At 38.3% G+C, this 115343-nt stretch carries 97 protein-coding genes (1 of these 97 only partly in view); 57 read left to right on the forward strand and 40 right to left on the reverse strand.

The features are described 5' to 3' along the window. Window positions 1-27: 27 nt before the first annotated feature. A complete protein-coding gene (locus ACYVFA_RS11505) occupies window positions 28-870 on the forward strand; it encodes an AraC family transcriptional regulator (protein WP_460471966.1) in 843 nt (280 codons plus the stop codon). On the opposite strand, the gene ACYVFA_RS11510 is transcribed toward ACYVFA_RS11505, so the two are convergent. The 3 genes from ACYVFA_RS11510 to ACYVFA_RS11520 all read right to left on the reverse strand — a co-directional run bounded on the left by ACYVFA_RS11510 (window position 867) and on the right by ACYVFA_RS11520 (window position 5192). Further along, window positions 867-1460 carry a phosphatase PAP2 family protein gene (locus tag ACYVFA_RS11510; RefSeq protein ID WP_460471967.1) on the reverse strand — a complete coding sequence of 198 codons (594 nt, stop codon included), beginning with the start codon at window positions 1458-1460 and terminating at the stop codon, window positions 867-869. The two genes, ACYVFA_RS11505 and ACYVFA_RS11510, sit on opposite strands and share 4 nt — an antisense overlap. 12 nt (window positions 1461-1472) lie before the next feature. Next, complete coding sequence (locus tag ACYVFA_RS11515) at window positions 1473-2018, reverse strand: acyl-CoA thioesterase (protein ID WP_460471968.1); 546 nt, start codon at window positions 2016-2018, stop codon at window positions 1473-1475. Between the two features lie 465 nt (window positions 2019-2483). Next, window positions 2484-5192, reverse strand: a complete 2709-nt coding sequence (locus ACYVFA_RS11520; RefSeq protein ID WP_460471969.1) for a hypothetical protein — start codon at window positions 5190-5192, stop codon at window positions 2484-2486. 499 nt (window positions 5193-5691) lie between these two features. Here ACYVFA_RS11520 and pfkA point away from each other — a divergent pair, with 499 nt between their 5' ends. Continuing rightward, window positions 5692-6666: an ATP-dependent 6-phosphofructokinase gene (pfkA, locus tag ACYVFA_RS11525; RefSeq protein WP_460471970.1), complete on the forward strand. Its 975-nt coding sequence runs from the start codon at window positions 5692-5694 to the stop codon at window positions 6664-6666. Window positions 6667-6695: 29 nt separating this feature from the next. Next, window positions 6696-7340: a uracil phosphoribosyltransferase gene (gene upp / locus ACYVFA_RS11530; protein WP_460471971.1), complete on the forward strand. Its 645-nt coding sequence runs from the start codon at window positions 6696-6698 to the stop codon at window positions 7338-7340. Here upp and ACYVFA_RS11535 read toward each other — a convergent pair whose 3' ends face one another. From ACYVFA_RS11535 to ACYVFA_RS11545, 3 genes are all read right to left on the reverse strand, one after another. Continuing rightward, on the reverse strand, window positions 7341-7943 hold the full coding sequence (locus ACYVFA_RS11535) for a DUF4230 domain-containing protein (protein WP_460471972.1): 603 nt from the start codon (window positions 7941-7943) through the stop codon (window positions 7341-7343). Between the two features lie 75 nt (window positions 7944-8018). Further along, window positions 8019-8960: an MlaD family protein gene (locus ACYVFA_RS11540; RefSeq protein WP_460471973.1), complete on the reverse strand. Its 942-nt coding sequence runs from the start codon at window positions 8958-8960 to the stop codon at window positions 8019-8021. Between the two features lie 112 nt (window positions 8961-9072). After that, entirely contained in the window at window positions 9073-9831 is a 759-nt protein-coding gene (locus tag ACYVFA_RS11545) for an N-acetylmuramoyl-L-alanine amidase family protein (protein WP_460471974.1), read from the reverse strand. Window positions 9832-10036: 205 nt separating this feature from the next. Here ACYVFA_RS11545 and ACYVFA_RS11550 point away from each other — a divergent pair, with 205 nt between their 5' ends. The 5 genes from ACYVFA_RS11550 (at window position 10037) to ACYVFA_RS11570 (ending at window position 16302) form a co-directional block, all read left to right on the forward strand. Next, complete coding sequence (locus tag ACYVFA_RS11550) at window positions 10037-13000, forward strand: putative LPS assembly protein LptD (RefSeq protein WP_460471975.1); 2964 nt, start codon at window positions 10037-10039, stop codon at window positions 12998-13000. Between the two features lie 111 nt (window positions 13001-13111). After that, window positions 13112-13960: an N-acetylglucosamine kinase gene (locus ACYVFA_RS11555; protein WP_460471976.1), complete on the forward strand. Its 849-nt coding sequence runs from the start codon at window positions 13112-13114 to the stop codon at window positions 13958-13960. Continuing rightward, complete coding sequence (locus ACYVFA_RS11560; RefSeq protein WP_460471977.1) at window positions 13950-14603, forward strand: carotenoid biosynthesis protein; 654 nt, start codon at window positions 13950-13952, stop codon at window positions 14601-14603. Before ACYVFA_RS11555 ends, ACYVFA_RS11560 begins: the two co-directional genes overlap by 11 nt. Window positions 14604-14624: 21 nt before the next feature. Then, entirely contained in the window at window positions 14625-15449 is an 825-nt protein-coding gene (locus ACYVFA_RS11565; RefSeq protein WP_460471978.1) for an amidohydrolase family protein, read from the forward strand. A 106-nt stretch (window positions 15450-15555) separates the two neighbouring features. After that, window positions 15556-16302, forward strand: coding sequence for a glycosyltransferase family 2 protein (locus tag ACYVFA_RS11570; RefSeq protein WP_460471979.1), 747 nt, complete (start codon window positions 15556-15558; stop codon window positions 16300-16302). A 78-nt stretch (window positions 16303-16380) separates the two neighbouring features. Here ACYVFA_RS11570 and ACYVFA_RS11575 read toward each other — a convergent pair whose 3' ends face one another. Together ACYVFA_RS11575 and moeB are read right to left on the reverse strand one after the other, a co-directional pair. Continuing rightward, on the reverse strand, window positions 16381-16824 hold the full coding sequence (locus ACYVFA_RS11575) for a transcription elongation factor (RefSeq protein WP_460471980.1): 444 nt from the start codon (window positions 16822-16824) through the stop codon (window positions 16381-16383). A gap of 4 nt (window positions 16825-16828) precedes the next feature. After that, on the reverse strand, window positions 16829-17938 hold the full coding sequence (gene moeB / locus ACYVFA_RS11580) for a molybdopterin-synthase adenylyltransferase MoeB (RefSeq protein WP_460471981.1): 1110 nt from the start codon (window positions 17936-17938) through the stop codon (window positions 16829-16831). A gap of 132 nt (window positions 17939-18070) precedes the next feature. On the opposite strand from moeB, the gene ACYVFA_RS11585 reads away from it, so the two are divergent. From ACYVFA_RS11585 to ACYVFA_RS11600, 4 genes are all read left to right on the forward strand, one after another. Next, on the forward strand, window positions 18071-18814 hold the full coding sequence (locus ACYVFA_RS11585) for a peptidylprolyl isomerase (RefSeq protein ID WP_460471982.1): 744 nt from the start codon (window positions 18071-18073) through the stop codon (window positions 18812-18814). Between the two features lie 186 nt (window positions 18815-19000). Next, a complete protein-coding gene (locus ACYVFA_RS11590; RefSeq protein WP_460471983.1) occupies window positions 19001-21076 on the forward strand; it encodes a carboxy terminal-processing peptidase in 2076 nt (691 codons plus the stop codon). A 298-nt stretch (window positions 21077-21374) separates the two neighbouring features. Then, window positions 21375-21725, forward strand: a complete 351-nt coding sequence (locus ACYVFA_RS11595) for a PadR family transcriptional regulator (RefSeq protein ID WP_460471984.1) — start codon at window positions 21375-21377, stop codon at window positions 21723-21725. 17 nt (window positions 21726-21742) lie between these two features. Further along, entirely contained in the window at window positions 21743-24436 is a 2694-nt protein-coding gene (locus ACYVFA_RS11600) for an ABC transporter permease (protein ID WP_460471985.1), read from the forward strand. Window positions 24437-24646: 210 nt separating this feature from the next. Here the strand turns inward: ACYVFA_RS11600 and ACYVFA_RS11605 are convergent, their stop codons facing one another. From ACYVFA_RS11605 to ACYVFA_RS11625, 5 genes are all read right to left on the reverse strand, one after another. After that, complete coding sequence (locus ACYVFA_RS11605; protein ID WP_460471986.1) at window positions 24647-25099, reverse strand: hypothetical protein; 453 nt, start codon at window positions 25097-25099, stop codon at window positions 24647-24649. A gap of 69 nt (window positions 25100-25168) precedes the next feature. Beyond that, on the reverse strand, window positions 25169-26830 hold the full coding sequence (locus ACYVFA_RS11610; protein WP_460471987.1) for a hypothetical protein: 1662 nt from the start codon (window positions 26828-26830) through the stop codon (window positions 25169-25171). Between the two features lie 75 nt (window positions 26831-26905). Continuing rightward, window positions 26906-27445, reverse strand: coding sequence for an RNA polymerase sigma factor (locus tag ACYVFA_RS11615; RefSeq protein ID WP_460471988.1), 540 nt, complete (start codon window positions 27443-27445; stop codon window positions 26906-26908). A 163-nt stretch (window positions 27446-27608) separates the two neighbouring features. Then, on the reverse strand, window positions 27609-29042 hold the full coding sequence (locus ACYVFA_RS11620; RefSeq protein ID WP_460471989.1) for a PepSY-like domain-containing protein: 1434 nt from the start codon (window positions 29040-29042) through the stop codon (window positions 27609-27611). A gap of 74 nt (window positions 29043-29116) precedes the next feature. Continuing rightward, entirely contained in the window at window positions 29117-29341 is a 225-nt protein-coding gene (locus tag ACYVFA_RS11625) for a DUF2905 domain-containing protein (RefSeq protein WP_460471990.1), read from the reverse strand. A gap of 33 nt (window positions 29342-29374) precedes the next feature. Between ACYVFA_RS11625 and ACYVFA_RS11630 the strand changes: the two genes are divergently transcribed. Next, window positions 29375-30052 carry an NUDIX hydrolase gene (locus ACYVFA_RS11630; protein ID WP_460471991.1) on the forward strand — a complete coding sequence of 226 codons (678 nt, stop codon included), beginning with the start codon at window positions 29375-29377 and terminating at the stop codon, window positions 30050-30052. A gap of 67 nt (window positions 30053-30119) precedes the next feature. Here the strand turns inward: ACYVFA_RS11630 and ACYVFA_RS11635 are convergent, their stop codons facing one another. Continuing rightward, window positions 30120-31583, reverse strand: a complete 1464-nt coding sequence (locus ACYVFA_RS11635) for a Gfo/Idh/MocA family protein (RefSeq protein ID WP_460471992.1) — start codon at window positions 31581-31583, stop codon at window positions 30120-30122. A gap of 305 nt (window positions 31584-31888) precedes the next feature. After that, on the reverse strand, window positions 31889-32422 hold the full coding sequence (locus tag ACYVFA_RS11640) for a M23 family metallopeptidase (RefSeq protein WP_460471993.1): 534 nt from the start codon (window positions 32420-32422) through the stop codon (window positions 31889-31891). Between the two features lie 200 nt (window positions 32423-32622). On the opposite strand from ACYVFA_RS11640, the gene hslU reads away from it, so the two are divergent. Continuing rightward, complete coding sequence (gene hslU, locus ACYVFA_RS11645) at window positions 32623-34017, forward strand: ATP-dependent protease ATPase subunit HslU (protein ID WP_460471994.1); 1395 nt, start codon at window positions 32623-32625, stop codon at window positions 34015-34017. A 75-nt stretch (window positions 34018-34092) separates the two neighbouring features. On the opposite strand, the gene ACYVFA_RS11650 is transcribed toward hslU, so the two are convergent. The 3 genes from ACYVFA_RS11650 to dnaG form a co-directional block, all read right to left on the reverse strand. Continuing rightward, complete coding sequence (locus tag ACYVFA_RS11650) at window positions 34093-34992, reverse strand: PE-PGRS family protein (protein WP_460471995.1); 900 nt, start codon at window positions 34990-34992, stop codon at window positions 34093-34095. Window positions 34993-35109: 117 nt separating this feature from the next. Then, on the reverse strand, window positions 35110-35517 hold the full coding sequence (arfB, locus tag ACYVFA_RS11655) for an aminoacyl-tRNA hydrolase (RefSeq protein WP_460471996.1): 408 nt from the start codon (window positions 35515-35517) through the stop codon (window positions 35110-35112). 20 nt (window positions 35518-35537) lie between these two features. Then, window positions 35538-37514, reverse strand: a complete 1977-nt coding sequence (gene dnaG, locus ACYVFA_RS11660; protein ID WP_460471997.1) for a DNA primase — start codon at window positions 37512-37514, stop codon at window positions 35538-35540. A gap of 72 nt (window positions 37515-37586) precedes the next feature. On the opposite strand from dnaG, the gene ACYVFA_RS11665 reads away from it, so the two are divergent. The 17 genes from ACYVFA_RS11665 to ACYVFA_RS11745 all read left to right on the forward strand — a co-directional run bounded on the left by ACYVFA_RS11665 (window position 37587) and on the right by ACYVFA_RS11745 (window position 56665). Further along, on the forward strand, window positions 37587-38198 hold the full coding sequence (locus tag ACYVFA_RS11665; protein WP_460471998.1) for a trimeric intracellular cation channel family protein: 612 nt from the start codon (window positions 37587-37589) through the stop codon (window positions 38196-38198). Window positions 38199-38332: 134 nt separating this feature from the next. Further along, window positions 38333-38800 (forward strand): hypothetical protein, encoded by a 468-nt coding sequence (locus ACYVFA_RS11670; protein ID WP_460471999.1) that lies wholly within the window; start codon window positions 38333-38335, stop codon window positions 38798-38800. A gap of 241 nt (window positions 38801-39041) precedes the next feature. After that, on the forward strand, window positions 39042-39959 hold the full coding sequence (locus ACYVFA_RS11675; protein WP_460472000.1) for a hypothetical protein: 918 nt from the start codon (window positions 39042-39044) through the stop codon (window positions 39957-39959). A gap of 77 nt (window positions 39960-40036) precedes the next feature. Next, complete coding sequence (locus ACYVFA_RS11680; protein WP_460472001.1) at window positions 40037-41575, forward strand: vanadium-dependent haloperoxidase; 1539 nt, start codon at window positions 40037-40039, stop codon at window positions 41573-41575. Between the two features lie 54 nt (window positions 41576-41629). Continuing rightward, complete coding sequence (locus tag ACYVFA_RS11685) at window positions 41630-42700, forward strand: hypothetical protein (protein ID WP_460472002.1); 1071 nt, start codon at window positions 41630-41632, stop codon at window positions 42698-42700. Window positions 42701-42702: 2 nt separating this feature from the next. Beyond that, window positions 42703-43245: a carboxymuconolactone decarboxylase family protein gene (locus tag ACYVFA_RS11690; protein WP_460472003.1), complete on the forward strand. Its 543-nt coding sequence runs from the start codon at window positions 42703-42705 to the stop codon at window positions 43243-43245. 96 nt (window positions 43246-43341) lie between these two features. Continuing rightward, a complete protein-coding gene (locus ACYVFA_RS11695; protein ID WP_460472004.1) occupies window positions 43342-43914 on the forward strand; it encodes a carboxymuconolactone decarboxylase family protein in 573 nt (190 codons plus the stop codon). Window positions 43915-43950: 36 nt separating this feature from the next. Next, window positions 43951-46719 carry a TonB-dependent receptor gene (locus tag ACYVFA_RS11700; RefSeq protein ID WP_460472005.1) on the forward strand — a complete coding sequence of 923 codons (2769 nt, stop codon included), beginning with the start codon at window positions 43951-43953 and terminating at the stop codon, window positions 46717-46719. 216 nt (window positions 46720-46935) lie between these two features. Further along, window positions 46936-47793, forward strand: coding sequence for a hypothetical protein (locus tag ACYVFA_RS11705; RefSeq protein WP_460472006.1), 858 nt, complete (start codon window positions 46936-46938; stop codon window positions 47791-47793). Window positions 47794-47813: 20 nt separating this feature from the next. Then, the gene (locus tag ACYVFA_RS11710) at window positions 47814-49067 is read left to right on the forward strand and encodes an MFS transporter (RefSeq protein ID WP_460472007.1); all 1254 of its coding nucleotides are present in this window, start codon (window positions 47814-47816) and stop codon (window positions 49065-49067) included. 12 nt (window positions 49068-49079) lie between these two features. Further along, the gene (locus tag ACYVFA_RS11715) at window positions 49080-49622 is read left to right on the forward strand and encodes a carboxymuconolactone decarboxylase family protein (RefSeq protein ID WP_460472008.1); all 543 of its coding nucleotides are present in this window, start codon (window positions 49080-49082) and stop codon (window positions 49620-49622) included. Between the two features lie 31 nt (window positions 49623-49653). Then, the gene (locus ACYVFA_RS11720; protein ID WP_460472009.1) at window positions 49654-50223 is read left to right on the forward strand and encodes a carboxymuconolactone decarboxylase family protein; all 570 of its coding nucleotides are present in this window, start codon (window positions 49654-49656) and stop codon (window positions 50221-50223) included. Between the two features lie 243 nt (window positions 50224-50466). Then, entirely contained in the window at window positions 50467-51006 is a 540-nt protein-coding gene (locus ACYVFA_RS11725) for a hypothetical protein (protein ID WP_460472010.1), read from the forward strand. A 145-nt stretch (window positions 51007-51151) separates the two neighbouring features. Beyond that, a complete protein-coding gene (locus ACYVFA_RS11730; RefSeq protein WP_460472011.1) occupies window positions 51152-53329 on the forward strand; it encodes a TonB-dependent receptor family protein in 2178 nt (725 codons plus the stop codon). A 57-nt stretch (window positions 53330-53386) separates the two neighbouring features. Then, a complete protein-coding gene (locus tag ACYVFA_RS11735; protein WP_460472012.1) occupies window positions 53387-54577 on the forward strand; it encodes a DUF3179 domain-containing (seleno)protein in 1191 nt (396 codons plus the stop codon). A 108-nt stretch (window positions 54578-54685) separates the two neighbouring features. Then, window positions 54686-55174, forward strand: coding sequence for a gamma carbonic anhydrase family protein (locus ACYVFA_RS11740; protein WP_460472013.1), 489 nt, complete (start codon window positions 54686-54688; stop codon window positions 55172-55174). A gap of 129 nt (window positions 55175-55303) precedes the next feature. After that, window positions 55304-56665: a vanadium-dependent haloperoxidase gene (locus tag ACYVFA_RS11745; protein ID WP_460472014.1), complete on the forward strand. Its 1362-nt coding sequence runs from the start codon at window positions 55304-55306 to the stop codon at window positions 56663-56665. 108 nt (window positions 56666-56773) lie between these two features. On the opposite strand, the gene ACYVFA_RS11750 is transcribed toward ACYVFA_RS11745, so the two are convergent. Beyond that, a complete protein-coding gene (locus ACYVFA_RS11750; protein WP_460472015.1) occupies window positions 56774-58201 on the reverse strand; it encodes a CotH kinase family protein in 1428 nt (475 codons plus the stop codon). Window positions 58202-58678: 477 nt separating this feature from the next. Between ACYVFA_RS11750 and ACYVFA_RS11755 the strand changes: the two genes are divergently transcribed. Continuing rightward, window positions 58679-59098 carry a 6-pyruvoyl trahydropterin synthase family protein gene (locus ACYVFA_RS11755; protein ID WP_460472016.1) on the forward strand — a complete coding sequence of 140 codons (420 nt, stop codon included), beginning with the start codon at window positions 58679-58681 and terminating at the stop codon, window positions 59096-59098. Continuing rightward, the gene (gene folE, locus ACYVFA_RS11760; RefSeq protein WP_460472017.1) at window positions 59058-59759 is read left to right on the forward strand and encodes a GTP cyclohydrolase I; all 702 of its coding nucleotides are present in this window, start codon (window positions 59058-59060) and stop codon (window positions 59757-59759) included. Before ACYVFA_RS11755 ends, folE begins: the two co-directional genes overlap by 41 nt. Before the next feature lie 181 nt (window positions 59760-59940). Here the strand turns inward: folE and ACYVFA_RS11765 are convergent, their stop codons facing one another. Further along, window positions 59941-61764 carry an ABC transporter ATP-binding protein gene (locus tag ACYVFA_RS11765; protein ID WP_460472018.1) on the reverse strand — a complete coding sequence of 608 codons (1824 nt, stop codon included), beginning with the start codon at window positions 61762-61764 and terminating at the stop codon, window positions 59941-59943. Between the two features lie 68 nt (window positions 61765-61832). Then, on the reverse strand, window positions 61833-66830 hold the full coding sequence (locus tag ACYVFA_RS11770; RefSeq protein WP_460472019.1) for an alpha-amylase family protein: 4998 nt from the start codon (window positions 66828-66830) through the stop codon (window positions 61833-61835). A gap of 353 nt (window positions 66831-67183) precedes the next feature. Here ACYVFA_RS11770 and ACYVFA_RS11775 point away from each other — a divergent pair, with 353 nt between their 5' ends. After that, complete coding sequence (locus ACYVFA_RS11775) at window positions 67184-68467, forward strand: Gfo/Idh/MocA family protein (protein WP_460472020.1); 1284 nt, start codon at window positions 67184-67186, stop codon at window positions 68465-68467. A 357-nt stretch (window positions 68468-68824) separates the two neighbouring features. Next, window positions 68825-70081: an alkaline phosphatase family protein gene (locus ACYVFA_RS11780; RefSeq protein WP_460472021.1), complete on the forward strand. Its 1257-nt coding sequence runs from the start codon at window positions 68825-68827 to the stop codon at window positions 70079-70081. Between the two features lie 121 nt (window positions 70082-70202). Here ACYVFA_RS11780 and ACYVFA_RS11785 read toward each other — a convergent pair whose 3' ends face one another. The 5 genes from ACYVFA_RS11785 to ACYVFA_RS11805 form a co-directional block, all read right to left on the reverse strand. Beyond that, window positions 70203-70637 carry a hypothetical protein gene (locus ACYVFA_RS11785; protein WP_460472022.1) on the reverse strand — a complete coding sequence of 145 codons (435 nt, stop codon included), beginning with the start codon at window positions 70635-70637 and terminating at the stop codon, window positions 70203-70205. Between the two features lie 56 nt (window positions 70638-70693). Further along, a complete protein-coding gene (locus ACYVFA_RS11790; RefSeq protein WP_460472023.1) occupies window positions 70694-72196 on the reverse strand; it encodes a malate:quinone oxidoreductase in 1503 nt (500 codons plus the stop codon). 60 nt (window positions 72197-72256) lie between these two features. Then, window positions 72257-74752, reverse strand: coding sequence for a DEAD/DEAH box helicase (locus ACYVFA_RS11795; RefSeq protein ID WP_460472024.1), 2496 nt, complete (start codon window positions 74750-74752; stop codon window positions 72257-72259). A 98-nt stretch (window positions 74753-74850) separates the two neighbouring features. Further along, a complete protein-coding gene (locus tag ACYVFA_RS11800) occupies window positions 74851-76308 on the reverse strand; it encodes a S41 family peptidase (RefSeq protein ID WP_460472025.1) in 1458 nt (485 codons plus the stop codon). Window positions 76309-76425: 117 nt separating this feature from the next. Then, window positions 76426-77919 carry a S41 family peptidase gene (locus ACYVFA_RS11805; protein ID WP_460472026.1) on the reverse strand — a complete coding sequence of 498 codons (1494 nt, stop codon included), beginning with the start codon at window positions 77917-77919 and terminating at the stop codon, window positions 76426-76428. A 325-nt stretch (window positions 77920-78244) separates the two neighbouring features. On the opposite strand from ACYVFA_RS11805, the gene nusB reads away from it, so the two are divergent. The 13 genes from nusB to ACYVFA_RS11870 all read left to right on the forward strand — a co-directional run bounded on the left by nusB (window position 78245) and on the right by ACYVFA_RS11870 (window position 89384). After that, window positions 78245-79381 carry a transcription antitermination protein NusB gene (nusB, locus tag ACYVFA_RS11810; protein ID WP_460472027.1) on the forward strand — a complete coding sequence of 379 codons (1137 nt, stop codon included), beginning with the start codon at window positions 78245-78247 and terminating at the stop codon, window positions 79379-79381. 91 nt (window positions 79382-79472) lie between these two features. Further along, complete coding sequence (locus ACYVFA_RS11815; RefSeq protein ID WP_460472028.1) at window positions 79473-79793, forward strand: YtxH domain-containing protein; 321 nt, start codon at window positions 79473-79475, stop codon at window positions 79791-79793. Between the two features lie 27 nt (window positions 79794-79820). Next, window positions 79821-80315, forward strand: coding sequence for a DUF1573 domain-containing protein (locus ACYVFA_RS11820; RefSeq protein WP_460472029.1), 495 nt, complete (start codon window positions 79821-79823; stop codon window positions 80313-80315). 26 nt (window positions 80316-80341) lie between these two features. Further along, on the forward strand, window positions 80342-80620 hold the full coding sequence (gene yajC, locus ACYVFA_RS11825; RefSeq protein ID WP_460472030.1) for a preprotein translocase subunit YajC: 279 nt from the start codon (window positions 80342-80344) through the stop codon (window positions 80618-80620). 63 nt (window positions 80621-80683) lie between these two features. Then, the gene (locus ACYVFA_RS11830) at window positions 80684-81337 is read left to right on the forward strand and encodes a YbbR-like domain-containing protein (protein WP_460472031.1); all 654 of its coding nucleotides are present in this window, start codon (window positions 80684-80686) and stop codon (window positions 81335-81337) included. A gap of 105 nt (window positions 81338-81442) precedes the next feature. After that, on the forward strand, window positions 81443-81748 hold the full coding sequence (locus tag ACYVFA_RS11835; RefSeq protein WP_116983891.1) for a DciA family protein: 306 nt from the start codon (window positions 81443-81445) through the stop codon (window positions 81746-81748). Between the two features lie 81 nt (window positions 81749-81829). Continuing rightward, window positions 81830-82789, forward strand: a complete 960-nt coding sequence (locus ACYVFA_RS11840) for an ion channel (protein ID WP_460472032.1) — start codon at window positions 81830-81832, stop codon at window positions 82787-82789. 12 nt (window positions 82790-82801) lie between these two features. Continuing rightward, on the forward strand, window positions 82802-83719 hold the full coding sequence (locus tag ACYVFA_RS11845) for a S66 peptidase family protein (protein WP_460472033.1): 918 nt from the start codon (window positions 82802-82804) through the stop codon (window positions 83717-83719). Window positions 83720-83757: 38 nt separating this feature from the next. Then, a complete protein-coding gene (locus ACYVFA_RS11850; RefSeq protein ID WP_460472034.1) occupies window positions 83758-84120 on the forward strand; it encodes a DUF1304 domain-containing protein in 363 nt (120 codons plus the stop codon). 178 nt (window positions 84121-84298) lie between these two features. Continuing rightward, on the forward strand, window positions 84299-84787 hold the full coding sequence (locus ACYVFA_RS11855) for a nucleotidyltransferase family protein (protein ID WP_460472035.1): 489 nt from the start codon (window positions 84299-84301) through the stop codon (window positions 84785-84787). After that, a complete protein-coding gene (locus tag ACYVFA_RS11860; protein ID WP_460472036.1) occupies window positions 84777-86921 on the forward strand; it encodes a fatty acid beta-oxidation multifunctional protein in 2145 nt (714 codons plus the stop codon). The genes ACYVFA_RS11855 and ACYVFA_RS11860 overlap by 11 nt, the downstream gene beginning before the upstream one ends. A 36-nt stretch (window positions 86922-86957) precedes the next feature. Further along, on the forward strand, window positions 86958-88679 hold the full coding sequence (gene recJ, locus ACYVFA_RS11865; RefSeq protein ID WP_460472037.1) for a single-stranded-DNA-specific exonuclease RecJ: 1722 nt from the start codon (window positions 86958-86960) through the stop codon (window positions 88677-88679). 90 nt (window positions 88680-88769) lie between these two features. After that, a complete protein-coding gene (locus ACYVFA_RS11870) occupies window positions 88770-89384 on the forward strand; it encodes a hypothetical protein (protein ID WP_460472038.1) in 615 nt (204 codons plus the stop codon). 75 nt (window positions 89385-89459) lie between these two features. On the opposite strand, the gene ACYVFA_RS11875 is transcribed toward ACYVFA_RS11870, so the two are convergent. Together ACYVFA_RS11875 and ACYVFA_RS11880 are read right to left on the reverse strand one after the other, a co-directional pair. Further along, window positions 89460-90032, reverse strand: coding sequence for a DinB family protein (locus tag ACYVFA_RS11875; protein WP_460472039.1), 573 nt, complete (start codon window positions 90030-90032; stop codon window positions 89460-89462). Window positions 90033-90124: 92 nt separating this feature from the next. After that, on the reverse strand, window positions 90125-90709 hold the full coding sequence (locus ACYVFA_RS11880; protein ID WP_460472040.1) for a Crp/Fnr family transcriptional regulator: 585 nt from the start codon (window positions 90707-90709) through the stop codon (window positions 90125-90127). A 199-nt stretch (window positions 90710-90908) separates the two neighbouring features. On the opposite strand from ACYVFA_RS11880, the gene ACYVFA_RS11885 reads away from it, so the two are divergent. From ACYVFA_RS11885 to lptB, 7 genes are all read left to right on the forward strand, one after another. Continuing rightward, window positions 90909-91415, forward strand: a complete 507-nt coding sequence (locus ACYVFA_RS11885) for an RNA polymerase sigma factor (protein WP_460472041.1) — start codon at window positions 90909-90911, stop codon at window positions 91413-91415. A 4-nt stretch (window positions 91416-91419) separates the two neighbouring features. Next, window positions 91420-91962 (forward strand): hypothetical protein, encoded by a 543-nt coding sequence (locus ACYVFA_RS11890; protein ID WP_460472042.1) that lies wholly within the window; start codon window positions 91420-91422, stop codon window positions 91960-91962. 15 nt (window positions 91963-91977) lie between these two features. Then, window positions 91978-92862: a hypothetical protein gene (locus ACYVFA_RS11895; RefSeq protein ID WP_460472043.1), complete on the forward strand. Its 885-nt coding sequence runs from the start codon at window positions 91978-91980 to the stop codon at window positions 92860-92862. A 14-nt stretch (window positions 92863-92876) separates the two neighbouring features. Further along, window positions 92877-94250 (forward strand): hypothetical protein, encoded by a 1374-nt coding sequence (locus ACYVFA_RS11900; protein ID WP_460472044.1) that lies wholly within the window; start codon window positions 92877-92879, stop codon window positions 94248-94250. A gap of 47 nt (window positions 94251-94297) precedes the next feature. Beyond that, a complete protein-coding gene (locus tag ACYVFA_RS11905) occupies window positions 94298-95713 on the forward strand; it encodes a hypothetical protein (protein ID WP_460472045.1) in 1416 nt (471 codons plus the stop codon). A 46-nt stretch (window positions 95714-95759) separates the two neighbouring features. Next, complete coding sequence (locus ACYVFA_RS11910; protein WP_460472046.1) at window positions 95760-97118, forward strand: hypothetical protein; 1359 nt, start codon at window positions 95760-95762, stop codon at window positions 97116-97118. 95 nt (window positions 97119-97213) lie between these two features. Next, on the forward strand, window positions 97214-97951 hold the full coding sequence (gene lptB, locus ACYVFA_RS11915) for an LPS export ABC transporter ATP-binding protein (protein ID WP_460472047.1): 738 nt from the start codon (window positions 97214-97216) through the stop codon (window positions 97949-97951). A gap of 89 nt (window positions 97952-98040) precedes the next feature. On the opposite strand, the gene ACYVFA_RS11920 is transcribed toward lptB, so the two are convergent. The 3 genes from ACYVFA_RS11920 to ACYVFA_RS11930 all read right to left on the reverse strand — a co-directional run bounded on the left by ACYVFA_RS11920 (window position 98041) and on the right by ACYVFA_RS11930 (window position 100013). Further along, entirely contained in the window at window positions 98041-98889 is an 849-nt protein-coding gene (locus ACYVFA_RS11920; protein WP_460472048.1) for a carboxypeptidase-like regulatory domain-containing protein, read from the reverse strand. Between the two features lie 147 nt (window positions 98890-99036). Next, on the reverse strand, window positions 99037-99294 hold the full coding sequence (locus tag ACYVFA_RS11925) for a hypothetical protein (protein ID WP_460472049.1): 258 nt from the start codon (window positions 99292-99294) through the stop codon (window positions 99037-99039). 179 nt (window positions 99295-99473) lie between these two features. After that, window positions 99474-100013, reverse strand: a complete 540-nt coding sequence (locus tag ACYVFA_RS11930; RefSeq protein ID WP_460472050.1) for a Crp/Fnr family transcriptional regulator — start codon at window positions 100011-100013, stop codon at window positions 99474-99476. A gap of 471 nt (window positions 100014-100484) precedes the next feature. Between ACYVFA_RS11930 and ACYVFA_RS11935 the strand changes: the two genes are divergently transcribed. Then, on the forward strand, window positions 100485-105944 hold the full coding sequence (locus ACYVFA_RS11935; protein ID WP_460472051.1) for an alpha-2-macroglobulin family protein: 5460 nt from the start codon (window positions 100485-100487) through the stop codon (window positions 105942-105944). 142 nt (window positions 105945-106086) lie between these two features. Continuing rightward, on the forward strand, window positions 106087-106806 hold the full coding sequence (locus ACYVFA_RS11940) for a Bax inhibitor-1/YccA family protein (RefSeq protein WP_460472052.1): 720 nt from the start codon (window positions 106087-106089) through the stop codon (window positions 106804-106806). 126 nt (window positions 106807-106932) lie between these two features. Here the strand turns inward: ACYVFA_RS11940 and xrtN are convergent, their stop codons facing one another. The 9 genes from xrtN to ACYVFA_RS11985 form a co-directional block, all read right to left on the reverse strand. Continuing rightward, the gene (gene xrtN / locus ACYVFA_RS11945; protein WP_460472053.1) at window positions 106933-108228 is read right to left on the reverse strand and encodes an exosortase N; all 1296 of its coding nucleotides are present in this window, start codon (window positions 108226-108228) and stop codon (window positions 106933-106935) included. 1 nt (window position 108229) lies between these two features. Then, the gene (locus ACYVFA_RS11950) at window positions 108230-110734 is read right to left on the reverse strand and encodes an XrtN system VIT domain-containing protein (RefSeq protein ID WP_460472054.1); all 2505 of its coding nucleotides are present in this window, start codon (window positions 110732-110734) and stop codon (window positions 108230-108232) included. A gap of 25 nt (window positions 110735-110759) precedes the next feature. Next, window positions 110760-112295, reverse strand: a complete 1536-nt coding sequence (locus ACYVFA_RS11955) for a DUF4153 domain-containing protein (protein WP_460472055.1) — start codon at window positions 112293-112295, stop codon at window positions 110760-110762. A 56-nt stretch (window positions 112296-112351) separates the two neighbouring features. After that, the gene (locus ACYVFA_RS11960) at window positions 112352-112645 is read right to left on the reverse strand and encodes a winged helix-turn-helix domain-containing protein (protein WP_460472056.1); all 294 of its coding nucleotides are present in this window, start codon (window positions 112643-112645) and stop codon (window positions 112352-112354) included. A 38-nt stretch (window positions 112646-112683) separates the two neighbouring features. Beyond that, window positions 112684-113295 (reverse strand): hypothetical protein, encoded by a 612-nt coding sequence (locus tag ACYVFA_RS11965; protein ID WP_460472057.1) that lies wholly within the window; start codon window positions 113293-113295, stop codon window positions 112684-112686. Next, entirely contained in the window at window positions 113292-113651 is a 360-nt protein-coding gene (locus ACYVFA_RS11970) for a diacylglycerol kinase family protein (RefSeq protein ID WP_460472058.1), read from the reverse strand. The genes ACYVFA_RS11965 and ACYVFA_RS11970 overlap by 4 nt, the downstream gene beginning before the upstream one ends. Continuing rightward, complete coding sequence (locus tag ACYVFA_RS11975) at window positions 113626-114321, reverse strand: DUF1361 domain-containing protein (RefSeq protein WP_460472059.1); 696 nt, start codon at window positions 114319-114321, stop codon at window positions 113626-113628. The genes ACYVFA_RS11970 and ACYVFA_RS11975 overlap by 26 nt, the downstream gene beginning before the upstream one ends. A 372-nt stretch (window positions 114322-114693) precedes the next feature. Further along, complete coding sequence (locus ACYVFA_RS11980; protein WP_460472060.1) at window positions 114694-115185, reverse strand: cupin domain-containing protein; 492 nt, start codon at window positions 115183-115185, stop codon at window positions 114694-114696. 86 nt (window positions 115186-115271) lie between these two features. After that, window positions 115272-115343: the 3' portion of an NAD(P)-dependent alcohol dehydrogenase gene (locus ACYVFA_RS11985; protein WP_460472061.1), read on the reverse strand. It continues 906 nt past the right edge of the window; the window shows 72 of its 978 coding nt (coding positions 907-978); its start codon lies off the right edge, out of view — the gene reads right to left on this strand; the stop codon is at window positions 115272-115274.

Below are 115343 nucleotides of genomic sequence, written 5' to 3' on the forward strand. Positions count from 1 at the left end.
ATGGGTTTGTCTTGTATATTTGCAGGTATGCAAATAAGGAATTTATACGAGCCTTTCGAGATAGAATACCTCGAATCATGCGAGTGCCCGATGGGAGCTCACAAACACAATTTTTTTGAATTGGTATACATCGTTGAGGGTACAGGTATTCAGTGTATCAACAAAAACAACTGGACTTATGGCCCTGAAAAATTGTTTTTACTGATGCCGCAGGATTGTCATTCTTTTAAAGTTGAAAAAAGTACCAAATTTTTCTTTATCCGTTTCAATGAGGTTTATATTAAAGACCAGAACAAGGAACTGATAAAAAAGTTGGAGTTTATTTTTCAGAACCATAATCGCTTGCCCGGTTGTATCTTAAAAAATAAAGCAGATAAACCGCTCGTTAAATCATTAATAGAAGCGTTGATACGTGAATATATTAATCAATATCCCTATCAAAGGGAGCTTACTCAGCAGATAGTAAATACTTTATTGACTATTGTAGCACGAAATATTTCTTTGAATACTCCCGAAGTTCTGAAAAATGTGGAGAGTAAAGATTTAAGTATGCTAAGCTATATCCATCAGCATATATACTCACCAGAATTGCTGAAAGCCGATGAAATGGCAGCTCAGTTTAATATTTCTCCGACTTACGTGAGTGAATATTTCAAGAAACTAACGGGCGAGAGTATGCAGCAATACATTACCAATTATAAACTGAAACTGGTAGAAACCCGCCTGCAATATAGCGATATGCGCATGAATGAAATCGCTTTTGAACTAAACTTCACCGATGAAAGCCATCTGAACCGCATTTTCAAAAAATACAAAGGTATCACCCCCTCAGAATTCAGAAAGCAGAAAATGGCTCTTGCCAGCAATTAATGCTTTCTCTTTTTTTGTAGCCATTTATTCACCTTATAACTTGCCCAGGCTGAGCCTGCACCAATCACTGCACCTGCCAGAACATCACTCGGATAATGTACACCCAAATGTAAACGAGAATAGGCTACTGTTCCTGCCCAGAGATAGGCTGGCACGGTTACATACCATTTTCTGGCCGCAAGGCTTAAAGATGTAGCAGCAGAAAACGCCGCTGTAGTATGTCCTGATGGAAAGGAAGGGTCTGTTTCAATTATATAAGGATGTATAAAAGAATATGTTTCACCAGGTCTTGGGCGGTCAACTACCTTTTTTAAGATATAAGATGTGCCTAAGGCCACCACTAATCCAGCTCCCGCAGCTAAGCCCTGTCTTTGTAAATCTTTATCTTTTTTAATTAATCCCAAGCCTAATATACCGATTGGAATGGCAGCACTGATAGGGTAGGTGGCTTTGCTGAAAGTCTCAAAATTACGGTCTGATTTCTGTGTCCGGTTACTTTGGATGTCTTTGAGAATATTAATATCTATGTTCTGTGCGGCAAGATTGAATGTTAGTAAGAAAGTGAAGATTACACTAAAAATTTTCTTCATGGATAAGCTGAATTATGGATTAATAATGATTCTTTCGTTTTCTAATAGATGAAGATTTTCATCAACATGCAGCTCTGATAATGTGTTATCGAAATCATCTTTATATACTTCTTTCAATTGTTTACGTTTAATAGCCTCCAGACAACGCCGAATATCATCTTTACTTTCTAGTATCAACTCTGGTACTTCGGTAGGTTTTCCGGTTATATCATCTTTGGCTACCATCGTAAAATAGGAGGTATTCGTGTGTTTTTTCTCTCCTGTTTTTACATTTTCAGATACGACCCTGATACCGATAACCATTGAGCTTCGCCCTACATAATTAACTGAAGCATGTAAAGACAATAATTCTCCCACCTCTATTGGTTGAAGAAAATTAACGCCATCTACCGATACAGTTACCACATAGGTTCCGGCATGTTTAGAGGCACAGGCATAAGCCACTTTGTCCATCAATGAAAGAAGAATACCTCCATGGATTTTGCCACCGAAATTGGCATAAGAAGGAATCATCAATTCGGTTATTGTTGTACGTGAATAAGAAACTGCTTTAGGCATATGGAGAAATGAGTGATTTAGTGAATGAGTGATTTAGTGATTAATAATTTGATGAAATCATTTTCAAATGCTTATCAATCAAAGTAATTGAGAACCATAGAAGGAGTTATATAATCACTCAATCTCTAATTCACTCAATCACTCAATAAGAAATGTAAATATAATGTAAAAACGCCACGATAATCTAGTATCATGGCGTTTAACAATAAACCCTAACCCATAAAAATCAATATTATGAAACTATTGATATTTGCATTATTTTAATAATTACTATTGCAATTAATGTGCCAGTTTTTTTAAGAAATAACATTTTTTTTACAAAAAAACTTAGCAAGAAATTAGCACTTTTTAGAATTTATCAGGCCTATAGTAAATACTTTCTACCTGATAAACGCAATTTTTCAAGAAAAAAAGAAATGTAAAATTAGGAAAACACTGTCGGACTCTTCACTCTGAATGGAATGGTTATTTTTGTGTTTTTTCAAGATTTTTCACTTTTTTATCCAATTCCTCAATCTTTTTATTTGCCTCTATTAAATAGAGTGTTAATTCTTCTATTTTCTCCATCAGTTTGGCGCTCGTTTCGGCTACATCAAGCCCACGGTTTGCCATTTCTTCAGCCGATGGTACATTTGGCAAGTGTTGGTTATGCTGAATAAACTTCTCAACATCTTTCAAAGGCATCAGTTTGTAATCTTTTTTGAACACATAGTCGGCCCAACGATCTGAGTTAGCCAAAGCTACTCTCACTCTTTCTGTCAGGATACCGCCTTTTACAAAGAGGTTGAAACCATCAGGATAAGAATTGATACCTGTGCCTATCACTACTTTACCATTGTTTGCATTGTGCAGGCGGCCATCAATCGTATTCCATGAGTTAGAAACATTGGCGCCACCATCAACTACCAGAATCACATTCCCGTTATCATCTACCGAGAGCACTTTGCCATAAGCATTGCCCGCAGGCGAACCTGCTTTCAGTCTGGTCAATTGCAAACCACTCTTATTATCTTCGTTGCTATTGATAAAAATACCACCTGTATTGTTATTTACAATTCCGATGCCATTGTCGTTGTTTTTCCACAAAGAATTTCCGATACCACCGCCACCACTTGTAGCAGTAGGAGTATTTACCAATATTACTTGCCCGTTATTATCAACCGAAAGTACTTTTTGAGTAGTAATTGAAGTTGGCGCATCGCTATTCAGTTTTGTGAGTACCAGACCATTAGAGATATAAACATTTCCGGAGTTTTTATTGGAAATATTATTATCGTTTACAGCCCAAGCTGATGGTTCTGTAGATGGGATGATAGGCACACCACCTGTATTACTAACAGCAGCGATTGAGTCTCTGACCAATACCAGGTTCCCCAGATTATCAACAGAAAGCACTTTCCCGTTTGGCTTTCCGGCTGTTGTATTAGAGGTTAACTGTGAGATAGTCAGTTTGCCCGTTTCTATTTTTATACCATTCTTGGTATTCAAGCCATTATTAATATTCACGATACCTGCATTGCTATTGGCAATTGCATTTCCGGTGGTTGTCCAGCTGGTTTCTCCACCACCGCCTCCGGTAGGAGTAGGTACATTGGCTAAAATCACATTTCCCTGATTATCTACTGATAATACCTTCTGAGCAATGGTGCTAACAGGGGTCTCACTGGTCAATTGCGGTAATCTTAAACCTGTACCGATCTGAACAATTCCTGAATTATTATTAGAAATATTATTTCCATTAATATTCCATGAAGAAGGACCACCACCGCCTACACCTACCGAGTCTCTAACCAGGAGGAGATTACCAAAATCATCTACTGTAAGCACTTTCCCATAAGGAGTATATGCTCTTTCATAAGCTGTTAAATTCTGTAATCTTACTCTCCCTTTTAGTATTACCTGGCCTCCATCATTGGTATTAGATAAAACATTATCATTCAGATCCCAGAAGCCGTCTACAACTGCGGTTTGATTTTTCGAAGTTCCTACAGAGTCTTTCACCAGAACAAGCAAGCCGTTTTCATCAACCGTAAGAACTCTGCCATTCGATTTGCCTGGGGTTGAGGTAGATTTTAAATTTTTAAAGCGGATATTACTTACCACCACGTCTCCGGCGTTGTTATTTTCAATGGCATTACCTTTGGCTGTCCAGTAACTTGTTGTAGGGCTGGTCGGTATTGATGAACCTAAGCCAATGGAATCTCTCACTAATATTACTCTACCTTTTTCGTCAACCGACAATACTTTCTGATTCGGTCTTCCGGCTGGCGAAGCACTCGTTAACTGTTTAAATTGCAAACCACTGGTATTGACCGATTTGCTATCAATACTTAATGCTGTTTCAGGTGTTTTTGTATTGATACCTAATAAACCTTTCGCGAAATCTCCGAAAATCAGAGGCCCGTTCGGGCTACCATTCTCTATATAGAGTTTGTTATTACCTATTTCATTTACTCCGGCATTGTTACCGATGAAGATGTTCCCGTCTCCCACCGATTTTTGCCCTGCCTGGGTACCTAAGGCTATATTTTGAGAGCCAACAACATTGAAAAACAAAGCACTGGTACCTACTGCTACGTTATCACTACCGGTCTGGTTATTGGGCAAAGCCTGATAACCTATAGCAATATTATTGAGACCCATGCTAACTTCGTGCAAAGCATAAGCCCCGATAGCTACAGAGTTAAATCCAATACTTCTATAACCTGCCCTATATCCAAAATAGGTATTTCCATACTTATAATCGATAAAACCTGAACGGAAACTATTCACTCTGAAAGCCAGAGAAGTAGAGTCGGTAGTACCAATAAAATGATAATCTGCATTTGTACCTGAATTACCGTTGATACTCCATGTAGCGTCGCTTGCAACCGAATTTTCCCGAAGAGATTTGCCAATATTAGTGGCCACCATACTCTTCCATTCCGAACCATCAAAGTAATAGAACCCCGGCACATAATCAGTCTGAAAAATCATTAAACCGCTAGCGGGATTCGTAATTTTGCCACGTTGGGCCAAAGTCATACGGGGGATTAGTAAACCTTTGCTGGTTGAAGAAAGATCCAGAATTGCTGACCTGTCAGGTTTCGTAGTACCGATACCAACATTTTCAGCGTTTTTGTCCGTGGCTTTGTTTTGTGCCATTAAAGGTAAAGCACCTAAGAGTAGAAACATAATAGTCCCTATAAAAGAACCATGTCTCTTTTGAATTAATTTTATTCCTGACATTTTGTAAAAGTTAATTATAGCTAACTTAATTTTAGTAAGTGGGATTGGGCCGTAATGACTTCTCTTATTCAGTTTCAAATAGTATGCCAAAAAATGATTTTTTGTGCTTTAACTTATAAGTAGTTGATAATGAGTGGATTATGGTTTGGGCGAAAGGTATAGCGAAAATAGAATAGATTAAATTATTCTCAGAAAAAATATTTTTTTCTTTAGACAAATACTTATTTAGGTTTTTAAAATGATATAGTTCAAATATTTCTTTAAATAGTTATAAAAAAGAATATTGTTTTGCTAATATTACTTTTAACAGAATAATTATTAAATACTAATAACAATTAAAGTTTGGGAGAAGTAAATAAAACTAATTACTTTTGCGGTAAACAATACGACCTTATTAAACTATCTTTATTTTAATTCTAAGCCAAATTAAAGTACCTATATTAAGATGAAACGAATTGCAGTTTTTACTTCTGGTGGTGATGCCCCGGGCATGAATGCTTGTATTAGAGCGGTTGTGCGGGGAGCTATTTATCATGGATTAGAAGTATATGGTATCAGGAGAGGATATAGTGGGATGATTGCAGGAGATATATTTCCGATGACATCACAGTCTGTCAGCAATATTGTACAAAGAGGTGGTACCATGTTGAAATCAGCACGTAGTAAAGAGTTTATGACTCCTGAAGGAAGAAAGAAAGCCTATGAGAATCTGATGAATGCAGGCATAGAAGGCTTGGTAGCGATTGGAGGAAACGGAACATTTACAGGTGCAGAAGTTTTTTATAATGAATATGAAGTTCCGACAGTAGGTTGTCCGGGTACTATTGATAACGACCTGTATGGTACAGATTACACCATCGGGTTTGATACTGCCGTAAATACAGCCTTAGAAGCCATTGATAAAATCCGTGATACAGCCGATTCACACGACCGCGTATTCTTTATTGAAGTAATGGGCCGTGATTCAGGATATATCGCTATTCAATCGGGTATTGGTGGTGGTGCCGAGATCGTAATGGTACCGGAAACACATACACCATTGAAAAAAGTAGTTAGCACATTGAAAGATGGCTGGACCCGCTCAAAATCATCATCAATCGTGGTAGTAGCAGAGGGAGACGAAGAAGGGCACGCGACTGATATTGCTGAGAAAATTAAAGAGCAGGTAGCTGATAAACTGGATATTCGTGTAACTACGCTAGGTCACATTCAAAGGGGGGGGACTCCCACGGCATATGACCGTATTCTGGCAAGCCGTCTGGGATTAGGAGCAGTAGAAGGGCTGATTAAAGGAAACAAAAATGTAATGGCGGGTATAGTAAATAATGAAATGGTCTATACTCCGTTTATTGATACCATCAAAAAACCGAAGCCAATCCACGACGATTTGCTGAGAATGGTACATATTTTAAGCCTATAATCAGCCCTTGGGCGACCAAACAACAATATATGTTTGTCCTGACCGAACACTACTCTATTGCCAATCATTTTTTGGCTGAATTACGTAACCAGGAAACACAGAAAGACGCCATGCGATTCAGAAAGAACATGGAACGTCTGGGTGAAGTATTTGCTTATGAAATCTCTAAAACTTTGACCTATCAGAATTGTGATGTAGTAACACAGTTGGGTGCAAAGATTACACAGCAGGTTTCACAGCAGGTGGTGCTGGTTACTATTCTTCGGGCAGGGCTACCACTTCATCAGGGGTTACTCAATTACTACGATAAAGCCGAAAATGCTTTTATAGGTGCCTACCGTGGCAAACATGACGAAAAAGAATCTTTTGAGATAGAGATGGACTACATTACAAGTCCAGATATTCAGGATAAGGTATTGATTATTAGTGATCCGATGTTAGCGACCGGGAAATCTATTGAAAAAGCTTACCATGCCATGCTTCGCTATGGGGTTCCAGCCAAAACACATATAGTTTCTGCTATTGCCAGCCGTAGAGGCGTGCGTTTCATCAAGGCACGTTTACCGCAATGCCGCTTGTGGATTGGGGATATTGACGAGGATATGAACAGTAAATCTTACATCGTACCAGGCCTGGGCGATGCCGGAGATTTAGCCTATGGCGGAAAAGTATAATTACTTGAGCTTATCTAAAGTAGCCCTTAGCTGAAATTTTAATACTACTTTTTTCCCGGAAATATTTTCGAGAATTGGCCTTAATACCAGGTCTGCATTTTTTCGGGTTTGTTCCAGTATACCCATTTCAAGGGCTGATTCTTTGATTTTTTCTTGCGCACGGGTATAGGCTTCATTCAATAAAGCCTGTTCATTCATAAAAGCATATTGCGTGTCATAAATCCTGCTGTGCTCGTGGTCTACGCTATAATGGCAAAGCTCGGGGTCAGGTAGGTGTACAATCAGTGTATCATTTTTGGTGGCAACGTCTTCCGGCTTTACTTTCGCCAAATCGATACAACCCACTGCATTTCCTTGCACAATTAATACGGCTTTAGGATTTGGCAGATAACTATACTTCAATTCCTGTTCTACTACATCACGGAAAGTAAAATTAGCTAGTTCGATTTTGCCTAAGACCGACATTTCTTTCAAGACCATATTGTGGGTAGTCTTGATTTCTTCCTGCTGAAAAGGATTAAAAGATTTAATTTTCTCCCAAACGAAAATTGATCCGCAAACAATGAAGAATATAATAAGGATGCTGCGTAAGCCTCGGAACATAGTAATGAATTTTATCTTCGAATAATTACGTCAGCATAACGCAGAAACAAAGGATTTTAGCCCACGTAAAGCCAATTATTTCTTTTTCTCTTTGTCTTTTTTTCCGCCGAATAAAGAGAAATGAACATAACGCTTCGGATTGGCTTTCAGATCCGCCATCAATGCCGCAAGATTTGCCGCAGTTCTATCCAGATTTACATACAGCGAATCATCAGAAGTTAATTTGCCCAATGTGCCTTTCCCCTGATTAATATCTTTCAGAATTCCTTGCAGACTTGCTACTGAATTATTCAATTGCGCCACGGTTTGCCCTAAGCGAATGGCATTCAGCGAATCTGCAAAAGTATTGGTTTTTTGAAGTATAGGCTTGATTTGAGAATCTAAATTAGTAGCTAAGCCATTCAGATTTGAAGTAAGTGTAGCAGCATTCGCTGTTATAGCCGATAGATTTTTGGCATTAGAAGCTACTACTGCGTTGACCCCTGTAGTTGCCTGATTAGCGTTAGCAACAAGGGCTTTTAAAGCTACGCCTGTCTGGTCGAATTGTTTAACAATGGTAGTAAGGGTAACAATCAAAGAGTCAGCATTTTTTAATACAGGAGAAGCTTTCTCGCTTAGGCCACTCATTAAACCACCTTCAATGGCACTTTTCAGATCTTCTTCATCTTTTAAGGGCTTACCAGATTGAATCAATAGTTTTATCATTTTGCCCCCTAATAATCCATTATCAGACAAAACCGCCACCGAATTATCGTTCAAAACAATATCCCGTTTGATGGCTAAAAGCACCTTTACTCTATTCTGGTTTTGTTCGGGTGTTACCTCTACAACTCTACCAATGGTTACACCATTATACATCACCGGATTTGAGGTTTGCAGACCCTCCACGTTTGAATAATAGGCATTATATTCATTTTCAGTACGGAAAACATCCAGACCTTTTAAAAAATTAAATCCAAGATAAAAAATCGTGAATGTAACAATACCTAGCAAACCTACTTTTACTTCTTTTTTCATAATTGCAAAACCCGTGTGATATGATGAATTAAGGACGAATACGAATAAATATGTGACTATTTTTGCAAAAATACATTTCTACATTCGTGTTTCAACGTTTCATATTCTTTATTTATTTCTCAACCTCTTCTTTATATATTTTCAGGGCTTTCACAATAGCTTCCGCTATTTGTTCATGACCCGCTTCGCTTTCTAAAATTTTTCTATCCGCCGAATTAGTCAGGTATCCGGTTTCAATATAGATACCCGGCATGGTGGTTTCCCATAAAACCTGAAAACCGGCCTGTTTCACTCCTCTGCTCTTACGACCTGATTTCTGAAATTGTTTCTCAACCTTCGAAGCCAGATTCAGGCTTTGTCTCATAAAAGCATTCTGATAATTGGCCATTTTAATATGCGCTAAAGGAGAATTAGGATCGAAATCATAATTCTTTTCATAATTATCCTCCAGTAAAATTACGCTGTTCTCTCGCTTGGCCAGTTCCAGATTCTCTTCTGTTTTATGCAACCCCATTGTGTAGGTTTCAGAACCATATATTTTTGACGAATAAGGATTCGCATTCACATGAATACAGATAAACAAATCAGCCTTATGCCGATTCGCAATCGTACCACGCTCGTGCAGCGGTATAAAAACATCTTTCTTGCGGGTATAAACTACCTTCACACCCAGCTCTTCTTCAATCAGTTTTCCTACTTTGAGCGTAATGCTAAGCGCGATATTTTTCTCTTTCAATTTTCCGTAACTCGTACCGGGGTCTTTCCCTCCGTGTCCGGCATCTATAACTATGGTTTTTATCTGACGTCTCTGTGCCTCGGCCGAACCAAGGGCAATAAGCGTGATAAATAAGACTTTAAGAAATTTTAACATGATTTTACAGGCAAACGTTCTGTCTATAGTATTAATAAGCTAATTTTGTGCCACGACTTATCGTTATAGACTTATTAGAACGAATTTGTATGCAAAAGTACTATTTTTGAGGCGACTTAAAATATAAACTTTTCGTAAACCCACGCATTTTACGTGCGGAAGTCCATTAATATCTGAGTTTAATTTTTAAAATCGTCATAATCGCTTGAAGTTTTTCCTACTTGTCTGTAGTTTAGTTATTAGTGTTTCAGCCTTTGCACAGTTCCCGTCGATAGATCCACTCAGACGCGCGGGAAATAGTACGGGAGGAAACAACGGCTTTGGACAACCACTTCCCGAAAATACCAAAAAGGCTCGCACCGTAAGAGGGAATAAGCTATTTGCCGAAAAACAGGATACCGTAAAAGTGGTTATTCCTGATTCGTTGAAAAGTAAAGATAGTAGCCTGCAGTCAACTGTAAAGTATACCGCACAGGACTCAACCGTAATGGAGGTCGATGGCAAAACCGTACACTTGTATGGGCAGGCCAAAGTAACCTATGGTGATATTGATTTGGAGGCTGATTACATCAGATTAGACTGGGGAAAAAATGAAATCTTTGCCCACGGCTCTCCCGATACTACCAAGCAAGGTGAAAAAGTAAAAGGGAAACCCATCTTTTCGCAGGCCGGGGATAAGTATAATACCGATACCATCCGCTATAATTTCAAATCCCGAAAGGCCATTATCAAGAATATTGTCACCCAACAGGGAGAGGGCTTTGTGCAGGGTGAAAAAGTGAAAAAAGACCCTGATGATAACCTGTATCTGGTTCATGCCAAATACACTACCTGTAATCTGAAAGAACCGCACTTCCATATAGCTGCCCGGAAAATCAAATTGGTCAATAAAAAACAGATTATTTCCGGCCCATTTAATTTTGTGTTAAGTGGCATACCTTTACCAATTGGTCTCCCCTTTGGGTTTTTCCCTGTCCCCAAAAAGAAAGAAATCGGTACCTCTGGAATCATTATGGGTTCTTATGGAGAAGAGCCCCGTAACCGTGGTTTCTATTTCCGCGATTTTGGTTATTATTTCGCTATCAACGAAAACATTGGGGCAAAGGTATTGGCACAGATTTATTCAAAAGGAAGTTTTGGGGTGGGTATTCAATCGAGTTATTCAAAGCGATATAAATACTCAGGTAATCTAAGTTTTCAATACAATTATAATAAGCCGGTTGCCGAAGTAATAGACCCCACTACAGGACAATCGGCCTCTAAAGATTTTAGTCTGAACTGGTCGCACTCACCTGCTAACAAACGCCCTGACCGCAGTTTCTCTGCCTCTGTCAATCTCAGAAGTAATGGTTTTAACAGAAACAACGTTAATACGGCCGATGTTAGCAATTACTTAAGCAGTAGTTCAAACTCTTCTATTCAGTTTGGGCGCACTTTTGCTCAGAAAGTAGTGACAAGCGGAGGCTTGAATATCTCACAAAACTTTACGACCGGACAAGTAGATGCCTCTTTGAATTATAGTGTCGGTGTAAACCAGTTTAACCCTTTTGTGCCTGAGAAAAAAATGTTAGGCCGCTGGTTCGAATCATTCAGGGTAGGGTTTAACGTAAGTGGGGGCTATCAGGCTACCAATACTAAAGTAAATAGTATTACGAGCTATTCTGAATATAAAATAGTTCGCCAGTTACCTGACGGAACTTATGAGTCAATCGAGGCAAAACCACTGACAAACGAAGAGATAAGATTACGTGATGCTAACCCGTTAACATTAACAGAAGAACAACGAGTACTACAAAAAGCCTTACAGGAACGCTTAAATAATGTAAGAAAAATCAATAGTCTGGATGCTTTGGGAAGTATATTGGGTGATGGACAGTTCCGTACTACTTACTCTTTACCTATTACTTTGCCAAACTTCAAGATTGCCCGTTATATCAACTTTACGCCAAGTGTATCTTTAAGAGGCGATATTTTTACGCAAGCATTAAGTTATGAATATATTCCAGGCCAGAATGCAGTGAAAATAGATACTGTGAAAGGACTTTTTCCTACTTATCAGACTTCTGTTTCAGGAAGCATGAATACCCGTGTTTATGGAACTTATCAGTTTAAAGGCAAAGGTCGTCTGCAAGCAATCAGACATACGCTGGCACCCTCAATCAGTGTAAGTTATGCGCCTGATTTTACTCAAAGTCTTTTTTATTATACAAAAGTTCGAGTTGATAGAGATACTGTAAACGGTGTTATTACAGAAACCCCTTTATATAAGCTTTTGCCGAAATTCCCTACTTTAGGGGCATCTGCCGGAGCATCAGGTAGTATCGGATTCGGGATAACCAACCAGTTGGAAGCCAAAATCAGGTCAAAATCAGATACTGCTGCCAAGGCTTTTGAGAAAATTTCACTCCTGGATAACTTTGGTATCAATGGAAGTTATAACCTGTTGGCATTAGGAGATTCGATGAATCTATCGAACATCAGTATGTCTGCTAATACCAACTTGTTTAAAAACTTAATTAATCTTAACTTTTCGGGTAGTTTTGATCCCTACTATTATAGACAGGAAAGCACTGCAGAATTGAGAGCGCAAAATCCTGCCGGACGTATTACACGATTCTATAAAATTGCCGAAGGTGGAAAATTCAGTTTAGGTAATCTGGCTACCTTGCGATCTGCCAACATCGCAATTGCTACCCGTTTATCTCCTGCAACCTTTGACAAAACAAAAGAAAAACCAAGAGAAACGAAATCGACTGACCCGGCGATGGATGCCATGAAGAAATTCGTAGCTGCGAATCCTGAATTATATGTCGATTTCTCGATTCCCTGGACATTGAGTTTGAGTTATAACTTTAATTATAATAAGCAGGGTTTAGCTGATGCGCAAATAACACAGGCTGTTACGGTACAAGGCGATTTTAGTCTGACACCGAAATGGAAAGTAGGTTTTAATACCGGTTGGGATTTTCAGTTTAAGGCAGCTACCTTAACTAATATCAGCTTGCACAGAGAATTGCATTGCTGGGACATGAGTTTCAACTGGACACCTATTGCCGGAAATAACCTTCGTTCAAGCAACTATTCATTTGATTTGCGCGTAAGAAGCACCTTATTGCAAGAACTAAAAGTAAGCCGCCGCCGCCAGACCTATGGACAAGGAGGGTTTTAAAAATTTAGTGATTTAGTGAATTAGTGATTGAGTGATTAAGGTGTTGGTTACTAGCAATTTAATCTCTTATTCATTCATTCACTAAATCACCCAGTCACTCAATTACAAAAGATGGTATTAATTGCAGATAGTGGTTCAACCAAAACAGATTGGCGAATTGTAGAAGGAAATGAGGTAGTGGGACAAACGCAGACCGTGGGCTTTAGTCCGTATTATCAGGACTCCGACTCAATAGCCACCGAACTGCAAGCTAATCTGGTGCCTCACTGCGTGGGAAAAATTACGCAGGTTTTTTACTATGGTACAGGTATTACCAATGATGAAAAAGCAGGAGTATTAAAGACTGCAATTCTGAGTGTTTTTAACGAGGTTGAGCATATAGATGTGCAAAGTGATGTTTTGGGAGCTGCAAGAGCTGCTTGCGGGCATCAGGAGGGGATAGGGGGTATTCTGGGTACAGGGTCAAATTCATGCTACTTTGACGGAGAGAAAATTGCTTTTCAGGTGCCGCCTTTAGGCTTTTGGCTGGGAGACGAGGGCAGCGGAGGGCACCTCGGAAAATCTTTGTTATTGGCCTATCTGCACAAAGAAATGCCAGCCAATATCAGACAGCTATTTGAAGAAAAATATGGTGCAATGGATAGACTGATGGTTTTAGACAATGCCTATCATAAACCATTCCCGAACCGATATTTTGCTACATATGCCAGATTTATCTATGACAATATTAAGGATACCTTTTGCCACGATTTAGCCACAGAATCTTTCAGGCTGTTTTTTGAAAAATATATCCTGAAATACCCGATGTGTTTTGATGTGAAGCTAAACTTCGTGGGCTCAATCGGGTTTTATTATGAAAAGATTCTGAGAGAAGTGGCTGAAAGCAAAAAACTACAAATCGGCAATGTATTAGTAACACCTATTGATGGACTGGTAAAATATCATACGGATGCGATTTAAAGGAAGCCGTGCAAATATGCCAAACCCGATCCCTTATTTAGCCCTACTCACGGCTATGTACATAGCCGGATTGATAGGTTTAAATATTCCACAAACGACCCATTTGTTTCAATGGCTGACACCCTTTAATCTCCTGACTTCGTTAGCTATTCTGCTTTATTTCCATCAGCAATGGAACCGTGGTTTTATTATTTTTTGTATCGTCACGTTCTTAACAGGCTTTTTTATAGAGGTAGCAGGAGTAAAAACCGGAGCTATCTTTGGAGAATATCAATACGAAACTACCTTGGGTTTTAAAGTTTTAGAAGTGCCCCCTATGATTGGCGTTAACTGGCTTTTAGTGGTCTATTGCGTAGGTAGTTCATTTTGCCGTACGTCCCAACCCATTTATATAAAAGTAATCTACGGTGCTTTGGTGATGACCATGTTCGATTTCCTGGTAGAGCCCGTAGCCATTCGCTTAAATATGTGGTCATGGAAAGAGGCAAATCCGCCTATTGATAATTATATCGCTTGGTTTATCGTATCGGCAGTTTTATTAACTTTGTTCCATGCCTTGAAATTCAGAAAAGACAACCCGATTGCACTATGGTTACTGGTTTTGCAGATTTGTTTTTTCGGCATACAAAATTTTTTCAATTAATCTATTCAACAACCGGTTTCAATGACTATTGACGCACACCAACATTTCTGGTATTATAATGCAGAAGACTACGCCTGGATTGACGATTCTATGAAGGTAATTCAGCGAGATTTTCTGCCTGCCGATTTAGAACCTATTCTACAAAAAAACGGCTTTGATGGCTGCGTTTTGGTGCAGGTAAATCAGACAGAGCAAGAGAATCATGATTTTCTGAAATTTGCCAGTTTATATGATTTCATCAAAGGTGTAGTAGGTTGGATAGATTTAAGTTCCGAAAATTTATGGGAGCGCTTGAGTTACTTCAAGCAATTTGCCAAGCTTAAAGGTTTCAGACATATCGTGCAAGGCGAGCCAGTTGGTTTTATGCAGCAGGAAAGCTTCATTAAAGGGGTGAAAAAACTAGTAGATTTTGATTATACTTACGATATACTCATTTATCCGAAACAACTGAAAGATGCCTTGCATCTGGTGCGCGAATGCCCCGATAATAAATTTGTAATAGACCATATTGCCAAGCCTGATATTAAAAATAAGGAAATCAGTAAATGGTCGAATTATATGAAAGAAATTGCGCAGCATGATCATGTATTCTGTAAAATTTCGGGCATGGTAACCGAAGCTAACTGGCATCAATGGAAAAAAGAAGACTTCTATATTTATCTGGATTGTGTACTGGAGTCTTTCGGTATTGACCGGATTATGTATGGCTCTGATTGGCCTGTATGTCTGGTAGCAGGTGCTTATGAAGAACAACTTTCTATTGTACAAGCCTATTTCGATAAACTGACTCAAACCGAGAAAGATAAGCTTTTTGGTGTTAATGCTACCCGTTTTTACACATTATGAAGAACAAATTAACAAATAAAAGACATTTCCTTCGTTTGTCTTTTGTATTTTTGTGCTTTAATTACCTCCTTTCAATCGCAAAGATTTTAAAATCTGACATCGCTTAATGAAAATTTCTATTGTTACAGCCGCTTATAATTCTGCCGCAACTATCCGTGATACTATTGAGAGTGTACTTTCGCAAGATTACCCAGATATTGAATACATTGTAGCCGATGGCGCCTCGAAAGATGGCACGGTAGATATTCTGAAATCGTATGGAGACAAAATCAAATGGGTGTCAGAAAAAGATAGCGGTATCTATGAAGCCATGAGTAAGGGTGTAGCAATGGCTACCGGAGAGGTAGTGGGCATTATGGGTTCAGATGATTTTTATCCTGATAATCAGGTGATTTCAAAAGTAGCCAAAGCCTTCAAAGACTCGAAAGCAGATTCTGTTTATGGCGATTTGTACTACGTAGATAGCGAAGATGTCAATAAAATAGTACGTAACTGGAAATCGGGGAAATATGACAAGAAAAACTTCCTGATGGGTTGGATGCCTCCGCATACGGCCTTTTTCTTAAAGAAATCTGCTTATGATGCTTATGGTTTATACGATACCTCTTTCAGAAGCGCAGGAGATTACGAATTGATGCTCAGAATGCTTTATAAACACAATGTTTCCTCTTTTTATATCCCCGAGGTATTGATGAAAATGCGAACCGGAGGAACCAGCAATGCCTCTCTAAAAAACCGTATCAGAGCCAACAAAGAAGACCGCCGAGCCTGGGATATCAATGGCCTGACTCCTCGTTGGTATACCCTCTACGCCAAACCTTTATCGAAGGTGTTGCAATGGATAGTGAAATAAAGAAATTTAGTGAATGAGTGAATTAGTAATTTAGTGAGTAAAGAATCATTTAATACAAACTTCAAAATAATCGCTCATTCACTCAATAGCCAACACCACATACCCTTTCCCCCTGAACTCAAAAGTATCCTGTGCGGCTCTGGCCATCAATATTTGTCCGATAGGAGATTGAGGAGAGATGACCATAATATTCTTGCCATTCAAAGCAACCACACCAGCGCCAATGGCTATAAAGAAATCTCCCATTGTCGTTTTTACTAAAGAGCCTAAGCCTACATTGGGCAAAGTAACCTGAGGATTTATTTTTTCTAATATCAATCTTTCCTGACGGGCTTGTTCGTACATTCGGCCATTCATTTCGCGGTCAATTTGTCCCATTGCGCGGGCAGTTTCGTATTTATCTCCTGCCGAGCTTTTTCCTTCTTCATTCGCTGAATTTTTGGCCGCTTCCATAGCTTGCCAGGAAGTATCCATGCGTTTTTCTATGATTTCCTTTACTTTCTCTAATATCTCTGCTTTCATGAATTTACAATGTCTCCGATATAGCGTTTAAGCCCCCTGCAAAATTAAGCAGATTTGTATATCCGTATTTAACTTTTAATAAATCAATTGCTCTTTGACTTCTTATGCCGCTCTGGCAATGAATAACCACTGTTTTATCCCTTCTTATTTTAGAAATATGTTTTTCTAATTCCGAGAGTGGCATTAATTCTCCACCGATATTATGTCTGTCAAATTCATATTCTTCTCTTACATCAATCAACTGAAAAGGAGCGTCTCCATTCACATCTGGTTGTGTTAGTAAAGCAAGATACTGATCGTAAGTGATTTCATCATCTTCGTACACATTCCTTTGGCTGATTCCACAAAATGTCTCATAATCTATCAGATTTTCAATAGGAGCGGCATCAGGTATTTTAGGGATTTTCAGTGTTCTACTTTGCATAGATAAGGTATCAAGCATATATAGCTTTCCAGCTAGACGCTCACCTATTCCGGTAATGGCCTTAATAGTCTCCAATGCCTGCATGGAGCCAATGATGCCCGGTAATACACCCAATACACCTGCTTCATTACAATTAGGTGCCTGTTCGGGTGGGGGAGGAGTCGGGAATAAATCACGATAAGTGCTTGAACCTTTATAGTTAAACAAAGCCACCTGCCCTTCAAAACGATGAATAGCGCCATACACAAAAGGCTTATTGAGCATCACACACGCATCATTCACCAGATAGCGGGTCGGGAAATTATCTGTGCCGTCCACCACAATGTCATAATCTCCGATAATTTCTAAGGCATTAGCAGATGTCAGCCGAGTCTCATAGGCATTGATTATAACTGAAGGGTTCAGAGCCTTTAATTTTTTTTCAGCTTCCTGTAATTTAGATACGCCTACTTTTTCAGAAGTATATAAAATTTGTCTCTGTAAATTACTAATTGCAATCTTGTCATCCTCTACAATCCCTAATGTTCCTATGCCTGCTGCGGCTAAGTAGAGGAGTACAGGACTCCCCAGCCCACCACAACCAATCACCAGTACCCGTGCTTCTTTTAATTGCTCCTGACCTGCCAGACCTAACTCTGGTAATAGTATTTGCCGGTCGTAGCGTCTGATTTCCTCTAAGCTTAAACCCATGTTAAAATATCTTAAATTGTAAGAAAAATTAATATTTTTTATAGTTTTTTTTCTACCAACTCTAATTTTTAAGGTAAAAGTACGTTTATTTGTTACTCTTTAACAATTTTTAAAAAAACAGTGTTTCTAAAGATGAAGAAAATAATAGTGGCTCTTTCAGTTAGTTTATTTACCGCACAATTTGCTGTTGCACAAACTCCTAAAACCCCAGTAAAAAAGGCTCCTGCATCTACCGCTAAGCCTGCTGCTCCCAAATCAGTTGCAGCCAATACAGGCGGCCCGATGAAAAATACGATGGATTCGCTAAGCTATGCTATCGGTATGAACATCGCAGCTAATCTCAAACAACAGAATATCAAATGTAATACAGATATGTTAGCCAGTGCTATCAATGATGTACTGAGCGGCAAACAAACAGCCTTAGAACCAGGCGCAGCTAATGCTTATATTCAAGGCTATTTTCAGAATGAATCAATGAAAAAAGCGGTGACTAACCAGAAAGCCGGCGAAGCATTTTTAGCAGCCAATAAAGGGAAAGCAGGTATCATAACCTTACCAAGCGGCATGCAATATCAGATAATGAAAGAAGGCACCGGCCCAAAACCTGTGGCAACAGATAAAGTAAAAGTACATTACCATGGCACACTAACTGATGGAACAGTTTTTGACAGTTCTGTACAAAGAGGTGAGCCAGCAGAGTTTGGCGTAACACAAGTAATACAAGGTTGGGTAGAAGCATTGCAATTGATGCCGGTAGGTTCAAAATGGAAATTATTCATTCCATCTAATCTGGCTTATGGCCCACAAGGCCCGCCAAGCATCGGCCCGAACCAGGTATTGGTTTTTGAAGTAGAATTATTAGAGATAGTGAAATAATCAGACGAAAGCTTTGTAGGAGAGAGATTCTAAAATAGGCAACCATATCTGTTTGATAATTGTTAACAATTTAGTAATTTACTTACAATAGGCTTTTAAAGCAGTTTTTTAAGCATATAATTTAACGATTGGTATATTTTAAATCAAAACTCTCCTTTAGGGGGCGGGGTTATTATGTTAGAAATTATGAAAAAAATATTAGTCCTACTCACCCTGACAGGGCTTTTCGGGTGCTTTGAGAATAAGGCTCAGAATACCAAGGTGTCTACTACGCCAACTTATGGCTACAAGGAGCTGGTTCCTACCCGCACACAAGAGCAGGTAGAGCAGTTTGCTACCCAGTTTTTGAGCTATCATCACTATCAGAAATTCAAACTCGATGATAATTTCTCCTCAAAAGTGTGGGATAATTTCCTCAAAGATGTAGACGGTGGGCACTCCTATTTTACTAAAGCCGATGTAGCGTCTTTTGAAAAATACCGCTATGGTATTGACGAAGACTTATTGGAGGGTGATTTGACGGCTCCTTTTGAAGTATTTAATCTTTTCAGAAAGAGATACAAAGATCGCTATGATAAAATCATGACTCAATTGGACAAACCATTTGATTTTACGAGTGATGAAACTTTTGATACCGATAGAGACAAAGCTCAGTGGGCAACATCAGAAGCTGAACTGGATGACGTATGGCGTAAAATCGTGAAGAGTCAGGTGCTGGATTTAAAATTGAGTGGAAGTAAAGACAGTGCAATTACCGCTACCTTGAAAGACCGTTATAAACGTTGGGAGTCAAGAATTGCTAAATGGCGTGCTGAAGATGTATTCCAGTCTTTCATGAATTCTTTCTCTGAAAGTATCGATCCTCACACCAATTATATGATTCCGAGCACAGCGGCACAATTCAATATTGAAATGAGCCAGTCGGTAGAAGGAATCGGCGCATCATTGAAAAATGAAGGTGACTACGTATCTATTGCAGAGGTGATTCCGGGCGGGCCATTGTTTAAAGATGGTAAAGCCGTGAAAAACGACCGCATTGTGGCAGTCGCACAAGGGGATAATGGCGCATGGCAGGATATTGTAGGCTGGTTGACAGACGATGCAGTGAAATTGATCAGAGGAACCAAAGGAACAGTCGTACGTATTCGCCTATTACCGGGTGATGCACCAGCAGGTTCAGCAACTAAAGAATTGAGATTGGTTCGTGAGAAAGTAAAACTGGAAGAAGCCGTAGCCAAAGGTGAAGTAGTGCCATTCAAACACAATGGTAAAGACTATAAACTGGGTGTGATTGATATTCCGATGTTCTATCGCGACTTTGAAGATGCCCGTAAAGGTGGAGATTTTCAGAGTACTACGAAAGACGTGAAAAGATTCCTTGACCAGTTCAAAGCTAAAGGTGTTGAAGGCGTAGTGATTGATTTGAGAAACAATGGCGGTGGTTCGTTGACAGAAGCAATTAATCTGACAGGTTTGTTTATTACTAAAGGGCCTGTAGTACAACGCCGTGATAATAACGGAGGAATTGATGTTGAAAGTGATACTGATCCTGAGCTGGTTTATAATGGACCATTAGTGATTCTCCAAAATCGTTTCAGTGCTTCGGCATCAGAAATCTTCGCAGGTGCTATTCAGGATTATAAACGTGGATTGATTGTTGGTGAAAAATCTTTCGGCAAAGGTACAGTGCAACAATTGGTTGATTTAGATCAATTCTTATTGTCGCCACGTACGGCCTCTACAGATAAAAAAGCTTCTGCCAACGTAGGCTTTGAGCAAAAAGAAAAATATGGTCAGTTGAAATTGACTACTGAGAAATTCTACCGTGTGACTGGTAACAGTACACAGCGCAAAGGAGTAGCGGCTGATATTAATCTTCCGACCCCTTTTGACCCGGAAGAAATGGGTGAGAGTTCTCAACCAACGGCTCTACCATTCGACCAGATTAATACATCGACTTACGAAAAAACCAACAATATCACAGACAAAGTGGTGAGCAAATTGCAGGAAAAATACAACGAGCGTTTGAACTCTGACCCTGCAATGAAACAATTGGTAGAAGACCTGGCTGAATATCGTAAAACAAAAGACATTACTGTGGTTTCTTTGAATGAAGCAAAACGCAAACAGGAAAGAGACGAAAATGAGAAACACAGAACTGCCGTTAACAAGTTGAGCACCGGAGAAAAAGACGGTAAAGACAGAGACCTGATACTAAGCGAATCTGAAAGAATCCTGTGTGATTTAATCAGTAATAAATAAGATAAAAGATTGGTGAGTGCAGAATCCCTTACAGGTTCGAGCCCCGCCTATACTACAACAAAAAACGAGTTACACTGATTATTGTGTAACTCGTTTTTTGTTTATATCCTTTGTGAAAAAGACCTTCTGCTGCTAGTGGTCTGATAAAACTTTTGTCCACTTATGGACGATAATTTGTCCGTTTCTGGACAGTATCATTTATCAAAATAGGCCTATGAGTGCCTAAAAACGTGTTTTTCTAATATGGCACGCGATTTGATTTACAATATTGTATCTAATCAATCTTTTATACATATTTATGAAAAAAACGATACTGGGAGAGTTAGAAGAACTGGTACTTCTGGTAGTGGCTGCTAGTACTGAAGAAGTATATGGTGTGCCTGTACTGGAGGAGCTCCAGCGACAAACAGGGCGTGATTTTACTATTAGTGCCGTACATACGACCCTCTACCGGTTGGAAGAAAAAGGCTTTCTTTCGTCATCAGTAGGAGGAGCAACTGCCGAGAGAGGGGGGAGGAGTAAACGCTTGTTTGCCTTAACCGCATCTGGTGGACAAGCACTATCAGAAATGCAACAAACCCGCAACCGACTCTGGCAATCAATTCCTCAAAGCAAACTTCCGCTTTTGGGTAAATTAGACCTGACCTAAGCAATCAAACAATCTCTATGAAAAAGCAACAAGAATCTTTAGCAGACCAAAACACTAATCCCGAGCCACCGCGATGGGTTGATAAAATATTGGAATGGTTTGTGGCTCCTCATCTGCTTGAATATATCCAGGGCGATTTGCATGAACACTTTCAAAAAAGGGTTACTCAAATTGGACTAACTCGTGCCCGACGAGAATATTTCTGGTCAGTATTACAATGCCTGACACCCTTTTTTTTCAAAAGAAGAAAAACCAATAGCTATTACAAAAATTATTCTAACCCCTCATTTAAAGATATGTTCTCAAACTACCTAACTATCGCTTTCCGGAATTTGTGGAGACACAAAGGCTTTACAGCCATCAATGTTCTTGGCCTGGCCGTTGGATTAGCTTCATGCCTCCTGATTGTTCTTTTTGTATCTCATGAGCTCAGCTACGACCACTATCATGCCAATGCCGATAGAATGTACCGCATGACGCTGTATGGGAAAATGGATGAAAAAGAAATCAAACTCGCGTATACCGCTGAGCCTGCCGGGCCGGCTCTATTAAGAGATTTCCCGGGTGTTGAGTCTATGACCCGGATCCGTAATGATGGCGGCTTGTTGGTGAAGAATGGTAAAGACGTTTTCAAGGAAGAAAAAATTGCCTTTGTTGAACCTAATTTCTTTTCGTTTTTCTCCATCCGTATGTTAAAAGGGAATATGGCAAAAGCACTTATCGACCCTAAAACAGTGGTACTCACAGAAACAACGGCCAGAAAATATTTTGGCATGGCTGACCCTATCGGTAAAACGCTGACAATAGGTAATCTGGGCATTTTTCAGGTAACGGGCATCTGCGAAGATATTCCATCTAATACCCACTTTCATTTTGATATGCTGGGTTCTTTTAAGTCTGTCAACCGGGGTGATAAATGGTTAGCTAGTGGGGCTCATACTTATGTATTACTTCGCGAAGGTTACACGCTCAAGCAACTGGAAACACAAAGCCAGGCATTAGTTAACAAATATGTTTCTTCAGAAATTAATCAGTTTTTTGGAATGAGTTTTATAGAATTCCAGCAAAAAGGTAATCACTTGTCTTTCCCATTTCAACGCGTTACAGATATTCATCTGCACTCTAATCTGGATGATGAGATTGAAGCGAATAGTGATATAAAATACGTATATATTTTTTCAATTATCGCGCTCTTTATTCTGCTATTAGCCTGTGTCAATTTCATGAATTTATCTACGGCAGGGTCAGCAGGGCGTTCTAAGGAAGTAGGCATCCGCAAAGTATTAGGCTCAGTGCAAACACAATTAGTTAGTCAGTTCCTGACAGAATCTGTTTTGTTAACCCTTCTGGCACTATTGCTGGCATTGGTATTTATTATATTATTATTACCTGGCTTTAATAACCTAACCGGGAAAGTCTTTACTCTAGGCTCTGTTTTCAATGGGCGAGTTATTTCGGCTACTATACTGAGTTGTTTATTGATTGGTTTATTGGCAGGTAGTTATCCGGCTTTTGTCTTATCTTCATTTAAACCAATTACCGTTTTGAAGGGCAAGGTGCAAGCAAGTTTCCGAAGTGGTTGGCTGCGCAATACCTTGGTGACAGGCCAGTTTGTGGTATCTATTGGTATTATTATAGCCACTATAGTTGCCAATCAGCAGTTGACATTCATGCAGAATAAGAAAATAGGTTTTGATAAAGAACAAGTACTGGTTTTGCATGAAACACAGGTGCTTGGCGAGAAATTAAACGCCTTTAAAAACGAATTGTCAAAATTATCTCCGGTTGTTCGGGTATCATTGGCAGGTTTTTTACCAGCTGGTATTTCTCGCAAAAGTATAGATGGAGTACAAGTGAAAAATGGGAATCGGGTAACGACTCATCGAACCAAGAGCTATTATGTAGACGAAGATTATCTGCCAACGCTAGGCATGAAAATAGCGCAGGGACGTAACTTTTCAAAGGCGTTTCTTACTGACAATTCAGCTATTCTGATTAATGAAGCGGCAGCGAAAGTGTTTGGCTTTAAGAATCCAATAAACCAGCAGGTTTCTCTGACAGGAGACGGTTCGGATGGAAGTAAAAAAACTTATACAATTGTTGGGGTAATTAAGGATTTTCATTTTGAATCAATGCACCAAAGCATCGCTCCCTTAATGATGTTTTATGGAGGAGATAACTCTCAATTAGCTTTGCGTATTAAAACTGATGATATACAAGGCCTTTTACAAAATATAGAAAAACAATGGAAGGCAGAAACCGACAATCCCTTTGTTTATTCTTTTCTGGACGAACGTTTCAATGCCATGTATCAGGCGGAACAACGGATTGGTGATTTATTCGGGATTTTTGCAGGCTTGGCTATTTTTATCTCATGCTTAGGCTTATTTGGTTTAGCCGCCTTTGCAACCCATCAACGCACGAAAGAAATTGGGGTTAGAAAAGTACTGGGCGCTTCAATTCCAAGTATTGTGGCACTATTACTATCAAATTTCATTAAGTTGATTTTTATCGCTATTCTGATTGCTTCACCTATAGCCGGATATGTGATGAGCCAATGGTTACATGATTTTGCTTATAGAATAGATTTGTCATGGTGGATATTTGTCTTGGCAGGGGTATTAGCAATCCTGGTTGCTGTACTGACTGTCAGCTATCAGACTATTAAAGCAGCTTTGGTGAATCCGGTGAAGAGTTTGAAGACAGAGTAAGACACCCATAGCTCCTAAAGGGGGTTTGCTTACGCACTAGTTCTTTAAATGAAAAAGCACTGCTTTTAAAGCGGTGCTTTTTCATTTAGCTGATTATCTTATTCTCCTAAAATAGTTTAGCCTGATATGCTTCTATTTTAGATTCGTAGAAAAAATCTTGCGTAAGCAACTTTCCTTTAGGGATCGGGCGGACGTCGCACGGGGAGGCTTTTACAATGTCGAATCAGATTTAGCAGAATCTGCCGGAGCTCTTGGTATTACTTCCTGTTGCGGTTGTGATATAGCAGGTGCATGGGGGTGCTCTAAGAATTGCACATCCGTTATGAAATATTTAGTGTCGCCATTCCATGGGAAGGTGAAAAATTTTTCTCTATATATCAAGGTTACGCGTTCACCGGTTTTTAAAGCTCTTTGTAACTTAGGTGTAACTGAATCCAGTTTACATGAAAAATCCCAATAGCGTGGCGTAAGTGTGCCTGTTTCGCCTGAATATCCTCCTTCGTTCAAGACCCCTTCAAATGTTTTAAAAACATATCCCCGCTCACTGATTTTTGAGATAGTCCCGGCTCTTTCTCCGCTCGAATAATATCCGGCAGTCAGATAATAGACTATTCCTAAAGCCAATACGAGTAATATAATAAGAAAAATTCTCAGTTTTTTCATTGCATTATAGTTTATATAAGTGCAAATGAAATGATTTTTAAGAGAATTGCAAAGACCAGAACATCATTATTAAATGAAATTGATGCGAAGATTAAGCCCGATATTGTAAGGGCGTATCTTTAGATAATTATTCGCGTCAAACGATTGAGAAAGACTATATCTGAATGTTGGCTCAATCCAGATCGATTTTCCTCCCTTGATCGGATAAGATACTCCGACAGAGGCATTCACGTAGTATCCAAAATCTTTGTTATTCAAGACGTGTACAGCCTCTGCGCCGCCAATGGCATATACGCTGGTCTTCTTGCGGCTGATGAGGTATGCATTATCTAGTTTTAGACCTAGCGTTTGCATAAATTGTTTTTGTGCCACTTGTTCGCCAATACCTACTAAAGTATAAGAACCGCTAGTAGTTGTTTGGACTTCATAATCACCGTTGTTTATCTCATAATTCGCCCATTGTTGCAAACCTGTATAAGTTGCCGAGAGGCCCATTGCAAAACGATCGGAAAGCGGTTTCATGGCACCTGCTCTTACCTGTATCCCTAATCTTTGGTTATCAATCGCATCTAAACGGCCAACCTGTTGAATATAGGCATTAGTTTGAGGCAAAACCGTAAACGCCTGATACGTTTGCAGTGGCATCAAGCTAGCTGTAAAGTTAATCTTACGATATACTCTTTCTTCTGGTTCTTCTACCTGATAAGGTCTTTCGGCATTATAAGCAATAGCACCGAAAGGTTTACGAATCCCTTTTTGTTGAAAATCTTTACCTGATAATTGCTTTAAGTTTAAATCATCTGCTGTGATATAATCAGGCTTATTATTCGTACCAGCTAAAACACCAGCACCACTTTCACTATTTTCTTTTAATGCAGCTTTTTTATCTTCAACCGGAGGATTAACATCTATATTTTTATCATTTTTACGATTAGCTTTATTATTGGCTATTAGTGCCTCCTGATTATTATTTATCACCTTTCTGTTCTTTGGCTCTTTCGTTATTTTCTTATCTCCGATACTGAAATCTTTATTAGCCACTCCACTTTTATCAGCCTTTGTATTAGTAGCATTTGAGGCTAGATTTTCATTAGAGGGCAATTGTGGCTCTGGTGACTGTTTGTCAATAGATTTTTCTGCTTGTTGCGTATGCTGAGTTTTTTGCTCTTTTGTAGTATCTGCTGTTTTTGTACCTTTTGGTTGAGTAGTAGAACCAGTTTTTTTAACATCAGAATTAACGGCAGTCATGCCAGCATTATCTTTTCTGTTAAATAACCACCATAAACTACCTAGTAACAGCACAAGACCCGCAGCAGCACCTATACGGAAGAAAGGAATGATAATACCCCGACGGCGTTTTTTAGGCTGAATAGCCTCTTGTATTTTCAGCCAGCTAATGGCCTGTGGTTCTGGTTCGTAATCTCTGAACTTTTGAGCTAAATCAACACCTGCACGAATTTTCTCCCACGATTCTTCCTGTGGTTCAGGCTCGTACTCCTGCATGCGTTGCGTGAGGTCAAGACTTGCACGGATTTTCTCCCATGAATCTTCCTGCGGCTCAGGCTCATATTCCTGCATACTTTGCGTAAGGTCAAGGCTTGCACGAATTTTATCCCAAGATTCTTGCTGTGGCTCTGCTTCGAAATCCTGAAACATCTGTGAGAGTTGCATAGACGCACGAATCTTGTCCCACGATTCATCCTTGGGCTCAGCTTCGAAGTCCTTAAACATTTCTGACAGTTTTTTCTTTATTTCGTCGTCTGGTTGCATCTTAGATTCCCATTAGGGAATAAAACTATAATGATTTTAAACAGCTACGCCCATTTCTATGAGCTTTTTTCTTAAATGAACCTTAGCCCTTGATAATTGCGACTTCGAAGTGCCTTCTGAAATACCTAAAATTTTAGCTATCTCATTATGTTCGTAGCCATCAATCAGGTACATATTTACTACCATCCTGTATCCGTCTGAAAGTTCGTTAATTACCCCCACAATTTCCTCATGACTCAGCTGCGATATCGCACTTATATCGGCATTACTGGTATCTTCCAACACGTGGTAATCAACAAATTGGCGCTCATTGGTATTTTGCCTATAATGGTCAATAGCCGTTCGGATTACCAGCGACTTTACCCAGTATTCTACCGATTCAGGTTTCTGTAAATCCTGAATTTTGTTAAAAACTTTAATAAAAGCCTCCTGAAAAATATCTTCGGCTTCCATAACCGTACGTGCATAACGCCGACAAATACCTAATAGCCGACCTTTATAGAGATTATAAAAGGCGGCTTGCGCTCTGGGGTCGTTCCTTTGGCATCCAAGTACTAATTCAATTTCATTGGGCATTCTCAAAAGGATTGCAGTGTTCTTAGTAATAACGTTTAAGGCTGTTCGAGTTAAATTTTTAGAATCAAAACGCATTCTTTTTGAATGAAATAAGATTAACTCAAACAGGTTTTTCTAAATAGGCTAGCATTAATTGCCCTGAAAAATAGCAGTAAGTAAGGTTTTAACCCTTTCTGGCTGCCACAAAATTGCCATTTGCATCAAAGCTTAAAATATAATATTCACTGCCAACTTTGATAGCTATAATATATGAAAACAACTGGCCGTCTATATAATAGATGAAACCAGCCTGAAATGCCCAATTTGTATAATACGTGTTAAAATAATTTTTTATCTGACTTGTAAGGTCACTATCTTTCATTTCGAATTTAGTAACCGGTTTGCCATTATTAAATTTCAATGGATTTTCAAATCCAGTCAGGATTTTGCCTTTATCGTCAAAAGAATAGTTGATAGCGAAAAAATCTTTGATAATAGATACCCAGTAAATTTTTTTACCTCTATCGGTGATGAGAGAGGTCTGGATATAAGTAAATTCCTGAAAACGGGTAGACAAAAAAGTCGTAATGGTTTCAGGTAAATCTTTCGGCTGAATCGTTTTTATCTCATATTTTCCGCTGTATGCTCCTGGAGCCCCACATACTTGTCCGCCACCTAAAAGCGCCTCTTGAGAATTAAAAACCAGCGCAAATTGTTTTTTATCACTTGTTACGAGAATATAGTACCCCTGTAAAGTTCCATTCTGAGATAGCGCAACCCCATTTTCATACGTCCAGGTAGCAAATTCTGTATTCAGAACATCTTTAATTGGCTGAGCTAATTCTGAGATTAATAAAGGCTTATAGTCCAGTTTATAAACCGGAGGAGCTAAACCCAATGTACCCAATCTTATTACATTCCCTTTTTCATCAAACAAGTACTCAAAAGTAGTCAGTTCTTTATTGATAACCACCGAATAGAGTTTGTTACCACCCTGGATTAATATCGCTGCTTTAACGAGTGTATAACTCTGATGTTTTTGGTTCAGATAAGTCTGGATAACTTCCGGCAAATCCTTTTGCTCAATGAAATAGAATTTGGGTGGGCCATCTGCATTTCCAGTTGGTGCAGGGCCAGGTCTATCATTAGAGGCTACCATAATCAATGTGCCGGTAGCATCAAAAATAACTGCTATGTTTTTACCATCAGTTAGCGTTACAATAACCTTATATCCTACAATAGTTGTATTATCTGGTGCTAATTGCTGGCAAACATTTTTAATAGTTGCACCAGAGAAATTAGTATTGATATAGTTTTGGGCATTGTCGGGCAATTGAACACCTGTCGCTATTTTATAAGTCTCAGTAATCTTTCCCAGGTTATTGACTATGGCAGACATCCTGTCAACTTTAAACTGGAAATTCGATTCCCACAATTTATCTTTTTCGAGAATGGAAAATTTTATCTGTGTTGCTTCCGGAAATTCCTGTTTAATGGCATTTACTGCTGCTTGTGGAACCGCTTCGCCAGGGGTAATAACGGGCTGAAGATCCTTCACGCTATCGCACGCTGACAAAATACAGCCTACCAACAACAGGTATATGTATAATCTTTTCATCTTTGGCGTTAAAATCTTCTTATCGGTTTTACAATACAGACGCACCCCAACGAAAATTGGTTGCATATTATTCTTCACAGAAATTTTTTAATGAGATAAATAATGAGATTCAGCAGCAGGCTTAGAAATATCATCGTAACAACGGGAAAATAAATACGGGTATTGCCTTTTTCGTAGCGTATGTCTCCGGGGAGTCGACCAAACCAGTGAAGTTTGTCGGCGAAAAAATAAATGACGATGCCGATTAAAATAACTATACCCCCAATCAAGATGATATATTTTCCTGTGTTTTGATTCATGTACTGATTATTTTTGCAGAAAAACCTTGTTTTATGACTTACGAAAAACTCGAAGACGCCCACAAATTTAAGCTTTGGAAGAAGAATTTAATAGAAAACGGCCTGAAAATCAATCAGATTGACCAACACTATACCCGATACCGCTATAATGGAGAAATACTCTTTTCGCTATTAATGTTAGATGCCGAAACTCCGGAAGGCGATAAGATACCACCGATATGTTTTTTAAAAGGAGAAGTAGTATGCATACTTACCTGCCTGATTGATAAGGAAACCAAAGAAAAACATTTGCTTCTGGTAAAACAGAGAAGAATTGCCGAGGGAGCATTTACCTACGAGCATCCGGCTGGTATGGTTGATAGTACTAAAACACCTCTTGAAATTGCTATACAGGAAGTAAAAGAGGAAACAGGACTATCTATCACTGCCGAACAATTGATTGATGTAACGCCACAAACAAGGGTTTTTCCAAGCACAGGTACAAGCGATGAAGCGATTTATCTATACTATTGTGAGCTATATCTAAGCGCAGAAGAAATAGCAGATTTGAATGAGAAAGAAATGGGTACCGATTATGAGTTTGAAAGAATTACTACTCACGTTTTACCGTTTGTAGAAGCACATCGTTTAATTAATAATACAAATGCCGTATTGCTGAATTATTTGTATCTGGCTAAAATAAAAGATTTTGAATTGATGGCTCAGTTGTAATCAGAAACTAGCAATCCTGCCTCATAAGAAGCAGGATTGCTAGTTTTATATCCGATAAGAAAGATTCTTACACCAATTTCCAACCTTCACGGTATTGACGTTGTACAAATTGGTTAGCCTCATCGAAGTTAGTAATCTTCATGTTAGTACCATCCCACAATAGTTTTTTACGTCCATCGTAGTTGAAACCATTTTTACCGTTCGATTTACGTAGGTTATAGCTACGGATAGCCAGGTTACCCATCAATACTGTTTCGGTTAATGGACCTGAATAATCGAAGGATGAAGAAAGACCTTTGTGCTCTTTGCTATTGAAGCCTGCTTTACAAGCCTCAGCCCACATTGCCTGGTGTCCGTGTTCTGGAAGCGGTTTCGCGTTCGGATCTTGTTTTGGATTAAGGTCGATTTTCTCTCCGTTTTTCAGATAAATCTTAGGCGTATTTCCGTAAGTACCACAAGTCATTACACCTTTAGTACCAATCATCAATACACCATTGCTGCTATCTGCTTCTGCCAGTGGTTCGTTCGCCGGAATCCACTCTGGGTGGAACGGACGAATACCACCGTCTGTCCAGTACATCGTAACAGGGGCGTTATTACGTTTGGTAGCAGGGAATTTAATCTGAACACTTGAAGACGGAGGACAACCTTCAGGATTATATTCTGGTTGCCAGTCTTTCAGGAATACTTGTCCAACGCTACATTCGATTTCTGTAGGGTAACCCAAACCTAATACGCGGAAAGCAGGGTCAATCAAGTGACAGCCCATGTCTCCTAATGCACCTGTTCCGAAGTTCCACCAACCTCTCCATTTGAATGGGTGATATAATGGGTGATAATCAACCCATGAAGCAGTACCTACCCACAAATCCCAGTCTTTTGCAGTCATAGACTCAGGCAAAGCAGGTTTATCAGTTGGTGCAGGGTTTCCTTGTGGCCATACCGGGCGGTTAGTCCAGATATGTACATCACTTACAGTACCGATAGTACCTTTATCCAACCACTCCATCATTACTTTCTGCGTTGGGTTAGAAGCGCCTTGGTTACCCATTTGAGATACTACTTTGTATTTTCTTGCTCCTTCAGTCAGTTTACGAGCTTCGTAGATATCATGAGTCAATGGTTTCTGAACATATACATGCTTGCCTCTCGACATAGCATCCATAGCTGCTACTGCGTGCTGATGGTCAGGAGTTGAGATAGTAACGGCATCAATATCTCCTTTCATTTCATCAAGCATTACTCTGAAATCATTGTAACGTTTAGCGTTAGGGAATTTGTCAAGGCTACCTTTACAACGGGCCATGTCAACATCACAAAGTGCTACTACATTGTTTACGCCATTGTTATAGGCATTGGCAATGTCTGAACCACCTTTACCACCGGCACCGATAGCCGCAATATTCAATTTGTCGCTAGGCGCAATAAAACCTTTACCTAATACATGACGAGGTACAATAAAGAATCCACTGGCAGCAATAGCACCGCTTTTAAGAAAATCCCTTCTGTTCGTTGTCTTTTTGTTTTGCATTATTGAAGAGTTGAATAGTGAAAATTAGATTAAAGTATGTAAAACCTGACAAAGGTTTTTACAATTTACAAAGCTTGTTTTATACGCTTGATTTTTATTTCAAACTTACAAAAAAAACTGTTTGCTTGATAAATTTTGTATGATTTACATAAAAAATATTGCCTTATTCATAATTCGGGATTTATATGAACAATAAAAGCATATACTGATTATACTCGTTCTTACTAACGACAGACTACTCTCTTTATGTTATTTATCAAATAAATTAAAAGCAAAATAATTTGGTTATGAGAAGGCATGATGATTTAAGAAAGCGCCTGATTAAGATAAGTAATAGGATTGAGATAAAACATTTTCTTCCAGCCTTGCTTAGAGCTATCTATTTGCCAGAAATAGGGGAAAAGGGTTGTGATAGAATAATGTAAGTGTGGAACCTTGCCTTTGGCATTGCCAGTGTCGCCTACTGTGCCGATTATATCGTGCATACTCACATAAGAAAAATAACTGGTTTTAATACTGTCTAAATGCGCATAGTAATGAACCCGCCATTTAGGACCTAAAATCATAACTACTTTGCCGCCTCTGCCGAATTCTCCTTTATAAATGACCAGACCTCTTGTAGCTGGATTTACATTAATACCTTTATTGGCAAAAATATCAACACCTTTGTGAGTTCCCGATTTGCCCCAGGGATAATACCAGTAAGATTGCTGATTAAAGCTTGATTTAGTTGCCCCGTCGACAGGCATCTGGAATTTTTGAGGGAGCAGAAACCCTGCAATAATGATAAGTAGTAACGCAAACAGGATAATTCTTTTTCGCACAGTAGGTAGTTTCATTAATAGAGTAGATTAGAATAGAAGCAAGTTAAAGAAATCAATTAAATGAAAGATATTCTATCTCAGAAATCTTTTGAATGAGTCTTTAACCGCTAATCATAAAAATAGCACTATTGCTTGTTTTAAAAAGAATGAAAACTAAATTTGCGAGCAGACTGTTGGTAATAAAATAATAAACACTTTAATATAAGTTTATTTTAATGGCGAAAATCATAGAGAATCTTACCCCGCAACAAATCGTACAAGAACTTGACAAGTACATAATTGGTCAGAAAGAGGCGAAAAGAAATGTAGCTATTGCACTAAGAAACCGCTGGCGCAGAATGAATGCCAATCCGGAAATGCAATCAGAGATTATTCCGAATAATATATTAATGATAGGTACTACTGGGGTTGGGAAAACAGAGATTGCCCGTAGACTGGCAAAAATTGCAGAAGCGCCGTTTACCAAAGTAGAGGCTTCAAAATTTACTGAAGTTGGTTATGTAGGCCGTGATTGTGAGAGCATGGTAAGAGATTTGGTAGAGCAATCGGTAAACATGGTCAGATCTGCCAAAAAAGAAGAAGTAAAGGCTAAAGCTTTGGAAACAGTAGAGGATACGCTTCTGGATATTCTGATTCCACCGGTAAAAGATAAGAAAGAATTTGGTTTCAAGGTTGAAACTAAAAAAGAGGAAATCGAAGATTTTACTGAAAATTTGCTGAACGAGAAAACCCGTGAGGCTTTTAGAGAAAAACTAAAGAATGGAGAACTGGACCATAGAAAAGTCGAAATTGATGTGCAAGGCAGCGGTTCTCCTTCGATTGGTGTGATGGGCGGCCCTATCGACGATGTATCTATGATGAATATTCAGGAGATGATAGGAGGGATGCTTCCTAAAAAAGGTAAAAAACGCAAAGTAAGCATAGCGGAGGCAAGAAAACTCTTATTAGAAGAAGAAGCTGCCAAACTCATAGATATGGATGAAGTGAAGGAAGAGGCTATCTGGAAGGCAGAAAACCTGGGTATCATATTCATTGATGAAATTGACAAAATTGCTTCATCAAGCGGTAAATCTGGAGGGCCTGATGTAAGCCGTGAGGGAGTGCAAAGAGACCTGCTGCCAATTGTAGAAGGCAGCACTGTAAATACCAAACATGGTTCAGTCAAAACAGACCATATTTTGTTTATAGCCGCAGGTGCTTTTCACGTAGCCAAACCATCTGATTTGATTCCTGAATTACAAGGCCGTTTCCCAATCAGAGTTGAACTGGAAAGCCTGACAGAAGAGAATTTTTATCAGATTTTAAAAGCTCCTAAGAATGCGCTTACCAAACAATATGAAGCCATGCTGGAAGCAGAGGGTGTATCTTTAAGTTTCGATACAGAAGCATTAAAAGAAATTGCTCGCATTGCCTTCCATGCCAATAGCGAAGTAGAAAATATTGGAGCCAGACGTTTACAAACGGTTATGAGTCATTTACTAAACGAAATCATGTTTGATGTGCCTGACGTAATAAGTGCCAATGCCCAGATTATCATTACTCAAGACATGGTAAACGAGCGATTAGGCAATCTGGTGAGGAATAAAGATTTAAGTCAGTATATTTTATAAGATAGCTGAGTATATATAAATAATGAAGCCCTTACCAGACAATTCTGATAAGGGCTTATTAATAACGAGAATTTGCTACTGTTTTTTTGCAAAATAGTATAAATAAGAAGGTGTTGTTTGTCCGTCAGGTTTCTCACTATTCGTAAAATATCCTTTACCATCTTTATCAAAGCAAAAACCTTCACCTTGTGATTCTTTTACATAAGGCAGGAGTGCGTCTCTACTTCTGGCAAGTGTTTGAGGAATCGTTTCTCCGTCTTTTCTGTACCAATAATATAATACTTCGTAGTTGCGAATCACAATCTCTTTTCCATCTGGAGAGATACCACCACTTGTTACAATCTGAATGGGGATATTCTGTAAAAACTCGGCCGTCTGCATTTCAGAAACAGATTGCGGATATTTAAGGCGATACAAACGCACATTAAATTCTCGCTTCGTAACGATATAAATATCTTTGGTTGAAGGGTCAATCATTATACATTCAGCATCCCTGCTACCATCAGGATATTGAAAAGAGATACGGTCAAATCCTGTAACAGTCTCTTGTAGTGATTTCGGTTCTAAAAAGCGGTAGATATAATATTTATTATCATATACTGCCAGATTATCACCAATCTCAGCCAGATAGAGGTAGTTTTTACCATCTTCAGGGCCTGGACCTATCGATATATCTTCCCAATCACGGTTCGGGAACGGCATTTGTATGGCTCCTTTGTATTGCCCCTGATGAGAGAACATATGTATTTTATTCGGGTTATCTCCATCTTCCTCTACCCATACATTACCCGGCATACTTCGGCTATCACAAACACCAGATGCTTCGTTTGCAATATTAGTAGATAGTGTGGCTATAACAGGAGTAGTTGCGTATTCTGGAAGTTTGGCAGTTGGCGGAGTAGGATCAGGTTTCTTAAACCAGTCGCATGAACTTAGAAAAAGTGATATAAATAAGTAGGTGAGTATTCTTCTCATTCGCTGTTGGATATATTTCCTGCAAAGAAAACGATTCTGACGCGAAGATATTAGACTTAATAAATATTTAATGCCCTTGCAGAGTCCCTACAAGCGTTTTTTTTATTTTACGGCGAATTAATAATCAATCTTCTGATTTCGGATAGCTTTTTTCTCCGAGTCTATCTTTTTCGACTTCAGCCTTTTCTCAACAGCTACTCCGCTTGGTTTAGTTGCGACTCTTTTTTTTCGCTCATGCAAGGCCTTTTCCAATGCCTTATAAAACTTCTGAATAGCCAGCTCTTTATTCTTTAGCTGACTCCGTTTTTCCTGAGCTGTAATAACTAATATTGTATCCTGTACCAGCTGATTCTTTAACTTTTCAAGCAGTTTTTCCTTTTGTGCATCTGTCAGTAAAGTAGAGGTTTGTATATCAAATCTTAATTCTACTTTGGTTTCTACTTTGTTTACATTCTGTCCACCCGGCCCTCCGCTTCTGGAGGTAGCAAATTCAAATTCAGGTGAAAAGTCTATATCTTTTATCATGTTTTTATTGTGTGATTTTTTTATCCTTGTACCACTGTACCCAGTAGTTGAGCCAGTTTTTTAATAGTATCTTTCAATTGCATCATTTTAATAATAATCTGGTCTTGCATCTCAAACGATTCTGTCTCTCCCAATTCAACTTCTAATTTCTTTATTTCAGTCTCAACCCGACTTTTCTTTAGTCTTAGTATATTGGTATAGGCCATGTCGGCCAATTTATCTGCTTCAACCGGAACATAAATTTCATGTTTTTCCCAGTTTTCACTCAATACATAAGGCGACGAAAGCCAGTTAATGGTTTGCACCTGTATATCATTATCCTGATGGCTCGTAAAATATAATGTTTCAGGAATCTGCCCCTTTTGGTGAAAATCCCGACAGATATTGAGTATTTTTCCATAAGATGGAGTTTCAAACTCCATATCTTTTATCTCATTGAAAATATAATCCGTCAGCGTAAAGTCTATATTCTCAATTACATTCCTGTCTAAAACATTGCTTCCATAACAAACCAATAGCCGCACGCATTCTTCTTCATGGTACGACAAAATGGTTCTTTCTTTTTTGACCTCAACAGAGGGCTGATAGTCATAATCGGCAGGAATAAAAGCTTCTACCGGAATATCCACATCCACAACCGACGGCTGTATTCGTTGTTGTCTTTGTCTTTCTTTTTCAGAGTCGTGCGCTTTTTTCTGAAAAATTTTATTGCCTTCGGTAATCAGTATATGTTCATCAATACTCAATAAAGAAGCTACCTCTTTATAAAATACCGAGCGCTTGATAGAATCAGGAATTTTAGAAATCGTCTCAACCAGTTCTTTAATTAACTCGGCTCTACGGATCGGGTCATTACCTACATCTTTAAGTGAGATTTCGGTTTTGAAACGGATAAAATCTTTCTGGGTATTTTTGACATAATCTTTAAATGCCTGGCTTCCTACCTTTTGTACAAAGCTATCGGGGTCATCACCGTCCGGGAATACCACAGCTTTTACGTTCAGGCCTTCCTCCAGAATAATGTCAATCCCTCGCAAAGAGGCTTTGATACCTGCGGCATCGCCATCATATAACACCGTTACATTATCCGAAAATCGCCTGATTAGCTGAATCTGCTCTTTGGTAAGAGAAGTACCCGAAGAAGCCACCACATTCTCAATACCCGCCTGATTGAGTGAAACTACATCGGTATAACCCTCTACCAGATAACAGTTTTCTTCTTGACGGATAGGGTTTTTAGCCTGAGCAATACCATAAACGATAAAACTCTTATGGTAAACCGCAGTTTCGGGCGAATTAAGATATTTAGGAGAATTCGGGTCTTTCTTTAGAATCCTTGCCCCAAAAGCAATGGCTTTTCCAGCTACATTGTGAATCGGGAAAATCACCCGACCTCTGAAACGGTCTATTGGGTCTTTGCCTTCTCTGACAATCGTTAAGCCTGCTTTTTCAAGAATTTCTAAAGAAAAACCGTTTTTCAGTGCGTGCTTCGTAAAAGTATCCCATCCCTCAGGGCTATATCCTAAATCAAACTTGCGTATTGTATGATGATTAAAGCCACGTTCTTTAAAATAACTCTGCCCGATACTTTCGCCTTCTGGTGTTTTCCAGAGTTGATCCTGATAATATTTATTGGCAAAATCGAGGGCGATATATAAACTCTCTTTTTCGTTCTGGGTTTGCTGCTCTTCGCTTGTTACTTCTTTTTCGGCAACCTCAATTCCGTATTTTTTAGCCAGATGTTTCAGTGCTTCGGGGTAGCCTATGCCCTCAATATCCATCACAAAACGTACAGAATCTCCGGCTTTCCCACAACCAAAGCATTTATAAATTCCTTTCGACGGCGACACAGAGAACGAAGGTGTCTTTTCATTATGGAAAGGGCAACAGGCTATCATGTTTGCTCCCCTTTTTTTGAGAGCAACATAATCACCCACCACTTCTACAATATCGGCGGCCTGAATAATCTGTTGAACTGTGTCCTGATCGATGCGCATATAGCTAATTTAACCGAATAACATATAGGTTGATGTTTTTCGACTAATTTTGCTGCAAAATTAAGAAAACCTATGGAATTTTTCACCTTTATTAATATCGGTGGCACCATTGCCTTTGCTGCTTCAGGTACTTTGGCGGCTATGCGCAAGGATTTAGACATCTTCGGACTATTAGTCATAGCCTTTGTTACCTCAGTGGGAGGAGGCACTATCCGTGATATGCTGATAGGACATCTGCCTGTGAGATGGATTCTGGATTCTTCAATTATCTTATTAATAGCTGGTTCTGCGGCTGTTACTGTTATTTTCAGAAGTAAAATAGATCATCTGGATAAAGCTCTCACTTTCTTCGATTCGCTTGGGCTTGGCTTTTTTGCCTTGAGAGGAATCCAGGAAGGGATAGTTGTTGGATTGAATATTCCGTCATGTATCATCCTTGGAACTATTACGGCTTGCTTTGGCGGAGTGATAAGAGATATTTTGTTAAATGAGATTCCAGCACTTTTCCGGACGGGTCAGTTATACGCCACTGTTTGCATTATTGGAGGTAGTATATTTTTTGCGCTCCAAAAACTAAATATTTCTGCCGAATTGACTGATATTATCACTGTTTTGTCCATTTTTGGCATCCGTACACTTGCAATCAAGAAAAATATCCACTTGCCGAAAATTAATAAAATGTAAAAACTTGTTGGAAAATTTCTATTTATTTCCTTAGTTTGTTCTGTGAACCAAAACTACTACTGAAACGAGTCGCTTCCATATCGCTCCTGGTATTACTAATCTGTAATATACTTGGCTCTACATTTGTTTTAATAATGGACAAATGGCAAGAGCAACGTATGGTACAGCCTAATGTGTTTTACGAGGAAAAAGGTGAGGAACTAGTGATGAAAGTGCCAATGGCAATTCCTTACATGAACAGTTGGGACGAATCTGAGGCAGCAGATGGTTTGGTTATCTTCAAAGGTGATTTTTTTCGTACTACTCATCGCAAATTTGCCAACGATACGCTTTATACTTATTGTACGAAAGAAAACGCGAGTCGTGAAAATGTATTCAGCTTATTACAACAGGTAAAGAAACACGTAAGCGATGAGCCGACGAGCCCGGGTAAAAAAGCACTGAATTTCTTTAAGAATCTCACTAAAGATTATACTCAACTCAATACCCACACAATTTCATATTTTTGGGTTGAAGACCTCCCGTTAAAGATCTACACATACCAGGAATTCGTTCCTGCTTCAACAAAACTGGTTCACTCCCCCCCGCCTGATTTGGTTTAAAACAGATTTTTCTTTTCTACAATTTTTGTCATAGATGGGCAAAGTATATGCTTTGTCGTCAGTGATAAGAATACGTTCTGAAATCAACACACTTCTGGTGAATTGTATAGTTTTATTACCCAGCACATAGGTATTTGTCTATTATTGAATTAGATATGCCTGATGGCATACCTGTGTTTGGGAACTATAAGATTTGCCTTTGTAAAAGACTGTTTTATAACCAAAATACTATTATTTTAAAATGAAATTACTCTACAAGTTAATACTTGTGTTGGTAGGCGGTGTCTGCATAAATACCTATGCCCAAATGCCTCATGATGCTATCTATATGAATAAAAATTCTATTTGTATAGCTGCTACATATAGCCATAGCCAGTGGAATGAATATTGGGAGAATAACATGAAACGTGAAAATTTCAATATCGGTACCCATACTACCCAGAGCGTAATGCCTATGATTGCTTACGGAATCACCAAAAGATTGAACCTCCTTGCCGGATTGCCTTATGTAGCAACCAAAACCAGTGCAGGAAATCTGATGGGACAAAAAGGTGTTCAGGATTTATCTCTATGGGTAAAATACAATATGGTACAAACCGAAAGCGGATTATCTCTTCATGGGGTAGTTGGTGGTTCAACACCAGTGAGTAATTATGTAAAAGATTTCTTGCCGATGTCAATTGGTATAGGTGCTAAAACACTCACTACACGTTTAATAGCGCATTACAGACATGAATCAGGCTTTTATATTACAGCTCACGGAAGCTATATTTTCCGTAGTAATATCAAAGTTGACAGAGACGCTTACCAGGCCGATGACCGCGTTTATAATACCAATGAAGTAAGAATACCCAATGCAACTGATGTGGCTGCACGTACCGGGTATTATAAAAAAGGTATTCAGGCTGAGATCTTCGTTGATAAAAATACCTGTGTTGGCGGTGATTACATTCGTCGAAACGATATGCCCTTCCCAACAAACAATATGAAATCTACCGGAATAGGTTTTTATGGTAAATTCCAACCAAAAAACATTGGTTTCAATGTTATGATCAGAAGAGTCGTTGATGGTCAGAACATGGGCCAGTCTACTACATTCTCGGCAGGTTTCTTATATCAGATAAACTTCAGAACGAAGTCGGCAGAAGCTGCCAGATAATAAAAATTGTAGAAAAGATTAATCACAGAAAATATGCTTCCCCAAGCAATTCAATTTATTGAACAAGGGGCCGTAATATGAAAAAAATACATTTATCACTTATCCTTCTTGCTGCATTTAGCGTTTTTGTTTCATCTTGTAACAAAGAGTTGGAAGAGCCATTAAGAGAAGCTTATATCCCAACCAAACTGGATGAAAAAGGCGGCACCTGGAAAACTTATATTTTAGTCAGTTCAGACGAAGTTGCTGTAGCAGAGCCAAAAGCAGCAGGTTCTGCAGAATATCAGGCAGAAATTGCCAAATTGAAAACGACTATTGCTACTATTACCCCTGAAAACAAAAAAGCAGTAGCTTACTGGGGTGCTGGTGCCGTATATCGTTGGAACGAAATCGCTCGAGAGTTAGCAGCACGTTACAATCTTGCTCCTGCATCCAATGCAGAAGGTAAATATCCTGTACCGGATGCCGCTAATCCATTGGCTGATCCTAAATTCCCTTTTGCCAACCCTCCGTATACTTCTCGTGCTTTGGCTTATTTGAGTGTTGCTCAATATGATGCTTTAGTAGCTGCCTGGAATTATAAATATAAGTATAACCGCAAAGCCCCTTCAAAAACTGATGCCTCGGTTTCAGCTTTATTACCGGTTTCTGAATTACCTTCTTATCCGTCAGAAGATGCCGTTGTAGCGGCGGCTTCATATACAGTTTTAGTAGCCATGTTTCCGGGTGAAGTGCCTTTACTGGATGCTAAACTGGCAGAAGCAAAAAATGCCCGTATATGGGGTGGAATGAATGTAGATTCTGATATTTCGGCAGGTGATGCTTTAGGAAAAGCAGTAGCCGCTAAAGTAATGGGTAGAGCAAAAGCAGATGGTATGTCAGGTTCTAATAACCAGACCGTAAATGCAGCAGCGATCGCTAATGCGAAAGCCAATGGCTTAAAATCAGAGTGGTTGAGTCAGGAATTACCAGCGCGTCCGCCGATGTTACCAAACTACGGTACTGTAACACCTTGGAACTTCGACAAAGCTGCGATGATTGCTATGCGCCCAGGCCCACCACCAGCATTGGATAGTGATGAATTTAACAAGGCCCTCGATGAATTGAAAAAAATAGATAAAAACCAGACACGTGAACAAGCGCGTATTGCCAATTATTGGTCTGACGGAGCAGGAAGCTATACTCCTCCGGGACATTGGCATAGGGCAGCGGCTAATTTGTGTTTCCAGAACAAATATAGCGAGATTGCTACCGCACGTACACTGGCCTTGCTTGGAACGGCAGAAATGGATGCTGCTATTGCTTGTTGGGATGTTAAGAATTATTATTACTACCCTCGTCCGCAACAGTTTGGTGTAAAAACTTCGGTAGGTTTGCCTAACTTCCAGTCTTACACTTCTGGTCACTCGACTTTCTCGGGAGCAGCAGCGCACGTATTGAGTTCAATTTTCCCTTCTGAAGCGGATAAATTGAATGCTATGGCATTGGAAGCATCTAACTCAAGAATTTATGGGTTAATTCACTTCCGTTTTGATTGTACTGTAGGCTTAGACCATGGTAAAAAAATCGGTCAATATGCAGTTGCCCGTGGTAAAGCAGACGGCTCAGGTCTATAAGACCTGGGATTTTATCCAAAACCTATTTTTTATTTTTCTTTCAAACGTATTCCAATGAAAAAAATCATATATTTTTTCTCATTAGCTATGCTATTGGGTTCAGTAAACGTATATTCTCAGGGGTGTATCGCGGTTCGTCACATGGCGTCCGCTACAGGTAATCCAAACAGCCCGGCCTCGATGATGAAAGGCGGCCAGTTTCAGTTTACAGCTTCTTATCGTTATTTGCATTCATTCCGCCACTTTGTAGGCACTGAAGAGCAAAAAGAACGCATTGCAAACGGCACACAGGTAATCAATGTTTCACACGCTTTCGATTTCGGTTTAAGTTATGCCCTGAACCCTCGTTTGAGTTTTGCTTTGAATATTCCTTTTCTCGATAACGACCGTTCGTCTTTATATGAGCATTATGGTAATTCAATTGAAGCCAATCCTGAGCAGAAACGTTTTCATACTTACTCAAAAGGTGTAGGTGATATGCGCTTGTCAACCACTTACTGGTTGTTGAACCCAGCTACGCATCTGAAAGGAAATATAGCCTTAGGTGTGGGAGTAAAAGCGCCAACCGGTGATGCGAATGTGATAGGGGATTTCCATAAATTAGACAAAAACAAAAAAGAATATATTCAACGCAAAGCGCTTGACCAGTCAATGCAATTGGGCGATAGTGGTTGGGGATATAGTGTTGAACTACAAGGCTACCAGTCTTTATTCAAAAATGCTTCTGTCTATTTCAATGGTTTTTATATGTTCAGCCCAAAAGTGGTTAATAATGCAACAGGGTTTTCAGTACCTGACCAATTTGCAGGCCGTGCAGGTGTAAGCTATGCTATTGTTCCTAAAAAAGGAATCTCATTTGCCTTGGGTGGTAGAGTAGAAGGTTTACCAGCTATCGACAGAATCGGCAGCAGCGAAGGTAATCGTCGTCCGGGTTATATTGTTTCGGTTGAGCCAAGCTTGTTGCTTAATACACATCATCATTCTTTTGTATTTTCTGTACCTTATGCAGTTGTGCGTAACCGTATCAAATCATGGAGTGATATGCAAGACCCTACCGGAAAGAAACATGGTGATGCCGCGTTTGCTGATTATCTGATTTCAGCCACTTATGCTTACCGTTTCTGATTATGGCGCATATTAAATTGTTGAATGAAGAGCTCCCGGGTATCTCGGGTCTTCTCACCAATAATCCTCGAACAGCCGCACCCTTATTGAATTTGGCGGAAACCTTGTTGCGTGGCCCGTCTACGCTGACAAGTGGTGAACGGGAATTGATTGCTTCTTACGTTTCGCATCTGAATGATTGCCATTTCTGCCACACTTCTCACGGAGCAGCGGCGGCCGCACATTTAGCTTGTGATTTATCTATAATAGATGACATCAAACAGAATTTTGTCGAGACCGACATTTCACCTAAACTCAGAGCTTTGCTTAATATTGCTGCCAAAGTACAAAAAGGCGGCAAGCACGTGCTGGTAACAGACGTGGAAGCGGCACGGAATGAAGGAGCAACCGATGAAGAAATTCATGATTCGGTATTGATTGCGGCAGCATTCTGTATGTTTAATCGCTATGTTGATGGCTTAGGCACGTGGGCTCCTAAAGAAAATGAGGCCTATCGTGAAATGGGTGGAAAAATGGCCTTTTTAGGCTATAATCGTCCGCGCTAAGCACACAGATTACATCTGTTAGTTTTCCCTGTTTTTATTACACTATCACTCCCATTGGTCGAAACGGCCAATACTGGATTTCCATTGTCTAAAATTATGCCTCATATACCACTTCCTGACCATTTGCCCGGCATTACGGGCTTATTAGAGTTCAGCCAGGATACCGCAGCGCCTATCCGTGAATTAACACAGATTCTATTGAGAGGGGAGAGTTCGCTGACCCAGGGTGAAAGAGAGTTGATTGCCACGATAGTATCTCATAACAACGAGTGCAGATTCTGTACCTCAGCCCACACGGCCGCTGCTGATTTACTATTAGGCGAGACGAAAACCTGCGAAATGGTAAAGCATGATTTGGAAAATGCCCCTGTAAGTGATAAAATGAAAGCCCTTCTGACAATTGCTAAAATGGTACAAAAAAGTGGCAAAATTGTGACGCCGGAAGCAATAGCTAATGCCAAAGAGCAAGGAGCCACAGACATGGAAATTCATGATACTGTGCTGATTGCTGCACTTTTCTGTTTATACAACCGCTATGTTGATGGTCTGGCGAGTGTTACGCCAGCCGAACCTTCATTTTATGAGTATTTGGGTGAAAGAATCGTAAACCATGGGTATAATCGTTTACCTCAGGGCTACGACCACCTGAAGAAAAAAGATGAGAATTAAAACCATTCCCATCCTAATTTAACCTAAGAAGTTCTGATGAAAAATATTTGTACTTATATAGTATTTCTCTTATTTATTTCAGCAGGAGTTTTTGCTCAAAAAACTGTGATTAAGGGCAAAATCTCCGATGCTGAAAATCAAAGACCCTTAATTGGTGTGTCTGTTACCATCAAAGGAAAAGTAGCAGGGACCATTACCAATGCCGATGGTAATTTTGAATTAAGTACTACCGTTCCAACTACCCTGATTATCTCAATGGTAGGTTATGAGCGTCAGGAAATAGTAGTAAGCAATGAAAATCCTTTGAATATTGCCTTAACAGCAGGAGCCGCAGACCTTAATCAGGTAGTAGTTTCGGCTTCAAGAATTGAAGAAAATATCCTGCGCTCACCTGTAAGTATCGAGAAAATGGATGCAAGAACGATTCAGCAAAGTGGTTCTGCTAATTTCTACGATGCTTTGGTAAATATGAAAGGACTAGATATGGTAACCAGCAGTCTTACCTATAAGCAGGTGAATACCCGTGGATTTAATACAACTGGAAACAGCCGTTTTCTACAATTGGTAGATGGTGTAGATAATCAATCGGCAGGATTAGGGTTTACAATGGGTAATTTGTTTGGCCCGCATGATATTGATGTAGAAAGCGTAGAGTTGATTCCGGGAGCAGCTTCTGCACTCTATGGCCCTATTGCCTTCAATGGTATGTTACAGATCCGCACCAAAAATCCATTTGATTATCAGGGATTAAGTGCGCAGGCAAAACTGGGTGTAAACCACGTAAGCGATGGCACAGGTTTGGGCGCAAAACCAGTTTATGATTTAGCTCTACGTTATGCCAAAGCATTCAACAACCGTTTTGCAGTAAAAGTAAATGTAGCGTATCTGAAAGGAACTGACTGGTATGCCAATGATTATACAGACATTGACCCGAATACAGCTCCTGCTAGCCGTGGCCCGAACAACCCAGGTAAAAACTCTTTGAATATCTATGGCGATGAAGTGTCACAAACGATTGCAGGTATCGGCAATGTATCAAGAACAGGTTATGAAGAAAAAGATTTAGCACAATATGGCGTATATAGCCTTAAATTAAATGGCTCAGTACATTATCGCATTACTGATAATCTGGAAGCAAATTATCAGGCTAACTATAGCGAAGGTATTGCACAATATACAGGTAGTAGCCGCTTTGTGATTAATAACTTCCACATGATGCAACATCGTCTGGAATTGAAAGGAAGCAATTTCTATGTAAGAGCTTATTCTAATCAGGAAGATTCGCAGAATTCTTATAATAGCCGGTCATTAGGGCAGTTGATTAACCGGATCTGGGTGAAAGGTCTTGATGGGAATACTGTTCCGGCTGCACAAGCTGATGCTACCTGGTTCACACGTTATGCAGCGGCTTATAATGGTACAATTAATGGTGTAAGCGGACAAAACCATGCAGCAGCCCGTGCTTTTGCAGATCAGGGAAGAATATTGCCGGGTACTGCGGCATTCGATGCAGCTAAAGAACAATTGATTAAAACACAAGGCTTAAGTGGTGCAGGTATTTTCAGCCGTTGTGGTTTGAAACATATCGAAGGAATGTACGATTTCAGCAAACACCTGAATAATATATTGAATCTTCAAATAGGAGCCAATTACAGAAGATATTACCTTGATACGCAAGGAACACTATTTGATGACAAAGGTAAAAATCTGACAAATGATGAGTATGGTGCGTTTATCCAAGCTTCAAAATCGTTAATTAATAATAAACTGAAAATTACTTTATCAGGTCGCTATGATAAAAACGAAAACTTTGATGGTCGTTTTACACCAAGAGCCTCGGCAGTATTCTCGCCAAATGATAATAACCATTTCAGAGCCTCTTATCAAACAGGCTTCCGTAATCCGGTGATAGGCGACCAATACATTAAACTAAATGTTGGGCCAATCATTATCTTGGGTGGTGCTCCTGTAAACTCTGTGGGTATGGGTGCCTACGAAAATTCATTTACTGTAGCTTCGGTAGGAGCATTTGGTGGGGCTGCTGGTGCACAATTAGCACAGGGTGTTCCGCCGCAAACGGCTATTGCTAATCACAAAGACAAACTGGTGAAATCTAATGTGCCTTACATTCAACCTGAAAAAGTACAAAGCTTTGAGGTTGGATATAAAGGCATTTTCAACCAGAAAGTATTGTTTGATATTAACTACTATTATAGCCAGTACAAAGATTTTATCATCAATACAGTGGTTATTCGTCCTGATAGCCCTGTCCTTTTACCTGATGGTTCAATCAACCCGGCAGCGGCAGGCGATATACTTAGTGGCAAAAGACAGGCATTTCAGTTGTATACCAATGCAGCTGACAAAGTTTCGATCCAAGGCGTAAGTGCTGGCTTATCTTATTTATTGCCTAAAAACTACCGTTTGAGTACTAACATAACCTGGACTAGCTTCAATCTGCTAAATGCTGACCCAAGCAATATCCCGGCGTTTAATACACCAAAATGGAAAACTAACGTATCGTTTGGCAATCCGAAACTGATAGATAAATTTGGTTTCAACGTAACATGGCACTGGCAAAGTGCTTTCGACTGGTACGGAACATTTACGTCGAATTTCCCTGGCAGAATCAATGCTTATAGTTTATTAGATGCGCAAGTGAGCTATAAAGTTCCGGCTATCAAATCGATTATCAAGCTGGGGGCATCAAATCTGACTAACCAATACATTGTACAGGCTTATGGCTCTCCGGCTGTAGGTGGCTTATACTATGTAAGTCTGAATTTTGATGAGTTATTGCGATAAATCCATTCGAATAGGCACTAATTATGCTTATAGTTCATTTGTGCCTATTCTGATAATAAAGCTAAAGGCTTGAAAATTAGGACTTAGAGAAGTTAAGAAATAGTAATAATTGGGAGTTTAATTTTTTATCCAGTAAAAACATTCAGATTTTTGTGTAGCTAAACGCAATAATAAAAAAAGAGGTTTAGAGTTTATAAAACACAATAATTAAAGAGTATGAATACAAGTAATTCACTATTAATCAACCCTTTTTCTCCAAAACATACTTTTGAAGAGAAACTTTTCTTCTGGCTACGTTTTAGTGTATTAGGTTGTTTCGTAGGACATGGTTTCTGGGGTGTCGTTACCAAAAAAGGCTGGTTGCCATTTTTTAAAGTGTTCTTTATCGATGAGCCGACAGCCTATAGTTTCATGCCGTTGATTGGCGCAATGGATATTCTGATTGGTATTATCGTATTTATTTATCCAAACAGAGCCCTGTTACTCTGGGCAGCTTTCTGGACAGTATTTACGGCTATGTTACGCCCATCAGCAAGTATGGGAATGTCTGAATTCTTTGAGCGAGCAGGTAATTTCGGAGTGCCTATTCTTTTCTTACTGGTTTACGGTTTTCCGGCTACGGGTGAGAAATGGTTTTCAAGATTAAAACCTCTGGCATCTATATCCTTACAACAGGCTTATACAGTAGAGTGGGTTTCTCGTTTAAGTCTGTTCAGCTTATTGGCAGGGCATGGTGGTCTGGCTGTATTCATGAATCACCCGACTTTAATCAAAAATATGACGGGAGTGGGTTTGCCAATGACAGGTTTAAACTTGCAGATATTCGGCATATTAGAAATTGTCCTGGCCTTTCTGGTATTATTGAAACCACGTATTCCCGGATTATTGGTATTCATATGTTTATATAAACTGGGTTTTGAATTGCTGTTCCCGATTGTAGGAACGCCGAAAGATATTTTTGAAACAATCGAGCGCATGGGCGACTATGTATTGCCTATGATTCTTTTTGAATACTATCGATCTACATATTACACAAAAGCTAAACATCACGCAATGATGTCAAATACAAGATAAATCATTAACTAACCTGAACTATGACCCTAGGAGTAGAAAAAGTCTCTAAACAAGAAATACTTTCTTCCAATACCAGAGCGCTGGCATTTATTCTTTGCCTGCTTAGCTACGCCATTGGAGGGACTGTTTCTACATTAATGTCAGTTTATTTACCCGTAGCGATACCAGAATTACTGAAGGAAGAAGTATCAGAGGCTCGTTTAGGTGAAGTTGGTGCTTATATCAGTGCAGTATCTTTATATGGCTGGATGATTGGCGGGATTTTGTTTGGTGTAGTGAGTGATAGAATCGGTCGTAAAAAAGTATTAGTGCTCGTAACAGGTTTATATGGTATAGCTACTCTATTGACGGTTTTTGTGCCAGATTGGTACATGTTGATGGCCTATCGCTTTTTCTCTGGTATGGGTGTAGGAGGGGTGTTATTAGTAACAACGGTTTATATCTCTGAAATATGGATTGAGAAAACCCGACCGATCATCGTCGGCATTTTAGCAGTAGCTTTTCCGGTAGGAATTGTAGCCTCGGGCGGATTAAGTAAACTTTTTTCAGACTGGCGCCAGGCTTTCTGGATAGGGCTGATACCCGTTGTAGTGGCGATTTTAATAGGGCTGCTATTGCCGGAATCACCTAAATGGAAGAGCCTCAAAAATGCAGAAAAAACTAAATCAGGTGATTTATTCAATGAAGAATATCGTCCGAATCTGATAAAAGGATCATTTATCTTCGGAGCAGTACTGATTGGTCTTTGGGCGATATTTTCGTGGTTACCCACCTGGATACAGACTTTATTACCTGCCGGAGAATCAGGACAAAAAGAAAGAAGTATCACTATGATGCTATTAGGTATCGGAGGGATATTGGGAGGTATTTTATCAGGCTTCCTGATTCGTGCCATTGGCAATCGTAAAACACTGATGTTGACATTCATTAGTGTGATAGGTGCCTGCTGTTTGTTGTTTTTAACCAACAAAACTTTCAGCCCGGTTATTTATGCTGAAACCGCTTTATTGACCTTATGTTTTGGCATTAGTCAGGGCTCATTATCAAGCTATATACCTGAGTTGTTCCCGACCATTATAAGAGCAACAGCCACAGGATTCTGTTTTAACGTGGGTAGATTCTTTACAGCAACCGCCGTATTTTTTGTAGGAACACTCGTGACCTTTTTTGGTGGTTTTGGTAATGCATTACTGGCGTTTTCAGCCACTTTTATTGTGGCTTTAGCCATTGCCTATTTCAGCAAAGATAAAGAATCAAACTTAATTAATGGTTAATTTAAGAAGCTTATGGCGTATATTCAATTACCCGAAGGTGCAGTAGGAATGCGAGGTCTGATGGCTTTTCGCTCACATCTCGCTCCACACTTAGGGGCATTTACCGAAGGGATTCTATGCATTGATGAAGGGTTGACCAAAGCCGAGCGTGAGATTATAGGCACATTGGTTTCAAAGCTGAATGATTGCCATTTATGTGAGGGCGTGCATGGAGCAGTAGCAGCTTGTTATCTGGATGATAACGAAGCTTTGATAGAACAGATTAAAGAAGATTATGAAAACGCACCGATTTCGGATAAGCTAAAGGCACTTTTATCCATTGCAGCCAGTGTACAAAAAGGCGGCAAGCACGTGAAAGAAAGCCAGATAAACAGAGCAAAAGAACTAGGTGCCACCGATATTGAGATACACGATACGGTGATTATAGCAGCTACTTTCTGCTTTTTCAATCGCTATCTGGATGGAATGGGAATAGCACCGATAGAAGACCCTGAAATATTCCGCCAGAGAGGAAGAATGATTGCAGAAGGATTGGGCTACGGAGCCAAGAAATAAAACAAGCATTAAGATTTAAAGAAACAAGATAATGGCATATATCAAACTACCAGAAGAAGAATCACTACCGGGTATCAGAGGATTAATGGCATTTCGCCCTGATACGGCTCGTCCGTTGAATGCTTTGGCAGAAATTCTATTGAGAGACCCGAATAATAGTCTTTCGCCGGGTGAGCGTGAAGCCATTGCCACCTATGTTTCTTATCTGAATGATTGCCTGTTTTGCCAGAGTGTACATGGCTCAGCAGCCCAATGTTATCTGGAAGATGATGGCACTCTGATAGCACAAATCAAGAAAAACCCTGAAGAAGCACTAATCTCGGATAAGTTAAAGGCGCTGTTAGCTATTGCCGCCAGTGTACAGAAAGGCGGAAAGAATGTGACAACCGCGCAAATAGAAGCCGCAAGAAATGCAGGTGCAAGTGACAAAGAGATTCATGATGCGGTACTGATTGCCGCAGCCTTTTGTATGTTTAATCGTTATGTAGATGGTTTAGGTACCTGGGCACCGACTGACCCGCAAGCGTATGCGGCCAGAGGTATTCGTATTAAAGAAGATGGTTATGCCAATTTTGATGCTATGAAAAGCATCGGTAAATAAAAATATTGAATCTTAGTTTTGATTTAATCATAGGTTGACAATTATACTCTGCGCACCGATTGGTGTGCAGAGTTTCTAACACATGATTAAAAGATTTTTCCCAAAACAACGCTTTGCTAAAAAATTATTTCTGTTTTGTTTTTAGTTAAAAATTTTCAGACTCTGCATATCTCATAGATGTGCAGAGTTTCTTTAAAAAAGAGAAAGATTTTTATTAGATTTGATAAATATTTACTAACTGCCTTGAAGAAAATAGCATCTATCGTTCTACTATTGCTGCTGCTCTACAATATGTTTGGGCTCACGATAGCTATGCTGTTTTTTGATGATAATTACAGTACGAGTTCGAATGTGATTATTGATGATAAATGGAAGATTATAAAAATACCAACTACTGCAAAAAATGCCCATTATAATGGAGGCGATAAAGAAGGCTTAATACGCAGTGGGAATGATTTTTATAATATCATGCATGAATATCAGGAGAATGACACGCTTTATGTGATTTTGAAATCAAACCAGAATGCCAAAGAGAGTTATACCGAATTGGCCTCGCTTATTCTGGGAATGAATAATACAAGTGCAGATACTCCGCAAAGTCCATTAGGCAAGATCATTAAACTGTTTGGAGATTTACAGAAGATATATGTATCAGACGCTTTACAGTTGAGCTTAACCGAGCCGATTGCCGAATCATATTACCTCTCTTTTTATACAGAACCACACGCATCGAATTATCAGGTTATACACCTGTTACATTCACCTCCGCCTGAATTAACCTAGTTTTATATAAAGAGTATCTGGTATAATGTCCTCCTCGTGAGGGTGTTATACCTATTTCCTTTTAATAAAATCAGTGTTAATTGAAGCAATGCAAATGCAGGCTGGAATGTCTGCTTATTCTGTTTTGCTTCCAAAGAAAATTTTTATGCAGTCAATACGATTACTATGCATACTGATGGTATGCTTTACAAATATATATGCACAAGAAACAGATTCGGTAAAAGTCAAAGAATTGGAGGGTGTCAGCATTTTAGAACAACGTTATAAAAATACCATTGAGCGATTACCCTTAACCCAAGGAACCTACCTGTTTGGCGGTAAGAAAACTGAGGTAATAAATGTATTAGGCGCAGATGCTAACATTGCCGAAAAAACACCTCGTCAGATTTTTGCCAAGATACCAGGGGTATTTGTGTATGATATGGATGGAACCGGTAACCAGACTAATATTTCAACCCGTGGGCTTGACCCGCATCGTGGCTGGGAGTATAATATACGTGCCGATTGTATTATTACTAATTCAGATATGTATGCTTATCCGGCTAGTCATTTCAGCTTACCAATGGAAGCTATTCAGACTATTCAGTTGGTTCGTGGTACAGGTTCATTGCAATATGGGGCGCAGTTTGGCGGGATGTTGAATTATGTTGCCAAACAGCCGGATACAACCAGAAAATTCAGTTTTGAGACCATTAACTCTTTAGGTTCTTTTGGTTTGGTAAGTACCTATAATGGTATCAGCGGGAAAATAGGTAAAATCCAGTATTACGGTTATTATTCAAGACGCCACTCTGATGGATACCGTGATAATTCGCAAAGTGATTATAGCGGAGAAGCTTTTGGTATTACTTATCAGGCATCGCCAAAAGTTACGTTAAAAGCTGATTTGAAGCATTCGCAATATGTATACCATATTCCAGGGCCATTGACAGACAGTATGTTTTATGCGAATCCAAGAATGTCAACCCGTTCACGTAATTATTTTAACCCCACTATTTATATACCATCTCTTTCGGCAGATTTTCGTTTTAACCCACGTACCCGTGTTTCTCTTACTGCATCGGGCGTGTTAGGAGATAGAAATAGTGTAATGTTGGATAAAACAGCCAATGTGGTAGATGCCATCGACCCGAAAACTTTACAATACGTGAATCGTCAGGTAGATATGGATCATTTTCATAGTTATTCGGTAGAAGCGCGTTTATTGCATAGTTATAATTTAGGTAAAGTATCGTCTGTTTTAGTAACTGGCGTGCAATTAATCAATAATGATCTGAACCGCCAGCAATTAGGTAAAGGTAATACTGGTAGTGATTTTGATTTATCAAAGACCGGCGACTGGGTAAGAGATATGCACCTGAAAACACAGAATTTTGCCTTCTTTGCTGAAAACCGTTTTGCCATTACTTCTAAATTCTCGGTTACACCGGGTATAAGGGTAGAAGTAGGTGAATCGAACCTGAGTGGAAAGATTGCGTATTATGATGCAGGCCAGTTGCCAACCAAAATCTCGCATCATTTCCCGTTGTTGGGTTTGAATGCTAATTACCAGATTAACCAATCGCAAAGCCTTTATGTAGGTTTCGCGCAGGCTTATCGCCCGGTTGTATTGAAAGATATTGTTCCGGCGGCTTCTTATGAGAAGATAGATAAAAACCTGAAAGATGGTTATGGGTATAATGCAGAAATCGGATACAGAGGCAATACTGAGCATTGGAAATGGGATATCAGTGCTTTTCAGTTGCAGTATAACAACCGTATGGGTATGACGTATGGCACAGAAGCAAACGGAGACTTTTATTACCTGAGAACCAATGTAGGTGATTCACAGACGAATGGTTTAGAAACCTATATCGAATACGATACCCGTTTATCGCAAAAATCAACTCTATCGATTTTTACTTCTACGGCTTATATGAATGCCCGTTATCAGGATGCTGCCGTGAGAGTAGGAGACAAGAATGTGAGCGTAAAAGGCAACAAAGTAGAAAGTGTACCGAGGTGGATAAGCCGCAACGGACTCACATTCCGTTATACAAAATTAAGCATTACTGCACTTTACAGCTACACAGCTAAAAGCTATGCCGATGCCCTGAATACAATCAAGCCAAACGCAACCGGTACGGTAGGCTTAGTGCCCTCATATGGCTTGCTTGATATTAATGCCACCTATCGGGTAACAAGAACGATGACCATAAAACTGAACATCAATAACCTGACTAATGAGCAATACTTTACCAAACGTCCTACCTTTTATCCAGGTCCGGGTATATGGTCTTCGGATGGTAGAAGCGTGAATGTGACAGTCGGGTTAAAAATATAAGTAGTCTATCAGGTCGCCTCGGGGGAGGCGACTTTTACCTAAAATAACCTAAATACAATGACCCCTACACTCAAAAAACGTTTGTTCTGGATAGGTGCTATCTGCCTTATCGTTCCTGCTTTCTTACAGGCATATCTGTTGATGCCCTTTCCGGGTAGCCAGGATTTAGAAGCTATCAAGCTAACTTATTATCTTGAGAAAATCATTCTGGCTTCAAGAATAATAGGTTTGTTACTATTGGCTTATCCGGCATGGTCTTATATCACGAAGGGCAGTGTCAAACAAAGGATTTTGGTAGGCATCATTGTATTAATAGCCGGAGGGCTGTATTATTTTACCAATGTTTCTTATAGAGCAGAGGTCATGTTTAAAGAACCTGGAAAAATGCAGTTTGCTAGCCAGAAAGATAATAAAGTGCCGGATAGTCTGGTAGTGATGACCGTTGTAAACGGCGGAATAGCCAAAGCGTATCCGATTAAATATGTAGGCTATCATCATAAAATACAGGATAATGTCGGCGACAAACCTGTATTGGTTACGTATTGCACCATGTGCCGCACTGGCTTGGTTTTTAGCCCGATTGTAGATGGGAAAAAACAAATCTTCCGACTGGTAGGTGCCAGACATTATAATGCAGTAATTGAGGACGAAGACACTAAAACCTGGTGGTATCAGGCTACGGGCGATGCGGCAGTAGGCGCACAGGAAGGAAAGAAATTAGACATTATCCCATCAGAACAAATGACCCTGAAAGCCTTTTTTGCTCAATACCCTGATGGTCTGGTATTTCAGCCTGATAATACTTTTAATGAAGAATATGATGAGTTGAAAACCTATGACCGTCGTCAACGTAAAGATGAAGACTCATTGACCCACCCGAATAAAATATGGGATAAGAGTTGGGTGATTGGTGTAAGTATTAACCAAAAGAATAAGGCTTATGTATGGCCCAATGTCGTAAACCTGACAACGCTTAATGATAAAATAGGAGATACGCCAATAGCTATTATAGTAGAGCCAGACGGCCATACTTACCATGTGTTTGAAAGAACTATTGATGGTAAAATCTTAAATTTTGTACAAGACCCGGCAGGTTTCAGAGACAGAGAAACCAATAGCCTGTGGAACTGGAAAGGTGAGAGTGTAGAAGGAGAACTGAAAGGCAAAACATTAGTAAAAGTGCAGTCTTATCAGGAGTATTTACGTGCATGGAAGCAATTCCATTCACCAACTGAAATCTGGCCTTAATTGGTCTTGACGTTACCTGATTGATAAATGCTATGAATTTTTTGAAGATTGACTCTTGAAAATTCATAGCATTTATGTTTATTCGTGGCTTATTCAAAATTCTATAAAATGGGATATTTTATTGCACCTAATGCCAGTGTGATGGGTGATGTAACACTTGGCGAAGATGTTTCGGTTTGGTATTCGGCAGTGATTCGGGCTGATGTTGAAAAAATTGTGATTGGTAACCGCACCAATATTCAGGATGGGGCTATCCTGCACGCAGATTTTGGTGAACCCACTCTCATCGGCGAAAGCGTAACTGTGGGCCATGGTGCTATTGTGCATGGTGCAACAGTTGGCGATTATTCGTTGATAGGCATGAGGGCAACTATTCTGAACAGAGCTAAAATCGGTAAATATTGTATTATAGGTGCCAATGCGCTGGTAACCGAAGGCACAGAAATTCCTGATTATTCGATGGCAGTAGGTACACCAGCCAAAGTAATAAAAACCTTACCACCCGAAGTAGCCGAAAAACTGGCTATGAGTGCCGGGCATTATGTAGAAATGGCACTTGAGCATAAAGCAGGAAAGTTTCCTTTGAAGACCAGCTAATAAATAAGTTTTAGATCAAATTCTGAAATTTTCTTAAATAAAGTAGAAATAGAAAAACTTTGTCTGGTCTTTTGGCAAGGTTTTTGATTTTATTCTGACTAGATTTAGGTCAGGAAAAAAGAAAAATTTATGAGGAATCTATACACAGCATTCTCTCTAAAATGCGTAAGGGTAACTTTATACGTCATCATTTGTATACTTACTATATGCCTCACTTCTTGCAAGGATAAACCCGGCAAAGAAGTAATTGCTCCTGCTGTTAAATCAAAAAAAACCAATACATTCGATGCAAGTATGGCCATTAACTGGACGAACCTGCAATTACGTTTGATAAAATCTACGCCTGGCTATGCGGCACCAGTAGCAGCCCGTAGTCTGGCTTATACAAGCCTCGCTTTTTATGAAAGTGTTGTGTATGGTTTAGATGGGTATCAATCATTATCAGGAAAAATCGCGGGATTGAAGACCTTACCTTTACCGGATTCAACCAAAGAATATAGTTGGGGAATCGCTGCCAATGCAGCCATTTCGACCTTAATTAAAGAATTATATGCCACAACCAACGATGATAATAAAACATCTATAGATTCTTTGCGTAGGGTTACAGAAGCAGCATTAAAAACAGGGATAACCGATCAGCAGTTGATAGAGCGTTCCATCAATTTCGGTGCAGATATTGCCAAAGCTATCTGGGATTATTCTAAAACCGATGGAGGGAATGAGGGGTGGAGTAACAACTTTCCAACTACTTATAAAGTGCCTGTGGACATTGGCTCATGGGAACCTGTGAGCAATCAGAAAATACCGCTATTGCCTTACTGGGGGAAGAACCGTAATTTTTCAGCACTCAATAATTCAGTTAAGCCTGTTGCACCTATTGCTTTTTCGTTCAAAGAAAATTCTGCCATGTATAATGCCGCTAAAGAGGTATATACTATAGGAAAAGCACTGACAGCTGACCAAAAAGTATTGGCAGGTTTCTGGTCTGATGCAACCATTACACCCGCAGGACATAGTTTCAGCATTGCAAATATTGTTCTGAAAAAAGAGAAATCGAAACTGGATAAAGCCGCTGAAGTATATATTAAACTAGGTTTAACCATGAATGATGCTTATGTAGTTTGCTGGAAATCGAAGTACAATTATAATCTGATGGCACCTGTTACGTATATCAAACAGGCTATTGCACCGAATTGGTCGCCATTTATAACAACACAACCAGTGCCATCATATACATCAGATAATGCCACCATTTCGGGGGCAAGTGCTGAGATATTAGCAGCTGTTTTTGGAAATACTTACGCTTTTACTGACAATACCTATGAGGGAAAATTAACAAACCGCACGTTCAAATCATTCGAAGAATATACCAATGAAGCTACCTTAGCACAGCTATATGCGGGTGTACAATATCGGATGGCGAACGAGAACGGACAACAAAACGGCAAAGACATTGCAAAGAATATATTAAAGCTTAATTTCAAAAAATGACCCAAGGAGTAAAAAAGATTTTTAGTACACGATAGAATCCCTTTGTTTAAAACCAGGCTCACTTTCCTGAATTTCAGGGGAGTGAGTTTTTTTTGCAGTGTACAGAAATTATTGAATTGCTTTTATCTGACTTCTTAAGGTATTAGTTGCGTTTTCCCAAACACGAAATGTAGTTGTTCTCTTATTAGCTTCATACATAATGTCTTTATTATGAAAATTATCTGCCTCAATAATAAATGGCTCAATCTGCTTTGCCCAGATATCTACCTGAGAAAGCATTTTACCGTTTTCCACGAAATTGCTCAAGAGGGTCTTTTTAATAGAAGTATATTCCTGATCAAAACTTCCCCAAGCTGCTATTAGCTTTTCGCAAGCAGCTGAAAGTTGTTTCTTGCCACCACTTCCCCTTGCAAAAGGTATACAACTATTAGAAGTTTCTCCCCACTTATCTTTTAGAGAGGTATAATCGTTCGCATTCAGGATTACATGCTCGAAAGTGCCGTCCATATCCCATGGAATGAGATGCATTTTTCTGTTTTTTTTGTCTTCAAACCAATAATAATTATGGTTTGCGCAAGAGTTGAGTGTTTCATTATCACAATACCAATGAAAAGGGCCATCATCATGCCTGATGGCTCTATCAACCACACAATAAGCCATTATTTTATTGATTTCCATGTATTTTCTTACTACATCTTTGATATTTGATGGGTTAGCAGCAGCAACAGCCTGACCAAATTCTTTAATGAAATCAATATTCTGTTCCTCTTCATTGGTTTTCAGCGCCGCTATTAAAGCATTATCTGATTGTAGTTCGCCACTGGCTTTTACTGGCCAGACTTCCTTATATACATTCCCTTTCCCTTCTTTATAAAAATATTGGGCAAAGCGATTATCGACTTCTTCGGTAAGTCCATATAACCCAGAATATTTTTTATTGATGATTAACCTTGCATGAACCGAGCGGGGAGTAGGAACGCCCATTTGGGCAAAAAGCCAATAAGCCGCACGTTCGCGTAACTGTGATTTATCATAGTTTTGTGCATGGAATTGAAGTTTGTTCAGATCAAAAAAGCGTTCTTTGCGGTTATTCCAGTTAATTTTTATTTGCAAACTGAGCTTTTCACAGGTTTTTTGTCCTGACGGATATCGCCAGTCAGGATTTGACAAACAACCCGCAAAAGCTCCAATAGTTCCTTTGTATCGTACACCAATCGGACTGATGGTATCTCCTTCAAATACCAAAGCACCTTCTACATAATCCTGATTAACGGGGTCGAAATCTAATTTGGCCAGATTATCATTTGGAATAATCAGTTCGAAAGTCTTTACTTTTTCCTGATTATAGATATAGTCAGAGCCTTGTTTCAGGTAATTTTCATCACCTCTGGGTTTGATATTGGGCAAATTGGGATTTGGAAGGTTAGATTTTATTGGTGTCGGTCTGCTCTCTTTTGAGCAGGAAACGATGAGCACTACTCCCAAAATGGCAAGCATCAATAATTGATAAAATTGATTTAGTCGGCAGCTAGTCATTGAGTTGTTATAATTAGGTGGAGTATTCAGCAAATAGTCAATTCATTCTTTCTTGAATCAACATTCCGTAAATGTATAAACTTAATTGCTATTAAGCGAAAAACCAGGATATAATATTTCTATTTTTTCACTGGAAAATACAATTAAATAATTTGGCAATTTCACAAGACTTAAGTTAACGGTGCAACAGCATAGTAGCAACGAATCATAAGCTACTTTAATGAAATACTTAATCTATTTATAGTCAGTTGTTTAAATGTCTATTTGAGGTATTTTGCAACTTTTTGTGTTGAATTTTGTTATGTTAATATTAAACAAAATAGCATTTTTTAGATAGGAAAAATTCTCACAGATTTAGTTTAAAAGTGTTGCTGACAACCTTTCAGACGACTTTTAAACTTTAAAACTAAATCCCTGAAATTTCACAGATTTTAGTATTTGTAGTAAATACTCAAAGCGTTTAAATCAAGAAAAATAATGAGTTCTAAACGAGTTGCAGTGTTCAGAAAAGAGCATTTCAATGCTGCTCACCGTCTCAACAACCCGAACTGGTCGGAGGAGAAAAATGAACGCGTGTATGGAAAATGTAATAATTACAATTTCCATGGGCATAACTATGACCTTGTGGTACAGGTGATTGGCGAAGTCGACCCTGAATCTGGCTATGTTATGGATATGAAGCTGTTAAGTGATTTAATCAAAGAAGAAATTCTGGACAAGTTTGATCATAAAAACCTAAACCTTGATACCGAAGAATTCAGAGACATTAACCCATCGGCTGAGAATATCGCAGTTGTAATTTATGAGAAATTGAGGGCAAAACTGCCAAACCATTTAGACCTTAGAATCAGATTATATGAAACCGAACGAAACTTTGTTGAATACCCTGTTATTTGAAGAAGATACCAAAATTACCCTTACGGACGAGGAGCTAGGTGATGATCATGTAAGCACATCTGTTGAAACGCCTATGCGTGCCAACGCCTTTGAAATGAATGACGACGAGAAAATAGCCAATATCGAATACTATTTCCGCCAGATAATGGATACTTTGGGTTTAGACCTCACAGACGATTCATTGAAAGGTACACCTAAGCGTGTAGCGAAAATGTATGTGAAAGAGATTTTCAGTGGGCTGAATCCGGAAAATAAACCGAAAGTTGCACTTTTCGATAATAAATATCAGTATAATGAAATGTTAGTAGAAAAAGACATCTCTTTCTACTCGAATTGTGAGCATCACTTTGTGCCGATTTTTGGCAAAGCCCACGTAGCTTATATTGCCAACGGTAAGGTAATTGGTTTATCGAAACTGAATCGTATTGTACAATATTTTGCTAAAAGGCCACAGGTACAAGAGCGCCTGACCATGCAGATTGCTAAAGAATTACAAAAGGTTTTAGGTACAGAAGATGTAGCGGTAGTAATGGATGCCAAACACTTGTGTGTAGCCTCACGCGGTGTACAGGATGATACTTCAACTACCATTACAAGTTTCTACGGCGGTAAATTTCAACAGGAAGCTACTAAGGCGGAGTTTCTAAAATATATCAATTGAGTGGTTTAGTGATTGTGTATTAATTGTCTAGAGCTTTGATTTAACTGATTAAATTGATTGACCTGATTTTGTATATTATAAAATAACTGATTTTATTAATTGTACTTTCAGTGAAATCCTTAAATCAGCCGCGACGGTGGACAGTTAAATCAAAGTTCAAGATATACAATCACTCAATTCTCTACTGCACTTCCTCCCCCTGCAACTGTTTCTCATACAATTCCTTATAGGCACCATCTTTCTTCAATAGTTCCTCATGGGTGCCTTGTTCAATGACAACCCCTTCATCCAGCATCAGGATTTTATCAGCTAATTTAGCTGAAGAGACACGGTGAGAAATAATAACCGAAGTACGGTTCTGCATAATTCTTTCCAGATTATTCAGAATAATGTTTTCGGTATTGGTGTCAACTGCTGAAAGACAATCGTCAAGAACTAATATTTTGGGCTCACGGGCAATGGCACGGGCAATAGATAAACGTTGTTTTTGTCCGCCTGATAAAGTAATCCCACGTTCCCCTAATTTCGTTTCAAACTTATCCGGGAAATCCATGATATTTTTATACAAATCCGCATCTTTTGCAGCTTTTATAATACGCTCATCGGTAATGTCAGGAGAACCGAATTTGGCATTATTCAGAATCGTGTCCGAAAATAAAAACACTTCCTGTGGCACATAACCCATCTGGCTACGCACGTGCTGAATATTATAATCTTTAATCGAAATGCCATCAATCAAAATTTCTCCTTCCGTAGCGTCATACATTCTCACAATCAGATTGGCAATCGTACTTTTGCCTGAGCCCGTTGTACCCAATATCGCTACTGATTCACCGGCTTTAATGTCCAGATTGAAGCCTTTTAGTGCCTGAATACCTGAATCAGGATAAATAAAGTTTACATTTCTGAATGTAATACCTCCCTGAATTTCTTTAGTCAGGTTTTTTTCTGAAACAATATCTGTCTTGGTCAATAAAAACTCATTGATGCGTTGTTGAGAGGCTGCTGCCCGTTGAATCTGGCTTGATGTCCAGCCTAAAGCCGTTAAAGGCCAGGTAAGCATAAATACATACATAATAAACTCGGTGATATTACCGGGTGTCAACCTGCCTGCAATAATTTCCTGTCCACCAATATATACGCATAAAACCGTACTTAATCCAATCAATAAGGCAATAGTAGGGGTGAAGAGCGCATCAAAGCGGGTAAGAGATAAAGATTTTGCCTTATACACATTACTTTCTTTTCTAAAACGTTTCACCGAGTCATCTTCACGCGCAAATGCTTTCAAAACCCTGATACCGGAAAACGCCTCCTGCACAAAAGTAGAGAGATGCGAAAGGCTACGTTGTATTTCTTCCGAACGTTTGTTCACAGACGTACTCACAAAAAAGATACTGGCTGATAACAAAGGCATAGGTAACAATACCCACCAGGTCAATCGTGAATTCACCGAAAACATATAACTCAATACCAGCACAACTAGCACCGCCATGTTCATGAGATACATAATTGATGGCCCGATATACATTCTCACTTTACTGACATCTTCCGAGATACGCGCCATTAAATCTCCTGTATTATTTTTTCTGTAGAAACTTAAGGGAAGTGTCTGATAATGTGCATAAATCTCATTTTTGAGGTCATATTCAATATGACGAGACATCACAATCAAGGTCTGGCGAACTGCGAACAAGAAAATACCTTTCAGAATCGCCATCACCAGAATCAACAAACCATAAATACTGATGCTGGTTGTGAAAACATCATACATATTTTTCTGAATCTCGGTATTAGAGAATAGAAAATATACGTCAATGGTTTCTTTCACCAGATCAAGTGCATGGCGAACAACCTGCGCCGGAATAACACCAAAAAGGTTAGAAATAATAGTGAAAATAGTACCTAATATAAGATACCATTTGTATTTAAGCAGAAACTTGTTGAGGTAAGCTAAATGTTTCACAAAAATTATATTCCGATAGGTTCGTGTCAGTTCAGGCATGATCTGAACTGACTATAAAAACCTAACAGTATTTTTTCGAAAATTGTTGCATCAGGTTGGCGATGATTTTACTTTCCGGATGGTGAAGCCGAATTATTATTGATAATAATTTTCGGCCTTTTCTCATAACCATTCGCCGGCAGAGAAGAGGAAATAGCATTGAATGGTGCCATTGCTTGTGAGAAATTCCTGATTAAATCTGATAAATTCACATAAATAGTTTCACCCTCTGTAAACTTCTCAGTATGTGTATTAATCCAGTTTTTCAACTCACCCAAAGCATCTAAAGAGTTGTTATAATAAGGTGTGTCTTTGTCTGCAATAAAAATAATGGCTCTGGTATTATTCAAATAAGCGGCTTTTGAATACTCCAGCATTTTTTGTTTAACAATTGCCGGATCTACGATGCCTGCCATATTTACCACATCCATTTCATTGATTTCAGTCTGGATTTCTCCACTGAAATTAGACCTTACTATATCACCATCCCAGGTATGTTGGCCTCCAAAGCTTGCAGTGGCAGTATTTGTTTTTAAGACGTCTGCATAAGTATTAATATCAGGCACATCAAATGTTTTCCGGGCTGCGCTCAACTGGTCTGCTACTGAGCCAGATTCAAAACAAAATTTAATCTTATCACTTTTAGCTTTGACAATACTTTTGCAGTCAAGCAAAAAGTTTTTCATTTGTCTATAATTGAATTTATACCAGTCTTCAAATACTACCGAATTGTACATAGTCAACAAGTGCCCATGATTCATATATTTGATATTTTCTACACCTACTTTGGGCGGTTCAATCTGATCAACTCCGGTATAGTTGGTATGATAGGTATTATTTACTTCTTGCAGATTTGTATAACGTTCAGTAACCAACCATTCTCTGAATTTACCTACATTATCGGGCGAATAATCATATTCACAAGGACGAGGGTTGATAAAATTTTCGCCGTCCCAACCGTTTTCATAGTTAAAACCAGTTTCAAATTGTCCTGATGTAGCTATTGAGACCCAATAGAGTTTTTGCCCTAAAGTCGGATAATATCTATCCAATACTTTTTGTACAAAACCTTTCATCTTGGCTGTGGCTGTTAGTGACGAAAACGAGCCATGTCCTGAACCATAACCTACTCGTGAAGGATTATTGAACTGATCTTGCACAATTTCTCCAAACAGATTAAACATGGCATTGTCGAAATTCTGATAAGGTACTTGTGTAGGATCAAGCTCATCTCTTTCCTGAAAATAATAACGGCTATCATCATAATCTACATTGACCCGAAGAACCACGAAATCATAAATATTATTCGCATGGTTAATGAGCTTGTCATACATGCTCCAGTATCCATTTAAAATATCAGGGTTTGTTTCATCAAATTGGGAACGAGATTTAAAAACATCCTCAAATCGGACTGTTAATTCAAATAATCTTGCTCCTTTTTGCGCAAAATCTGTCATTTCGGCAATCGTTTTATCAAGAGAATTCCCATAAACATGCAACTTCTCATAGCCTAGTTTAAAATCATGATCTTCCTGGTCGGCTATTACATAGTTGCAACCTTTAATTTCAGCAATGAAATTGCCGGAACTGGAAACTGAAAAACCCGGATTGAGCATAACACTTTTCCCGGCACTGTAAACTACTTTGGCGCTATCTGTAATTTCGTTGTTAGCTATAATTTCACCATGAGTGCCATCCGTTTTCCTGATAATGGTTCCTGAACTATAATTATCAGTCGGGTTGGTAAGCGATAAAAAATTCTGGCAAAGCGAAATATCCGCTACACCAACAACAGTACCGGGGCCGCAGTAATTAGAAACAGAAATTAATGAATAGGTGGTATTCTGTGTCGGTTGAACCATGATGGTTTCAAAAGACTTATTCAGTTTGAGTGCTGACGGAATACCCGAAATATTTACTTCATATTCGCCGCCGCCTTCCAGATTAAGAGAAAGGTAACTAGGAGAATTAAAATCATTGACTGTCTGAGAACCTGAAAGTTTTGCCTTAGCCGGACGATTGATTCTGAAATCTAAATCTGCACTTTCGCCTTTACATCCCTGATTCTCAGCAAATACTTTATAGATACCCGTTTGTGCTTCGGTTGGAAGAAAATCCTGATTTTGACCCTCATATACCGTTTCTCCATTTCTTTTCAAAACAATATGAGCACCAGCCACATTGGTTTGAATCCGGTAGTCAGGCAATTGGGTATAGCAAATTCCTTGTATCGGAGCAGTGCCAAAGAGTGTACTCGATAGAACAGGTCGGAGTGAGGTATTGATTTCCAGCATTTTATCAACACGTATCGTACCTATTACTGAATTATCGTCGCTTACAACTCTGACATAATATTCTTTACCTGCCTGATCATCAGTGGCTGTAAATGAAAGCGGACTGCTGATGCCTGTTGCAACTGTCGTAATTTTATTGGTAGATAGATCTATTAATTCGGCTTTAAACAGATTATTTTCAAAATTACCTGTAGTATTAAATCTGATTTGATTTTCAAGCCCTGTACATAAATAGGTATTGGTATACTCCAGAACGATGCTTTTAGGATTATCAATTTTGGTAATAAAACCTCTTTGCCGATTGTCATTTGAATCAGCAATATTTCCAAAATTGGTATTGATAGTAAATTGCCCGAAATCAGCTTTGCCATAATTACTACCGCTCAGAATGATATTTTTATGATTATCTACTGCCAGACCATTTACATACAATGCATTATATACTCTGATATTATTAACTGAACCTGCTAAATCTCCATTAGGCTTATAAATTGCAACAAACGGATTACCTGAAGTACTACTAAAAGTAGCTAGGTCTTTTTGTGGTAAGCGATGTTCATGAATTAAAAAGCGGTCGGCAGTGGCAGAGTTGTTGAGGTAACTAAGAAAATAGACATTATCTTCATTATCGATACTGATAGAGTTTCGTCCACCTCTTAAAGTATGATTATTTAGTTTTGCCCATAGACCGTCTCCATTTGAATTTATTTTTAATAATGCTGAAGTACGGTTGGCATCATAATCCTGAGGTGTAGTGGGTAAGGTAATATTGGTGAAATTGCCCCCATAAGAAGTTCTTACAGAAAATCCCAGATAGATATTATTTTGTGAATCTGTTTTGATAACTGGCGCCGAATCGGCATTGTCGTCTAATAAGATAAGCTGCGATTTATTGGCCCATGCCCAGTTATTTGAAGCAGTATTGAATTTTGCTACAAAGTAATCGGTATCACCAAATATGAGCGGATATGGGCCAAATGAAACTGCCTCCGCTGTACCTACACCGATAGTGGCAGTTGAGCCTGTAACAATAATATTATTCTGTGCATCAATTTCAAGGTTAGACATACCTAACGAACCTGAAGGAGAATAAACAGGCACTTTCTGGTATTTAACTATATTCAGATTAACCGGGTTAAGTTCCATCACAACCAAGCCGGCTGCTTCGTTGGTTGTTTCATTTCCATTCGCAAAGCGGAGTGTATTTGGTAATCCCTGATTCCAGGTATATAATAGCCATAACTTATTATTACGGGCTTTTAACGAATAATAGCCCTTTGCTCCTAAACCATAGGCGGGCTTATTATCAAAATTATTGATAGATGTACCACAGGATTTAAGCTCTGTAAGATTAGTTAATATATTTAAGGTACCATCTAAATCAAACTTTGCTAGCCAGGTAAATTGCCCTTTATACCGATACTCATATTTCCCGGGAATTGTATCTGAGACAGCATACTGGCAATATCCGGCAATATTTCCTAACGATAAGTCTTCTTCATCAGCTAAGATTAACGAAGCCCCATTTTCAGGATTAGAAGGACAATTCGATGTTGCGTTAAATTCAGATACCAGAAAAACCTGTCCATTATCTACGGCTAAGTCACAATACTGATAATCACCGGTAGCACTTTGCGTATTCCATTTTCTATACCAGGCTAATTTGCCCTCAGCATTGATTTTCGCAATAAATCCAGTTCGCTTATCTGCCGTTTCTGAGTTATCACAAAAAACAGTATTGCCATAAAGCGTAGTAATAAGCGTATTGCCTAAACTCATACCCTGAGAAAAGAAACCTGCAATAAATAGATTATTCTCACTGTCTATCTCGGTATCAACGATTGTTGAAGGATAATTAAAGGTATTAGTCCAGTAATTGTCGGTAAGTGCCCACAACCACGCAGGTTTGCAATTACCAAGCATTAAACTCTGGGAGGCAGAAGCAGAACAACCATTGCGGGTGGCGGTTACCACATAAGTCCCGTCATGAGACAAGCTACCTGAGCTAATTAATAGAGTATCTTTTGATGCCGTTACAGGCCCCGTCCATGAATAAGTAGTTTCGTCTAAACCTCCATTACTGGCAATAAGCCTGATGGTATCTCCCAGGCAAGGTTGCGCAGGAGCAACGATAATTGATGGAGGGGGTGGTGTTGAAAAGATGCTTAAATCAGCATCAGTGCTATTGCTGATAATGCCCGGACTAGTGGCTATAACTCTGATTCTATATTTTGTCCCTTCTATCAAACCTTGCGGAATATTAAAACTAGCTGTAGTATCATTTGCTTCTGCAATGGCAAGGATATAGGGAGTATCAAAACTACCATTGGCATCAGATAGTTGTACCGTAAAAAAATGAGTTGAGTCCAATGCTGCACCTGTAACTGTCCAATGAACTGCAATAGTTGTATTAGAACATAGCAGAGTCGAGTGTAAACTTTGTAAATTGATCACAGGCAGTGGAGTAGGAGAGAGACACGAATCAAGCACTGCTAATTTGGCAGTAGACAAGCCTACAATAGCAGGACTTGTGCTTACCGCTCTGAGGCGATAAGACGTTCCTGTACTTGTACTATCCGGTATGACAAAAGCAACTTTTTGAAAAGAAGTATTACTGAAACTTGTTAATTCGACAGGATTGGTGAAATCTCCTGAAGCATCCGAAAGCTGAATTTTGAAATAATTGTCTGCATTGAAATTTCCTGAAGTAACGAAATCAATTTTTTCAACTTTTCCTCGACAAATGGTCTGTCCATCAAAAGAAACGGACATAGTTTGAGCATTGACTAACTGACAAAGAGCAAGTAACAAAAGTAAAGGGTAGAATTTGGGCATTATTTAGGGTAACTATAATTCTCATAAAAATAAGAAGAAAAAAGGTATTTTAACGGATTTTTTTATTGAATGGGCGTATTATTATTAAAGGGTGACACTCATAGAATAAATAGTAAAATGATACTACAAGAGTTATATTTATTCTACTTCTGGCTATCAGGAAATTGGTACTAATTAAAATAGTCCCTATTTTTTATAATCGTATTTCTTAAATCGTGTTTGTTTTTTTCTAAATTGTATGCGTATTCTTATATTCAAATATTCACCCCCTACACTGTTAATATTTAAACATGAAAAGCACACTCAATCGTCGTGATTTTATCCGGCAAAGTAGTTTTGCAGCCTTAGGTCTTACCTTGCTTCCGGGTATGATAAAGAAAGTAGCACCCAGCGACCGTCTTCGGGTGGCGCATATTGGCTTAGGAGGAATGGGCAATAACCATATGAATTGGTTCGCTGCCTTGCCCGAAGTCGAAATTGTAGGTTTATGCGATTTAGATTCAGATCATTTGAACGCGACATTGAAAAGCCTGCAAAAAAAGCAACCAGATACCAAAGCGCAACTCTACTCAGATTTTCGTCATATTCTTGACCGTAAAGACGTTGATGCCATTACTTGTGCTACACCAGATCATTGGCATGCGCAGGTGGCCATTATGGCTTTTCAGGCCGGAAAAGATGTATATGGTGAAAAGCCACTATCTTACAATGTAAGAGAGGGCCAGCAGATGCTGAAAGCCATGAAGAAGCATGACAGAATCTTCCAGTTAGGAACACAGATTCATGCCGGCGATAATTATCACAGAGTGGTAGAATTGATTAAAGGCGGTGCGATTGGCAAAGTGCATACAGTAAGACTCTGGAAAACCGGATTCCCTCCTGTACTAGGGCCAGCCAATTATCAGACACCACCGGCTTCGCTTAATTGGGATATGTGGTTAGGGCCAGCACCTTATTCGAAGTATACCCCTGAGCGTTGCCATTTTACCTATCGTTATTTTCTGGATTATTCAGGTGGGGTTTTTCAGGATTTCTGGTGCCATATTGCCGATGTGGTTTGGTGGGCAATAGACCCTAAGGGGCTGACATCTATTAAAGCCAAAGGAGAAGCTCCCGAAGGAATTGGCGATGCACCTAAATGGATTGATATAGACTATCAGTTTGAGGGCTTAAAATTACACTGGACCTCACAGCCACCAAATGTACCTGGCGCAGAAAAGAAAGGTATTGGTGCTTACTTTGAGGGAGATAAAGGGACACTATTATGTGATTATGGTTCATGCGAGCTCAATATCAATGGTGTAGTGATGAAGGATATTCCAGAAATTCCGATTACAATTCCTCGATCACCCGGGCATCAGCAGAACTTTGTTACGGCCGTGAAAAATCGCACGCAACCGGAATCAAATCTTGAATATGCCCGTATGATGACCATGCCTATGCACCTGGGGCTAATCTCTTATAGATTAGGCAGAGAATTGCAATGGAATGCCAAAAAAGAGAAATTCAGACACGACAAGGAAGCTAATGCGCTCCTATCAAGAGAATACCGTAAAGAATGGGATTTGATTTGATAAGGTTTGTAATCTGTTGATAATGAATTGTTTGGAGTGTATATTGTAGTAGCTAAAGATTTTACTGATAATTTTTAACAATTTGATATTTGTAAAAGTTATAGAAATAGGTTAATTTATTCTAATATTACTAACGCAATTAAATTTATGGCAAAAGATAAGCCCGCAAAAGAAACGAAAAAGGAAGCAAGCAAATCGTTGAAAGAAAAACGTGCTGCCAAGCAAGAAAAACGTGATAATAAGCGAGACTAATAGTAGTATTTGTTTATAGTTTTTCCTTTAAGCGTAAGAGCATCTTAAACCGATTAAGATGCTCTTAATTTTTTGAGTTTTCTCGTTCATCAACCATAAAAAAATATGTTAGCTCAATCAAAACAAAAATTCTCTTCATTATTTTTTCTGTTTTTTTTCTTCAGTATTTCGGTTTTTAGTCAACATAAAGATACGCCCTATGTAGTCATGGTTTCATTTGATGGTTTTCGTTATGATTATGTGCAGAAGTACCAACCCAAACACATTAAGAAATTCATTAAAAAGGGAGTAGCCGCTGATAAAATGCTTCCTTCTTACCCAAGCAAGACTTTTCCTAATCACTATACCCTTGTTACGGGTTTGTATCCTGCGCATCATGGTTTGGTTGATAATTCGTTTTATGATATCAACCGTGATGCTTTTTATTCAATCGGGCAAAGAGAAAAGGTAGAAGATCCTTATTATTATGGTGGCTTACCTATCTGGCAACTAGTACAACAGAATGGGATGAAAGCCGCGTCTTATTTCTGGGTAGGCTCAGAAGCACCAATAGGCGGTTCTTACCCTACTTATTATCATCGCTATGATGTAAAAGTACCCAATAAACAACGTGTGCAAGGTGTATTTGACTGGTTGAATCTTCCGGAAGCAGAACGTCCTCACCTGATAACAATCTATTTTTCAATGATAGATACGCAAGGCCATGAGTACGGGCCAAATGCCCCTCAAACCAGAGCGGCAGTAATGGAAGCAGATAGCTTGGTAGATATGCTGATGACTGGATTGAAGAAAATAGATTTGCCTGTGAACGTAATTCTTACCTCAGATCATGGAATGTATGAAATGAAGAATGAAGCTGATAAATTTCTTTACACAGAAGATGTTTTACAAGGATTGGATAGGAATGACTTTGTTTTTGTGAATAGTGGTACACACGCTAATGTTTTCTTGAAAGATAAAACCAAAGAAGAGAGTATCTTGCAAAGTATAGCGGCTAAGCAAAATCATTTTAAAGTCTATAAAAAGGCTGATCTTCCTCAGAATCTACATTACAATAACCATCCGCGCATTGGAGATCTGACACTCATGGCAGAAGCGGGTTATAGTTTTTATTCAAGAGAAAATCTGGCTAAAAAACCTGAAAAGCGCCAGGTATGGGGTGTACATGGTTTTGATCCTTATGTCACGCCAGAAATGGGAGCTATTTTTTATGCCAAAGGCCCGAATATTAAAAAAGGTAAAAAGATTCCGGAATTTCAGAATATCCACGTGTATCCTTTTGTCTGTACCCTATTAGGTATTCAAGTACCACCAAATATTGATGGCGATGCGAAAGTATTGGAGGGGGTGATTAAGAAATGATTGAGTGATTTAGTGATTGTGTGAATGAGTGATTAAAGGGGTAAACTTTTGGATGCTGAATTTTATCCAATAAGAAGATGAGTGTTCTCTAATATAAGAATTAATCAGACTAATATGTTCTTTAAAAATCATTTTTGAACATTGGATTCTTTATGTTGGTATTTATCTCGAATATGATAATATGACCACTAAGGCCACGGTATTCTTTTGGTATCTTACCTGCATCTGTACTTAAATAGAAACTATTTTTATTATCGGTATATATTTTACCACCAAATTCTGCTCCTTCTGGAGCACCAAAGAGAACTTTAATCACATAAGTTGAGTCATCCTTTTTTGTATAAATTAAATCTTCTTCCGGAGTTGCATCATTTACAAAATCGAGTGTATCTCCGTTAGAAAAATAATAATTAGTTGTTAGGTGGGAGTCAATGCTTTCCTGTTTGAATTCATCAGGCAATTCAACTGAATAAGCTTTGAACTTTATTTGTGCTATCTCTCTTTTTTTCTCACAGGAAAAAAAGAATAAGAAAAAAAGCAAAAATAAGTATTTCATTAATCTAGATTTTTATTTAATCACTCATTCACTAAATTACACAATCACTCAATAATTCAACTAAACGCCACGTCCTTTAAATGCAATATTTCAGTTGTTCTCTCACGGGTAGCTTTAGCCAATTCTGCCTCTTTTTCTAAATGGTGGCCGTATGATGGAATGAGTCTCTTCAATTCAGTTTGCCATTTTTCAGTAGCTTCCAGACCAGGGAAACACTTTTTCATCAAATCAAGCATAATAGACACCGAAGTTGACGCGCCCGGAGAAGCACCAAGTAAAGTAGCCAGAGAACCATCTTTTGAATAAACTACCTCTGTACCAAATTCTAGAATGCCGCCTTCTTTTTCATCTTTTTTAATTACCTGTACCCGCTGCCCTGCATCCTGTAATTCCCAGTCTTCCATTTTGGCGGTGGGCATATATTCTAATAAAGCTTCTAATCGGTCTTCCGATGATTGGGTTACCTGCTCTATCAGATATTTAGTTAAAGGAATATTATGCGCACCTGCCGAAATCAAAGGCCAGATATTGCTCCATTTGATCGACTGTGGCAAGTCCATAAATGAGCCATGTTTCAGGAATTTGGTAGAAAACCCGGCATAAGGGCCAAAAAGTAAAGCCTTTTTCCCATCAATCACACGGGTATCCAGATGCGGTACCGACATAGGCGGGGAGCCCACACTGGCTTTGCCATATACTTTGGCACAATGCTGCTCTATGAGCTCTTCCTTATTACAAACCAACCACTTACCACTGATGGGGAACCCTCCATAGCCTCTGCCTTCTGGAATATCTGATTTTTCAAGCAATGGGAGAGAACCGCCACCCGCACCAATAAATACAAATTTGGTTGTATAAGTATGTGTTTTGCCAGTATCTAGATTTTTGATTTCTAATTGCCAGTCACCATTATCCAGACGTTTAATATCTTCCACTTCATGATGAAGTTTTAGTTCAACACCATCGGCATTTTCTAAATAAGAGAACATCGAACGGGATAATGCGCCGAAATTAACATCTGTCCCGATTTCCATACAGGTAGCAGCTAATTTCTCGTCTCTATCGCGCCCTTCCATAATCAACGGCATCCACTTGGCTATTTCATCGTAGTTGTTAGCGAATTTCATTTCGCTGAATAAATGATGCTGTTTCAATGCCTCCCAACGTTTCCGTAGGTATTCTGTATTTTCATCGCCCCATACAAAACTCATATGTGGAATCCTGCGAATCATCGTAGCTGGATCTTCTATGATACCCTCTTGCACTAAAGTCGACCAGAATTCTTTTGATGTTTCAAAGGATGCGGCAATCTTAACGGCTTTATCAATATTAATGCTGCCATCTTCCATTTCTGGCGTATAATTCAGCTCACAAAAGGCTGAATGTCCGGTTCCAGCATTATTCCATGCCTCCGACGATTCGGCCGTTACTCTGTCCATGCGCTCGAAAATCTTTATTTGCCAGCTTGGTTCTAGCTTTTTCAGAAAAGTGCCCAGGGTAGCACTCATGATACCTGCGCCTATCAATATGACATCATTAGTATGATTATTCTCTTCCATGTTCAATTGCTTTTGTTGGTGTATTAGTAAATGGGATATAAATGTGTAAAATATACCATTTTATTGTTTCGTAAACGCCCCAAATAAGGTGCTTAATACTTGTACTGCATTGTTGATTACATCTTCATTTTCTACAGGAATCTTCAGATAAACCTTTCCTGATTCATCTTTTTGCGTAATACTATCTATTAACTCTTTTGTTGCTTCCGGACTTTTTAAAGTCTTACCTAATTGCGCAAAAAAATTAATGCCATTCTGTAATAATTCCTGTGGTTGAGCATTTGGATTAGCCCCATTGACAGGCGTCTGATTGACTTCTTTTACATCATCATCCCCCATAAAGGTAGTAGCACCTTCGGGCGTATCTACCAGTATTTCATCAGGTAACTCATATTTAATGGTTTCTTCTTCATTGTCGGGTACTTCGGTTGCTTCTGTTGTAGCCTCTTGCGGTACAAGGTTTTCAACCGATTCCATGAATTTCTTAAACTGATCTTCACCGATAAAAATGGTATCTTCCCCTCTGTCTAACACACCCTTGGCCATCGCATCTTTAAACTGTAGCACATCGAGCATTCGTTGTTCGATAGTGCCTGTAGAAATCAGATTAATGATGGATACATTTTTTTCCTGACCCATGCGATAAATACGGGCTATGCGTTGCTCCAAAACTGCCGGATTCCACGGAATATCCAGATTAATCATTAATGAAGCATTCTGTAAATTCAAGCCGACACTTCCGGCATCGGTTGAAAGAAAAACTCGACTTTCAGGGTCATTCTGGAAATTTTCTAATAGCGTTTTCCGCTTGATACTTTCTACACCTCCGTATAAATACTCAAATTGTATATTCCTTTGTTCTAATTCCTGAGCCACCAACCGGGTCATTCGCTCCCATTGACTGAATATGACTACTTTTTCACCTGATGTCTCAAAGACTTCATCCAGAATGTTCATCACTTCATCAATCTTCGTATCATGTCTGGTTTTCTGGTCAAGAATATAGGTGCTATCGCATACCATACGCATCTGACTTAAAGTGATTACCAGACGCTTACGGTCAGTTTCATTCAGAAAGCCGGATCTTTTCCATTTATTTACCAGTTTTGCCACCTGATCTCCTAATTCATGATGGATTTTTGTCTGCTGCGGTGTCATTGGCACAAACAGGTTTTTATCCATGCGCTTAGGCAATTCCGAAAGTACTTCCTTCTTCGTTCTCCTGATTAATATATCTTTCAGATTCTCGGCTATTTTATTCAGATTCTTATAGCCAATTATCTGCCCCGACTCATCAACTATCTGGTGTTCATTCAGAAAACGATACATCGGCCCTAAACGGTACACATCAATAAACTGCATGATAGAATACAATTCTTCGAGTTTATTTTCTAAAGGTGTACCCGTCAATACAATCGAATAGGGCGTAACAATGCGTTTGATTTGTTGCGAAACCTTTGTCTTCCAGTTCTTGATGCGCTGGGCTTCATCCAGAATAACCAGATCTGGCTCCATGCGGTTGAGCCAATCTAAGTCGTAGGTCATCGTGTGGTAGCTTACTATCACATAAAAAGCATCACTTCGCCAATAGCGGTCTTTGCGTTTTTGTAAACTGCCCTCCACTACATATACACTACTATCTGTAAACTTTTCAATCTCGGCTTTCCATTGATATTTAAGTGAAGTAGGGCAAACAATCAGCACTCGATGGATACCTAGTTCTTTTTTATAGAGTTCGGCAGTGGCAATGGCTTGCAAGGTTTTACCCAAACCCATTTCATCCGCAATCAGGCTTTTGCCTGCCAGAGCAGCAAAAAATACACCTTTCCGCTGATAGGGAAAGAGTGTAGCTTTAATTAAATCGTCGAAATATTTATCGTTTTCTCCATCGGGCATGATGCGCCATAGATAATCTCTCCGGCGAATCTTGTCTCTTTCTGCAATTACCAAATCAACCGCATCAGGATAGCACCTGAAAGAATTACTTAAAGCCGCAGCCTTTTCTAAAAATAATTCAAAAACGCCAAAAGAGGCTTCTTTCAGGGTATTGTTGTCATCAAAATAAGTTTGAGCTAACTCTTCAAACTCTTCTTTTTTATTTGAACCAATACGTATTTTTATTTCTCGTCCTTCTCTGTAATCAACATATACTGAGGTGTAATGTGGATGAAAACCCTCTTTCATGGCTGTTTTAAAACCCTTCAACTGGCTCAGGTGATGCTTCACAGCACTAATATGTTTGCACACACCCAGGCGATTGGTTTTAAAATCAAAGCATTCACAGAAATTCTGACTATCATCAGCGCTTCTGATGGCTACTTTATATGTATTATTGGTTTGCGTATTTGTTACATGAAAATCTGAGAAGAATTCCTGTGTGCCCAGGTTAAGAATCTTGAATTCATGCTCATTATCTTCACCAAATTGCTTGCGGAGAGCCGTTTGCCATTGGTCAAGGCTCAGGTTTTCAGGCTTACGATAATAAGATATTTTCTTAGGACTTTCTACCTTAGTTTTCTTTGTAGATGTGCTTTTGGACGGTTTTTTGATTGCCATTTTTGAATATCAGGAGAATATCTAAAAAGTGCCCGAAGTTACAATTTTTTCATGATTCGGATAATTAAATCAGATTTGTTTGAGCGAATGTGTAGTTGCTACCTCAAACTGGCAGCTTTGCTCGCCCGAATCATATCGGCTATAAAATCAATGACGCTTGTATTGTTTTTGATAAGCTCTTCATAATTACGGTTTACTTCATAGTCTAAGTCCAGAAAGAAACCTTTGTTGACCTGATTAGGCATTCTATGCGTGATTTTATACAAAGGTGTATGTACAACAAATCGGGTATTAGGTAATTTGAAATCTTCCCATGTTCCGGCAAAGCTTCCCCAGCTTGCACCACCAACTGTCTGTCCGACAAATGCCTGACCAATACCTAAGTCTTTTGCTACATTAAGTGTAAAGGTGGTAGCCGAATAACAACCCGGATCTGTTATAAAATAGGTTTTGCCTGTATAAGCCAGCGCCTTTATCGGTTTCTGATTATTTCCGTTTCTGTTAACCCGATACATCAAATCTCCTTTTCGTTTCGGAAATCCCATCCAGAAAAATAGCGGTGGGGTAAGATAGTATGGCTTGGCAATAGCAAAATAGGCACTCTTTTTAAATCCTATGGTATCAATAATGGTAAAAGGTTTAGGCGACAGATATTTCAAAACACGTGAAATATTTGGGATATATCCTCCGCCATTCCCTCTGAAATCAATCATCAGGTGTTCAATGCCCTGATTTTTAATGGTCTTGAAACTATTTCTTAATACCCTTCTGAATTTATGCTGGTCAAAGTCAAGAAACTTACCCGTCATACTAAAAGTAGTAATGTCTAAAACCGCAATATGGTTAAGGCTATCAACTATTTTGATACAAAGATTGGGTCGGTTAAAAGCCTTATAACGTTTTTCGGAAATTTTATTGATTTGTCCGGTATTCAGACAGGCCAGCTTTTTTCTGAGAATCACATTGCCGTAGGGTAGGCGATAAGTAATTGATACTGAATCTATTTCGCCATATTGTCTTAAATAATAATTCGGAAATAAGCCTGTCGTATAATATTCTTTTACTGCTTCATTCCCCTTATCACTTGATACAAATACTTTCAGCTTTGCCATAATGGCATCAATCGGCTCATTATTGATTTTAATAACTTCCGAACCTCTGATAACGGTAGAATCCTGTGAGGTATTCAGGCTTATATAATAGCTATTCCCCAGTTTTCGTAAATAGAAAGGAATAAACTTTAACTTTTTGCGGTTGAAACGCTTACTATCAAATCTTATACCTGTATGTCCATCTTCTACAGCTGTTACTAATTGAGCTAATACCCGATAGGCTTCCAGATAAGTGAGCGGTTGGGTTAGACTATTATAAAGTGAGTCGTAGAGTCTTTCGTATTCTTTTTTGCCTGTATAATAGTACATGCCCGGATGTAATCTTTCAAACTTGCGTTTCAGCGCTGCCATATCTTTCCTTACTTCTTCTACCGAAAATGTCTGTTTCTGGGCATGGCAATAGAAGCTGATAAAAAAGCAAAACAGAATTAGCAGTTGTTTCATGAAGTACGCTGAAATTTTGTTGAAATCAGGAGATTTTTATCTCATAATTATCCGAATAGTAAATTAAGCAGAAAGATACGCCTTTCTGTTAATATTGAACTAACGAAAAAAAGCAGATTATCTGATTTTGATGTTCTTTTTAATCAGATCTAAAGTGAATTTCAGAACAGTATCTTCGTTGTTGAGGAAATCATCCAGATTGGCACTTACCTCAAAATCAGGTTGTAGAATAGGCTTATCGTATTTTTTAGCATCTACGTTATATAATATCCGTCCCAAAGGTAATGAGATTTCTAAAGAGGTATTTGGCAATTGAATGGTTGAAAATTGTGCTGCCGAACAGCCATCATACGCACCACCGCAACTCATTCCCACATAAGTACCTACGCCCATATTATGTAGTTTTGATACCAGCAAGGCTGCCGCCGAGAAAGTGCCTCCGTTCATCAGCACATATACATTCTTATTAAACCTGAATTCATCGTGCGGGCGTTGTTTCTGCACATATTTGCTTTCCAGAAACCCATCCTGATTTCTGACTGAAAACTCTGTATTCAGTCTTGAGGCCGCTTCTTTGGCATAGCCACCATCATATTTTTTATAATCCTGTTTCAGTCTTTGTAAACTTTCATCACGAAACCCCAAACGGTAAGCATCAAAAGGTTGATTGGTAAAATACCTGAGCAAAAAGATAGAATATTCTAATAGACCACCCGAATTACCACGTAAATCAAGAATCAGGTTTTCAATTTTATTCTCCTGCAACTTTCTGAAAATCTTCTTGGTTTCGCCCTCAAAATTTCCTCGGCTCATGCTATTGAAATCATACATAAAGGAGCGCACATCAACCATTGCCACTTTCCGGGTAGAGTCAATTACCCGAAAAGAAACCATACCAGTGGTGTCTTCATCTACATCGGGGTAACGGGTCTCCATCATTTTCTCCATAAAATAGGTGTCTTTGGCCTCTATTTTGGTCGTTTTAAGTTTTCCTTCTCCCTGTTTGCGATAACTGACGGTAAAAGACTCCTGCTCACCTTTCCATAAATAATACAATTTCCTGAATTCACGGATTGCATAATATTTCCGCGCATTCGGGTTAATACCATCTCCGTTATAATAGGATTTTTTCTCTAAGTTTTCTATGATTTTTTTGACAGGCTGTCCATCAATCTCAGTTATCTCTGTACCTCGTGTAATCTTCTTATCGGCCGAGTAATTTCTTGAAACCAATAGCTGGTCGTTAATGAGCCGCACGCTGAACGGAAAGTATCTGGGTCTTTCGGAAGAGGAGGTACTTTTAGCTAATAACCGACGGTCGAGCATCATATGCGTATGTCCGCAGCCAATGGCCTGTACCATAGGCAACAGTGCAAAATACGCTTCACGAAGTGTCATGCGCCCTTTAATGGTTTCAGCAATAGAATCGTGTAAAGCCTGATATTTTTCTTTGGAAATATACTTGTAAGGGTCGGGATGGTACTTCTCAATTTCGGTTTTTAAGGTAGACAAATCTTCTTTAATCTGCTCGCCCGAGTAAGACTGGGCAAAAGCAAATAAACTACTGAAAAGGAGTAAGTGTGTCAGGATATAAGTTAAAGTTCTTTTCATCGCAGGCCAAATTTCTTCCTCAAATCTAATAAAAAATCTGATTATTTCAAGCATTTGCCTCATTCGGATTCGCTCAGAGGGGTATCAGTTTTATTATATCGGGCAAATGTTCTATTATAATGAAATTTCGGGCGAAATATTATATAATTATTCCACTATTTATTACATACAAAGTCAGAGCAAAAGTCATGCATAAATTGATATAAGTCTGGAGGCTGGTGTAGAGGTATAAAACTGGTAAATAACAAATTCCAATACCTGCCTTTAGGCAATCTCCTGATTTTTTATTAATTTTGCGGCTTATTAAATCGTTCTTTGAACACCGATGCTTAACAGACGCCTCATACGGATTCGTGCGATGCAAGCCTTGTATGCTTATAAACAAGCTGAGGGTGCGAATTTCCAGTTATCATTAGACCTCATTGCAGATGATTTCGCTCCAGATTTAAATTCAATGGAATTTCAGGATCGCGAAAGATTAGAGGGATACAAAAAATTAGGACAACAATTGCTTCAGGAAGAGTTTTCCCGCAAGGAAGAAGATGATTTCGCTGTTCCGCAGGAAGTAAAAATGTCAGTAGAAAAAGCCAAAGATTTTTTTCTGCTTAAAAACAAAAAAGACATTGAACACTACGCCGGTAGAATGATACTGGAGGCTGAGAAGGTCTACGAATTATATCTACAAATCTTATTGCTCTTCATCGAATTGGCCGACCGTGGCGACGCCGATGATAGAAATGCTACTCAATCGAAATTATCTGATAACCAGATCATTAAAAAACTTCGTCAGGAAAGATTGCTCGAAACACAAGCCATTCGTCGTAATGTAAACTGGAGTACCGAACAGGTATTGATTGCCAAGTTGCATCGCGAGGTATTGCGTAACAATGCTCATTATATTGAGTATTGCGCCAAGAAAAATCATACTTTAGAAGAAGACTTCTCGTTTTTGAAATACTTGTTGAAGAATGTGATTCTGAAAAATGAATTAACATCGGAGTATTTTGAAAAACATGATTTGTATTGGATTGACGATATCGAGACCCTTCGCTCGGCTATTACGCATACTTTCCAGTCATTTGTTGAAGAAGGCAGATTTAAAATTGCGCTTTTAGACGAAGAATGGAATGAAAGAAAAGATTTTTTACAAACTTTATACCGGAAAAGTATTCTGGAGGAAAAAGACCTGGAAGAAATTCTGATTCCGAAGTTGAAAAACTGGGAAATCGAACGTATTTCAGAAACCGACCAGATATTATTGAAAATGGCTTTGGTTGAAATGATGAATTATCCGAGTATTCCGGTTAAGGTAACTATCAACGAAATCATTGAAATAGCCAAAGATTATAGTACGCCGAAGAGCGGACAATTTGTGAACGGTATTCTGGACAGTCTTTCTAAGGAATTGAAAGAGGCCGGTAAAATCCGCAAAAGCGGAAGAGGAATGTTAGACAATAAATAAATTGAATATTTCGACGAAAGAATTAATTTGCCGTCGAAAAAGGAATCAACAATTATCCACTATTAAATATCCCATCAGGGACACGGGTATTATGAGCAATTCATCAAGAACATTTATTTCATTTTTAGTAGGTGTGGCAACAGGAGCCGCTTTAGGTGTATTATATGCACCTGATAAAGGAGAAATCACTCGTGATAAACTGTCTTACCGATTGTCAAGGTATCGTGAGCAATTACAGAAATTTATCAATGACTTGATTGAACGAGGTGACGAAGTAGCCCTTGAGGTAGTAGGTGGCGATAGCTCTGCCAAAGCAGAAGGACAAAAGGTAGTAAGCGAAGCACGCCAAAAGGCTGAAAAATTATTGGAAGATGTAGAGTCTTTAATGAACCAGATAAAAGCAAAAAACTAATCAGACTACGATTTTAATTATAAGATAATGAAGAAAGTATTTTTGGGCCTGATTACTGCCGTAACTTTGGCCAGTCTGAATTTTTCGTGTAATCTCGTTGATTCAAAAGGAGAGAGTATGAGTAGTGAAGACTCATTAGCTGCTGTTCAGAATGCCCCTAAAATTGAATTCGATCACGAGAGTTTCGATTTTGGTACAATGAAAGAGGGCGATATAAAAGAGCATGAATTTGCCTTTAAAAATACAGGTAAAAGCCCTTTACAGATTACCAATGTACAGGTTCAATGTGGTTGTACGGTTGCTTCAAAACCTGAGGCTCCGGTAGGAGTAGGGCAGAAAGACAAAATTGTGGTGCGTTTTAACAGTTTAGGTAAAGTAGGTGTAAACAAAAAGTTTGTAACTATTTACTCAAATGCTGTTCCACCGCAGACGGTGCTATCATTTACAGCCGAGGTGTTAGGAGGTCAGAAATCTGATTCTGCACAGGCATTACTGAATAAAGTAAAAAAAATATTAAAATAACCCCCCACTAAAATAAACAATTCAAAATGGTACTATTACAAGCACAAGGCGGAGGCGGAATGATGTCAATAATCATGATGGTTGGCATGGTTGCAGTATTCTATTTCTTTATGATACGTCCGCAACAGAAAAAATCACAGGACCAGAAAAAAATGGTAGAAGAGCTGAAAGAAGGAGATGAAATAGTAACATTTGGCGGATTGCACGGCAAAATCGTTTCAAAAGACGAAACAACCGTTACGATTTCGGCAGGTGGCGGCGCAAGGTTGACTTTTGAAAAAACATCAATCGCAAGAAAAAAATAAGTAGCTATTGAGGCCCTTATTTGATTTTGTTGAATAAATAGCCATACAAGCGCTTTTAATTGTATGAATTTTAAAACATTAATCTTGTGTTTTTTAGCCGCTTCTATATTCTGGCTATTACATGCCCTGAATAAGTCGGGCTATACAACCAAGATCAATTATCCTTTAGAGATAATTTATAACGATTCTCTTTATATTCCGGTTACTCCGTTGCCCAAAACCATCAGAGTAAGTTTGTCGAGTACAGGGTGGAATTTATTAAAAAATAACCTTTCTTTCAATACGTCACCTCTTTTATACGAGCTTGCAAACCCGGTGAAAGAGAGACAATTGAATACAACTGTTTTAACCGAAAAGCTTTCAGCTTTGCTGAAAGACTCGAAAATTAACTACATTGTTACAGATACATTTGCGCTGAATTTCGAAAGGAAATATACCAGAAGAATCAGGCTAAAAGTAGATAGTCTGGGTGTAGATTTAGAGAAAAATTTTGTGATAGCCAGCCTGATTACTGTAACACCTGCTGAGGTATTAGTAGAAGGCCCTGCATCAGCTCTGAAAGATTATCAGGATACCTTTTATCTGAAAGTACCTGCTAAGAATCTGGCTATCAACTTTGATGATAAAATAAGCATTCCATTACCGAAAAACCCGCTGGTGAAAATCAATGCAGAAAAAGCAACAGTAAGTTTTGAAGTAGCCGAATTGCTGAAATAAATGATTTTCGTTTGCATGAGCAAACAATTTCAATCATATTAGTAACGAGATGATTATATAGCCTGATCATCTCGTTTTCAAATCTTCATCCTAATTCATTGACCGATGCCATCAGAAACCGCTCGTCGTTCGCAGGCCACGCCTCTAAAAGATGCCATCGAAGCATTTCTGAGGACTTTTAATTTGAAATCGAAGTTCAATGAAACTTATCTTCAGGCTTTCTGGGAACGTATGATGGGCAAAGTTATCGCTTCCCGTACCAAAGAAATCTACGTTAAAAATCGCGTACTATACCTACGGATAGATTCATCTCCTTTACGTCAGGAGCTTTTTATGGCTAAAACCAAACTGATTGATCTGGTTAATAAAGACGTAGGTGAGTCGGTGGTAGATGATGTCATTTTTTTATAAGCTCACACTAAACCTTTTTTAACTACATATTTGTTAAATTGCTAAAACAATTAACAATTACACTAGAAAGGTCTCAATACTATGAGCAAGAAAAATGTATTGGTCGAAAACGAACGTAATCGTCAGGATTTAGGGTTTGGCACAAAACTAACCGATCGGCGTAAAAGGCTACTCCGACAAGACGGTCAATTCAATGTAAAACGTAAAGGTCAGTCATTTGAAGCCTGGCTGAATATCTACAACCGGTTTATCATGATGCCCTGGAAATATTTTTTCCTCATCGTATTGCTGGTATATCTCATCCTCAATTTTATTTTTGCCATAACCTATTATATGATTGGCGTAGAGCACCTGATTGGTGTGAATATGACAAGTACACATTCGCAATTCTGGGATGCTTTCTTTTTCAGTGCGCAGTCATTGACTACCGTGGGCTATGGGCGTATCTCACCTGATGGTTTTGCTGCCAGTTGGGTATCAAGTATTGAGTCATTAATGGGGCTCATGATGTTTGCCATTGTAACTGGCTTACTATATGGGCGTTTTTCAAAACCCAACGCCCGCATTCTGTTTAGTGGAAATGCCCTGATTGCACCTTATCTAAACATCAATGCCTTGATGTTCAGAATGGTAAATGAAAGAAGCAATCAGTTGATAAATATGGAAGTCAGCATGGTTTTTTCGAAGATTGAGGTTCGAAATGGAGTGCCAAACAGAAGATATTATGCTTTACCTTTGGAAAGAGCAAAGGTGAATTTTTTCCCTACCGACTGGACGATTGTTCATCCATTGACAGAAGATAGCCCATTATATAATGAAACGCCTGAATCATTAGCTGGAAGTGATGCCGAGTTTATGATAGCGATTCAAGGCATAGATGATACCTTTGCCGATGCGGTATATGTACGTCATTCATATAAATCAGAAGAGTTGGTATGGGGAGCCAAATTTACACCGATGATTGAAGATGACGGCGAGGAAATGTATGTATTAGATTTAAAGAAAGTAGGCAATTATAAATCTGCCGACTTGAATTATTAAAAACAGAAAGATTTGAAATCATTAATTGCTCCACCAGGCTTAAAAAAAGGTGATAAAGTGGCCATTGTGGCCATGGCTAGTAAGCTGAATCCCGACGATATTCAGTCGGCCATTTTGTTTATGCAGAATAACTGGGGCCTAGAAGTAGTAGTAGGTGAATCGGTCAGTGCAAGCTATTATGGATTTGCAGGGACAGATGAGGTGCGTACCAGTGATTTTCAAAAAATGCTCGATGACACATCTATCAGGGCTATTTTTTCAGCACGTGGAGGCTATGGAAGCTCACGTATGATAGACACCATAGATTTTACAGTTTTCAAACAAAATCCTAAATGGGTTATTGGTTTTTCTGATATTACTGCTATAAATAGCCATGTTCAATCTTTAGGTTTTCAGAGTTTGCATGCACCTATGCCCAAGACTTTTATGAAAGACGATTATTCGCTGAAAACTTTGCAGTCTTTTCTCTTTGATAATGGGATGAATTATGAAATAAGTTCTGATGCTTTAAATAAAAATGGTAACGCAGAGGGACAGATAACAGGTGGTAACCTGTGCTTATTGGCACATCTGATTGGCTCACCATCAGATATTAGCTGGGATGGGAAAATCCTGTTTATTGAGGATGTAAGTGAATATTTATATAATATTGACCGCATGATGATTCAGCTAAAAAGAGCAGGGAAACTGAAAAATCTGAAAGGGTTAATTGCTGCCTCATTTACTGATAGCAAAGAAAATGGTGAGCCTTTCGGAAAAACAGCCTATGAAATTATTGCCGAACACGTGGCTGAATATGATTACCCGGTTAGTTATGGTTTCCCGATAGGGCATGATACCGCCAACTGGACAATTCCTTGTGGAAGAATGGCAACGCTGGAAGTAGATAGAACGAAAAGTGCACTGATATTTCAGGAAATAATCAGTTAAATTAACTACCTTGTACCCATAAACTTAAACACAAAACCATGGAAATACTGTCTAAAATTCTGATTGGCGTAGTAGCCCTTGAACATATCTATATCTTATACCTTGAAATGTTTGCCTGGACAACCAGAGGCCCAAAAGTATTTAAAACATTTCCAGCAGAATTATTCCCTAAAACAGTTTCTTTAGCTGCTAATCAGGGTTTATACAATGGTTTCTTATCAGCAGGCTTAATCTGGTCTTTATTAATTAATGACTCCGTTTGGAGTAAAAACGTAGCATATTTCTTCTTAGGATGTGTAATAGTGGCAGGTATTTATGGCGCTATGACAGCAAGCAAAAGAATATTTGTAGTACAAGCTGTTCCGGCTATTCTTGCCCTTCTTTTTACATTGTTTGCCTGATTAAAAATCGTGTAATATGGTGCGCATTTAGTGTACATTGTGGCAAAAAACATAGATAATTCATTCACATAACAAAAATGTTCTTCGGCTAAAATTTATAATCCTTAGCAAAATACCTTACACATAATTTTCTATATTTGCATAACAGTATGCTTGCATACTTTATCGGAATAAGCATATGCTAGAAGAGAAAATAGAGAAATCAGTTGCGTTTCTGGCTGGTGATTTAGCGAAACTTCAGGATTCTTTCTATATCATCGGTAGTTCGGCACTGGTTCTGGCAGGAATTCCTTTAGAAGCAACAGATGATGTTGATTTATTGACTTCGTATAAGGATGCAGATTTCCTGAAAAAACACTGGAAAGCCAATCAGGTGGGGGAGTATTCGCCTAAAGATTCAGATAGGTTTCGTTCTAATTTTGGAAGGTTTCAATGGGATACGGTCCTGGTCGAGGTGATGGGTGATTTAGAAGTATTTGATACAAATGGATGGGGAAAACTAGAGATAAAAGACTATTTTGAAATTAATGTCAATCAATTATCTATTAGAATTCCTACACTTCTAGAGCAGGAGCGGATATTCCGACTTTTTGGAAGACCAAAAGATTTAGCAAAAGCAGATATAATTACAACGCATATAAAATTCAACCCTAAAAATGGAAATTAATTATAAAATTGAAAACAATGTGGCGATTATCAGTTGGAACATGACCACCTCGCCCATGAATGTATTGAATGATATTTCTATTCCTGAATTTGAATCACATCTGCAAAACGCTTATGCTGATCCGGAAGTAAAAGGCATTGTGATTACCTCTGAAAAAAATGAATTCATTGCAGGGGCTGATGTGAAAATGCTTTTGAAAAACAACGACAAAGACCCTTCTGAAACCTATAAATTTTCACTTGATTTCAATAATATCTTCCGCAGATTAGAAACCTGTGGCAAACCAGTTGTAGCGGCTATTAATGGCACAGCCTTGGGTGGTGGCTATGAGGTATGTCTTTCATGCCATTATCGTATTGCTTTAGATAACCCAAAAGTACAAATCGGCTTACCGGAAGTGCAATTAGGTTTATTGCCTGGCGGCGGCGGTACGCAACGTCTGCCACGTATTATAGGAATGGAACCCGCCTTGATGCTGATGGTAGAGGGCAAGCGTGTAAGCCCCAAAGAAGCATTAGGATACGGTATGGTAAACGATTTGGCTGGCACAAGGGAAGAGTTGATGGAAAAAGCCATCAAATGGGTATTAGCTAATCCAAATGCAATTCAACCCTGGGACGAAATTGATAAGAAGACCGGAGCCATTAAAGCCCGTGAGAATTATAAAGTACCGGGAGGAAATGTGCAATCGCCAACAGGGATGCGCACTTTTGCTGGCGGAACGGCCATGATTATGGATAAAACCAAAGGCAATTATCCGGCCCCGATTGAGATTCTGTCTTGTGTATATGAAGGCTTGCAGGTAAATATGGATAGAGCCATAGCGGTTGAGGTAAGACACTTTGTAAAAGTAGCCACCTCAAAAGAAGCCAAAAACCTGATAGGCGTGATGTTTTTAGGTAAAAATGAAGCTGATAAAGGCGCTAGTCGCCCGAAAGATGTACCCAAAACCGAAGTAAAGAAACTGGGTATTTTAGGGGCAGGTTTTATGGGGTCAGGTATTGCCTACGTTTCAGCTATGGCGGGTATTGAGGTGGTATTGAAAGATGTAAGTGTAGAAGGTGCCGAGAAAGGGAAAGATTATTCAAGAAGTTTAATAAAAAAAGGGATAGAGAGAGGCAAAACAACGGCTGAAAAGGGTGAACAACTATTAAACCTGATAAAGGCAACAGATAAAACAGAAGAGCTGAAAGGTTGTGACCTGATAATTGAAGCTGTTTTTGAGAATCGCGAGCTGAAAGCAACTGTCACCAAAGAGGCAGAACCAATGTTGGCAGAAGGAGGCGTATTTGGCTCAAATACCTCAACGCTTCCAATCTCAGGGCTAGCAAAAGCCTCAGCGAAACCTGAAAACTTTATTGGTATCCACTTCTTTTCACCAGTCGATAAAATGATGCTGGTAGAATTGATTCGTGGCAAAGAAACATCTGATTATGCAGTGGCTTTGGCAGTAGATTATGTGAAAAAAATAAGAAAAACACCGATTGTAGTCAATGATTCCAGAGGATTCTATACTTCTCGTTGTTTCAGTACTTATACTTCTGAGGGCATTGCTTTATTGAAAGATGGTGTTGACCCGATATTAATTGAGAATGCCGGAAAAAATGCAGGTATGCCAGTAGGGGCATTGGCAGTTTCAGACGAAGTAGCTTTAGATTTAGCCTTAAAAATCTCAAAACAAGCCATCAATGATGGTGCTTTGGCAGAAGATGATGCTACCTATCAGGTAACTAAATTAATGGTAGAAGATTTGGGAAGATCAGGGAAGAAGAATAAAAAAGGCTTTTATGAATATCCTTCAGATGGTAAAAAATACCTTTGGGAAGGATTGTCTGAGCATTTTCCTGTGTCAGAGAACCAACCGGATATAGATGAAGTAAAAAAACGTTTATTATATCGTCAGGTAGTAGAATCGATTCGTTGTATAGATGAGGGCGTATTGATTACCAAATTAGATGGTAATATCGGTTCAATCCTTGCCTGGGGATTCCCGGCATATGCGGGCGGAACGCTCAATTTTCCTGATTTTATAGGTATAGAAACATTCCTGAAGGAAGTGGATAGATTGGCGGATACTTATGGCGAGCGATTCAGACTGACTGCCCAACAAAAAGAATTAGTAAAGACTTTATAATTACACCAGCATAATTTTAAGAATAACGAGAGAGAGATGGCTGATAAGAGGTGGTCATATAAACCTGTTCCTGACCGGGAGATAGTTAAATCATTGACTAAAGAATTAAGTGTGGAAGAAACCCTTGCCAATATGTTGGTTCAAAGGGGGATTTATGATTTTGAACAGGCCAAAAACTTCTTTCGCCCTCAACTACAACAACTTCACGACCCATTTCTGATGGCCGATATGGCCAATGCCGTGGCACGCATTGAAGAAGCTATAAGCCTGCAACAGAAAATCATGATTTATGGTGATTATGATGTGGACGGCACCACGGCAGTAGCTTTAGTGTATGGATTTCTATCAACTTTTTATACGAACCTTGAATATTATAATCCCGACCGTTACACGGAGGGTTATGGGGTTTCTTTGCAAGGCATTGAATGGGCTGCAGAACAAGGTGTTTCATTGATTATCTGCCTTGATTGCGGTATTAAAGCACAAGACAAGGTGAAAATTGCCAAAGAGCAATATAATATCGATTTCATCATCTGTGATCACCATGAGCCAGATGATCATCTACCCGAGGCAGTAGCGGTTCTTGACCCCAAACGAAAGGATTGTTCTTATCCTTATAAGGAACTGACTGGTAATGGCGTGGGATTTAAATTACTGCAGGCCTATTCCATAAAAAATAATATTCCCTTAGAAAAACTCTATGAATTTATTGACCTCTGCGTAGTAAGTATTGCTTCTGATATTGTGCCGATTACAGGTGAAAATAGAATTTTAGCCTATTACGGTTTAAAAAAACTCAATGAAAACCCTCGGACAGGATTAAAAGCACTGAAAGATGTAGCGGACTTTAAGAGTAATATGAGCATCGAGAATGTGGTGTTTATCTTAGGCCCACGTATCAATGCCGCAGGTCGTATCAAACACGCTAAAGCTTCTGTAAAATTACTATTATCCGACAATTTTGATGAAGCATTAGAATTTGCTCGCGAAATACAGAAGCATAATATCGAGCGCCGTGGCTTTGATACCCGAATGACTGAGGAGGCGCTCTCTATGATTGAGGGAGACGATTGGTTAATAAATACAGCTAAAAGTACAGTACTTTATAGAGAAGACTGGCACAAGGGAGTTATAGGTATTGTAGCCAGCCGATGTATTGAGAAATATTATCGTCCGACTATCATCTTTACCAAAACCAAGGAAACAATGGCGGCTGGTTCTGCCAGATCTGTATCAGGTTTTGATTTATATGCTGCCATTGAAGAATGCTCACACTTATTAGAGCAATTCGGTGGTCATAAGCATGCGGCGGGCATGACGCTTGCCATTGATAATATTCAGCTTTTTCAGCAAGAGTTTGATAAAATCGTGGCAAAAAATATTACAGAAGAACAATTGACTCCTGTAATCAGCGTCGATTTAAAAATCAGACTAGCCGATATATCCCCTAAGTTCTATCGTATCATCAATCAGATGGCACCTTTCGGGCCTGAAAATATGCAGCCTGTTTTCGTAACAGAAAACCTGACTTTGAAATATACACCCCGCATCATGAAAGAAAAACACCTGAAACTGGAGCTTTTTGAAGAACAGACAGGGGCTATTCTTACGGCTGTTGGTTTCGGTATGGTAGAAGAGCATTATAAAAGACTCATTGAACAAAAGTATTTCAGAATTGCCTATCAGATTGAAGAAAATACCTTCAATAATAAAACGACCCTGCAATTGATGTTGAAGGATATTAAATATTATAATTAAGCCAAGAGTGTACTGCTGCTATACTCTTAGAAACACGGGGAAACCAGGTTTACAATAAACTATTTAAAAACTATTATATAAATATTTGGAATGATTGACTATTTTAAATATACGAATCGGAGAGGACACGATCACTATTTCAGGGCAGTAGAGACTGCAAAAGGGAAATTAAGATATTATATTGTAAAAAATAAGGTAGGTTATACGGATTTAATTGAAGAAATACCAAATGGATATGAGGTAGTAGAATTGCCTGAAGAAGGGCGAGTGATTTTTAGAAAAAAGATCCCTAAAAAGATTACTGAAGAAGAAAAGCTAATAGTTGAAGATGCGGTCAGAGAATTATCAGCTTTTAATGATTTTATCATTTTCGTTGAAAACAATCAGATTATTGTCTTTTATTCACAGTTTAATTCCATAGCAGGACAGGAGGAAAACCTTACAGCTGAAGAGGCAGATGAATTGTATTATGGTGAGACTAGAAAATGGAAACGATATTTTGAAGCAATGTTTTTTACAATTATTGACGAGAAAAAACGTATTTTTTCTGTGGCAAGACCTGTGTTTTTACAGTTGTTTAGCAGAGATATTGCTGTATTAGAAGAATCAGATGATTTAATGTATCTGGCAGATAAGTATTGTCAACATTTAGGAAAGTCTACTTTTTTTGATTTGATTCCTGCTGAATGGGAAGAGGATGAATAGAGCCAAAGTAAACATGGCGAGCCGTTTTTTTGTGAATAAGCATAGGCGTACCACGTTGGACTTTGCTACACTTTTCTAAATTTTTTCGAAATCCCCAATTCTTGCCAAGACCCGCTTTGCTTGCTGAATATGCCTTGCATCATGAGCAATGATAAACTGAAAAACATCTCCTAATTTCAGTTTTATCCACTTAGCAATAGAAATCGGGACATAGATTTTATCTAAATCAAGATTACGTGCCTGTTTAAGGTACTTCAACAATGTTTCCTGGTGCTCAATAAACTCTGCTAATACCTTGTGTGCATCAAGATTCACTGCAGGAATATGTCCTTTGAATGCCTTATATTTTTTAGTGTTTGAAGGGAGCATCATTTTAGTAAAATAACTACCCAACCATGAGCCTTTAAAAATAAGACTTGCCGATTTTTCTCCACTTTTATCTATGGCAGTTTTGATTTGTGGCAGATAATACTGACCATAACTATTGAGGTGTTCAAAGCATTGTGCAATACTCCAACCTCCGTTTTCAGGAACTTGCAATAAAATCGTTTCATTTAGATTCTGGAATGTAAGTATCGCTGCTTGTAGATGTTTTTCCATGCTATTTTCTAATGATTCTATCAATTGTATTTTATTAACCTGTGCCATCGTGTTTTCTGATTTAATAAAGATTATGCTACAAAATTCAGAATCCTGACCGATAAAAATCTTGGTATTTACCAAGATTACATAAGCTACTTCTAAATCTTTATCTTATTGATGAATTTACTGAAATTAGTCGCATCAATCCCCAGATAATTAGCCAGATATTTATGAGGCACTAATTGCAGAATATGAGGGCTGCGCTGAAGCAATTGAGTGAAACGCTCTTCTGCAGAATAACACTGTAATTCTACTAACCTTGTCAATAATCCGGATATAGTATGAGTAATGCCTTGTCTGATTAATATTTCAATAGCAGGGCTGGTTTGCATCAATAGCTGTAATTCTGAAAAAGGCGCTCTTAAAAAAGAAGAGGGGGTAAGAGTTTCATAAAAATACTTTGATTCTGTTTGTAATAATAGCGAATCAAGCACCCCACCAAATGATGGATTATAGGTGAAAACTACTGTAGCTTCGCGGTTTTGCTCATCAAAATAATATACTCTTTGTACCCCATCTACTATAAAGTATAAATACTTCTCTTTTTCACCAGTAGCTGTAATAATTTCTTTTCTTTTAGCTGAAAAAGGTTTCCATAATTTTGAAAACTCTTCCCAGTCAGCATCAGAAAGCGGATTTATCCCAAAAACCAATTGCTTGAGTTGTAGGAGTGGGTTTGACATACAATTAAAAGAGTTAGATTTCTACTAAGAAATAATGGATAAGTAATTATCAGGAATCTCAACAAAATTAAGGGCATTTCTTTATCTTGGTACATCAAAAATGCTTGGCTATGAAATTATTTAAAAAATATTCTTCTCTATACAACCATCCGCCTTCTTGCATGGCACTTTAGTATAAAGATGCACTAACCCTTTTTGAATGACTGAAGCTGAACTAATCAAGGCCTGTTTAGAGAACAACCGGTTTGCCCAACGAACGCTCTACGATCGTTATAAGCGAGCTATGTACACACTGGCGTACAGGCTTACGAATGACTTCGACGATGCCAACGATGTGTTGCAAGATGCGTTCCTGGATGTCTTCAGAAAATTAGAGAATTATAGGCGTGAAGCTACTTTAGGAGCCTGGATTCGTGCCATTGTGGTACGAAAAGCCTACCGAAAATTAGAAAAACCAAAGATGTGGCAGCTAATAGAAGAGATACCAGAACACTCTTCGATTGATTGGGGAGAATCAATGAATGCTGAATATCTCGAAAAAGCAATTCAGGCCTTACCCGAGGGTTTTCGGACAGTGTTTGTTCTGATTGAAATAGAGGGATATACGCACAAGGAAACAGCAGAGACATTAGGTATATCAGAAGGCACTTCAAAGTCACAGCTTTTTTATGCCAAAAAGAAATTAAGAGAAATGCTTAAAAATTGAAACTATGTATCAATTACCTGAATATGAGCCATCAGATGATGTGTGGAAAAGAATTGAAGCAGGTCTCAATAATGATGTTTTGCAAAAAGCCATCAGCCAAATGCCTCAATATGAACCAGCCGAAGAAGTATGGAATACGATTAATCAGGAGATAAATCCACACAAATCTAAAATAATTATCTGGAAATGGGCTTCCATGGCGGCATCCATATTACTGATAGCAGGAATACTATTATACAAGCGTTGGGATAAACCTGATATTAGCTATTCACAGGAAAAGCTGGATAAGCAATTATTACTTAGCGCGACCGACGATAGCCAGAAACAATATGAAATGATTGTAGCCTATTGCAAAGAGCAAACCTACATATGCCAGAATCGGGAGTTTAAAGAATTGAAATCTGAATTAGAAGAATTGAATCTGGCAAGCGTACAGTTAAAAGAAGCAGTAGGTAGTTATAATACCGAACCTGAACTGATGGCCCAGCTATCAAGCATTGAGCAGCAAAAAGCTGATATAATCAGAAAAATGGCAATGAAGATATAATCTGTTTTAAGATAAATGAATAAACTACAAACATATATAAGATCGCTAAAACTCCTGCTATTCGGTTTGTTTTTGATGCATCAATCAAAAGCTCAGACCACTTTACAGGTAGTGACGAAAAGTATTGAAAAGACCTTTCCGAGTATGCTCACGATTATAGTAGAAGCAGAAAAGGCAGATGTTGAATTAATAACCTGGGAGAAAGACGAAATTCAGGCTAAAATTGATTTAATAGCCAAACACCCCGACCGTAATATTGCCAAAAATGACCTCGAGGCAATGAAATATATAGTAGATAGAACATCCGACAAAATACTGCTTCGCAACTATCTGGTAGTTAAAAATAATGCAGAGAAACCAAGCTCCAACTTCAAAGCAAAATATGTAATTCATCTGCCTGAAAACCTGAAAGTTACCATTCAGAATAGTTTCGGGAAAGTGCTGATACAAGGAAAATATAGTCTGTTAAATATCAAGTCAGAGTTCTGTATCCTTGATTTACAAAAGGCGGAAGGGAATACCAAACTGGAAACCTATTATGGCAAGGTTCATAGCAAAAATTTCTTAGGTACAATCACAATCAAATCAGAGCGATCTGAATTATTCTTTCAGCAATTAAGCGGCGTAAATGTAATCAATGCGCAATATGGCAAAATAGAAATAGAGTCAGTAGCTAATCTTAAATCGTTGACTATCAATGCTAAAAAGACGGAGATTAATCTAAAAATTCCACTGCATAACCATGGATTTAATCTGGAATCTAAATATGGGAAAATGTCTATCCCCGATGGATTCAACTGGCTTCAGAATACCGATAACATCAGAGCAGCCACATACAACTTATCGGCTATATCTAGAATTTATATTCAAAACTCTTTCGGCAATATCTCAATCAACTGATAAAACACCTATTTATGAAAAAGCTGATTGTTATTTTAATGATGCTACAACCTGTTCTGATAAAGGCTCAGACAGATAGTGTAAAGGTTAGTTTTTCGGAAGAAAAAGTAGAAAACTTTCAAAAGACTACGCTGATTGATGAATATGAAAAAGCTTTTGGCAACAACCGGATTGTGAAAACAGCTTTACGGATTGGGTTCAATAAAGGATCTCAATTAAGCTCTATGCAAGGAACGGTACCACTACCGTTTAATACTTTTCTACAAGCATTGATTCCTTCCTTACTGATAGAGCAAAAAATAGGATTAGATAAGTCAATTATTGTCAGCTTCACAGGAAGTAAAAGCAAGCAGAATATACTCTGGAGTGCTAATGTTGGACTCGAAGGACGATGGTATTATCAAATGAAGCACCGGGTTAAAATGATGAAACAGCAACCTAATATAACAGGCAAATACATAAGCTTAAGATACAATTGGTTACCTTATAAAACAAATCCATTACATAAAGAAACTAAGCTTGAATGGGTTATGTATCAACCCACTTCAAGCTATAGTATCAACTGGGGGTGGCAATTTGGCAATAATGTAAATTATGGGTTTTCATTAGGAGTTAAGCAAGGAGATAAAGCTACTATCAATTCTGAGAATATCTGGGTTGATATCAATCGCTCTAATTATACATCTGCTACCTGGTTTTTTTCAACTGATGCCCAAGCCGGCTTTGGTTTATATTTTCCTTTGAAAAAGAGAATATCATCTAATTATTGCGACTTCCTGCAATGCAATTATGATGTAAAGCAGTTATTCAAAGTTAATCTAAATAATGCATTGTATCTGGATAAATACAGCCAGATTGCCAATTTAGATATTGCTTATGAAAGAAAAATAGAGGGGTCTTCTGTCTCAATTAACTCTACTATTAAAGCAATTATTTCAGGAAGGAGTATATATAAACAAATAGGGATTAAAGCGGATACTTTTTTTGTAGATGGTATGCCTTTTTTGAAAACTTATGCTACTTATACTAATGGGGAGACTTCTCAGCAATGGCTTTATAACGTTAGATTGAATGAACAATTACGCTATTATCCTGGAATGAAAAAACGCATTGCAAAAGGCGAATCTGCCAATAATCTCAATGGAACATATATAGCTGCTTCAGGGCAAATTGTTATTCAAAAAACGAAAAACTTATTTATAGACTATCTAACCCTGTATCAGCCGGGAGTAGGAGTAAGTATTGGTTACCAGATTCAGACTAACCGCAATTCATTTCTTGATATAAGCGCAAACTTTATCAGGCAAAGATTTCTGATTCCAGCCATAAGAAAAGAGGGTAATGAATCAGTCATTGATTTTTCTTTAAAACTAGGATTCGCCAGATAATTCATTGCTGTGACTAAAATTAAAATACTTTAAAATTATTCTAAAACATGAAACACCTCATCACTTATATTCTTTTTATTCTTTCACCACTATTGGCAATAGCACAAAATGATAGTGTGAACATTAGCTATTCAGAAGAAAAAGTAAAGAGTTTTGAAAAGACTACTTTGATTGATGAATACGAGAAAGCTTTCGGTAATAATCGAATCGTGAAAAGCTCATTACGGGTAAGTTTTACCGGACTACCTGGTACTTCTTTGTCGTCTCCAAGTTATTACCCTATCAGAAACTTCATAAAAGATTTAAATCCAATTTTGCAGTTTGAGCAAAAAATAAGTATTGATAAATCATTGATAGCTAGTTATAGTGGCAATAGAGCAAAAGACGATGTTTTCTGGAATTCTGATATTGGCTTAGAAGGTAGGTGGTATTACGATATGAAAGAAAGAGTGGAGGAAGGTAAACAGCAACCTAATATAACAGGCAAATATATGAGCCTGAAAGTTGAAGCTAATCCCTTTAGATATAGTAACCTATTTTTGCCCTACGCTGATTTTGGTGCTGGCGTTTTTCTGTTCAGAGCTACTTCCACTTATAGTTTTAATTGGGGATGGCAATTGGGGAATAATATAAATTATGGAGTTACTGTTGGCGTAAAACATGGTAAGAAGTCAGTAATTGACCATAATAACTTTTGGATTGATGGTACATTATCTGGTAAGACAGCAGCTACTTTGTTTCTATCAAGCAATACACAAGCTGGATTAGGTTTATTTCTTCCGCTGAAGAGACGAACAGCAAATAATTCTTGTGATTTTATTCAGTGTAATTATGAAGTGAAACAATTGTTTAAAGTTAATTTAAATAATATGATTTATCTTGATAGGTACTTTCAGAATCTAAATTTGGATGTAGCTTATGAAAGAAAAGTAGGCCACTCACCTTTTTCAGTTAACTCAAATATAAAAGCAGAATTCTTTAGTAATTTTCTTCATAGTTTCCTGGGAACTAAACCTGATACGATTTTTACGGATACAGGTACTATTAACAGAATAAGAACTAGACCTGTTTTTACTACCGAGTCACATAATTATACAGCTTATAACTTCGAAATTGCGGAGCAATTGCGCTACTATATAGGTATGAAAAATCGTATTGCTAAAGGAAAAACGGCGAGTAACCTGAATGGTATGTATATAGGTGTTCTTGGTAGTTATAGGTTTCAAAAGCAATGGTTTGTTAGTAATAATTCTAGTTTGACTGATTACTATAGAGCAAAAGAATTAAGTGGAGGCTTGAGTATAGGCTACCAGTTGCAAACAAATCGGAAATCTTTCTTAGATATAAGTGCTAATATTCTGAGACAAAGAATTACCTCTCCGGTCGAACCTCCCTATGTAAGTACGCGCACTACTACCAATTCTATTATCAACTTTTCAATCAAAATGGGCTTTGCTAAATAAGCATGTTTTGCTGTGACTAAAAAAACAATCTATTCAACCACAAACAATGAAAAACCTGATTATCTACCTCATCCTTCTTTTACCATTAATAGTAAACGCTCAAACAGATAGTGTAAAAGTAAGCTATTCAGAAGAAAAAGTGGAGACTTTTGAAAAGACTACGCTGCTTGATGAGTATGAAAAGGCATTTGGTGGTAACAGAGTGGTAAAGAGTGCCTTACGGTTGAACTTTGAGAAGAATCTTTTCGGAAGTGAAACGCAATTTGCACCCTATAAAATGTATTACGGAGAGCCGATCCCTCAAATACAATACGAACAGAAAATAGGTCTTGATAAATCTCTGATTGTTGGGATACAGTGGGGTAGAATGGAATTTATGCACACCTTTAATGTTGATTTTGAAGGAAGATGGTATTATAAAATGAAAAGCCGTATAAAGGCCGGACTCCAGCAAGCCAATATAACCGGAAAATACCTGAGCTTTAGAGTAGAAACCAACCCATTGAGAAATGTAAGTGATAAGCGTGGTATATATTCAACCACTTATGAAAGTATATTTAAAGCACATTCGAGCTATAGTCTTAATTGGGGTGTACAGTTTGGAAATTTCCTGAATTATGGCTTAGCTATAGGCTTAAAGCAGGGAGAAGAAACACCAGATGGTTTTTTTGGTGTGACTGACGTAAACAATAAGAAAAAGAATACATGGTTCATCACAAGCAGAACTCCCCTTAGTTTAGGATTATCTTTCCCAAGAAAAAAGAAATTGAAAAGCAATCATTGCGAGTTTTTGCAATGTAATTACGAGGTAAAGCAATTATTGAAATTAGATTTAACCAATGCCTTTTATATTGACAAATACCTGCAAACCATAGTGTTTGACCTCGGCTATGAACGGAAACTTGGTTATTCACCCTTTTCACTTAATACAAGTATTATTGGAGGCTTTACAAACACGCATGTTAATTCCAGATATTGGGAAAAAGACTCTTCAGGTTTTTATCATATGCCAAGTTCTCCCACAAAAAAATACTATTCGGCTTATAGTTATGAAATAAAAGAACAACTACGATATTATCTGGGTATGCAGAAGAAAATAGTAAAGGGCGTTTCCGCAGGCAACCTGAATGGGGTTTATGTAGGTTTGGCCGGTAGTTATGGAGGGAGCGCTTCTACTAATAAAAAAAGTACAGAATCTACAACGAGCTTTATAGCAAAATATAGGCGTATAGGGCCACTTGTAGGTTATCAGGTACAAACTAACCGGAACTCATTTTTAGATATTAATATCAATTATTGTATCCAAAGCTCTGATTATCTTTCTGATGATAATTTTTTTGAGTCAACACCAAAAAGAGTGCAACAAATAATTAACCTGAATCTGAAATTGGGTATAGCCAGATAAACGTGAATAATAGAAACGATGATTTAATAAATATTAACAAGATTTCTGCAAAAAAGACGTTAGTTTTGCAAAAGAAATGGGTATAATAGAAAGAAATGATTCTACGAACAGAAAACCTTATAAAGAAATACGGACAACGCTTAGTTAATAATAATGTAAGTTATCAGGTCGGGCAAGGCGAGATTGTGGGTCTTTTAGGCCCTAATGGTGCCGGAAAGACTACTTCGTTTTATATGGCTACAGGCTTGGTAAAGCCTAACAGCGGTAAGGTATGGTTGGATGATCTGGATATTACTTCTTTACCCATGTATAAACGTGCCAAATTAGGTGTCGGTTATCTGGCACAAGAGCCTTCTATTTTCAGGCAACTAACTGTAGAAGAGAATATTCTGGGAGTTCTGGAATTAGCAAAACCTCATTTAAATAAAGCTGAACGGAAAGAAAAGACAGAGTCTTTGTTAGAAGAGTTCAGCTTGACACACGTACGGAAAAATAAAGGAATTGTGTGTTCGGGGGGAGAGCGCCGCCGTACTGAAATTGCCCGTGCTTTGGCCGTTGACCCTAAGTTTATTTTATTAGATGAACCCTTTGCCGGAGTTGACCCAATTGCCGTAGAAGAGATTCAAGGCATTGTGGCTAAACTCAAGCTTCGCAATATCGGTATCCTGATAACCGACCATAATGTAAACGAGACTTTATCTATCACTGATAGAGCGTATCTGCTATTCGAGGGCAAGATTCTACGTCAGGGAACAGCAGAAGATCTGGCAAGTGATGAATTGGTGAGAAAGGTATACCTAGGCCAGCATTTTGAGTTGAAGCGTAAAATTTAGATAATTCTATGCTTGACTTTATATTGTTGCCGTTTGAACAAAAGGAAAAGAATCAAATTATAAGATTTGTATAGTTGTTAAAAAACTAATCAATAGATTACGGTAGCACCAAACATTAATTTATTTTTCACAAAAAACTTATTCCAGCTTTTTGTGAAAGGGTTCTTTACCCAATTATCATATCCCCCCTCTTTTGAAACCGCTAGCATAGGTTCAACTTTATAGCCAAACCTTATTGGTTCATATACACTGCCACTTACAAATCCCAATATCTCTATTGAAACAAATAAACCATTTTTGGGGAAATTAATCATTCTTTTAAGGATATTTATAGAAAGGAAGTTTTGCTTTGGATTGACATCTTCAATAAACGGTTCTTGAAGAATCTCCTGCCCCGGACAGCCACATTCTTCATTAAATGAATAGAGTTTAACTAATACTTTGGAAAATTTCGTCTGTTTGCCTTTATAGAACTTAAAATTTAATGTTTCTAAAGTACCTTCTTGAGGACTATTATTTTTCAGATGGATAGCCCATTGGGTGCCAATAACCGGATAAACAAAATATTTCTGTCGTTCCCAGTAGTTACCGATTTTTTCAATGTTCCCCTTTTTTTGCCTGTTACTTTTTACAGTTACATTATCTAGTTTTATTATTTTGGTTTTAAGATAGACAACAGGTTGCTTTATCAGTTTTTTTGTAGGAAGAGTAATGCTCTCATAGCCTGTGCTTGCAACAATCAATGAATCATTTTCAGGTAAATTCAGTGTAATTTCACCTGATTCGTTAGTATAGTATCCAACTTTTGTATTTATCAAATAAACTGATGCAAATTGAACAGCAGATTTATCGTCTTGACTTAAAATATGCAACTTTGTAAGTTGACAGAAAGCAATGTTAGAGGAAAGAAAAATATAAAATGGAATAAAATATTTCATAGTCTAAATTTATTAAAATGAAAGGTATCAAAATTGAAAACTTAGAAATAATATCCAGACAGCCTTGATGCTGTAAGTCTCTAAATAGTATTTTCTTGAAGAACTATTAAGATACCCCCCATTTTCAAAATGGTAAGTTTACTTTAATTAAGGGCATCCTGCACTATCCATAGTTCCAGAACCAAGACAGGGAGAGTCATATTCAAAATGGCTCTCTACGGGAATCCAAAAAACATACGTAGTAACCTCTCTTACTGATACTGGGCAACCTCCACAATTGTACATTGTTCCTCCACCAACCTCTTGTCCCATGAATTTTGCGTAAGAAAAGTTTACTACACCAATAGTCAGTGCTAAACCTGCAAGTAGCCCTTTTTTTCGAGAAGAGTTAAATAATTTTTTCATATTTAGATAGCTTATTGTAAATATTAACACTCAAAGGCGTGTTAACTAATAGCCTATATCGAATGATATTTCTTCATTTAAAATTATGAATAATGCACTCAATATGACGTAAATCTAAACTAAATAGATTTATATTATTATCCGAAAAAACACTAAATTATGTGCAAAAAAGCACAAAATTATAGTTTTCGCCCTCTTAAATGACTCACATGTGAACGCGATAAGCCCAAGAAACTTGCTAAATGTTGTACTTTAATCCTTTTAAAGATATTAGGATATAACTGACCAAATAGTTCCATGCGTTGATGAGCGGGCAGTCGTAACATTCGTACCCAAGTTTCATTTTTTATTAGGTATTTTTCTGTAATCCTTAACATGATGTTATTGTTATCAGGGAGAAAATTATAAATAGCCTCAAGTTCTTGTCGACTGATGGACAAGAAAACAGAGTTTTCTAATAACTGGATGGTTTCATAAGCGGGTTTTTGTTGGATAAAACTTGAAGGAGAATAAAAAAAATCGTTTTCTGCTGCTATCCATGAAGTAATTTCTTCATCATTTTCATAATAAAAGGCTCTTACCATTCCTTCACAAATAAAGAATATCTTATCAGAAATTTGTCCTTCTGTAAGCAAAAGAGTGCCTTTAGGTAGTTTCTGTATACGAGTATTTTTTTTTATATATTCAATCATGTCAATCTGCAAATGAGCTTCAGACATTAATTGCCTTATAAAATTGTGTACCATTATAGCAAGATTAAAAGTTGGTTTTTAAGACGGGTGGATATTCTCTAGGTAACAAGATATCTATCTTTTTTAGTAATTAATTATATTTTCTTTATACGGTTTTAAAGCATAAGAACATTAAAATAAATGGCATTTTATCTAAACGAATCAGGCACGATTTAAAAGTTAAGCTTTCCCTTTTGCATAGAATTTTGAAATGTCAGATTGGTTTAATTTTCCTATAGAATGGCTTACTAAAAGCCAACCGAATAATAAAAGTGGGATTGTTTTTTCATCTGCAGTTTTTTTAGTCAAACAAATATAAGTAAAATTCCGAAAAGTAAAAAGTGAAAATCAGTATTTTCTCACTAAATAAAATAAAAGAAATATTTTTGGCTTTCGCCTACAATATCACGAATTTCTTACGTTAATTGTAGCGTTAAACACCTATTAAAATTCACTTCCATGAAATCTTCGCTATTCAGTTGCAAGCCTAAATCATTAGGATTGTTGAATATTTTTATCCTTTCTTTTTTTGCATTCAGTACAACAATTTACATCACCAGCTGCTCAAAACTGAACGAAGTAGGCATCTCTGCCCGAAACTTTGAAGATGAAATTCAGCAAGCCCAGAATCTGGTTTTTACCTTCAATAAAGACCTGGTAGAAGAGAAAGATCTGGATACTTGGGAGGCCGTAGAATATGTGAAGATTGAACCCAGAGTAGATGGTGTATTCAAATGGACAGCGAAGAATGAACTGGTGTTTTCACCAAGCGAAGGTTTCAAACCTGCCACTGCTTATAAAGCAGTGTTAAGCAAACCTTTATTGGGTAAATCGGCCACGAAAAACTATAGCCTTGATAACGAAACGCTTGAATTCCATACGCCTTATCTACAACCCAAAAAGATAGAAAGTTATTGGATGAAAGGAGCAGATGGCAAACCAACTGCCAAAGTGAAGATTGATTTTAACTATCCGGTTCAGAAAAACGACCTGAATAGCCTGCTTAAACTAAAAGTAGAAGAAGCTGATAAAAATTTCATTGTCAATAATACTGGCAATGATAGCAAAATAGTATTGGCTTTGAATGATGTGGCCTCAGCAAAAGATGAAACTCCTTTGACTGCTAATATTGAAAAAGGTATAAAAATGGCAGGTGGCGGAGCAAGTACCCTGCAAACCTATACTTTAGAAGGCGTTGTCCCTTCGCCTTACGATGTGAAAATCATGGATATAGAAACAGGTTATGAAGGTAATCAGGGATTTGTAAAAGTAATTACCACCCAACAGATTACTGATGGTAAACTGAATGATTCTTATACCATTGAGCCAGCTGTACAAACCCAAACCGAAGTAACTGAAAACGGATTCATTATAAAAGGTTATTTCAGCACAACTGAGGCTTACACATTGACTATCAAAGATAATCTTCGCGGTACTTTAGGTGCAAAATTAGAGAGTAATTATACCAAAGACCTGTTTTTTGGTGAAATGCCAGCCAGCCTTGAGTTTACTAATAAAAAAGGCTTGTATTTATCGTCAAAAGGTAGCCGCAACATAGGTGTTAGAGTAACCAATATTCCTAAAGTGAAAGTGAAGGTATTGAAAGTATATGAAAACAATATCTTGTCATATCTACGCAACAACCGCTACGAAGATTATTATTACGATGGCGAAAACAGTAGTCCTAATGGATTTACTTATAATGACGATAATCAGGGATTTTATAGTGATGTATTGATGGATAGAACCATTGAAACAGGCAATCTGCCGAAAGTTCATGGGACATCTGTTTTAAATATGCCATTGCCTGACCAGAGCAAATTGAGAGGGGTATATCTGGTTAATCTCAACTCAAACGACGAGTATTATTTCAATGCCAGTAAACTGGTATCGGTATCAGATATAGGCATCATTGCCAAGAAATCAAACGATGGCAATAATGTGATGGTTTTTGTGAATTCGATTATTGATGCACAAGCATTAGGCGATGTAGAAGTAAACCTGATTAGTTCAAATAATCAGGTGATTGAGACCCTAAGAACTGATAGCAAAGGAGTAGTTATCTTTGAAAAATTGTTGGAAAAAGCACCCAACTTCAATGTAGCCATGATTACGGCTCGCACAGATGATGACTTTAATTATATGCTATTGGAAGATACACAGGTAGAAACGTCACGCTTTGAAGTAGAGGGTAAACGAGCAAATGCCAGTGGCTACGATGCCTTTGTGTACGGCGACCGTGACATTTATCGTCCGGGTGAAATCATTCATTTTAATACTGTAGTAAGAGACAGCAAATGGGCTTCGGCAGACGATATTCCTTTAAAGATTAGGATTTTATTACCTAATGGTCGGGAGTTTAAATCTTTCCTTAAAAATACCAATGCACAGGGGGCAGTTGATACATCCATTCCACTTGACCGTGCGGCTGTTACAGGCAATTATTCAATAGAAGTATTCAACGGCAATGATGTATTATTGACCTCAAAGTCGATCAGTATAGAAGAATTTATGCCTGACCGTATCAAGGTAGATTTGTCAGCAAAAGATATTTATCGCGCAGGTGAAACCGTATCTATGCAAGCCATAGCTACCAATCTTTTCGGCCCTCCGGCTTCCAACCGTAATTATGAAATGGATTTCAGCTTGAAAAGAAAAGTATTTACGGCCAAAGGTTTTGAGAATTATAGTTTTGATATTCAGAACGATACTAAGTTCAATAATGATGTACGTCAGGGGGTAACAAACGAAAATGGCATAGGGTCGCAAAGCTTTGAGATTCCGGCTACGTATAAGGATATGGGCGTATTGGAAGGAAAAGTTTTTGTAACGGTTTTTGACGAAACTGGTCGCCCGCTTAACCGCATGAAACGCTTTGATGTGTTTACCCAGGGAACATTCTTCGGTATCGGCTTGCCCGATTATTATGTAGGCACGCACGTGCCAATGGCTATCCCATTAGTAGCATTAAACACCGATGGTAAAATACAAAACAAAGCCCGTGCAACAGTAGATATATATCGCATAGAATATCAAACTGTCGTAGAAAAAAAGGATGGCGTTATCCGCTATAATTCCAAACGTCAGGAAAAATTAGCTCAGACCAAAGAAATAGATTTTTCTGGGGGTAAAACCAACCTTAAGTTTATTCCACAGGTATCGGGTGAGTATGAAATCCGTATTTATCCAGCTGGTGCTGAAAGTTATGCTTCACAAGGATTTTATGCTTATGGTTACGGAAGTACCTCTAATAGCTCTTTTGAAGTAAGTAACGAAGGACAGGTGTTGATGGAAATGGACAAGGAAAAATATCAGGTAGGGGATAAGGCTAAAATTCTGATGAAAACACCTTTTGCAGGAAAAATGCTGGTAACTATAGAAAGAAACAAAGTATTAGCGCATTTTTATGTAGAAACAGATAAAAAATCAGCAGAGGTAGAGGTAAAAATTACCGAAGATATGCTGCCGAATGTATATATAACTGCTACGCTGATCCGCCCGATGAAAAGCATAGATATGCCTCTCACAGTTGCACATGGTTTTGCACCTATGAGAGTAGAAAAGCCCGATAACTTACTGCCGGTTCAGATTGTGGCAGATAAAGAATCCCGCTCGAAACGTAAGCAAAAAGTTACAATCAAGAGTAAGTCGAATACAGAATTGACGATAGCAGTGGTCGATGAAGGTATCTTGCAAATCAAGAATTTCAAGACACCGGATATTTACAACTATTTCTATCAGAAACAGGCTTTAGAAGTAAGTAGCCACGATTTATATCAATTCTTATTCCCTGAATTATCGCTTTCAAGCAATAGCAGTATAGGGGGTGATGGTTATAATTTAGAGAAAAGAGTAAATCCATTAAGTAATGGGCGAACCAAGCTGGTAGCTATCTGGAGCGGTATCCTTAAAACCAATTCAAGTGGTGAAGCGCAATTTGAATTTGATATTCCTCAGTTCTCAGGTGATTTGCGTATCATGGCAGTTGCCTATAATGAAGAAGCATTTGGGTCGGCTAATACGAATATGAAAGTCAAAGATCCGATTGTGATTAGCACAGGTGCACCAAGATTCTTAAGCCCGAACGACGAGGTAATTATTCCGGTTACGATTACTAATACAACCAAGAGCAATACAACTGTAAGTACTTCGGTGAATCTGACAGGTGGCCTGGCGTTACAAAGCCAGAATAATCAATCTCTTAGTATTCCGGCAGGCAAAGAAGTAAGAACCTTATTTACAGTAAAGGCTCCCTCTGCTATTGGTACAGGAAGCATTGCTGTAACAGTAAATGGCTTTAAAGAGAAATTTTCTGAAAGCATAGACCTGACTATCCGACCAAGTACTTCACTCCTGAAAAGCTCATTTTCGGGCGATGTACTGGCAGGAAAAACCGCCTCAGTCAGTTTAGCTAATGATTATATGCCGGGTACAGCGCAGGCAAGCCTTTTAGTAAGCCGCTCACCAATGGTACAGTTTGCCAAAGAATTAGATTATTTACTAGGCTATCCGCATGGGTGCATTGAGCAAACGGTGTCTAAAGCATTCCCGCAATTATATTTTGCTGATTTTACCAAAACCATTGCGAAAAAATCAAGAGCCATCGGATTAAAAGGAGAAAATGACTGGAATCCGCAGTTTAATGTGCAGTCGGCTATTCGTAAAGTTGAAAGTATGCAATTAGCCAGCGGCGGACTAAGCTATTGGCCGGGTAGTGATCTGGAAAGCTGGTGGGGTACTATCTTTGCTGCGCACTTTTTGCAGGAAGCTAAAAAAGCGGATTATGAGATAAATGAAAGTATTCTGAACCGGATGCTGGATTACCTCACTACCAAAACGTCAATGCAGGAGATGACAGAGTTTGAGTCTATCTATACCGAAACAGGTAGTCCTACAACCCGTACCATTGCCAAACGTGAAATGATTTACTCGCTTTATACGCTGGCATTGGCAGGAAAAGCCAACCAGCCTGTAATGAATTATTATAAATCAAACGGAACTTTGCTGACTATTGATGAGCGCTATATGCTAGGAGCAAGTTTTGCACAGATTGGCGATGAAAACAGTGCAAAACAATTAATTCCGAAAGATTACCTGCTTGAAAATACAGAAAAACAAACAGGCGGAAGTTTCTCTTCGCCAATCCGTAATCTGGCAATTTCATTAAACAGTCTGGTAGAGTCAGACCCTCAGAATTTGCAGATTCCTAAATTGGCCAGAGTATTGTCTCAGGCATTGAAAGCCAGCCGTTACGTGTCAACACAAGAATCTGTTTTCAGCTTCCTGGCTTTAGGCAAAATAGCCAGACGTAATGGTGAATCAAATGTAACAGCAACTTTATTGGCAGATAATAAACAACTGGCGAATTTCACAGGTACTGATTTGTCTTTAGACAAAGGCCTGGTCGGAAAAACCGTGAGTATTAATGCCAAAGGCAAAGGCTCGCTTTACTATTTTGCACAGCAGGAGGGACTAAGTGCTACCGGAACTTATGTAGAAGAAGATAACTTCCTGAAAGTACGCCGTCAGTTCTTTAGCCGTACAGGCCAACCGCTTTCGGCTAATCAGTTCAAGCAAAATCAATTGGTGGTAGTAAAAGTAAGTATCAGCAGCACCACATTGATAGACAATGTAGTAATAACCGATATGTTACCGGCAGCTTTTGAAATAGAAAACCCTCGCCTGAATGAAGACCGAGATATGACATGGATAAAAAATGCTTCTGCCCCTGAGCATTTTGACATCAGAGACGATAGAATTAACTATTATACAGCATCTGGCCCTACTGAACGTAGTTTCTATTATATGGTTAGAGTAGTTTCCCGAGGTAAATTCATCATCGGCCCCGTAGCTGCCGATGCCATGTATAACGGCGAATACCACAGTTATAATGGTGGTGGCAATGTATCGGTAGAATGATAATTTTTAGAAAAGAGTAGGAGGCATAAATAAGCATCCTGCTCTTTCCGATTATTTGTAAATTCAAAAAAACTGATTTTATTTGTAATAGATTAAAAAAGTATTTCAAACTGTTTTTTTTACATCCTAAACAATTTTAACTATGGCTAATCCGGCATTTTCGGAAAAAACATTTAATAAAATCGGTTTCGCTCAAAATAGCAGCGATGTCATGACCGTACAAAGTACCCTGACAAAAGTGGGTATTTTATTATTCATCCTCTTGGTTTCTTCTGCCATATCGTGGACTGGCCTAATGCAGGGCTGGAGCATTGCACCTATGCTTATTCCGGCCGGTTGTGTTGGTGGTTTGCTATGTGCCATTGTATTGGCATTCAAGCAAGAATGGGCGCCACAATTAGCTCCTACTTATGCCTTATTAGAGGGTTTGGCTATTGGTGCCATCTCAGCATTTTTTCAGGAATTTGCCCTTATTGCCGCAGGCTTAACTTTCGGAGTAGTATTCGTAATGTGGTTTTTATACAAAACTAAAATCCTGCAAGCGACACAAGGTTTTATCTTTGGTGTAACAGCTGCAACAGGTGCCGTTTTCTTATTGTATATGCTGACATGGATTTTAGGAATGTTTGGTGTTACGGTGCCTTATATTCACCAAGGTGGTACTATCGGGATTATCTTCTCCTTGATAGTAGTAACGATTGCCGCCATGAACCTGATTATTGATTTCCATCTGATAGAGCAGGGCGCTCAAATGCAAGCTCCTAAATATATGGAATGGTATTCAGCTTTTGGCTTAATGGTAACTATCATCTGGCTATATCTTGAAATTCTTAAATTATTGGCCAAACTGGCTCGTAGATAATCATACGAAATTCTTTATAATAAGAGCCTGCTTTTAAAGTAGGCTCTTATTGTTTTAGTCCATACAAAAAAGAAAACCCATATAAAGCTACATGAGTTTTGCTGGCTAACCCCTAAACAAACTAATTTACTTTTCTAGCCACTCTGCAATAACTTTCTTCAACTCTTGTTCTGAGTTGGTTGTCACATTAATGAGTTTAAATTTTTGTTCACCCTTTAATACCCTCCATCGCCATTCTAACTGGCTATTGGTGATGGTTTCACCATTGGTAAACCACCAGGCTGTATAGAGTTTATCATTTTTATTAATCAAGACACCTGTGTAAATCCTGAAGCTTTGTACTACCTCTTCCTTAATTTTTTTGAAGGTATAGCCACTGCCTTTCCAACAGAAGATAGGACTATGCTCGGCCGAATAAAAATCGGGGATAGGTTTTAGATACACCAAAGCATTGTCATTTTTGAGTTGTGTGATGCCATTATTAAGTACTTTCGTTTCATAATTAGCTGTTTTGGCAGCTAATGGCTGCTCTTTATCTGTCTTTGTGGCCGAAAAAGAAAGAACTAAGTAAGCTGTAGCTATCAAAAACAGGCTATTGGTAAGCCATTGATTGATCTTTATTTTCTCAATCTTTAAGTCTGCTATTTTATTCGTTTGCTTCAGAGCTACTTGTTTGATAATCCAGGCCATCGGCAGCCATACATAAACCAGCAAGCAACAGATACCCATTACATCATGTGAGAAATTATCAGGCATAATTCTAAAGACAATCAATAGTAAAATTCTGCATAGATTACTGAAAATATTAAGTAGGAATGTAATAACCAGCACTAACAATTGCCAACCTAAGGTAATTTTTCGCTGATATAAATCCTGATAATAAGCTAATAGAAAAACACTCAATAAAAATGAAAGACCAAGCATTTGTAATCCTGTACAGGCGGCATCAACCAGAAAATTATTCCCATTTAATACAATCAGATTACCATTGATTTCTATCGGAAAATGTAACAATGTAAGTATCTGTCCGCTGATTTCGCTTAACCATATACGAATCGGAAAAGTAAACGTTTCAGATGCATATTTAAAAAGTGGAGACATAAGTAAAAGCGTCAGAAATACCAGTTCACTTAACTTCCCGAATAGCGTTTCAAAACAAAATAATAAAGCAAATACCAATAAAAGATACCTGATTGAGAAAGTAGGCACATAAAAAGAGATAATAGCCAGCAATAGCGTTGGTATAAAAAAACGAGCGCTTTTATTGCCTGATTTCCCTAGGCTTACTACATAAACCAATACACCTAACCCCAATAAGAAAGTAGAGTCACCTAAGAAATAACCTTTATAGCTGAGGCCAATAAATAAAGTGATGTAGGCAACAAGAAAACCTGTCTTTGGGTGAATAAAAGCCTGTAACATTTTATAGGAATTTCTTTAACAGGAAGTAAAGCACTACACAGGCAAACGTAATAATCAACAACCATTCGTGCGGTTCAGGTACTGAGCCAGATGATTTAAACGAAGCATTATCCAAACTATTCAGGCTTTTCTGAATATCAAAACGTTCGTAGTCTGCTTTGGTTTCCAGTACAACCAGGCTTGAAACGGGTGTAACAATATTGGCCTTAGCTGCTTCCTGAATTTGTGCATCAAAAAGATAATCGTTATTAAAATAGTTGTCTCCGATTTGCTGCATAATATGGTTGTAAGCATATAATCGAAGCAAATGGTTAGGAGCATCTGTTTTTCCACTTGCCATTGGAGCTTCCATAATCTGCATTTTGGCGCTTTCAATATTGACTACCGTCTTGTTAGAATAGGAGAGTACCTTTTGCAATCCAACATTTTTTAATTTTTCAGTAGTAGACCAGTTAATAGCCACCACACCCAACTCTTTTAAGGTTTTTAAATAAGGTGAAAGCGTTTCGTTCAAAGATACCACCTGAATTGGCTCTCCAGTGGTATTACTATTTTTAATAGAATCGGCGAAGCCACTGCCTTCTAAATCTTTCAGATTAGGCGCTTTATCAGTGCCTTTGGTGATCAATAAACTTTGTGTGTGGATTTTGTATAGGGGAAAAAGGCTGAAATGATTTTCTTTTAATTCATTGAACAGAATATCTTTATTTTGCTCATTCAATCGGATAAGGCCGTCTTTCCAGACCCATAACTCTTTATCTAGGTAGGCATCATATAAATCATCAAACTCTGATTTACTCCATTCAGCATTCACATCTAAATAGATTTTATCAGGATTATAGGCTTCTTTTTGCACTACTAAAGGTAATAAGTAATAGCTTTTTCCCTGAAAACTAAACGCCTTTTTTGAAAGCTCAGGAGTTTTAAATTTCAATTCCCAATACGGCTTATAACTGCCAGTATTTTCAATAGAAGCAGAAAGGTTGTTCCAAGGACTAGATAAATGTTCTACAGCTTGGGAGAAATCTATTTTTACTGTTTCTTTTGCACCACTTGCATCAGGGCCTTTAAAGTAGATATTCTCGTAAATCAATTCATCATTGTTTTCTTTCAAAGGAGAGGTTATACCTATTTTAACTCTTCTGGCTTCATGAGATGTACACGGAAAAACCCGTATGCTTAAAGTATTTCCCTCCTGCCAATGAATGACCGACGGGTCACGGCTTTCAACCCCGACAATTGTTTTATACGCTGAATCGGCTTTGCTTTTGGTGGTCAGGTATCCCTTTTCTTCTTTCCCATTTATCCAGAGCGAAAGAGAAGACGCCACAGACCCTTCAGGCAGGTAGAAAGTGTAAATAGCTTCCTGACTTCTCCACGAATTTTGCGCTGAATTGGCAATAGTGAGTGTTTTCTCTGTATAAGCCATTCGGTACTCAGGGTAAATTTTAACCTGAGTAATTATATCCTGTGTCACCAATTCATTTCCTACCCTTAATCTTTCCTGGCTTTCATGGCGCACGTCATGTATTGCTTCAAGTATTTTTATTCTATCTCCTATATCAATGGTTAGCTTTTCACTAAAGAAAGTAGCTATCATGATTAATGGATCGTGCTGTACTCTTTCAAAATTGCGTAATTCTGGTAAAAAATCGAATTTACCTTCAAATCGCTGATATAATAAATCACTTTTTAGAATACGTTCCGAAATCCAGTTGTTTTGTGTTTTCTGAGCTACAGCTACCCAGTTTGGAAACTCATCCGTTGTTGTAGTGAAAGACTTCTGGTACGCCTCATGAATTTTGATTTGAATGGCGTTCCATTGAATGATAAAAAAGATGGTGAAGGCAATAGGAGTGAGGAGCCCAAACAGGATAGCATTGTTGTGTGAATCCCAGGCTTTCTTCAGCAGTTTGACGTGAGCAATTGATAAAAATAAAGGAACGAATGTATGAAAACCTAAGCCTAAAAAGATGGTAAGAAAAATACTTCCGGGATATAGCCAAAGAGTATAAAGTGTGAAATAAGTCCATAAGACAGTTGAGGCTGCACACAGAATGTATACTGCTTCTTTTAGCCTTTTAGAGAACAGAGATTTCCAATAAAACAGGATATTACTAACACAAGAAATAACGAGGGCTACCGAAAGCCATTCGGTTGATTCCTGAAATACATTCACTACCCGATTTAATGTGAAACAACTGATAACCCATATTTGCCAGGCTAATAGCCGATACGCCAAGTATTCTTTGGGTTGTTCCTTCCAGAATACCCGCATTTTTTTCGTTTGCAATAATACAACAGTATAGCCGAAAGCAAGAATCTCAGTAATGAAAGCTATTGATAATTCTTGTTTTTCATAAGTTTCAACATTAATCAATAGTGAAAATAGAAGTATAAAAAGACCCAAAGAATAATTATTGCTGGGAATAAATTCATGCCAATTCTTTGTTGATTGGGCAATAAGGTTCTCTTGCCGACTGCCCGGCTCTTTAATTGTTTCCATAAGATGTGTAATTGAATGTGAAGATTTACTGGTTTTGTGTCACAGGAGGTGTGAGCTCTAATTTCTTATCCTTAAAATACTCGACGGCCTGACTATTTGAGTAATCCCAGGAAACCCAGGTGAAGTTTCGTTGTCTGGCTAAATATCTTCTTGTTTTTGCATAGAGTTCATTAATTTCATCAAACTCATATCCTTTATGAATAGAAAATTTCTTGATGCGTTCAGCTATTTTTTCCTTGTTTTCATAAAGTATAGGGAGCGTTCTATCTGACAAATCATATAAATACCTATAATCAATGTCAGCTATACTTTGAGTACTCAGATTATATCGCGCAATCATACTATCCCAATCAAAAAGTGTCAGGCTTGCCAATACAAAATAACCTGCCCAGCCTACTTGTTTAAATAAGGTAAAGAATGAATACAAATTTCTGATTTTCAGCCACATCATCACTAACCCTATCGAAGTCAGAAGTAAAAACACTGCTACGCCTATACGTTTATGCGTAAGCCCATAGTTGGTGATGTACTCGTAGTTGCGTAGCAAAACTGAGATAACAAGAAATCCGTTCTGAGCAATCCATACATAAGAACTGATAACCAGCAAACGTTTATCAGCAAAAAAATTAAGGTCTTTACGGAAATAATATAGCAAAATGGCAATAGAAAGCAGAATACTTAAAATCAACAGATAAGTCCCGTCATGAACCAGTTTTGATAGTTCATGAGCCGATTTCAGGTCATGGCCAATATTAAACCATAAATAGCGTATATCAATAAAATTAATTAAAAACAGCAATACATTTACCGAGCAAACCATTATCAGCGCAGTTTTGTATTCGGTTTCAAGTTTGGCACTATTGAGGTTTTCAGGAGAATGAATTGTGCTAGCCTTTGGCGATAGCTTATGGATTAAGTTTACTCTGTCCCAGTTATATAAAACACTTAAGATAAAAAACGTACCAATGGCAAGAAACCACAAATGAGCAAAAGAGAAGTCCTTAAAAAATGCTTCTAATGCCTGAAAGAAACTAGCAAAAGAATTATCAAGAATTTCTCCGAAAATAGGATTAGCAAATTTAAAAATTACTACAAAAACAGAGAAAACAAGAATGGGAATGATTATTACAGTGGCTACTTTATGCGTTTTTTCCAGATGCTTATTTTTACTGGTAAAGTAGCTGATATTTTTATTAATCAGGATAAACTGTTCAAAGGTGGTCATTAACGCATTCAGCCCATATTGCCATAAGGCCCCGCTAACAGTACTAAGCTGGCTTCGGTGAAGAAGACCGATTAAAATAAAGAAGGAAACAAAGTGCGCAAAAAAACTGATAAAAGAATTATAGAAGACAAGCATAAGGCCAGTTATGATAGTCAGGCTTAAGGAGGCTTTTAAGGCTAATGTGTCAAATCTTTTCTTCGAAAAATATACCAGCGAAAGAATAAGTAAACTATTGAATAACAATAAATTGATGCCTGCTTTCTCTTGCCAGAAGAAATAATTGAACAATGCAAGCAACAAGATTATGATTAAAAAGCGTAGTTTAGGAGTATTCATATATTTAAATATTAAAAGTACTTTGTTTTTCAAAGTTAAAGGGTAAAAAAATATAATCAAGCGCCTCGGATAAATTTTTCTAATTCATTCAAATGGTCGTTAAAAGCCTGTTTTCCCTCATCTGTTACTGAATATATGGTGCTTGGCTTGCGGCCTATAAATTCTTTTTTGAACGAAATATAATTAGCCTCTTCCAAAGCACGCAGGTGTGTAGCCAGGTTGCCATCGGTTAATGCAAGCAGCTCTTTCATATTATTAAAAGAAAGTTCGTCATTAACCATCAGCACCGACATAATACCTAGTCGGGCCTTGCTTTCAAATGCTTTATTAAAATTCTGTAATAAATTCATAATTCGCCGACAAGCGAATGCTCTTCGCCTGACAAAAACTATTTTGTTTCGTACCTAAAATACACCACTGCTCCATAAATAATATGAAGTACACCAAAACCCAATGCCCAGAATCTCAGATTCCACTGCGCCAAAAATAGTGCTATTATGCCAATAATGATTTCACTGATGCCTAAATAAAATGTATCATGTACGGTATATCTGCTGGCATTGACCAGGGCTATGCCATAGAAAATCAATGTTGCCGGAAAACATAGCCAGAAAAAACCATGATAAAGCATTGCTATACAAAAAACACCTCCAGATAAAAGCGGAATCAGCATACTTACCAAAAGGCGCTTAGAGGTTGAGTTCCATAATTGCAAACCCTGTTTCCTGGCTCTTCGGATAGTAAAAAAAGCACCTGTTACTAAGGCTGAAATAAGCACTACAAGCGCATCTATTACCAGTAAAGGAACAATTTCTTCTCTGACCTGTGGGTCAAACAAGTGATAAAGCCCATCAACGTGGATTTTCTGATGTGCATACCAAGCACCTATTAAAGCACAAATACCGGCCGAAATACCCGATAGTCCGCTTAATGAAAGAAACTTGGAAGAGCGTTCCATCATTGAGCGAATCTCTTTAAGCTGTTCAAGGTGTTCGTTCATATATTAGCTAATATTTTAGGCAAAAATATAATAATTCCGATAATTACCGCAATGCACGAAATAATTAAAACCGCAGCGGCTGATAAATCCTTTACTTTTCCGATTAATGGGTGCTGTTCTGTCGACACAAAATCACATAATTTCTCAAGAGCGGTATTAAAAGCTTCTGCCATCCACACCAATCCGATTATGATACAAATGACCGACCACTCTGCACTATCCAGTTTTACTAACAGACCCATCAGAATCACTACAACTGTGGAAAATAGATGAAATCTGGCATTGTTTTCCTGCAATAGCACTCCTATACCCTGAAAAGCATACTTAAAACTATGCAACATTTTTGGTACGTTCATAAGACGGAGGAATCAACAGATTTAAAGATACATATAATACCATCACTACCAGCGAAAACACCATTGTTGTTTGAATAGCCAAGGGGTTTTGCAATTCCTGAAACGATTTTCTGAGCAGAAAAATAGGATCTGTGAATAAATCCCAGCTATTGAAACGAACAAACCGACCTAAATATAAACCAAAACCAGATAATACTACACTTGCAGAAAGTATACTCCATGCCAGAAACTTATTGGTAATTCTTTGAATAATCTGATGAGCCACATATAGTGAATATAAGCCAGTGGCTAATCCGGCCAAAGCCACAACAAAAAAGCTCACAGAATCAAACCATAGCAAACGACTATGAGATTCGGTCAGATGAATTAAATCTGTAATGATATAGGGAGAGTTTGGAAAAAATAATAACCATAGCCCTAAGCATATATAAACACTGGTTTGGCGAAGCTTTCTAGATGTTTGTTGCGAAGACTGATATCTACGAGCCACCAAAGCAAAAAAAAGAGGTACCCATGCCAGAAACAGATTCCAGAGTAAATACATACCCCTTAATTGTTGTGTTTTGATAACACCAGCAATCAGAAGCACAAAACTCAGGAGTGTCAGCAAAGCCAGACTCAAAGTCGGGCGGCTAACAGAGAAAGTAATCGTTATCTTTTTCAGATTCATGTTTTTTTTGAAAAGAACTTTGTAATACAAAGTAAGTGTAGATTCTGATACTATCCAAGTATTTGATTAGAATTTTTTTGAAAAAAAAAGCCAACTATAAAAAGTTGGCTTTTCGATAATGTTTTCTGAGTTAGTGATACAGCAATAGAGCAATCGTAAGAATTTATAAGGTTTGGCCACTAAACAAACCAATTTGTTAATCACAACATTTTTTGTTTCCATCTTTAGACGTTGTTTTTTTAGAAAGTCACAAATAGTTGAAATTATTTTTTAAAACATTCTACTTATTATTTGTGACTTTCATTGCTCATCCTGCATCTGGTTATTTTATGCTTGAAGTGTTTTTAAAAGGTTCTATACTTATGAGTCTAATTAGTCCAGGTAATGAGGCGGATATAATACCTGACCATACTTCTCTGCAATGGCAATTACTTTCTTGATCTCTGCTTCATCCGGGTGAGAAGGTGGCAAAAACTCTCCTGCTTCTACAGGTATGCCAATTTCTTCAAAAAACTCATCCAGGCCAGCCGGAACAACTGTACACAACAGGTGAGCCATTTCGTTACTGGTGTTTTTAAAACTATGTATAGCACCACCTTTAGGAATATTTACCAGATCACCTTTTTTAGCTATGTATTTCCCATCCTCTGTTTTAAATTCGACTTCTCCATCTACTACATAAAATGATTCATGGAAAGAGGCATGCGCATGAGGCGGAGGGCCACCACCCGGAGGAACCAGCATATCAATGATAGCGTATTCTCCATTGGTTTGTTTTCCTGAAATAATAGTTCGATAAGTATCACCGACTACAGAGAAGTGCTTCCCGTTATTTTCGTTTATGATTTTGATGTTGCTTTTCATGCTTATATATTATTGAAATTGATTGTTTTAATTTTTACACTAACATTATTTGTAAATACATTGGTTATAGCTTTTTAGAAAAGTGCTTAATTAAGTTCTATAACCACTTTACCGATGATGCCGCCTTTTTCAGCATATTGATAAGCTTCTTTAGTTTG

The sequence above is a fragment of the Emticicia fontis genome, from assembly GCF_054779675.1.

Bases quoted from the DNA above. Each gene is read 5' to 3' on its own strand.
- ACYVFA_RS11685 (WP_460472002.1), top strand. From the start codon at position 41,630: ATGAAAAAAATCATATATTTTTTCTCATTAGCTATGCTATTGGGTTCA.
- recJ (WP_460472037.1), top strand. From the start codon at position 86,958: ATGGCTGATAAGAGGTGGTCATATAAACCTGTTCCTGACCGGGAGATA.
- ACYVFA_RS11605 (WP_460471986.1), bottom strand. From the start codon at position 25,099: ATGAAAAAACTGAGAATTTTTCTTATTATATTACTCGTATTGGCTTTA.
- ACYVFA_RS11705 (WP_460472006.1), top strand. From the start codon at position 46,936: ATGAATACAAGTAATTCACTATTAATCAACCCTTTTTCTCCAAAACAT.
- ACYVFA_RS11710 (WP_460472007.1), top strand. From the start codon at position 47,814: ATGACCCTAGGAGTAGAAAAAGTCTCTAAACAAGAAATACTTTCTTCC.
- ACYVFA_RS11665 (WP_460471998.1), top strand. From the start codon at position 37,587: ATGGAATTTTTCACCTTTATTAATATCGGTGGCACCATTGCCTTTGCT.
- ACYVFA_RS11885 (WP_460472041.1), top strand. From the start codon at position 90,909: ATGACTGAAGCTGAACTAATCAAGGCCTGTTTAGAGAACAACCGGTTT.
- ACYVFA_RS11900 (WP_460472044.1), top strand. From the start codon at position 92,877: ATGAAAAAGCTGATTGTTATTTTAATGATGCTACAACCTGTTCTGATA.
- upp (WP_460471971.1), top strand. From the start codon at position 6,696: ATGTTTGTCCTGACCGAACACTACTCTATTGCCAATCATTTTTTGGCT.
- ACYVFA_RS11820 (WP_460472029.1), top strand. From the start codon at position 79,821: ATGAAGAAAGTATTTTTGGGCCTGATTACTGCCGTAACTTTGGCCAGT.
- arfB (WP_460471996.1), bottom strand. From the start codon at position 35,517: ATGATAAAAGATATAGACTTTTCACCTGAATTTGAATTTGCTACCTCC.
- ACYVFA_RS11505 (WP_460471966.1), top strand. From the start codon at position 28: ATGCAAATAAGGAATTTATACGAGCCTTTCGAGATAGAATACCTCGAA.
- ACYVFA_RS11535 (WP_460471972.1), bottom strand. From the start codon at position 7,943: ATGTTCCGAGGCTTACGCAGCATCCTTATTATATTCTTCATTGTTTGC.
- ACYVFA_RS11515 (WP_460471968.1), bottom strand. From the start codon at position 2,018: ATGCCTAAAGCAGTTTCTTATTCACGTACAACAATAACCGAATTGATG.
- ACYVFA_RS11640 (WP_460471993.1), bottom strand. From the start codon at position 32,422: ATGAAACTACCTACTGTGCGAAAAAGAATTATCCTGTTTGCGTTACTA.
- ACYVFA_RS11560 (WP_460471977.1), top strand. From the start codon at position 13,950: ATGCGATTTAAAGGAAGCCGTGCAAATATGCCAAACCCGATCCCTTAT.
- ACYVFA_RS11700 (WP_460472005.1), top strand. From the start codon at position 43,951: ATGAAAAATATTTGTACTTATATAGTATTTCTCTTATTTATTTCAGCA.
- ACYVFA_RS11565 (WP_460471978.1), top strand. From the start codon at position 14,625: ATGACTATTGACGCACACCAACATTTCTGGTATTATAATGCAGAAGAC.
- ACYVFA_RS11775 (WP_460472020.1), top strand. From the start codon at position 67,184: ATGAAAAGCACACTCAATCGTCGTGATTTTATCCGGCAAAGTAGTTTT.
- ACYVFA_RS11850 (WP_460472034.1), top strand. From the start codon at position 83,758: ATGGAAATACTGTCTAAAATTCTGATTGGCGTAGTAGCCCTTGAACAT.
- ACYVFA_RS11630 (WP_460471991.1), top strand. From the start codon at position 29,375: ATGACTTACGAAAAACTCGAAGACGCCCACAAATTTAAGCTTTGGAAG.
- ACYVFA_RS11510 (WP_460471967.1), bottom strand. From the start codon at position 1,460: ATGAAGAAAATTTTTAGTGTAATCTTCACTTTCTTACTAACATTCAAT.
- ACYVFA_RS11940 (WP_460472052.1), top strand. From the start codon at position 106,087: ATGGCTAATCCGGCATTTTCGGAAAAAACATTTAATAAAATCGGTTTC.
- ACYVFA_RS11675 (WP_460472000.1), top strand. From the start codon at position 39,042: ATGAAATTACTCTACAAGTTAATACTTGTGTTGGTAGGCGGTGTCTGC.
- ACYVFA_RS11800 (WP_460472025.1), bottom strand. From the start codon at position 76,308: ATGAAACAACTGCTAATTCTGTTTTGCTTTTTTATCAGCTTCTATTGC.
- ACYVFA_RS11910 (WP_460472046.1), top strand. From the start codon at position 95,760: ATGAAAAACCTGATTATCTACCTCATCCTTCTTTTACCATTAATAGTA.
- ACYVFA_RS11600 (WP_460471985.1), top strand. From the start codon at position 21,743: ATGAAAAAGCAACAAGAATCTTTAGCAGACCAAAACACTAATCCCGAG.
- moeB (WP_460471981.1), bottom strand. From the start codon at position 17,938: ATGGGTTTAAGCTTAGAGGAAATCAGACGCTACGACCGGCAAATACTA.
- ACYVFA_RS11785 (WP_460472022.1), bottom strand. From the start codon at position 70,637: ATGAAATACTTATTTTTGCTTTTTTTCTTATTCTTTTTTTCCTGTGAG.
- ACYVFA_RS11585 (WP_460471982.1), top strand. From the start codon at position 18,071: ATGAAGAAAATAATAGTGGCTCTTTCAGTTAGTTTATTTACCGCACAA.
- ACYVFA_RS11575 (WP_460471980.1), bottom strand. From the start codon at position 16,824: ATGAAAGCAGAGATATTAGAGAAAGTAAAGGAAATCATAGAAAAACGC.
- ACYVFA_RS11730 (WP_460472011.1), top strand. From the start codon at position 51,152: ATGCAGTCAATACGATTACTATGCATACTGATGGTATGCTTTACAAAT.
- ACYVFA_RS11610 (WP_460471987.1), bottom strand. From the start codon at position 26,830: ATGTTTAAGGACTTCGAAGCTGAGCCCAAGGATGAATCGTGGGACAAG.
- ACYVFA_RS11815 (WP_460472028.1), top strand. From the start codon at position 79,473: ATGAGCAATTCATCAAGAACATTTATTTCATTTTTAGTAGGTGTGGCA.
- dnaG (WP_460471997.1), bottom strand. From the start codon at position 37,514: ATGCGCATCGATCAGGACACAGTTCAACAGATTATTCAGGCCGCCGAT.
- ACYVFA_RS11570 (WP_460471979.1), top strand. From the start codon at position 15,556: ATGAAAATTTCTATTGTTACAGCCGCTTATAATTCTGCCGCAACTATC.
- lptB (WP_460472047.1), top strand. From the start codon at position 97,214: ATGATTCTACGAACAGAAAACCTTATAAAGAAATACGGACAACGCTTA.
- ACYVFA_RS11770 (WP_460472019.1), bottom strand. From the start codon at position 66,830: ATGTCCGTTTCTTTTGATGGACAGACCATTTGTCGAGGAAAAGTTGAA.
- ACYVFA_RS11715 (WP_460472008.1), top strand. From the start codon at position 49,080: ATGGCGTATATTCAATTACCCGAAGGTGCAGTAGGAATGCGAGGTCTG.
- ACYVFA_RS11970 (WP_460472058.1), bottom strand. From the start codon at position 113,651: ATGAACGTACCAAAAATGTTGCATAGTTTTAAGTATGCTTTTCAGGGT.
- ACYVFA_RS11670 (WP_460471999.1), top strand. From the start codon at position 38,333: ATGGACAAATGGCAAGAGCAACGTATGGTACAGCCTAATGTGTTTTAC.
- ACYVFA_RS11805 (WP_460472026.1), bottom strand. From the start codon at position 77,919: ATGAAAAGAACTTTAACTTATATCCTGACACACTTACTCCTTTTCAGT.
- ACYVFA_RS11960 (WP_460472056.1), bottom strand. From the start codon at position 112,645: ATGAATTTATTACAGAATTTTAATAAAGCATTTGAAAGCAAGGCCCGA.
- yajC (WP_460472030.1), top strand. From the start codon at position 80,342: ATGGTACTATTACAAGCACAAGGCGGAGGCGGAATGATGTCAATAATC.
- ACYVFA_RS11650 (WP_460471995.1), bottom strand. From the start codon at position 34,992: ATGAGAAGAATACTCACCTACTTATTTATATCACTTTTTCTAAGTTCA.
- ACYVFA_RS11870 (WP_460472038.1), top strand. From the start codon at position 88,770: ATGATTGACTATTTTAAATATACGAATCGGAGAGGACACGATCACTAT.
- ACYVFA_RS11555 (WP_460471976.1), top strand. From the start codon at position 13,112: ATGGTATTAATTGCAGATAGTGGTTCAACCAAAACAGATTGGCGAATT.
- ACYVFA_RS11540 (WP_460471973.1), bottom strand. From the start codon at position 8,960: ATGAAAAAAGAAGTAAAAGTAGGTTTGCTAGGTATTGTTACATTCACG.
- ACYVFA_RS11895 (WP_460472043.1), top strand. From the start codon at position 91,978: ATGAATAAACTACAAACATATATAAGATCGCTAAAACTCCTGCTATTC.
- ACYVFA_RS11520 (WP_460471969.1), bottom strand. From the start codon at position 5,192: ATGTTTCTACTCTTAGGTGCTTTACCTTTAATGGCACAAAACAAAGCC.
- ACYVFA_RS11750 (WP_460472015.1), bottom strand. From the start codon at position 58,201: ATGACTAGCTGCCGACTAAATCAATTTTATCAATTATTGATGCTTGCC.
- ACYVFA_RS11980 (WP_460472060.1), bottom strand. From the start codon at position 115,185: ATGAAAAGCAACATCAAAATCATAAACGAAAATAACGGGAAGCACTTC.
- ACYVFA_RS11735 (WP_460472012.1), top strand. From the start codon at position 53,387: ATGACCCCTACACTCAAAAAACGTTTGTTCTGGATAGGTGCTATCTGC.
- ACYVFA_RS11635 (WP_460471992.1), bottom strand. From the start codon at position 31,583: ATGCAAAACAAAAAGACAACGAACAGAAGGGATTTTCTTAAAAGCGGT.
- ACYVFA_RS11590 (WP_460471983.1), top strand. From the start codon at position 19,001: ATGAAAAAAATATTAGTCCTACTCACCCTGACAGGGCTTTTCGGGTGC.
- ACYVFA_RS11755 (WP_460472016.1), top strand. From the start codon at position 58,679: ATGAGTTCTAAACGAGTTGCAGTGTTCAGAAAAGAGCATTTCAATGCT.
- ACYVFA_RS11680 (WP_460472001.1), top strand. From the start codon at position 40,037: ATGAAAAAAATACATTTATCACTTATCCTTCTTGCTGCATTTAGCGTT.
- ACYVFA_RS11765 (WP_460472018.1), bottom strand. From the start codon at position 61,764: ATGCCTGAACTGACACGAACCTATCGGAATATAATTTTTGTGAAACAT.
- ACYVFA_RS11595 (WP_460471984.1), top strand. From the start codon at position 21,375: ATGAAAAAAACGATACTGGGAGAGTTAGAAGAACTGGTACTTCTGGTA.
- ACYVFA_RS11720 (WP_460472009.1), top strand. From the start codon at position 49,654: ATGGCATATATCAAACTACCAGAAGAAGAATCACTACCGGGTATCAGA.
- ACYVFA_RS11880 (WP_460472040.1), bottom strand. From the start codon at position 90,709: ATGTCAAACCCACTCCTACAACTCAAGCAATTGGTTTTTGGGATAAAT.
- ACYVFA_RS11615 (WP_460471988.1), bottom strand. From the start codon at position 27,445: ATGCCCAATGAAATTGAATTAGTACTTGGATGCCAAAGGAACGACCCC.
- ACYVFA_RS11935 (WP_460472051.1), top strand. From the start codon at position 100,485: ATGAAATCTTCGCTATTCAGTTGCAAGCCTAAATCATTAGGATTGTTG.
- ACYVFA_RS11975 (WP_460472059.1), bottom strand. From the start codon at position 114,321: ATGAATCTGAAAAAGATAACGATTACTTTCTCTGTTAGCCGCCCGACT.
- pfkA (WP_460471970.1), top strand. From the start codon at position 5,692: ATGAAACGAATTGCAGTTTTTACTTCTGGTGGTGATGCCCCGGGCATG.
- ACYVFA_RS11965 (WP_460472057.1), bottom strand. From the start codon at position 113,295: ATGAACGAACACCTTGAACAGCTTAAAGAGATTCGCTCAATGATGGAA.
- ACYVFA_RS11920 (WP_460472048.1), bottom strand. From the start codon at position 98,889: ATGAAATATTTTATTCCATTTTATATTTTTCTTTCCTCTAACATTGCT.
- xrtN (WP_460472053.1), bottom strand. From the start codon at position 108,228: ATGTTACAGGCTTTTATTCACCCAAAGACAGGTTTTCTTGTTGCCTAC.
- ACYVFA_RS11695 (WP_460472004.1), top strand. From the start codon at position 43,342: ATGCCTCATATACCACTTCCTGACCATTTGCCCGGCATTACGGGCTTA.
- ACYVFA_RS11905 (WP_460472045.1), top strand. From the start codon at position 94,298: ATGAAACACCTCATCACTTATATTCTTTTTATTCTTTCACCACTATTG.
- ACYVFA_RS11855 (WP_460472035.1), top strand. From the start codon at position 84,299: ATGCTAGAAGAGAAAATAGAGAAATCAGTTGCGTTTCTGGCTGGTGAT.
- ACYVFA_RS11835 (WP_116983891.1), top strand. From the start codon at position 81,443: ATGCCATCAGAAACCGCTCGTCGTTCGCAGGCCACGCCTCTAAAAGAT.
- ACYVFA_RS11860 (WP_460472036.1), top strand. From the start codon at position 84,777: ATGGAAATTAATTATAAAATTGAAAACAATGTGGCGATTATCAGTTGG.
- ACYVFA_RS11740 (WP_460472013.1), top strand. From the start codon at position 54,686: ATGGGATATTTTATTGCACCTAATGCCAGTGTGATGGGTGATGTAACA.
- ACYVFA_RS11790 (WP_460472023.1), bottom strand. From the start codon at position 72,196: ATGGAAGAGAATAATCATACTAATGATGTCATATTGATAGGCGCAGGT.
- ACYVFA_RS11930 (WP_460472050.1), bottom strand. From the start codon at position 100,013: ATGTCTGAAGCTCATTTGCAGATTGACATGATTGAATATATAAAAAAA.
- ACYVFA_RS11620 (WP_460471989.1), bottom strand. From the start codon at position 29,042: ATGAAAAGATTATACATATACCTGTTGTTGGTAGGCTGTATTTTGTCA.
- ACYVFA_RS11545 (WP_460471974.1), bottom strand. From the start codon at position 9,831: ATGTTAAAATTTCTTAAAGTCTTATTTATCACGCTTATTGCCCTTGGT.
- ACYVFA_RS11690 (WP_460472003.1), top strand. From the start codon at position 42,703: ATGGCGCATATTAAATTGTTGAATGAAGAGCTCCCGGGTATCTCGGGT.
- hslU (WP_460471994.1), top strand. From the start codon at position 32,623: ATGGCGAAAATCATAGAGAATCTTACCCCGCAACAAATCGTACAAGAA.
- ACYVFA_RS11955 (WP_460472055.1), bottom strand. From the start codon at position 112,295: ATGAATACTCCTAAACTACGCTTTTTAATCATAATCTTGTTGCTTGCA.
- ACYVFA_RS11890 (WP_460472042.1), top strand. From the start codon at position 91,420: ATGTATCAATTACCTGAATATGAGCCATCAGATGATGTGTGGAAAAGA.
- ACYVFA_RS11830 (WP_460472031.1), top strand. From the start codon at position 80,684: ATGAATTTTAAAACATTAATCTTGTGTTTTTTAGCCGCTTCTATATTC.
- ACYVFA_RS11925 (WP_460472049.1), bottom strand. From the start codon at position 99,294: ATGAAAAAATTATTTAACTCTTCTCGAAAAAAAGGGCTACTTGCAGGT.
- nusB (WP_460472027.1), top strand. From the start codon at position 78,245: ATGCTTAACAGACGCCTCATACGGATTCGTGCGATGCAAGCCTTGTAT.
- folE (WP_460472017.1), top strand. From the start codon at position 59,058: ATGAAACCGAACGAAACTTTGTTGAATACCCTGTTATTTGAAGAAGAT.
- ACYVFA_RS11780 (WP_460472021.1), top strand. From the start codon at position 68,825: ATGTTAGCTCAATCAAAACAAAAATTCTCTTCATTATTTTTTCTGTTT.
- ACYVFA_RS11950 (WP_460472054.1), bottom strand. From the start codon at position 110,734: ATGGAAACAATTAAAGAGCCGGGCAGTCGGCAAGAGAACCTTATTGCC.
- ACYVFA_RS11625 (WP_460471990.1), bottom strand. From the start codon at position 29,341: ATGAATCAAAACACAGGAAAATATATCATCTTGATTGGGGGTATAGTT.
- ACYVFA_RS11795 (WP_460472024.1), bottom strand. From the start codon at position 74,752: ATGGCAATCAAAAAACCGTCCAAAAGCACATCTACAAAGAAAACTAAG.
- ACYVFA_RS11745 (WP_460472014.1), top strand. From the start codon at position 55,304: ATGAGGAATCTATACACAGCATTCTCTCTAAAATGCGTAAGGGTAACT.
- ACYVFA_RS11875 (WP_460472039.1), bottom strand. From the start codon at position 90,032: ATGGCACAGGTTAATAAAATACAATTGATAGAATCATTAGAAAATAGC.
- ACYVFA_RS11840 (WP_460472032.1), top strand. From the start codon at position 81,830: ATGAGCAAGAAAAATGTATTGGTCGAAAACGAACGTAATCGTCAGGAT.